The sequence below is a fragment of the Haloarcula pelagica genome, from assembly GCF_030127105.1.
Classification (GTDB): Archaea; Halobacteriota; Halobacteria; order Halobacteriales; family Haloarculaceae; genus Haloarcula; species Haloarcula pelagica.
Genome location: NZ_CP126161.1, coordinates 2,668,718 through 2,771,742, shown reverse-complemented (window position 1 = coordinate 2,771,742; position 103,025 = coordinate 2,668,718). Strand labels below are relative to the sequence as shown.

General features: G+C 66.4%; 124 protein-coding genes and 2 tRNA genes (1 of these 126 cut by a window edge). 33 read left to right on the top strand and 93 right to left on the bottom strand.

The window, feature by feature from the left end; translation table 11 throughout:
• Positions 1 to 973, top strand: the 3' portion of a protein-coding gene (locus P1L40_RS14690; RefSeq protein ID WP_284008081.1) for a hypothetical protein. 482 nt of this gene lie to the left of the window's left edge; the window shows 973 of its 1,455 coding nt (coding positions 483-1,455); its start codon lies off the left edge, out of view; it ends in the stop codon at positions 971 to 973.
• 3 nt (positions 974 to 976) lie between these two features.
• On the opposite strand, the gene P1L40_RS14685 is transcribed toward P1L40_RS14690, so the two are convergent.
• From P1L40_RS14685 to P1L40_RS23575, 30 genes are all read right to left on the bottom strand, one after another.
• Complete coding sequence (locus P1L40_RS14685; RefSeq protein ID WP_284008080.1) at positions 977 to 1,624, bottom strand: hypothetical protein; 648 nt, start codon at positions 1,622 to 1,624, stop codon at positions 977 to 979.
• Positions 1,621 to 2,961, bottom strand: a complete 1,341-nt coding sequence (locus P1L40_RS14680) for a hypothetical protein (protein ID WP_284008077.1) — start codon at positions 2,959 to 2,961, stop codon at positions 1,621 to 1,623. Before P1L40_RS14680 ends, P1L40_RS14685 begins: the two co-directional genes overlap by 4 nt.
• A gap of 8 nt (positions 2,962 to 2,969) precedes the next feature.
• The gene (locus P1L40_RS14675; protein ID WP_284008076.1) at positions 2,970 to 3,500 is read right to left on the bottom strand and encodes a hypothetical protein; all 531 of its coding nucleotides are present in this window, start codon (positions 3,498 to 3,500) and stop codon (positions 2,970 to 2,972) included.
• Between the two features lie 2 nt (positions 3,501 to 3,502).
• Positions 3,503 to 4,924 carry a hypothetical protein gene (locus P1L40_RS14670; protein WP_284008075.1) on the bottom strand — a complete coding sequence of 474 codons (1,422 nt, stop codon included), beginning with the start codon at positions 4,922 to 4,924 and terminating at the stop codon, positions 3,503 to 3,505.
• The gene (locus P1L40_RS14665) at positions 4,921 to 6,417 is read right to left on the bottom strand and encodes a hypothetical protein (protein ID WP_284008074.1); all 1,497 of its coding nucleotides are present in this window, start codon (positions 6,415 to 6,417) and stop codon (positions 4,921 to 4,923) included. The genes P1L40_RS14670 and P1L40_RS14665 overlap by 4 nt, the downstream gene beginning before the upstream one ends.
• Positions 6,418 to 6,570: a hypothetical protein gene (locus tag P1L40_RS14660; protein WP_284008073.1), complete on the bottom strand. Its 153-nt coding sequence runs from the start codon at positions 6,568 to 6,570 to the stop codon at positions 6,418 to 6,420. It lies immediately after the preceding gene.
• Between the two features lie 101 nt (positions 6,571 to 6,671).
• Entirely contained in the window at positions 6,672 to 7,046 is a 375-nt protein-coding gene (locus tag P1L40_RS14655) for a hypothetical protein (RefSeq protein WP_284008072.1), read from the bottom strand.
• Positions 7,043 to 8,281 carry a hypothetical protein gene (locus P1L40_RS14650; protein WP_284008070.1) on the bottom strand — a complete coding sequence of 413 codons (1,239 nt, stop codon included), beginning with the start codon at positions 8,279 to 8,281 and terminating at the stop codon, positions 7,043 to 7,045. Before P1L40_RS14650 ends, P1L40_RS14655 begins: the two co-directional genes overlap by 4 nt.
• 38 nt (positions 8,282 to 8,319) lie before the next feature.
• The gene (locus tag P1L40_RS14645) at positions 8,320 to 8,859 is read right to left on the bottom strand and encodes a hypothetical protein (RefSeq protein WP_284008069.1); all 540 of its coding nucleotides are present in this window, start codon (positions 8,857 to 8,859) and stop codon (positions 8,320 to 8,322) included.
• 163 nt (positions 8,860 to 9,022) lie between these two features.
• Positions 9,023 to 9,424, bottom strand: a complete 402-nt coding sequence (locus P1L40_RS14640) for a hypothetical protein (protein WP_284008068.1) — start codon at positions 9,422 to 9,424, stop codon at positions 9,023 to 9,025.
• Complete coding sequence (locus tag P1L40_RS14635; protein WP_284008066.1) at positions 9,424 to 9,873, bottom strand: HK97-gp10 family putative phage morphogenesis protein; 450 nt, start codon at positions 9,871 to 9,873, stop codon at positions 9,424 to 9,426. The genes P1L40_RS14640 and P1L40_RS14635 overlap by 1 nt, the downstream gene beginning before the upstream one ends.
• An 11-nt stretch (positions 9,874 to 9,884) precedes the next feature.
• Positions 9,885 to 10,262, bottom strand: coding sequence for a hypothetical protein (locus P1L40_RS14630; RefSeq protein WP_284008065.1), 378 nt, complete (start codon positions 10,260 to 10,262; stop codon positions 9,885 to 9,887).
• Between the two features lie 60 nt (positions 10,263 to 10,322).
• Positions 10,323 to 10,673 (bottom strand): hypothetical protein, encoded by a 351-nt coding sequence (locus P1L40_RS14625; protein ID WP_284008064.1) that lies wholly within the window; start codon positions 10,671 to 10,673, stop codon positions 10,323 to 10,325.
• Positions 10,673 to 10,945, bottom strand: coding sequence for a hypothetical protein (locus P1L40_RS14620; protein ID WP_284008062.1), 273 nt, complete (start codon positions 10,943 to 10,945; stop codon positions 10,673 to 10,675). The genes P1L40_RS14625 and P1L40_RS14620 overlap by 1 nt, the downstream gene beginning before the upstream one ends.
• A gap of 1 nt (position 10,946) precedes the next feature.
• Positions 10,947 to 12,128 (bottom strand): major capsid protein, encoded by a 1,182-nt coding sequence (locus tag P1L40_RS14615; RefSeq protein WP_284008061.1) that lies wholly within the window; start codon positions 12,126 to 12,128, stop codon positions 10,947 to 10,949.
• 1 nt (position 12,129) lies between these two features.
• Complete coding sequence (locus P1L40_RS14610) at positions 12,130 to 12,657, bottom strand: hypothetical protein (protein ID WP_284008060.1); 528 nt, start codon at positions 12,655 to 12,657, stop codon at positions 12,130 to 12,132.
• A complete protein-coding gene (locus tag P1L40_RS14605; RefSeq protein WP_284008058.1) occupies positions 12,654 to 14,693 on the bottom strand; it encodes an HVA1 family protein in 2,040 nt (679 codons plus the stop codon). Before P1L40_RS14605 ends, P1L40_RS14610 begins: the two co-directional genes overlap by 4 nt.
• 2 nt (positions 14,694 to 14,695) lie before the next feature.
• On the bottom strand, positions 14,696 to 16,021 hold the full coding sequence (locus tag P1L40_RS14600; RefSeq protein WP_284008056.1) for a hypothetical protein: 1,326 nt from the start codon (positions 16,019 to 16,021) through the stop codon (positions 14,696 to 14,698).
• A 7-nt stretch (positions 16,022 to 16,028) separates the two neighbouring features.
• Complete coding sequence (locus tag P1L40_RS14595) at positions 16,029 to 16,994, bottom strand: phage head morphogenesis protein (RefSeq protein WP_284008054.1); 966 nt, start codon at positions 16,992 to 16,994, stop codon at positions 16,029 to 16,031.
• A 279-nt stretch (positions 16,995 to 17,273) separates the two neighbouring features.
• Entirely contained in the window at positions 17,274 to 19,634 is a 2,361-nt protein-coding gene (locus P1L40_RS14590) for an anti-CBASS protein Acb1 family protein (RefSeq protein ID WP_284008052.1), read from the bottom strand.
• A 3-nt stretch (positions 19,635 to 19,637) separates the two neighbouring features.
• Complete coding sequence (locus P1L40_RS14585; protein ID WP_284008051.1) at positions 19,638 to 21,257, bottom strand: hypothetical protein; 1,620 nt, start codon at positions 21,255 to 21,257, stop codon at positions 19,638 to 19,640.
• Positions 21,254 to 21,925 (bottom strand): hypothetical protein, encoded by a 672-nt coding sequence (locus P1L40_RS14580; protein ID WP_284008050.1) that lies wholly within the window; start codon positions 21,923 to 21,925, stop codon positions 21,254 to 21,256. Before P1L40_RS14580 ends, P1L40_RS14585 begins: the two co-directional genes overlap by 4 nt.
• Positions 21,926 to 21,941: 16 nt before the next feature.
• Positions 21,942 to 22,082: a hypothetical protein gene (locus tag P1L40_RS14575; RefSeq protein WP_284008048.1), complete on the bottom strand. Its 141-nt coding sequence runs from the start codon at positions 22,080 to 22,082 to the stop codon at positions 21,942 to 21,944.
• Positions 22,072 to 22,251 (bottom strand): hypothetical protein, encoded by a 180-nt coding sequence (locus P1L40_RS14570; protein WP_284008046.1) that lies wholly within the window; start codon positions 22,249 to 22,251, stop codon positions 22,072 to 22,074. Before P1L40_RS14570 ends, P1L40_RS14575 begins: the two co-directional genes overlap by 11 nt.
• Complete coding sequence (locus P1L40_RS14565; protein WP_284008045.1) at positions 22,241 to 22,486, bottom strand: hypothetical protein; 246 nt, start codon at positions 22,484 to 22,486, stop codon at positions 22,241 to 22,243. Before P1L40_RS14565 ends, P1L40_RS14570 begins: the two co-directional genes overlap by 11 nt.
• Positions 22,473 to 22,652 (bottom strand): hypothetical protein, encoded by a 180-nt coding sequence (locus P1L40_RS14560; RefSeq protein ID WP_284008043.1) that lies wholly within the window; start codon positions 22,650 to 22,652, stop codon positions 22,473 to 22,475. The genes P1L40_RS14565 and P1L40_RS14560 overlap by 14 nt, the downstream gene beginning before the upstream one ends.
• 263 nt (positions 22,653 to 22,915) lie before the next feature.
• Positions 22,916 to 23,464: a hypothetical protein gene (locus tag P1L40_RS14555; RefSeq protein ID WP_284008042.1), complete on the bottom strand. Its 549-nt coding sequence runs from the start codon at positions 23,462 to 23,464 to the stop codon at positions 22,916 to 22,918.
• A gap of 49 nt (positions 23,465 to 23,513) precedes the next feature.
• Positions 23,514 to 23,771 (bottom strand): MarR family transcriptional regulator, encoded by a 258-nt coding sequence (locus tag P1L40_RS14550; protein ID WP_284008040.1) that lies wholly within the window; start codon positions 23,769 to 23,771, stop codon positions 23,514 to 23,516.
• Positions 23,768 to 27,424 carry a hypothetical protein gene (locus tag P1L40_RS14545; protein ID WP_284008038.1) on the bottom strand — a complete coding sequence of 1,219 codons (3,657 nt, stop codon included), beginning with the start codon at positions 27,422 to 27,424 and terminating at the stop codon, positions 23,768 to 23,770. Before P1L40_RS14545 ends, P1L40_RS14550 begins: the two co-directional genes overlap by 4 nt.
• 299 nt (positions 27,425 to 27,723) lie before the next feature.
• A complete protein-coding gene (locus P1L40_RS23575; protein ID WP_419181201.1) occupies positions 27,724 to 27,879 on the bottom strand; it encodes an HNH endonuclease in 156 nt (51 codons plus the stop codon).
• Here P1L40_RS23575 and P1L40_RS14540 point away from each other — a divergent pair.
• Positions 27,835 to 28,014, top strand: coding sequence for a hypothetical protein (locus P1L40_RS14540; RefSeq protein WP_284008036.1), 180 nt, complete (start codon positions 27,835 to 27,837; stop codon positions 28,012 to 28,014). The genes P1L40_RS23575 and P1L40_RS14540 overlap by 45 nt on opposite strands.
• A 335-nt stretch (positions 28,015 to 28,349) precedes the next feature.
• Here the strand turns inward: P1L40_RS14540 and P1L40_RS14535 are convergent, their stop codons facing one another.
• The 26 genes from P1L40_RS14535 to P1L40_RS14410 form a co-directional block, all read right to left on the bottom strand.
• Positions 28,350 to 28,574: a hypothetical protein gene (locus P1L40_RS14535; protein WP_284008035.1), complete on the bottom strand. Its 225-nt coding sequence runs from the start codon at positions 28,572 to 28,574 to the stop codon at positions 28,350 to 28,352.
• A gap of 180 nt (positions 28,575 to 28,754) precedes the next feature.
• The gene (secY, locus tag P1L40_RS14530; protein WP_284008033.1) at positions 28,755 to 30,236 is read right to left on the bottom strand and encodes a preprotein translocase subunit SecY; all 1,482 of its coding nucleotides are present in this window, start codon (positions 30,234 to 30,236) and stop codon (positions 28,755 to 28,757) included.
• A 6-nt stretch (positions 30,237 to 30,242) separates the two neighbouring features.
• Entirely contained in the window at positions 30,243 to 30,731 is a 489-nt protein-coding gene (locus tag P1L40_RS14525) for an uL15m family ribosomal protein (RefSeq protein ID WP_284008032.1), read from the bottom strand.
• Positions 30,731 to 31,195 carry a 50S ribosomal protein L30 gene (rpmD, locus tag P1L40_RS14520; protein ID WP_284008030.1) on the bottom strand — a complete coding sequence of 155 codons (465 nt, stop codon included), beginning with the start codon at positions 31,193 to 31,195 and terminating at the stop codon, positions 30,731 to 30,733. Before rpmD ends, P1L40_RS14525 begins: the two co-directional genes overlap by 1 nt.
• Positions 31,195 to 31,833 (bottom strand): 30S ribosomal protein S5, encoded by a 639-nt coding sequence (locus tag P1L40_RS14515; RefSeq protein WP_284008029.1) that lies wholly within the window; start codon positions 31,831 to 31,833, stop codon positions 31,195 to 31,197. Before P1L40_RS14515 ends, rpmD begins: the two co-directional genes overlap by 1 nt.
• Positions 31,830 to 32,393: a 50S ribosomal protein L18 gene (locus tag P1L40_RS14510; protein ID WP_284008027.1), complete on the bottom strand. Its 564-nt coding sequence runs from the start codon at positions 32,391 to 32,393 to the stop codon at positions 31,830 to 31,832. The genes P1L40_RS14515 and P1L40_RS14510 overlap by 4 nt, the downstream gene beginning before the upstream one ends.
• A complete protein-coding gene (locus tag P1L40_RS14505) occupies positions 32,393 to 32,842 on the bottom strand; it encodes a 50S ribosomal protein L19e (RefSeq protein WP_284008025.1) in 450 nt (149 codons plus the stop codon). Before P1L40_RS14505 ends, P1L40_RS14510 begins: the two co-directional genes overlap by 1 nt.
• Positions 32,839 to 33,522, bottom strand: a complete 684-nt coding sequence (locus P1L40_RS14500; protein WP_284011074.1) for a 50S ribosomal protein L32e — start codon at positions 33,520 to 33,522, stop codon at positions 32,839 to 32,841. The genes P1L40_RS14505 and P1L40_RS14500 overlap by 4 nt, the downstream gene beginning before the upstream one ends.
• A 158-nt stretch (positions 33,523 to 33,680) precedes the next feature.
• Positions 33,681 to 34,217, bottom strand: a complete 537-nt coding sequence (locus P1L40_RS14495; RefSeq protein ID WP_284008023.1) for a 50S ribosomal protein L6 — start codon at positions 34,215 to 34,217, stop codon at positions 33,681 to 33,683.
• A 2-nt stretch (positions 34,218 to 34,219) separates the two neighbouring features.
• Complete coding sequence (locus P1L40_RS14490) at positions 34,220 to 34,612, bottom strand: 30S ribosomal protein S8 (RefSeq protein ID WP_284008022.1); 393 nt, start codon at positions 34,610 to 34,612, stop codon at positions 34,220 to 34,222.
• A 2-nt stretch (positions 34,613 to 34,614) separates the two neighbouring features.
• Positions 34,615 to 34,797 (bottom strand): 30S ribosomal protein S14, encoded by a 183-nt coding sequence (locus P1L40_RS14485; RefSeq protein WP_276222444.1) that lies wholly within the window; start codon positions 34,795 to 34,797, stop codon positions 34,615 to 34,617.
• On the bottom strand, positions 34,794 to 35,324 hold the full coding sequence (locus tag P1L40_RS14480) for a 50S ribosomal protein L5 (RefSeq protein ID WP_284008019.1): 531 nt from the start codon (positions 35,322 to 35,324) through the stop codon (positions 34,794 to 34,796). Before P1L40_RS14480 ends, P1L40_RS14485 begins: the two co-directional genes overlap by 4 nt.
• Complete coding sequence (locus P1L40_RS14475) at positions 35,321 to 36,037, bottom strand: 30S ribosomal protein S4e (protein ID WP_284008018.1); 717 nt, start codon at positions 36,035 to 36,037, stop codon at positions 35,321 to 35,323. Before P1L40_RS14475 ends, P1L40_RS14480 begins: the two co-directional genes overlap by 4 nt.
• Positions 36,034 to 36,396: a 50S ribosomal protein L24 gene (gene rplX / locus P1L40_RS14470; RefSeq protein WP_284008016.1), complete on the bottom strand. Its 363-nt coding sequence runs from the start codon at positions 36,394 to 36,396 to the stop codon at positions 36,034 to 36,036. Before rplX ends, P1L40_RS14475 begins: the two co-directional genes overlap by 4 nt.
• A gap of 4 nt (positions 36,397 to 36,400) precedes the next feature.
• Positions 36,401 to 36,799: a 50S ribosomal protein L14 gene (locus P1L40_RS14465; protein WP_276222451.1), complete on the bottom strand. Its 399-nt coding sequence runs from the start codon at positions 36,797 to 36,799 to the stop codon at positions 36,401 to 36,403.
• Positions 36,799 to 37,137: a 30S ribosomal protein S17 gene (locus P1L40_RS14460; protein WP_284008014.1), complete on the bottom strand. Its 339-nt coding sequence runs from the start codon at positions 37,135 to 37,137 to the stop codon at positions 36,799 to 36,801. Before P1L40_RS14460 ends, P1L40_RS14465 begins: the two co-directional genes overlap by 1 nt.
• Positions 37,128 to 37,427: a ribonuclease P protein component 1 gene (locus P1L40_RS14455; RefSeq protein ID WP_284008012.1), complete on the bottom strand. Its 300-nt coding sequence runs from the start codon at positions 37,425 to 37,427 to the stop codon at positions 37,128 to 37,130. The genes P1L40_RS14460 and P1L40_RS14455 overlap by 10 nt, the downstream gene beginning before the upstream one ends.
• On the bottom strand, positions 37,427 to 37,642 hold the full coding sequence (rpmC, locus tag P1L40_RS14450) for a 50S ribosomal protein L29 (protein WP_284008011.1): 216 nt from the start codon (positions 37,640 to 37,642) through the stop codon (positions 37,427 to 37,429). The genes P1L40_RS14455 and rpmC overlap by 1 nt, the downstream gene beginning before the upstream one ends.
• Entirely contained in the window at positions 37,639 to 38,550 is a 912-nt protein-coding gene (locus P1L40_RS14445; protein WP_284008009.1) for a 30S ribosomal protein S3, read from the bottom strand. The genes rpmC and P1L40_RS14445 overlap by 4 nt, the downstream gene beginning before the upstream one ends.
• Entirely contained in the window at positions 38,550 to 39,011 is a 462-nt protein-coding gene (locus tag P1L40_RS14440; protein ID WP_284008007.1) for a 50S ribosomal protein L22, read from the bottom strand. The genes P1L40_RS14445 and P1L40_RS14440 overlap by 1 nt, the downstream gene beginning before the upstream one ends.
• A 2-nt stretch (positions 39,012 to 39,013) precedes the next feature.
• Positions 39,014 to 39,436, bottom strand: a complete 423-nt coding sequence (locus P1L40_RS14435; protein WP_284008006.1) for a 30S ribosomal protein S19 — start codon at positions 39,434 to 39,436, stop codon at positions 39,014 to 39,016.
• On the bottom strand, positions 39,433 to 40,155 hold the full coding sequence (locus P1L40_RS14430) for a 50S ribosomal protein L2 (protein WP_284008004.1): 723 nt from the start codon (positions 40,153 to 40,155) through the stop codon (positions 39,433 to 39,435). Before P1L40_RS14430 ends, P1L40_RS14435 begins: the two co-directional genes overlap by 4 nt.
• Before the next feature lie 2 nt (positions 40,156 to 40,157).
• A complete protein-coding gene (locus P1L40_RS14425; RefSeq protein WP_284008002.1) occupies positions 40,158 to 40,415 on the bottom strand; it encodes a 50S ribosomal protein L23 in 258 nt (85 codons plus the stop codon).
• Positions 40,412 to 41,152: a 50S ribosomal protein L4 gene (gene rpl4p, locus P1L40_RS14420; RefSeq protein ID WP_284008000.1), complete on the bottom strand. Its 741-nt coding sequence runs from the start codon at positions 41,150 to 41,152 to the stop codon at positions 40,412 to 40,414. The genes P1L40_RS14425 and rpl4p overlap by 4 nt, the downstream gene beginning before the upstream one ends.
• 3 nt (positions 41,153 to 41,155) lie before the next feature.
• Positions 41,156 to 42,172, bottom strand: coding sequence for a 50S ribosomal protein L3 (rpl3p, locus tag P1L40_RS14415; RefSeq protein WP_284007999.1), 1,017 nt, complete (start codon positions 42,170 to 42,172; stop codon positions 41,156 to 41,158).
• Positions 42,173 to 42,176: 4 nt separating this feature from the next.
• Complete coding sequence (locus P1L40_RS14410) at positions 42,177 to 43,022, bottom strand: RNA methyltransferase (RefSeq protein WP_284007997.1); 846 nt, start codon at positions 43,020 to 43,022, stop codon at positions 42,177 to 42,179.
• Positions 43,023 to 43,320: 298 nt separating this feature from the next.
• Between P1L40_RS14410 and P1L40_RS14405 the strand changes: the two genes are divergently transcribed.
• The 5 genes from P1L40_RS14405 (at position 43,321) to mch (ending at position 45,416) form a co-directional block, all read left to right on the top strand.
• Positions 43,321 to 43,391 (top strand) — tRNA-Gly (locus P1L40_RS14405).
• 83 nt (positions 43,392 to 43,474) lie between these two features.
• Positions 43,475 to 43,855 (top strand): hypothetical protein, encoded by a 381-nt coding sequence (locus P1L40_RS14400; protein ID WP_284007996.1) that lies wholly within the window; start codon positions 43,475 to 43,477, stop codon positions 43,853 to 43,855.
• A 41-nt stretch (positions 43,856 to 43,896) separates the two neighbouring features.
• Positions 43,897 to 44,220: an MTH1187 family thiamine-binding protein gene (locus tag P1L40_RS14395; RefSeq protein ID WP_284007994.1), complete on the top strand. Its 324-nt coding sequence runs from the start codon at positions 43,897 to 43,899 to the stop codon at positions 44,218 to 44,220.
• 76 nt (positions 44,221 to 44,296) lie between these two features.
• Complete coding sequence (locus P1L40_RS14390) at positions 44,297 to 44,425, top strand: hypothetical protein (RefSeq protein ID WP_284007992.1); 129 nt, start codon at positions 44,297 to 44,299, stop codon at positions 44,423 to 44,425.
• Between the two features lie 49 nt (positions 44,426 to 44,474).
• Positions 44,475 to 45,416, top strand: coding sequence for a methenyltetrahydromethanopterin cyclohydrolase (gene mch / locus P1L40_RS14385; protein WP_284007990.1), 942 nt, complete (start codon positions 44,475 to 44,477; stop codon positions 45,414 to 45,416).
• Here the strand turns inward: mch and P1L40_RS14380 are convergent.
• The 3 genes from P1L40_RS14380 to P1L40_RS23570 form a co-directional block, all read right to left on the bottom strand.
• Complete coding sequence (locus P1L40_RS14380; protein ID WP_284007988.1) at positions 45,410 to 46,024, bottom strand: NAD(P)-dependent oxidoreductase; 615 nt, start codon at positions 46,022 to 46,024, stop codon at positions 45,410 to 45,412. The genes mch and P1L40_RS14380 overlap by 7 nt on opposite strands.
• A 136-nt stretch (positions 46,025 to 46,160) precedes the next feature.
• Positions 46,161 to 47,144 carry an NAD-dependent epimerase/dehydratase family protein gene (locus tag P1L40_RS14375; protein ID WP_284007985.1) on the bottom strand — a complete coding sequence of 328 codons (984 nt, stop codon included), beginning with the start codon at positions 47,142 to 47,144 and terminating at the stop codon, positions 46,161 to 46,163.
• Between the two features lie 24 nt (positions 47,145 to 47,168).
• Positions 47,169 to 47,393: a hypothetical protein gene (locus P1L40_RS23570; protein WP_419181183.1), complete on the bottom strand. Its 225-nt coding sequence runs from the start codon at positions 47,391 to 47,393 to the stop codon at positions 47,169 to 47,171.
• Positions 47,394 to 47,689: 296 nt separating this feature from the next.
• On the opposite strand from P1L40_RS23570, the gene P1L40_RS23410 reads away from it, so the two are divergent.
• The gene (locus P1L40_RS23410; RefSeq protein WP_336402188.1) at positions 47,690 to 47,890 is read left to right on the top strand and encodes a helix-turn-helix domain-containing protein; all 201 of its coding nucleotides are present in this window, start codon (positions 47,690 to 47,692) and stop codon (positions 47,888 to 47,890) included.
• Here P1L40_RS23410 and P1L40_RS14360 read toward each other — a convergent pair whose 3' ends face one another.
• The 4 genes from P1L40_RS14360 to P1L40_RS14345 form a co-directional block, all read right to left on the bottom strand.
• Entirely contained in the window at positions 47,891 to 49,537 is a 1,647-nt protein-coding gene (locus P1L40_RS14360; protein WP_284007983.1) for a GTPBP1 family GTP-binding protein, read from the bottom strand.
• A 114-nt stretch (positions 49,538 to 49,651) separates the two neighbouring features.
• Positions 49,652 to 49,780 (bottom strand): hypothetical protein, encoded by a 129-nt coding sequence (locus P1L40_RS14355; protein ID WP_284007982.1) that lies wholly within the window; start codon positions 49,778 to 49,780, stop codon positions 49,652 to 49,654.
• Positions 49,781 to 49,911: 131 nt separating this feature from the next.
• Positions 49,912 to 50,595, bottom strand: a complete 684-nt coding sequence (locus tag P1L40_RS14350; RefSeq protein ID WP_284007980.1) for a phosphoglycolate phosphatase — start codon at positions 50,593 to 50,595, stop codon at positions 49,912 to 49,914.
• Between the two features lie 40 nt (positions 50,596 to 50,635).
• Positions 50,636 to 51,223: a J domain-containing protein gene (locus P1L40_RS14345; RefSeq protein ID WP_284007979.1), complete on the bottom strand. Its 588-nt coding sequence runs from the start codon at positions 51,221 to 51,223 to the stop codon at positions 50,636 to 50,638.
• A gap of 87 nt (positions 51,224 to 51,310) precedes the next feature.
• Between P1L40_RS14345 and P1L40_RS14340 the strand changes: the two genes are divergently transcribed.
• Positions 51,311 to 51,511: a hypothetical protein gene (locus tag P1L40_RS14340; protein ID WP_284007977.1), complete on the top strand. Its 201-nt coding sequence runs from the start codon at positions 51,311 to 51,313 to the stop codon at positions 51,509 to 51,511.
• Here the strand turns inward: P1L40_RS14340 and pyrF are convergent.
• Positions 51,508 to 52,335: an orotidine-5'-phosphate decarboxylase gene (pyrF, locus tag P1L40_RS14335; protein ID WP_284007975.1), complete on the bottom strand. Its 828-nt coding sequence runs from the start codon at positions 52,333 to 52,335 to the stop codon at positions 51,508 to 51,510. The two genes, P1L40_RS14340 and pyrF, sit on opposite strands and share 4 nt — an antisense overlap.
• A 107-nt stretch (positions 52,336 to 52,442) precedes the next feature.
• Between pyrF and P1L40_RS14330 the strand changes: the two genes are divergently transcribed.
• Positions 52,443 to 52,922 (top strand): hypothetical protein, encoded by a 480-nt coding sequence (locus tag P1L40_RS14330; protein WP_284007973.1) that lies wholly within the window; start codon positions 52,443 to 52,445, stop codon positions 52,920 to 52,922.
• Here the strand turns inward: P1L40_RS14330 and P1L40_RS14325 are convergent.
• Positions 52,919 to 53,281 carry a DUF7993 family protein gene (locus P1L40_RS14325; RefSeq protein WP_284007972.1) on the bottom strand — a complete coding sequence of 121 codons (363 nt, stop codon included), beginning with the start codon at positions 53,279 to 53,281 and terminating at the stop codon, positions 52,919 to 52,921. The genes P1L40_RS14330 and P1L40_RS14325 overlap by 4 nt on opposite strands.
• Positions 53,281 to 53,721 (bottom strand): DUF2240 family protein, encoded by a 441-nt coding sequence (locus P1L40_RS14320; protein ID WP_284007970.1) that lies wholly within the window; start codon positions 53,719 to 53,721, stop codon positions 53,281 to 53,283. The genes P1L40_RS14325 and P1L40_RS14320 overlap by 1 nt, the downstream gene beginning before the upstream one ends.
• Positions 53,722 to 53,811: 90 nt before the next feature.
• Here P1L40_RS14320 and P1L40_RS14315 point away from each other — a divergent pair, with 90 nt between their 5' ends.
• The 3 genes from P1L40_RS14315 to ppk1 all read left to right on the top strand — a co-directional run bounded on the left by P1L40_RS14315 (position 53,812) and on the right by ppk1 (position 57,444).
• A complete protein-coding gene (locus P1L40_RS14315) occupies positions 53,812 to 54,183 on the top strand; it encodes a 30S ribosomal protein S8e (protein WP_284007969.1) in 372 nt (123 codons plus the stop codon).
• Between the two features lie 145 nt (positions 54,184 to 54,328).
• Positions 54,329 to 55,036, top strand: coding sequence for a metallophosphoesterase family protein (locus tag P1L40_RS14310; protein ID WP_284007967.1), 708 nt, complete (start codon positions 54,329 to 54,331; stop codon positions 55,034 to 55,036).
• On the top strand, positions 55,036 to 57,444 hold the full coding sequence (gene ppk1, locus P1L40_RS14305) for a polyphosphate kinase 1 (protein WP_284007965.1): 2,409 nt from the start codon (positions 55,036 to 55,038) through the stop codon (positions 57,442 to 57,444). The genes P1L40_RS14310 and ppk1 overlap by 1 nt, the downstream gene beginning before the upstream one ends.
• On the opposite strand, the gene P1L40_RS14300 is transcribed toward ppk1, so the two are convergent.
• On the bottom strand, positions 57,441 to 58,439 hold the full coding sequence (locus P1L40_RS14300; RefSeq protein ID WP_284007964.1) for a PhoU domain-containing protein: 999 nt from the start codon (positions 58,437 to 58,439) through the stop codon (positions 57,441 to 57,443). The genes ppk1 and P1L40_RS14300 overlap by 4 nt on opposite strands.
• 317 nt (positions 58,440 to 58,756) lie before the next feature.
• On the opposite strand from P1L40_RS14300, the gene P1L40_RS14295 reads away from it, so the two are divergent.
• The 4 genes from P1L40_RS14295 (at position 58,757) to pstB (ending at position 63,408) form a co-directional block, all read left to right on the top strand.
• Entirely contained in the window at positions 58,757 to 59,773 is a 1,017-nt protein-coding gene (locus P1L40_RS14295; protein ID WP_284007962.1) for a PstS family phosphate ABC transporter substrate-binding protein, read from the top strand.
• 109 nt (positions 59,774 to 59,882) lie between these two features.
• Positions 59,883 to 60,893 (top strand): phosphate ABC transporter permease subunit PstC, encoded by a 1,011-nt coding sequence (gene pstC / locus P1L40_RS14290; RefSeq protein ID WP_284007960.1) that lies wholly within the window; start codon positions 59,883 to 59,885, stop codon positions 60,891 to 60,893.
• Positions 60,893 to 62,539: a phosphate ABC transporter permease PstA gene (pstA, locus tag P1L40_RS14285; RefSeq protein WP_284007958.1), complete on the top strand. Its 1,647-nt coding sequence runs from the start codon at positions 60,893 to 60,895 to the stop codon at positions 62,537 to 62,539. The genes pstC and pstA overlap by 1 nt, the downstream gene beginning before the upstream one ends.
• The gene (pstB, locus tag P1L40_RS14280; RefSeq protein WP_284007957.1) at positions 62,539 to 63,408 is read left to right on the top strand and encodes a phosphate ABC transporter ATP-binding protein PstB; all 870 of its coding nucleotides are present in this window, start codon (positions 62,539 to 62,541) and stop codon (positions 63,406 to 63,408) included. The genes pstA and pstB overlap by 1 nt, the downstream gene beginning before the upstream one ends.
• Positions 63,409 to 63,416: 8 nt before the next feature.
• On the opposite strand, the gene P1L40_RS14275 is transcribed toward pstB, so the two are convergent.
• The 3 genes from P1L40_RS14275 to P1L40_RS14265 all read right to left on the bottom strand — a co-directional run bounded on the left by P1L40_RS14275 (position 63,417) and on the right by P1L40_RS14265 (position 66,063).
• On the bottom strand, positions 63,417 to 64,262 hold the full coding sequence (locus P1L40_RS14275) for a TatD family hydrolase (protein WP_284007956.1): 846 nt from the start codon (positions 64,260 to 64,262) through the stop codon (positions 63,417 to 63,419).
• 30 nt (positions 64,263 to 64,292) lie between these two features.
• Positions 64,293 to 64,754 carry an NYN domain-containing protein gene (locus tag P1L40_RS14270; RefSeq protein WP_284007954.1) on the bottom strand — a complete coding sequence of 154 codons (462 nt, stop codon included), beginning with the start codon at positions 64,752 to 64,754 and terminating at the stop codon, positions 64,293 to 64,295.
• A gap of 244 nt (positions 64,755 to 64,998) precedes the next feature.
• Positions 64,999 to 66,063: a pectinesterase gene (locus tag P1L40_RS14265; protein WP_284007952.1), complete on the bottom strand. Its 1,065-nt coding sequence runs from the start codon at positions 66,061 to 66,063 to the stop codon at positions 64,999 to 65,001.
• Positions 66,064 to 66,279: 216 nt separating this feature from the next.
• Here P1L40_RS14265 and P1L40_RS14260 point away from each other — a divergent pair, with 216 nt between their 5' ends.
• Positions 66,280 to 70,470: a PAS domain S-box protein gene (locus tag P1L40_RS14260; RefSeq protein WP_284007950.1), complete on the top strand. Its 4,191-nt coding sequence runs from the start codon at positions 66,280 to 66,282 to the stop codon at positions 70,468 to 70,470.
• Here the strand turns inward: P1L40_RS14260 and P1L40_RS14255 are convergent.
• From P1L40_RS14255 to P1L40_RS14245, 3 genes are all read right to left on the bottom strand, one after another.
• Positions 70,467 to 70,835, bottom strand: a complete 369-nt coding sequence (locus P1L40_RS14255) for a response regulator (RefSeq protein ID WP_284007948.1) — start codon at positions 70,833 to 70,835, stop codon at positions 70,467 to 70,469. The two genes, P1L40_RS14260 and P1L40_RS14255, sit on opposite strands and share 4 nt — an antisense overlap.
• Before the next feature lie 37 nt (positions 70,836 to 70,872).
• Positions 70,873 to 71,076, bottom strand: a complete 204-nt coding sequence (locus P1L40_RS14250) for a DUF7511 domain-containing protein (RefSeq protein ID WP_284007945.1) — start codon at positions 71,074 to 71,076, stop codon at positions 70,873 to 70,875.
• A 69-nt stretch (positions 71,077 to 71,145) separates the two neighbouring features.
• Positions 71,146 to 71,316: a DUF7838 family putative zinc beta-ribbon protein gene (locus tag P1L40_RS14245; protein WP_284007944.1), complete on the bottom strand. Its 171-nt coding sequence runs from the start codon at positions 71,314 to 71,316 to the stop codon at positions 71,146 to 71,148.
• 85 nt (positions 71,317 to 71,401) lie between these two features.
• Here P1L40_RS14245 and P1L40_RS14240 point away from each other — a divergent pair, with 85 nt between their 5' ends.
• The 5 genes from P1L40_RS14240 to P1L40_RS14220 all read left to right on the top strand — a co-directional run bounded on the left by P1L40_RS14240 (position 71,402) and on the right by P1L40_RS14220 (position 75,287).
• Positions 71,402 to 72,049 carry a peptide-methionine (S)-S-oxide reductase MsrA gene (locus P1L40_RS14240; RefSeq protein WP_284007942.1) on the top strand — a complete coding sequence of 216 codons (648 nt, stop codon included), beginning with the start codon at positions 71,402 to 71,404 and terminating at the stop codon, positions 72,047 to 72,049.
• Positions 72,050 to 72,091: 42 nt separating this feature from the next.
• Complete coding sequence (locus P1L40_RS14235) at positions 72,092 to 72,628, top strand: cob(I)yrinic acid a,c-diamide adenosyltransferase (RefSeq protein ID WP_284007941.1); 537 nt, start codon at positions 72,092 to 72,094, stop codon at positions 72,626 to 72,628.
• Positions 72,629 to 72,874: 246 nt separating this feature from the next.
• Positions 72,875 to 73,057 carry an HVO_2922 family protein gene (locus tag P1L40_RS14230; RefSeq protein WP_284007939.1) on the top strand — a complete coding sequence of 61 codons (183 nt, stop codon included), beginning with the start codon at positions 72,875 to 72,877 and terminating at the stop codon, positions 73,055 to 73,057.
• A 48-nt stretch (positions 73,058 to 73,105) separates the two neighbouring features.
• Positions 73,106 to 74,080 (top strand): phosphomevalonate decarboxylase MvaD, encoded by a 975-nt coding sequence (gene mvaD, locus P1L40_RS14225; protein WP_284007938.1) that lies wholly within the window; start codon positions 73,106 to 73,108, stop codon positions 74,078 to 74,080.
• 37 nt (positions 74,081 to 74,117) lie between these two features.
• On the top strand, positions 74,118 to 75,287 hold the full coding sequence (locus tag P1L40_RS14220; protein WP_284007936.1) for an NAD(P)/FAD-dependent oxidoreductase: 1,170 nt from the start codon (positions 74,118 to 74,120) through the stop codon (positions 75,285 to 75,287).
• Between the two features lie 6 nt (positions 75,288 to 75,293).
• Here the strand turns inward: P1L40_RS14220 and P1L40_RS14215 are convergent, their stop codons facing one another.
• Both P1L40_RS14215 and P1L40_RS14210 read right to left on the bottom strand, forming a co-directional pair.
• Positions 75,294 to 76,280: a chemotaxis protein CheW gene (locus P1L40_RS14215; protein ID WP_284007935.1), complete on the bottom strand. Its 987-nt coding sequence runs from the start codon at positions 76,278 to 76,280 to the stop codon at positions 75,294 to 75,296.
• Positions 76,277 to 77,170 carry a ParA family protein gene (locus tag P1L40_RS14210; protein WP_284007934.1) on the bottom strand — a complete coding sequence of 298 codons (894 nt, stop codon included), beginning with the start codon at positions 77,168 to 77,170 and terminating at the stop codon, positions 76,277 to 76,279. Before P1L40_RS14210 ends, P1L40_RS14215 begins: the two co-directional genes overlap by 4 nt.
• Before the next feature lie 171 nt (positions 77,171 to 77,341).
• On the opposite strand from P1L40_RS14210, the gene P1L40_RS14205 reads away from it, so the two are divergent.
• Together P1L40_RS14205 and P1L40_RS14200 are read left to right on the top strand one after the other, a co-directional pair.
• Complete coding sequence (locus tag P1L40_RS14205) at positions 77,342 to 77,839, top strand: FlaD/FlaE family flagellar protein (RefSeq protein ID WP_284007933.1); 498 nt, start codon at positions 77,342 to 77,344, stop codon at positions 77,837 to 77,839.
• A gap of 66 nt (positions 77,840 to 77,905) precedes the next feature.
• Positions 77,906 to 78,988 carry an actin-like salactin gene (locus P1L40_RS14200; RefSeq protein ID WP_284007931.1) on the top strand — a complete coding sequence of 361 codons (1,083 nt, stop codon included), beginning with the start codon at positions 77,906 to 77,908 and terminating at the stop codon, positions 78,986 to 78,988.
• A 2-nt stretch (positions 78,989 to 78,990) separates the two neighbouring features.
• On the opposite strand, the gene P1L40_RS14195 is transcribed toward P1L40_RS14200, so the two are convergent.
• Positions 78,991 to 79,173, bottom strand: a complete 183-nt coding sequence (locus P1L40_RS14195) for a hypothetical protein (RefSeq protein ID WP_284007930.1) — start codon at positions 79,171 to 79,173, stop codon at positions 78,991 to 78,993.
• A gap of 191 nt (positions 79,174 to 79,364) precedes the next feature.
• Between P1L40_RS14195 and P1L40_RS14190 the strand changes: the two genes are divergently transcribed.
• Positions 79,365 to 80,804 (top strand): hypothetical protein, encoded by a 1,440-nt coding sequence (locus P1L40_RS14190; RefSeq protein WP_284007929.1) that lies wholly within the window; start codon positions 79,365 to 79,367, stop codon positions 80,802 to 80,804.
• Positions 80,805 to 80,882: 78 nt separating this feature from the next.
• Positions 80,883 to 83,030 (top strand): GH32 C-terminal domain-containing protein, encoded by a 2,148-nt coding sequence (locus P1L40_RS14185; RefSeq protein ID WP_284007927.1) that lies wholly within the window; start codon positions 80,883 to 80,885, stop codon positions 83,028 to 83,030.
• Positions 83,031 to 83,071: 41 nt separating this feature from the next.
• On the opposite strand, the gene P1L40_RS14180 is transcribed toward P1L40_RS14185, so the two are convergent.
• The 3 genes from P1L40_RS14180 to P1L40_RS14170 all read right to left on the bottom strand — a co-directional run bounded on the left by P1L40_RS14180 (position 83,072) and on the right by P1L40_RS14170 (position 85,653).
• Entirely contained in the window at positions 83,072 to 83,980 is a 909-nt protein-coding gene (locus P1L40_RS14180) for an FtsZ/tubulin family protein (protein WP_284007926.1), read from the bottom strand.
• A gap of 52 nt (positions 83,981 to 84,032) precedes the next feature.
• A complete protein-coding gene (locus P1L40_RS14175) occupies positions 84,033 to 85,343 on the bottom strand; it encodes a glycoside hydrolase family 68 protein (protein WP_284007925.1) in 1,311 nt (436 codons plus the stop codon).
• A 76-nt stretch (positions 85,344 to 85,419) separates the two neighbouring features.
• Positions 85,420 to 85,653 carry a DUF7996 family protein gene (locus P1L40_RS14170; protein WP_284007924.1) on the bottom strand — a complete coding sequence of 78 codons (234 nt, stop codon included), beginning with the start codon at positions 85,651 to 85,653 and terminating at the stop codon, positions 85,420 to 85,422.
• A gap of 136 nt (positions 85,654 to 85,789) precedes the next feature.
• Between P1L40_RS14170 and P1L40_RS14165 the strand changes: the two genes are divergently transcribed.
• The 5 genes from P1L40_RS14165 to P1L40_RS14145 all read left to right on the top strand — a co-directional run bounded on the left by P1L40_RS14165 (position 85,790) and on the right by P1L40_RS14145 (position 89,806).
• The gene (locus P1L40_RS14165) at positions 85,790 to 86,836 is read left to right on the top strand and encodes a phytoene/squalene synthase family protein (protein ID WP_284007923.1); all 1,047 of its coding nucleotides are present in this window, start codon (positions 85,790 to 85,792) and stop codon (positions 86,834 to 86,836) included.
• 85 nt (positions 86,837 to 86,921) lie between these two features.
• On the top strand, positions 86,922 to 87,302 hold the full coding sequence (locus P1L40_RS14160; RefSeq protein WP_284007922.1) for a hypothetical protein: 381 nt from the start codon (positions 86,922 to 86,924) through the stop codon (positions 87,300 to 87,302).
• A 36-nt stretch (positions 87,303 to 87,338) separates the two neighbouring features.
• The gene (locus tag P1L40_RS14155; RefSeq protein WP_419181182.1) at positions 87,339 to 88,640 is read left to right on the top strand and encodes a DUF7405 family protein; all 1,302 of its coding nucleotides are present in this window, start codon (positions 87,339 to 87,341) and stop codon (positions 88,638 to 88,640) included.
• Positions 88,641 to 88,683: 43 nt separating this feature from the next.
• A complete protein-coding gene (locus P1L40_RS14150) occupies positions 88,684 to 89,406 on the top strand; it encodes a DUF1028 domain-containing protein (RefSeq protein ID WP_284007918.1) in 723 nt (240 codons plus the stop codon).
• Between the two features lie 49 nt (positions 89,407 to 89,455).
• Positions 89,456 to 89,806, top strand: a complete 351-nt coding sequence (locus P1L40_RS14145; RefSeq protein WP_284007916.1) for a hypothetical protein — start codon at positions 89,456 to 89,458, stop codon at positions 89,804 to 89,806.
• Between the two features lie 51 nt (positions 89,807 to 89,857).
• Here the strand turns inward: P1L40_RS14145 and P1L40_RS14140 are convergent, their stop codons facing one another.
• From P1L40_RS14140 to P1L40_RS14130, 3 genes are all read right to left on the bottom strand, one after another.
• Positions 89,858 to 90,421 carry a hypothetical protein gene (locus P1L40_RS14140; RefSeq protein WP_284007914.1) on the bottom strand — a complete coding sequence of 188 codons (564 nt, stop codon included), beginning with the start codon at positions 90,419 to 90,421 and terminating at the stop codon, positions 89,858 to 89,860.
• A gap of 283 nt (positions 90,422 to 90,704) precedes the next feature.
• A tRNA-Val gene (locus P1L40_RS14135) sits at positions 90,705 to 90,779 on the bottom strand.
• A 53-nt stretch (positions 90,780 to 90,832) separates the two neighbouring features.
• A complete protein-coding gene (locus P1L40_RS14130) occupies positions 90,833 to 91,102 on the bottom strand; it encodes a DUF7553 family protein (RefSeq protein WP_284007912.1) in 270 nt (89 codons plus the stop codon).
• 99 nt (positions 91,103 to 91,201) lie between these two features.
• Between P1L40_RS14130 and P1L40_RS14125 the strand changes: the two genes are divergently transcribed.
• The gene (locus tag P1L40_RS14125; RefSeq protein WP_284007911.1) at positions 91,202 to 92,155 is read left to right on the top strand and encodes an MBL fold metallo-hydrolase; all 954 of its coding nucleotides are present in this window, start codon (positions 91,202 to 91,204) and stop codon (positions 92,153 to 92,155) included.
• Here the strand turns inward: P1L40_RS14125 and P1L40_RS14120 are convergent.
• From P1L40_RS14120 to P1L40_RS14070, 11 genes are all read right to left on the bottom strand, one after another.
• A complete protein-coding gene (locus P1L40_RS14120; RefSeq protein WP_284007910.1) occupies positions 92,152 to 93,720 on the bottom strand; it encodes an NADH-quinone oxidoreductase subunit N in 1,569 nt (522 codons plus the stop codon). The genes P1L40_RS14125 and P1L40_RS14120 overlap by 4 nt on opposite strands.
• Positions 93,721 to 95,250, bottom strand: coding sequence for a complex I subunit 4 family protein (locus P1L40_RS14115; RefSeq protein ID WP_284007908.1), 1,530 nt, complete (start codon positions 95,248 to 95,250; stop codon positions 93,721 to 93,723).
• Complete coding sequence (gene nuoL, locus P1L40_RS14110; RefSeq protein ID WP_284007907.1) at positions 95,251 to 97,356, bottom strand: NADH-quinone oxidoreductase subunit L; 2,106 nt, start codon at positions 97,354 to 97,356, stop codon at positions 95,251 to 95,253.
• A gap of 2 nt (positions 97,357 to 97,358) precedes the next feature.
• Entirely contained in the window at positions 97,359 to 97,661 is a 303-nt protein-coding gene (gene nuoK / locus P1L40_RS14105) for an NADH-quinone oxidoreductase subunit NuoK (RefSeq protein WP_284007906.1), read from the bottom strand.
• Entirely contained in the window at positions 97,658 to 98,062 is a 405-nt protein-coding gene (locus P1L40_RS14100) for a proton-conducting membrane transporter (protein ID WP_284007904.1), read from the bottom strand. Before P1L40_RS14100 ends, nuoK begins: the two co-directional genes overlap by 4 nt.
• Entirely contained in the window at positions 98,059 to 98,328 is a 270-nt protein-coding gene (locus P1L40_RS14095) for an NADH-quinone oxidoreductase subunit J (protein WP_284007903.1), read from the bottom strand. Before P1L40_RS14095 ends, P1L40_RS14100 begins: the two co-directional genes overlap by 4 nt.
• A 308-nt stretch (positions 98,329 to 98,636) precedes the next feature.
• The gene (locus P1L40_RS14090) at positions 98,637 to 99,098 is read right to left on the bottom strand and encodes a NuoI/complex I 23 kDa subunit family protein (protein ID WP_284007902.1); all 462 of its coding nucleotides are present in this window, start codon (positions 99,096 to 99,098) and stop codon (positions 98,637 to 98,639) included.
• 34 nt (positions 99,099 to 99,132) lie between these two features.
• Positions 99,133 to 100,185, bottom strand: a complete 1,053-nt coding sequence (locus tag P1L40_RS14085; RefSeq protein ID WP_284007901.1) for a complex I subunit 1/NuoH family protein — start codon at positions 100,183 to 100,185, stop codon at positions 99,133 to 99,135.
• Positions 100,185 to 101,867 carry an NADH-quinone oxidoreductase subunit D gene (locus tag P1L40_RS14080; RefSeq protein ID WP_284007900.1) on the bottom strand — a complete coding sequence of 561 codons (1,683 nt, stop codon included), beginning with the start codon at positions 101,865 to 101,867 and terminating at the stop codon, positions 100,185 to 100,187. The genes P1L40_RS14085 and P1L40_RS14080 overlap by 1 nt, the downstream gene beginning before the upstream one ends.
• A gap of 6 nt (positions 101,868 to 101,873) precedes the next feature.
• Positions 101,874 to 102,560 (bottom strand): NADH-quinone oxidoreductase subunit B, encoded by a 687-nt coding sequence (locus P1L40_RS14075; protein WP_284007898.1) that lies wholly within the window; start codon positions 102,558 to 102,560, stop codon positions 101,874 to 101,876.
• Positions 102,553 to 102,966: an NADH-quinone oxidoreductase subunit A gene (locus tag P1L40_RS14070; RefSeq protein ID WP_284007896.1), complete on the bottom strand. Its 414-nt coding sequence runs from the start codon at positions 102,964 to 102,966 to the stop codon at positions 102,553 to 102,555. The genes P1L40_RS14075 and P1L40_RS14070 overlap by 8 nt, the downstream gene beginning before the upstream one ends.
• Positions 102,967 to 103,025: the final 59 nt, after the last annotated feature.

Sequence of the window (103,025 nt, the reverse complement as noted above, 5' to 3'; positions counted from 1 at the left end):
TGCACTCGCGTACTGGCATCGTGATATGATCAAAGGTGCTGTTCTTGCTGGACTGATCGGCACCCCGCGACTGGTGACGGTTGTCGCACTGTTGTTGGAGGGGACATCGCGGCCCGAGGTGGGATTCAAACTCACACTGCCGAAAATGGTCTGGCTCCTCTCCGGATTGCATCTGATTGAGAGCATTTCGATCAAAAAGGGACTCATTTTCCCTGGATTCGCAGTCATCGGGCTTCCAGCCCTCTGGTTAGGATATCGATCGGTCAAACAGACAGACTGGGGCGATATTAGTGGACCGTGGCGGCCTGCAGCAGTTGTTGTGATCGCTGTCGGTACTTTGATCGCGACGGGTTCGCCGGTCATTTACACTCTTCCAGGGAGCGGCCTGATCCGGACAGCTGGTCGAGCAAATATCATCATCGCACTGATGACGCTGCTGTTCGTCTGGGTCGGCTTGCGGTACGAGTGGGCAAATCGACATAGCGTCATCCGCGTTGCGGTGGCCGGATTGTTGTTATCATCGGTTGCGATGGCGGGTGTGGCGTTTGCTACCCTCGACATGATGTCCTCGCAACCGACGACGTTCTCAGACACCGTGATGACAGAGGTCGATGCAGCTGGCTGTGATGAGGTCTGGATAAGCCACACACCGGCGTGGAGTTCGTCGGGCGATTATACTCGCTTCCGACCGGAACGGCTCTCATTCGAGGCCACAGAACGCGGGATAGCTGTCCGTGCTGGACATGTCGGCCACTTCGGGCAAGAGTGGTCACTTCGTGACGAGGGTGGAGCCTATCAGGTCGATGTGCTGGTGACGCCGGTTAAACTGCCAGACGGCGGGAGTGTAGATATGTCAACGATGTTTGATCGAAAGCCGGTCGATACGCTCCCGGTTTCGGATACTTCTTTCCTGCAGACTGTGTCGACGCCGCGTGATCAAATCCACCTCTATGAGATCGGAGAGGGTTGTTAGGCATCAAATCAGGGCGTAGCTGTCGTAATAGGCAGATACTGTATCCAGACCCGAGTCACCACCGCCTGAGTTTGTTTGGAATCCGACCCCTCCCGAGGAAAATGTTCCATCTTGCGCAGCTGCTGTCGCAAGGTTCGATCCGGATGTGTCGAACAGCTCGTAAATGATATCGCTGTTTGATTTCCACTGGATCTTCATCCGGTACCAGGTTTCTGTTGAGATGGTGACTGGATCGCTGTCGAGAACAGTGTTCTCCCCACGTTTGAAAATCGCAATGTCTTCAACATCGTCGCGCAGGAGGGCATTGTAGGAATTGCTGCTCCCAGATTGAACGCCAAACCACACCTGTGCGTCCACACCGGCGTTTTCAATGCGGACCCAGATTTCGATCGTGTCCCCCTTTTCCGGATATGTGGGAAGGCCGGAATAGGATTTGATCGTTGGGAACTTCGGTTTTGTCGATCCGTCCGGGTCACCGGAGAGCTCAAGCGCATATGAGCCGTCTTTGACAACGCCAGACTGTGTGCTCGCAACACCAGTATCGCCCTGATATTCCGCAAGGTCATTATCCTCAAAATCATCAACCGTCTGCGTGCCTGGCGACGATGTGACACCGGTCTTGATCGCGTAATCGAAATACGGCGGCGTCATAGCGACTCCCACCCGTGGCCACCGGCCGAATACGTGGTATCTGAACCGCTGATCTGTCCGACCTGCGTGCCGCTGTCGACTTCGGTGACTGTCATGGTGATTGATCCATCTGACTGCCAGTCGATGTTACAACGGAGCCACTCGTCGTCGGGGATGACGATCGTCGTATCCTCGACGATCGTGACTTCCGTTCCCGAGGCCTCGACCAGCAGCCGGAGCGCCTCGCCGCTGTTGTTGACCTCCGAAATATAGTGGTTGTTCTGGTCCTTGACCGCGAACAGGTGCCGGGCGACCTCGCCCGACGAGACGTAGCAGTGCCAGTCGAAGGCCTCGCCAGCTGCAGCATCGGCGTTCAGCACGCCGGCGCCAATCTGGATCTGCGAAGCCCCCGTCAACTGCAGCGCGTAGTCGCCGTGCTGGACGGGGTTGCCGCCGAGATCCGGAACCACGGATGCCGAGCTCGTGTCGCCGTTGTACTCGCTGACCGAGCCGTCCTCGTGGTCGTCAATGACCTTGCTGGAGCCGCCGCCTCCGCCGTCCGATCCCGGCGCTCCCGAGCCACTGACCGTCCGAGCGAAGTCAAAGAAGGCCCGCTCCTGGTTGCTGAGCCCGAACGCCCCAGCCCCCCAGCCGATGCCGCCCTCGCTGAATGTGTCGTTGGTCGTCGACCCCGAGACGACCGACGTGCCGTCCTGGCGATAGAGCTCGAGGTCGAACCCGCCGCCGGAGAGCCACGAGACCACGAGCCGGAGCCACTGGCCCGTGGGGATGCCCGCTGACTGGTCGATGAGCAGCGTCTTGGTCCCGCCAGAGACCTCGCGGGCCTGCAGAGCGCTGTCGGTGATCCGGACCTCGTAGTGGTTGCTCAGGTCCGTCCCGCCGAACAGCACGTAGTTGATGGCGTTGCTGTTGTTGACCCAGAGTTCGGTCCCCCACTGGTCTCCAGCGACCGGGTAGTAGGGCAGGCCGTCGCCGTCGGCGCTGTAGATCGCCTGCTGCCCGCCGTTGGGGCCCGAGGTCAGCTCGCCGGCGTAGGTCTGCTGGTAGACCGGGTTCGCGACGACCGCCGCCGACCCTGTGTCGCCGCTGTATTCGGCGATATCGTTGTCCTCCCAGTCCTCGATGTACTGACTGGCCGGCGATGTCTTCTCGGTGACGGTGATGCTGTCGCTGGCTTCGGCCCGATCGGGGATCCGCGTGACCGGCGACAGGATCGTGTTCCCGCTGCTGAACGACCCCGACGGCGGCGCCGCGAAGCGGGCCTCCTCGAGGCGCTGGACGCGGCGCTTGACCGAGGAGACGATGCGAGCGGCGTCTTCGGCTGGATCTCGGACCATGGATGGCTCTATGCAGGTCTGAACTGCAGGATGGCGGTGACGGTCAGTGACTTGTTCGAGGTCTTGACTCTGGGTTTGATCAGCGAGTGATTCAGGAGCGTGCCGCCCGACGAGGCGGTGACGAGCCCGGCTTCCTTGTACTCGAAGCCGTTGGCCTCGCCGCTGCCGATCAGCGTCTCGCACTTCAGATTGTCTCCGTTGTCGGTGTGGGCGTCTACCGACTCGCGATACTCTTCGCTATTCAACGATGTGTTCGTCGCGACGGGCGAGGTGTCGTCGGTCCCGAGCGCGATATGCGACGCTGTCAGCGCCGTCGGCGACTGCGTCGGGTCCAGGTCGTCGACGCGGTACTGGTCCAAGCTCTTCGTTGTCGTGTTCGTCGTCTCCTCGGCTTCCTCAGGCTCCCGGCGCCGGAGGATCGCGAGCTTGTGCCAGTCGGCGAGCGTGTCCCAGGTGGGGTGCTCGTCGCGGACGGCGTCCATGTCGTGCTCCTCGATTCGCCAGCGGCCGGAGATTGCGGCGCTGTCGACGGTCGCCACGGTCAGACCTCCTCCAGACGGCGCATGGTGATCGGACTCTCCAGCGTGCCGGATCGATACCGGTCGGTCTTCGTCGTGATCATGTATGGCTCGTTGATGTTGAGTCGAGAGAGCGTCACGTCCAGCACATCGCCGGGCTGAGCCCGATGCATCCGGGCGCTGGCGGCTTCGAACGACAGTCGCGACGAGGGCTCGTTGTGGTCGTCGACGATGCCCTGGGCGATCTGCTTGCCCTCGTCGATCCCCCTGACCGTCTCCCGGCGATATCGGCCCTCCTTGGCGCGGTATTCGTTGATCGAGGTGCCGTCGCTCGCCTCCACGGCAGTCTGATAAAAGTAAAAGATCCGATAGTACAGCGTCCCGGTGCTGCTGTCAAGACCGACGCCGTGGCCCGATGAGCCGTCGGCCTCGGCGAGGATGTGTGGATTCTGCAATGACGCGTCGTGCTCGGGAAACTCGAAGCGGACGATCCCCGAGGAGAAGTCCGACGCTGCCAGCCTGGCCCTGGTGTAGTCGGCCTTCGTGTCCGAGGGCTTGGCAGGGTTGCCGTTGCCGTCGTCGGGATGGATCCGGACGATGATGTCGTCGCTGGAGTTGTTCTGCAGGTCCAGCTCGATCGCGGCGATCCTGCTCTTCCGAACGTCGACCTGCTGGGCCTCTCGCGAGCTATCGGTGACCGTGTTGTAGGTGTCGCTGCTGGTCTGCTCGACATCCAGCGCCGGCTCGCGGATCCCGTCGACGAGGATATCGTTCGCGAGCCAGTCCCCCATCTTGGGGTTCCGCAGTGCCCCCTCCACGTCGGTCCGGAGGGTCAGTCCGAACGACGACGGGACCGAGCCCTTGGCCTCGACATCCAGCGCTGTCCCGTCCTGTCGGTAGCGGATGTCTGCCTGTGAGCGGATCCGCTTCAGGCACTCCAGGACGGGTGTCCGCTGGAACTCGTGGCTCTGCGTCGTGGAGATGGAGCTGATCTGGCCAATGTCGACCTCGGCGACTTTGGACTGGAGAATCGTCGTGATGATCTCGTCAACCGACACGTTGTCGAACACGCCCGTGTAGTAGCGCCAGTTGGCGACCCCGTAGACGAAGTCCACGAGATCGAGTTCCCGACGGTGGGTGACAGGACCGTCCAGCACGTCCTCGGTGTCTTTGACCAGGCCGGTCCACTCGGCCTGGAGACTGGACTCGCCCTCGAGCTGCGTCCGCCAGATGACCCGGTCGCCGACGGTGATTGCATCCGTCAGTGAACCGTCGTCGTTGTCGATCGTCAGCGTGCCCGTGTCGATGAGGTCCTGCGCCGACCGCGTCGTCGACGGCGCGTTGAGGATCCGCTCTTTCGGGACTTGCTCGTCGGCGTTGGTAGGGGAGGTGGACGTGTTGTCGGGCTCGAAGACCAGCAGGTCCATGTCTTCGACGGAGATCATCGACCCGGCGCTCCCGTGTCCATAACTCCCTCGCGCTGGAGTGCTCTGTCGATGCGGCGGACGGCCTCGTCGGCCTCCCGCTGGTTGCTGGCCTGGATCGTGTCGGCCTGGACCTGGATCGTGGTGCTCGTCGGCTGCGTGGTCGCCATGGCGGCTCTCGGTGGGCGCCGGGTCTGCTGTGAGACGGCGTCGCTCTGGATTCTCGGCGTAAGCGACACGCCGGCGTTCTGGAAGACGCTGGAGGCTGCTTCAGGGCTAGCGTCGCCGCCGACCAGCGAGATGACGCCGGCGCCGGCTTCGGAGGTCGCCTCCAACTGCCCGAGCGTGAGGATGTTCGCGGCGTTTAGCGCAGTGTCGGCAGCCTGCCCGCCGACCGTCTCTCGCGTGCCTTGGCCGGCGCCTTCGATGCCCTCCAGGATCCCGCGCTGTTCGAGCTGGTCGACGATGCCGAGGCCGATCGCCGCGCCGATCGTGCCGGCGCTCGCGAACGTCGCAGCCGACCCGGCGGCCGCGCCGATCCCCGTCCCGGCGAAGACGTTCCCCAGCTGGGAGATGGCGGTAAGCGACCCGCCGATCTTCGCGAGCAGCGGCGCGAGGACCAGTCCCTTCGCGATGACATCTTGCATCCCCGGCGGCAGGTTGTTGAACGACTCCAGGAGGTCGTCGGTCGCCCGAACTGCCGAGGTCAGCGGCGGCAGGACGGAGTCCGCAACAGTGGTCCCGAACCGCAAAAGAGTGGGAGAGAGGTCGATCAGCGCGTCCAGCAGCTCCATCAGCTCCGGCCCGACCTCGTCACTGGCTCGGCGGATCTCCCGCAGCGCTGTCGGGCCGTTGCGCTGGAGGAAGCGGAACAGCTGTCGGAGCGCCGGCAGCGAATCTCGCGCGAGATCGAACATCGCGCCCGAGGCAGCCGGAATCGCCTCCATCGCGAAGCCGCCGAAGTCCTGCAGCGCCTCGTTGAACTCCTGAGTGGAGCCGGCGGCCTCCAGGGAGCGCTCGACGAGCGTCGGGAGTGCGTCGACGCCGTCCTCGATCGCCGGGGCGAATCGCTGGCCGAAGTCGACGATGAGCGGCCGGATCTCCTGACGGAGGTTCTTGAACACCTCCTCGGTGCCACCGACCCTGTCGGCGTAAGCGACGAACCCGCTGCCGACGACTGTCCCGAACGCACCGGCCAACGCCCCAGCCGACGCGGCGGCCGTCCCGAGCGCTGCCGTGATGGGTAGCAGTGTCGTTGAGAGCGTCGCGATGGATCCGGACAGTGCAACCGTCGAGAGGCTGAGGCTGGAGAAGCCAGCCGACGCCGTCGACGCCGATCGGCCTGCGGCGCCGATCTCGTCCTCGGCCTCGTCAGCACGGTTCTCGACGACCTCCAGCGTCCCGGCCAGCTCCAGGGCCTCGCCCTGGGCGTCGTCCATGCCCTCCTCGAAGTCGCGGGTGTTGGCCGTAATCCGGACCGACAACCCGCCGTCCGAGAAGACTCCTGGTGGCATCTATGTGTGCTCCTGGATCGCTTCGCTGACCCGACGCTGTTTCTCCGGCCGGTTCTCGATGCCCGATCGAGTCGAGATCGACCCGCCAGCGTTGTGCTGCTGCTCGCGCTGGTGCTGGAGGTACTGTTCGGTCGTCTCGGCGAGTTGGATCATCTGTTTTTGTCTGTGCGAGAGGTCCTCTAAGTCGGAGAAGCGATACCCCCACTCGTGGTAGGTCTTGAGCCAGAGCGCCTCCTCGGCGACGTCGGGCAGCTCTACTCGTTTCCCTCGTCGGCGTCGTCCATGATCGCGGACATCATCTCCATCGCGTCCTGGATGGTCTGCCCGCCGGCGTTGATGGCGTTGAGATAGCCGATGTAGATGGCGTTGACCCACTCCTTCCCGGTGTTTTCGCGGTTCCAGTCAGGGTCAACCAGTAGCTCCTCGACGATGTAGCGCTCGAACTCGTCGCTGCGGTCCTCGTCGCCATCGCGAGCGCCGCCCTCCAGCTCCGACAGCCGCTCCTCAATGTCAGGGGTCAGGCTCGTGAACGTGACCGCGTACTCCTCGGCAGTGCTGGGGTGCTCGACAGTCCCCTCGATCGTGCCGGTGCGGACCTCCTTGGTCAGCCGCTCGAGATCGTCGGTCACGAGATGGTCACCCCCTGGGACTCCCACTCCAGCGAGCGCTGGTGCTTACCCGAGTCCGGCGACTCGTCATGGGATCCGGGCGACATCATCCGCGCCGAGGGGCCGGTGATCGTCCCGACCGAGCCGGCGTCCCACTCGATGTCGCTGGTCTCGCCGGTCAGGTAGCGGACGACCTGGTTGACCGACTCTGTCTGACCGGCGACCGTGGCCGACCACGTCGTCGTCCGACCGGTCATGTGGATGTTCCGCTGGGGCCCCTCGTTCTGCGAGTTGTCCTCAAGGCCGAGGTCGACCTGAAGCTCGCCCTCGATGATCTCGGCGGCGATCTCGCCGGCCGAGCTGTAGCCGTAGTCCGAGCCGAGGAACGAGATGTCCGTCGGCGAGGAGATGGACGCCGCGTGCGACCCGCCGCCCAGCGTCGGCACGCCCAGATCTCCTTCACCGTGCTCGTAGCTGTCCTGGCCCTTGATCGTCAGCAGCAGCGTCCCCGAGCCGCCGGGATCGCCGTCGTAGAGCTCGACGTCGCCGACGCACTCCGCGGAGAGTTCGGCGGCGTCGATGCCAGAGAACCCGCTGGTCCCCTGGACGGCCGTCGTGCCGTTGAGGGAGATGCTGTCGGTCGTCCCGGCACCCTCGTTCTCGACAGTCAGCGTCTGTGTCGTGTCGGAGTCGTCGGTGCTCTTGGCCCACAGCGTCGTGTCCGCCGGCGGTTGGTCGATGCCGTAGACCCGCCCTTTCTGAGCCTGCCAGTTCAGCTCGACCTCGGGGTTCTGGGCCTGTTCGGTGACGAAGGGGATCGTCGCGTCGCTGGGGGTCGCGCCCTTGAACACGACGAAGATCCGCACGCCGTTGCCGGTGGCGCCACCGTCGGCGTGCTCCTCCCGGCCGAGCAGCGAGTGCGTGTTCTTGACCGAGTTGTCCGAGTCGATCAGCATGGCGTCGGCCAGCGCGTCCTGCGGGTCGCCCGACCCGTCGACGAGCCACTGCTGGAGCCGGTAGCTGATGCCCGGCTCGTGGATCTCGGAGCCGCCGTTGAAGTCGACCGGGTCGGCGTCGCCGCCGCTGCGGTCAGCTTCGACCTGGGCGTCGGGCTCCCAGCCCCACCAGCTCATGACTTTGTTCGAGAAGGGCTGCCAGTCCGGATCGGACGGCGTCTGGCCCTTGGTGGTTTCGCGGATATACTCCCATCGCTGCGGTCTGATGCCCGCTTCTGGCGGGCCGCCTGTAATGCTCATGAGTTGTTAGTCTCCGTGATTGATCGCATGAAAAGCCGCTACGGCTCGGGGTACCGCTCCCAGTAATAGATGACCTGGCAGTTGCTCAGGCGGACGACTGGGTTCTCTGACTGGTCGTCCGGCGCCTCGGGCCCTCGCTGCGAGGAGAGGCCTCGGAAGTCAGTGCCGACAGGATCGGCGTTTTGCTGACAGATGTCTTCGACGTGCTCGACGAGCGTGACGACGATATCCTCCGCATCCTGCCCGCTGTAGGTTCCGCTGTCGCCGACGTAGTCGTCGCCACGGTCCTGGGCCCGCGCCGTCGCGACGAGCGTCCCGTTGCGGTCCTGACCGGGGCCCTCGCTGGTCTGGAAGTCGTAGCCCAGGCCGCCCCCGCCCGGCGTCTCGTTCGAGTACGAGATGATCAACGACGGGTAGATCGAACCGACCTCGTTGATGGTCGTGTCGACCGGCAGGTAAGCCTCGTCGCCGAGGCTGGCCTGTGGGTCGAAGCCCTGGGCCTCGCTCGGGTCCCACGACGGCAAGAGGATCTCGTCGATGAAGTACCGCGCCGGCCGATCGGGGAGTTGTAGGCTCATGTAACGCCTCCCCCACACCGGCTACATTCGTCACATGGTTCTGTTGCGTTGGTTGTTGCCGGAGAATCCTGGGAGAGCCCGAGGAGCCACTGCAGCCAGTTCGGTGTGCCTGGGCCACGGACCTGGACCTCCGCTTCATCTCTGCAATCTGAGCACAGTGGCATCAGGTGTCGACCTCCTGGCAGGTGAGTTTCAGCAGCCCGTCGAACTGGTTGTCGACGAGCAGGACCTCGTACGTGAACGGCGTGCCGTCGACCTCGATGCGGGTCAACGCCTCGCCGCTCTCGCCGGCGTCGGTGAAGTCGACGCCGGTGTCGTCGGCCACGTAGACGATCAGGTCCGCGGTGCGGGTGAGCCCGCCGCGGTCCTCGTCGGCATCCGCGGAGGGGGGCTCGGTCCCGCCGGTGATCGTCGCGGTCGGGTTGTCGGGATACGTGATCTCGATACCGTCGCCAGGAGAGGAGGTCTCGGTCGGCTCGTAGACATTGATGTTGTCCTCGAAGCCGAGGTCCTCCAGCGACCGACCGGCACTGGCCTCGAAGCGGTCCCACTGGTCAGTCGGCATCAGACACCGACCTCCACGCCAGCCTCGGCGACCGGGTCGACGTCGTCTTCGGTCAGCAGGTCCGACGGCGTGCCGTTTTTGAAGGCCTTGATGGAGGCCCGCAGCGTCCCGGTGTCGATCAGCCCCTTAATCGTGATGATCTCCTTGATACGGCGCTCCATGCCCGTCGCCAGGGCTTTCACGAGCGCGTCGGCGTCGTCGAGGTCAGCGATATCGACGCGGGTGTGTCGGGCCAGGAACCCGCGGACGCCCAGCGCGTTGACCTCGTTGACCACGGGCTGGAGGAACGGCTTCGGGTCCATGTCGCGCGTCCCCGATTCCAAGAAGATTGCGTACTCGACGCCGGTCCCGATCAACCAGGTGTCGTCGCCGGCGACGTCGTTCTCCAGTTGCTCGAAGTCGGAGAGGACGTCTTCGAACCCGTCGGTGTCGATGTCGATATCAGTCATGACTCAGTCCATCACGGGTAGTCGTCCGTGCTCTTGGCGTCCGGGACCGACAGCCCGGCGTTCGGGAGCCCCGCGCCGGCGATCGTGTTGGTCGGATCCAGCGTGATCGCGACCTGCTTGTACGAGGCGTTGCCGTCGCCGTCGACGTCGCGATAGCTCTCGCTGCGGGCGGCGCCGCTGCGAGAGGAGACGCGAGGGTCCTGTGCGGTCGCCAGGTGAGCCGCGTAGAACTTCTCAATCTTCTCCAGCCGGCTGGCGTCGGTGCTTGGCGCCTGGTCGGCGATGTCGTCGACGACCTCGCTGGCCGCCTCGACGTACGCCGAGAGGACGGTCGTGTCGATACTGGTGTCGAAGATGTCGGCGACGTCCGACGCGCTCGTTCGTGCCATAGTGAGTTGGCGGCCCGGCAAGGGGTTGAACCTCGCCGTGACCAAAGATGGAGAGAGTGCTCACTCCCGAGCGGCGTCGATGGCGTCCAGTGCCGTCGACCGGGCGTCGCCGGCAAGTTCGGCCGCTTCGAGGGCATCGAGCGCGTCGGGACCGAACTCTCCCTCGGAGAGTTGGTCGCGGAGTTCGTCGACGGAGAGCCCGCCGGGGTCAAACGGCGGGTCTGGTGTGTCGCTATCGGCGCCTGGCGGCTCGCCGCCCGAGTCCTCGCCCGGGCCGTCAGCGACGCGGCGCATCTCTGGCTGGGGCCCGCCGACGTGCTCGGGGAGCTCGACAGTCTCGCCGGGCGCGACGTAATCGTCGGTTGCGCCGACGCGGAACTCGTCCACGCCGGTCCACTCGTAGACAGGCATCAGCTCAGATCACTCCCGATGTCGACGACGAGCTGCCAGTTGGTCCCGTCGTAGATGATGAGCGCTCCGTTCCCGGCGTTCGAGACCGGGTCCCAGTTCCCGCCGTCCTGGACCGCGAGGTCGCCGACTTCGGGGCCGGATGGCTCGCCGTCCTGGGGCGGCAGGTTCCGAGTGGCCGCCCCGACGTTGTCGAGGATGCCGTTGACCGCGGCGCCGGTGCGCTGGCGAGCGAACGCACCGTCGGGTTCGCCAGTACCCTGCTCGTCAGCCATCCTACGCCCCCGTGTAGTAGACGGCGCCCTTGACGCCGTCGTAGGTCGTCTGGAAGAACGGGATACGGCTGGCGAGGGTCTTGTACTCCGTCGCCAGGCCCATGTCGACCTCTTCGGAGAGGTTGGTCGGTGCCTGCGCGGTGAGGATGCGGACGAACCGCGGGTCCTTGACCAGGCAGACGACCTCGCCGTCCTGGAGCTCCCCGGCGGCCTGCATGTCCAAGTACGGGTAGTCCTGCTGCAGGCGCGTCATGACGGTCATGTTGCCGTCGCCGTCGGGGTCGGCCGCGCGGAGGTCCGAGCGCTGGTTGGGGTGGTACCAGAGCCAGGCGCCCTGCTGGACCGGATCCGGCCCGCGGTCGTTGTCGGCGGTCTGGGTCTCGAGCTCGTTGAGGATGGCGTCGATGGTGTCCTTGATGTTCGACGCGGTCCCCCAGTCGCCCGAGGCGCTGCCGGTGATCGAGACTGCCGAGTCCGTGATCCCGTAGAGGTCGAGGCTGTTGCCCTGGCTGTCGGGCACAGTCGGGCCCCAGCCACCGCGGAAGAGGTTCTCCTCGGTCTCGCGGAGGATACGGCCGGCCTCTTCGGCCTGTTCGTCCTCGATGGACTCGCCGAAGTTCATCGACTGCTGCTGCTTGCGAGCCGGGATGTCGTAGTCGACGTGAACGATCGGGATCGGGACGCCGAAGCGCTCCTTGTTGCGCTCGTCAGGCGTCGACTCCGCACGCCCGTCCATCGAGATCTCGCCAGTGTTCGACCACTTCGAGGAGCGCTGCTTGATGTACTCCGTGCGAGCGAGCGAGGTGTCTCGCGTGAAGCCGGCTGCCATGACCGACTCCATCATCGTGAGGTTCGTCCGGACCTCCTGGAGGACGTCCTCGGCACGGTCCTCGTGTTCGTCGAAGTCGAGGATCTGGTTGTTGGCCGTCTGCGTCCCCGTGGGCCCGCGGCCGGACATCCGGTAGCCACGGACGACTGCCTGATCCAGCGTGGTGAAGGAGTTGGCGACCCACTTCGCGACACCGGGGCCGAAGTTCTTCTTGGCCTCCTGGACGGCGTTCGCACGGATGGTCTGGAGTCGCTGCGACTGTTCGTCGTTGGCCGTCAGCGCGAAGACGCGATCGGCCGGGAGGCCGATGTCGTCGACGGTGCCGACGTTGGCCGTGATGCTGTTGGCAGACATGTCAGATCACCAGCCCTCGGATGCGGGCCATGTCTCCGGGGCCATCGGAGCCGCTGCCGCCGGAGTTGTCGACGGCTTCGCGAGCGCGGAGGATGCCATCGTCAGTGCCGGTGGCGTTCTTCACCGCGCCGTCGTCGTTGGTCGCGAGCGCGTCGTCGTAGGAGATGTTCGCCTCGGACGCCGTCGCCAGGTCGGCGCCGTTCGCGACGAGGAGGTTCTGGATCTCGCCGGCGTAGACCTGGGCGTACTCGATGTGCTCGCCAGCGTCGTACTCGTGCTGGCGCGGGATGTCCGCGTCGTTGGCGTGAGGCGGCGTGTCCGGAGTCAGTGCGACCAGCACCGGCGAGTGGGCGTCCTCGACCGTCGAGACTGGCTGGACGGTCGGCGTGTCCTCTCCGGTCGTCGGCGTCGTCCCGGTTTCCTCGACGAGCATGCCGGGGAAGACGGTCGCGCCGGATGCGACCTCGCCCTCGAGACAGGTGTACTGGGCGTTCTTGCCCAGGATCAGCGTCTCGCTGTGGGTGCTCATTCAGTCAGCACCCCCGAGTCGACGTCGATGTCCGGGCCGTCGTCGTTGGCCGAGATGCCGTCGAAACCGCCGGGGCCGGGCATGCCGCCCGACTCCAGCTGGTCGCGCTTGGTGCGGAGTGCGGCCTCGGTCGGGTAGTCCTCGCGGACCGCCTCGGGATCGTCGTACTCCGCAGAGTTGGCGACGATCTCCTTGGCGAGGTCGTCCTCGGTGCCGTCGTCGGCGTTGGCCGAGACAGCGTCGACGATCTCGTCCTTGAACTCGTCGAGCTCGTCGTGCGTGACGAACTCGTTGTCGTCGTTGTTTGCAGTCTGTTCGCCCGTGCCGTCATCGTCCGTGCCGTCCTCGTTGGCGGTCACAGCCTCGTAGATGCGGTCGAAGCACTCCGTCGATTCCTCGGGGAGGTTCGCCGCATCGAAGCCGTGGTTCGCCACGAGTTCGGCGGTGCGGTCTTCCATTGAAGTAGTACCGTTGGTGGTGTCGTCAGGTGTCGCGCCGGATTCCGCCGGTTCGTCGCCGTCCTGTGCTGTGTCCATGGCTGCCGCGCTGCTCCCGATGCCGAGTGCGTCGAGAACCTGCCGTTTGAACCGCCCCAGCGCGTTGGCCGACTGTGCATCGTCCATCGCACCGAACAGCTCTTCGGGCGCCGCCTGGAGCATCGCCCCGACCCAGTCATCAAGGTCGGCGCGGATCTCTTCGCCCAGACCATCGACGCCGTCACGCGCACCGGAGAGGGCGGCGTCGATCGCGACCAGCGCCCGCGTGTTCACGGGGGCGTCCGGACCAGTCCGGAAGGGGAGCTTCCAGCTGGACTTTGCATCACGCGCCTCGGCGTCGGCCGGGACGGCCGCATGGGTCTGGTCGAGCACGTCCGCGGCGTCGTCGGACTCCGAGGGATTAGGCATCGCCGCGATAGCAGCGCTGCCGTCCCACTCTTCGTCAGTCCACATCTCGTTAGCCCAGTCCTGAGCGTCCTCGGGCGAGACGTTGGTCAGCTCATAGCTGGCGGCGTTGCCCCGCTGGAGTTCGTCGGGCGGGTCGCTCCACTCGCGGAGGTTGCGACTCCCCTCCTGGCGGAGTGCCTGCCCGCTGAACTCGCCTTCGCCGTCGGCGTCATCCGCCACCCCAGACCAGACGTCGACGAGATAGACCGGCTGCTCGTCGGAGTCCTTGCTGACCTCGGTGCCGTCAAGCGTCCGGGTGACGAGTCCCTCGTCGACGAACACCTCCTCGACACGTCCGCGGGCGGTCCCGCCCGACCAGTCCCAGGCGACGAGGTCGCCGGGTTCGAACGTCGCGTCGGCCGCAGCACCCATGTCCTCGCCATCGCCGTGTTGACTGTTCGGGGTCATCGGCACATGGGAGTCGGCGTTCGCGACCGGCGCGCGGACGATCTCCGCGTTCGCCGTCGCCTGCTGGGGCTGGAAGCCACAGCCGTCTTCGAGAGAGCAGGCGCCGTCCTTCGTCGGCAGGATTGCGATGCTGTCCGCGTTGCCGATCGCCTCGACCTCCTCGCGGTGTTCCCCGTCGTACTCACCCGGCGGGAGCGGCCGGGGTAGGTACTGCGAGGAGACGTCGAACGGTCTCCCCTCCTCGAGTGCGTTCAGGAGTTCGGCAGCCGCGTCGGCATCCTCCTGGGCGACCGCCCCGCCGTTCGCGATGGCCTCCAGGCGGTCGACGTTGTGGGCGAGGTCAGCGTCGACGGATCCATCGCTGTTTCGCGAGGGGTTCTCGGCATGGCCGATCACCTTCCGCCGCCGGACCTCGTCGCCGGCGTTGGCCGAGACGTAGAAGCCCTCGTGATCGGGGTCATACCACGGCCGATCGGGGAGATTCTTCGGATGGTTGATCGTCAGCGGCCGCTCGTCCCAGGCCGGTACTGAGTTTGCGATCGACTGCTCCGGGACGTAGCCGCCGGCCAGGTCCATCGGTCGGATGAACGTCACATTCTTCGCGACCAGGTAGCGCTCGCCGTCGATCGTCCGCTCCTCTACCTGGTCGGGGTCGGCGCTGTTGGCGATGAGTTGATAGTACATCCTCAGAAGTCCTCCCGAGTGGTATCTTTCAGCAGCGTGATGGAGCCCCCCGTACCGTCGAAGCGCACTGCATAGACGGCATACTCGTCTTCGTGGAGCTTCGCTTTCTCAACACTCGCGTCAGTGGTGGCGTTGTTCTGATTGCCCTGAGCCGTATCACGTGCCTCAACGCTCGCGAGAGCGGCGCCCTCAACCAACGTCTCCGACGCGACGTTGGGCGGGTTGAGTGTTCGCGACGGGTAGTCAGTCCGCTCGCCGGCGTCGGGCACCGCCCACTCGACGACCGTGTTTTGGCCGTCGCTCGGCGCCGGCGTGAACCAGTCGCTTTCCGAGGGCCACGGAATCGTCTCTTTAGGGACTGTCACGACCGCGAGCTCTGCTGACGCGCCGGGGATAAAGCGAAGCGACTGGATGTCGATCGACACGTTCTGCCGGTCTGGGTCTTTCCGAGCGAGAGCAACGACCTCCCACGTATCGGCACTGAAGTTCGTCCCCGTCCCCTGCTCGCGGATGCGGTGGGGCGGCGTCCGGTCGACCTCTGTGACCTGGCCCTCGACCTGCGTCTGGATGTCGCCGACGACGCAGGTGCCGCCACTCGCGCTGTCCGAGCAGTCGTAGACGGCGCGGACGAACCCGTTGACCTCTTCGGTGGCAATCTCGTCGCGGTTCCCAGTCTTCACCAGCGTGGTGTTTTCCTGCACGCGGTCGCTGTTGAGATACGATAGTTTGGGCCGAAACTCACCGCCACCGTAGTGCACGAAGTCCGGGCGGTGCATCAGCGGCCGCGACAGCGACGCACCCTCGCTCCCGAACGGATCGTCGCGCCACTGGGACTGGTCGACGGCCGACGCGCTATCGGGTGTGCCGGCCTTGACAAGCCCGACCTGGTGGTCGTCATCGGCCCGATACCGCAATCGGTAGCTGTTGTCTTGGGTCCCAAAGCGGACCATGAGTTCCTGCCCGGCACGGAGCCCGTCGCCGGCGTTTTGGAGTGCAGTGAGGACGCCAAACTGGAAGCCGTAGCCGGGGACGTAGCGATAGCGCTCGGCAGAGCCGTACTCGACGACGTCCCCCGCCGACGGGTTGAGCTCGAAGCCCTTCGTGAGATCGTTGAACTTGCTGGTGTTCGAGAGTTTCGTCAGGCCCGACGCTCCGTTGAGGTTCGTCCGGTTGACGATGCGTGTGCGACTGCCGCCATCGGGCGTCACGTAAGCGCGGTGGCGCTCGGAGTTGAAGTCGTACTCTGCCGGGACGTCGCCCTTGTTGGTCGACCCATCGGCCCGCAGGGTGTCGAAGCTCGTACTGTATTCCGGTGTGATGCTTGTCATAAAAGGATCATGCCACTACGCGGGCGGTGGCGGCCTGCTGTGCAGGCGAATCCGGCAATCGCTCCTGGAGAGGCGATGCCGGCGGGTCGGCGCCGACAGCCGGCAGGATTGTACAGCGGCCATTGGGGTGGGCCGGCGGTTTGAGTCGGATCTCGAACGACACACCCTCCATCTCGAACGTCGCCTCCCGCATCTCCGTGATGGTGAACGCTTTGCCCTCCAGCGCCTCGCAAATCGCACAGACCCGAGTGTCGGCCGCGGTCGCCCACTCTCCGTGGGAGACGACGTCGACGCCGGCGTCTTCGTAGCGGTCCAGCGTCGCCTCGGAGTGGGAGTTGATGATCTCGGACCGGGCGATCGTCGCGAGGCGGTCCCGCGTGATCGACTCCAACTCCTGGTTCAGCCGCGAGGCTAATTCGCGCGGGTTCGCGCCCTCGTCGAGGCCGACCGTCAGTGTCTCGCGGACCTGCTGGGCGGCCTCGGTCGGGACCGACTCCAGCGCCTCGAACGCCCGGAGATAGAGCTGTCGGAGCTGCCGTCGTGGCGTCGGGAGGTTCAGGATGTCCTCGTCGTCCGGGTTGTCGACCGAGACGCCCTGCTGGAACAGCCGCCCGGTCGCCTGGTTGTAGCCGACCAGATACGCACGGCGGACGTACTCAGCCGTCCAGTGAGCCCCGCTCTGGACCGGCGACGGTGGCTTGGGCTCCACCAGCTCCTCGCGGATGGCGTTGCGGAGCCACGCCTCGAACTCGCGGAGCCGGGCCGGGTCCGTGCTGACGCCGAAGGTCTCCTCGGGGTCGGCGTTGCCAGTGAGCTCGAGCGCATCGTTCTCGTAGCCGACCGTCGTCCGGACCAGTCCCCGCACACGACGCATCCGGCGGGCAAGTTCGGCGATGAACGCCTGCCGGAGCGAGCGCGTGTTGGTGGGGTCGCCACTCCGCGTGGCGTTGGCAGTGTGGGTGCAACAGGACATGGTCAGTAGAACACCAACAGGTAGGCGGCAAGCACGGCGAGGTCTTTGGCCGATGGACTCATCTTATGGCCTCCGCTTCGATGGTTTCCGAGCCGGTTGTGTCAGCAATTGCCCTGATGTTATCGTTGTGCACGTGCAGAACATCTGCAGTGGTATTCGACCCGACAAACTGTGTGAACAAATCGTCCGTACGGCGCTCCCGCGCCCGGAATACCTTGGTATATTCGGGCACGTGGATTGGATCTTCAAGGGTGATGACGAGAGGACGTTCACACATGATCAGTCACCAGGGAGGATGCTGTCACCGCGCCAGTAGGGGTTGCCCACGACGTAGTCCAGAAACGACCCGCAGAAGCGGTCGGGTGACGACACTGACCCACGCATCTCTCTGACGCAGCCGTCGAAGGAGCCCCCCATCGACGCGAAGGCCTTCAGGGCGATGATCCGGGACGGCGTCGACGAGTTCCGCCAGGACGGCGGCGGCGAGAAGTCGCTGTTCGACGAGAGGATGCCCAGCACTTCGAGGATGCCTTGGCCGGTATCAGTGTTGGCAGCGATTTCCTCGGTCGGGTCGACGTCCGTCTCGATCGTCGTCGAGTGGATGTCGCCGGCCTTGTAGATCTCGTAGCCGACGCGGGCGTCCTCGACGACCACGACGTACGTCGGGGAGCTGTCCGAGGCCTCGACCGTGTCCTCGTCGGTCTCGACCGTCTCGGTCAGGACGTCCGCGACGACGCCGACGCCCTGCGGTGTTGACACCGTGTCACCCTCTTCGTAGCGCGTGGCGTTGGCGGTCGTGTTGCCGCTCTGGTCCTGGTCCTCATCTTCGAATTCGCGGATGTCCGCAGCGAGGTCGGCGGCCCAGTCGGCTGTCGCGTCCCAGCCCCAGAGCATCCGGGCGGTCCAGCCGTTGTCGGTCCAGGGCTCGTCGTCGGGTGCATCGCTGGCCTCGCTCTTGGGGTGGCGCGAGAACCATGCGTCGATCTGGCGGACCTCGTCGGGCGGGATCGGACCGCCGCCGGCGATCTGCTCGGCCCGCCGCCACCCCGTGTCGGTGCCGCCGTTGACACTGTCCTCGTCCTCACGGATGTCGAGGATGCGCTGGGCCTTCTCCTGAGCGGCCTCGGGCGGGACGAACGCATCCTCGCCGAACTCATCGATGTAGCGCTCGGCGATGTCCGGGTCCATCGTGACGGTGGCGTTCGCAACCACGCCCGAGAGCGCGTCGAACTGGTTGGCGACCGCCGGCGACGACTCGTCGAGTGGCATCGACGGCGCCGTCGATGCGGCGAACTCGCCCTCGGCCACGTAGTCCTGGGCCGGCTCGCCCATCAGGCCGAGGTTCTTCGCCGTCTGCGAGCGCTTTTGCTCGATCTCGGCGATCTCCTTGTCCGAGAGCTCGAAGAGGTCGGGCCAGTCGACGTCGAACGACCCGCCCTCGGGCATCGGCAGGACGCCGGCGTTGGCGAGCGTCATCAGCCCCCGCCTGGTGATGTAGGGCGTGATGTACTGGCGCTGGCGCTCCCGGACCTCGCCGAAGTCGTTGCGCATGTTCGTCTCTGAGGACGCGATCTCGCCAGCTGCGGCGCCCTCGATGAACTGCTTGCTGAAGCCCGTGGCCGCCGAGAGGCTCTTGAGTTCGGCCTCCAGGGCACCGGTCGGGTCGCGGATGTCGCCACCGAGGTCGTTCACCTCGCCGCCGACCGTCTTCAGCACGGGCTCGAGGCCGTGGTACCACTCCTGGATGTCCTCGGAGGCATCGTCCAGGCCCGACGGATCGACCTTCGTGGGGTCGTAGTTGACGTGAAGGCCCTTGTCGGCGCCGCGGTAGGCCATCTCCGCCGCGCTCCCCAGGAGCTTCTCGATGTCGTAGAGCGTGTTCAGCCAGCGCTCCATGCGCGACCGGCTCTGGTACTCCTCGGTCAGCGGCGGCTTCGACGGGACCTCGATGACACGAGAGTGGTGGACGTTCGAAGCGGCGCCCTCGGAGTCCTCGGTGTCGTCGTCGATATCTTCCGACCAGTCGACAGTGTAGTGGGTCGGCTCGCCCCAGCGGCCGTCGTCGTCGCCGAAGTCGCCGAAGTCGCGATCGTCGACAGCGAACTGCGGGATCACGCGGAAGCCACGGATGTTGTCGAGTGAGCCGTTGTCGTACTCGACTGGGTCGTTGAGGTCATCGAGCTTGTCGGTATCGTCGAAGTCGATGAACAGGAGGGCGAACTCGCCGAAGCCAGCGGCCTGCTGGACGCGAGTACAGTACGCCCAGAAGTCCAAGTTCCGGGCGAGCTTGTCGACAGCCTCCTCGAAGTCCGTCTGATCCTCGACGTCGGCGGCGTCCTGGATGTCGGGGTCGTGACGCCACGCGAGCTGGGCCGGCTTGTCGATCAGCCCGCCGCAGTAGGGGTTCCGGAGGTAGAGGCCGACGTACTCCTCTTCGCTGGGGTTGACCTCCCAACCGAACGCATCGTAGCGGTCGCGCTCCTGGAAGCCCGACGCCCCCAGTTCGCGAGCGATGCCGAGGCGGAGGCCCTGCTCGAAGGCTTCGTTCGCGGTCAGTTCAGGTTCGGCGCCAGACGGATCGTGCTCACCGTCCGGCGTGTAGGCCTCGCGCTTGTCTGTTGAAGGAGTCTCGTCGGTCATGAGTTAGAAAGTGAGGATCTTGCTGCGGTCGTCCTGGTCGTCGGGATCGGCGCGGTCGCGCCAGACTGCCATCAGCGCCGCATCGAGGTAGTCCGGCGAGTGCCCGAGTTCATCTTTGATTGCGTCCTTCGACGTCGCCTGATATACCTCGGCGCCGTTCTTCCCGCGGCTGTCGAGCGTCCGTTCCTCGTACTGGACGACGCGGGCAGCCGCGAGCGCTTCTTTCCGGAGTTGCTGGCTGGCGATCGAGCCACCGGCCTCGAGGAATTCGCCGAGATGGTGCAGCGCCTCGGCCCACTTATCGTACCACCGCGTCCCGGCAACGGGTTTGGTCCCGTTCTGAAAGCCGACGACGTTCGGACAACGGTCGTTGACGTAGTCGTGGAAACCGGGGGCGTAGCCCTTGTCGACCGCCACATCAGGAGCCGGCCACTCGGCAAGACCCGGCGTCGTGTCCGTCCCACCGACGACATCGGGTTTTTGTTCCTCGTGGTTGTCGCCCTGCTCCGCGTAGTGGACGCGCAGTTCGAGGTCGTGGACGCCGAGCATGACCGTGTTGTCCGTCGTCCGGGCGACGTCGATCCCGACCGCCTGGGGCGTCTCGCGGACCTGGCCGGGCTGGCGGTCATAGGCCGCCCGGACATCGCCAGGCTCGATCGGTCGGAGCACACTGGCCCCGCCTGGTGGAACGATCCCACACCGCCGGCGGTACCACAGCGAGTGGAGGTCCTCGCGAAACGCGTCGTTCGGCAGCTCGCTGCGGTCATCAGGGAGTACGGCGCTCCGGTCAGCGAGGTCGGCGCCGAGCCACGGATCTGACCACTCGATTGCTTGCTCCAGTCCGGGCCAGGGCTCGTCGTGGTACTCCCGCCAGTCCTGCTTGAGCTTGTATGCCGTCGCGAGGCCGCCGATCTCGTTGCCCTCTTCGAGACCGCGCTCAACGCGGACGTTGTGACAGTCCCACGTCGGGAACTGGAGGTGGTGCCACTGGTCGTTCTGGATGAGTTTACTGACGACGTTGCCCGATCCGTCCGGCGGGTTCGCAATCACCAGGATCCGGTCGTCGGCGTCGGTGGCCGTCGAACGGACGGAGTCGATGTGCTCGTCGGTGACGCCGGGTTTGTCCGCCTCCTCGATGATGTAGATGACGTGGTCATTGTGGGGGCCCTCAAGATCGTCAGGGTAGCGGGGGCTGACGCACTCGAAGAACCACTCGTCGTCGAGCCCCGTCCGAATCTCGCGATCCCCATCCATCGTCCGCCCGCCGAACAGCTCCGGCAGGATGCTGCCCCGATACAACGACCGTGCGGGCTTCCAAATGTTGGTCTTGAGCGTGCCCGACGTCCCGGCGGTGACGTTGACGATCGTATCCGGGTTGCAGTGGAGTGCGGCGACGCCGCCGGCGGCGGCGATGTAGGACTTCCCGACACCGTTGGCCGCCGCGACGACGACCTGGTCGTGCTCATGAAGGGCGGCGAGGATCCGGTCCTGGACGTACGTTCGCTGGAGATCCAGCACCTCCTCGATGAAGCGGGCGTAGCGATCCGGACCCGTCGATTTGGCGTACCGAGGGAAAACCTCGGCGGCGAACGTCGCCGGGTCCTCTGGGAGCTTGGTACTCATGAGTCGAGTGCCTCCCGCAACGCGTCGGCGACCTCACGCTGAGACTCGGCGGTCTGGGTCTCCGGGTCGTCGAGGATGCCGAGTTTTTCGAGGATGCGGACAGTGTCGCGCTGAAGGCGTGACTTCGGTCGAAGTGCGGGGTTCTCTTTGCGTTCGTATATCTCGCGACCGTCGTCGGCGATCCCGTTGAACGACTCGATGACCATCCCGTTCTCGCGGATATACTCGTTGCCCCGGCGGACCTGACACTCGTTGATCGCTGCGTCGACCAGGAGTCGAACGTTGCCGTGGTTATCGTACCCGAACGGCGCGTCAGCCATCCAGCCAGCGACCATGCGTCGGACGTCGTCCTCAACGTCGTCCCGGTGTCGCTCGAACCACTTGCGGCCGTTCGCCGTGAGGCCGTGCGTCTCGGCGTTGCCGTTGTCCTCCGGTGCCCCGGACCCTTCGCGATCGCCACCGGAGCCGGCGTTGCCGCCGTGGTGCTTGCACCGCCCCTCGCCGACGTGGTCGGTCCCTCTGCCTGGCGTCGACCGGCAGTAGGCGACGAACACCGACTCACCGTCCCGTTTCTCCGATCGCCGCCCCAGGCAGTGCTCGTCGGATGGCTGTTGCTGGGGGACCTCGTCCAGTGGCTCGCCGATGAGGTCCTCTTCGTTGACGTCCATGGGATTGATTGTTTCGTCAGTCCTGCGAGATCCGGCGGCCGTACTCGATACCGACGAGAACGCCGACGCAGAACCCGCCGATCAGGTAGTGCCACTCTTTAAAAGTGCTCGCGAACTCGCCGACGGCGCCGTCGGGAAGTGGTCCGTCACTCGCCACGGCTGACCACTCCTGTGAGCCATCGCCAGGCCAGGACTGCGATGATGTAGAGCACGCCGAGCGTCACCAACACGAGCAGCCGCGGGATAGCGATATACCACGGGCCTGCCAGCGCCTCGTCGAACAGCGACATGGCGACGTTGTCCGACTGGCGTTCGTCACTCGTCATCGGTGCCTCCTGTGCTGTCGCGGATCTCGGTCGCCTCCTCGACGGCGTCGCCGAACAGCCGCTTCCCGAACATGACGTAGGACGCGGCGACGATGATGGCCAACACGAGCAGGACGAAAAACGGACTGAGGCGGGTGCCGACGAGTCGGGCCCGGACCCAGAGCGCAAACGTCGTCGCGACGATCGCCGTCGACAGGAGCAGGCGGACGAGCCGGCAGTAGTTAGGCACTCCCACCACCCTTCTCGATGAAGTACTCCAGGCCCTCGGGGCCGGTGATGATCACGGCCATCATCGCGAACGTCGCGAGCGGTGGGGCGCCCAGCGACATCGCGTAGATCCCGGCGGCGACGCCGGTCAGCTGCGTGAGCTGCTTGATGATCTTGAACAGACGGAGTGACATGCCGTATCGACTCCTCAGGCAGTGATCAAGGCGGTCGTTGTACGCGGCGAGTTCTTGGTTGAGTGGTCGTGACGTGGACATAGTGCCATAACTGCGAGGGCCCGGCTGGGGAGTTGCACCCCACGCTCTCGCGAGCGTGCTGGATCCGGGCGGGGCGGCCGACTATGGTCGAGATGAGTCATGGCGTCGGCCGGTTGACTGACGATTCACTGCTGGGGGTAGGGGTGGGTGAAGCGGAAGCCAGTATGCCCTCGCCTTGCGGGTCATCGGGGGAGGTCGGCGACACGAATCGCCGTCGCGACGGCCTCCGAAAACGTCCGGTAGTCGTCGCCGGCGTAGTCGGGGTCCTGCTTGAGCTCGTCGACGGCCTCCAGCAGCGCGACCCAGTCGTGGGGAACGTCCAGCTCGTCGAACGTGACCGAGATCCCCGCCGCCGCGGCGAGCGCATCCCGCCGTGACCGCGTGTCGGGAGTGCGGTGCGTGTCGATGGCGCCGCAGTGCCAGCAGGCCGACGTGTCGTCGTGGGCGTCGTCGGGCGGATGGGCCTCCTCGAGGCGATCGGGGAGCTGGACGGCCTCGAAGTACTCCCGATCGAGGATGTCGAAGCGGGTGCCGTCCTCGGGGAGGACCTCGTCGACGAACGCCTGGATGTCCCGGTGACGGTAGCCGATCTCGTGGGGGACCGGTTCGCGCCGGCGGAGACGGCGATAGCAGCGCTTGCACACGCCGTCGTTGCGCTCGATCACGGCGCCGAAGACACGGTCGGGACTGTCGGGAATGTCGGTCGCGTCGCTGGAGCTGATCGTAGACATGGCTAGCAGGACACCGCCCGAGGGCGGCTTGAGAGAACTCGGGATTATATCAGTCCTGGGAGGGGTTATACCTCCGCATGCTCGACATTTTGGCGACTACCTGTCTGAGGTCGTCGTTATCGCGGGTCTTGACGATAAAGTCGACATTTTGTAGGGTTTCGAGCGCCCGGTCGACCGTCCGTGGGCGGAGTCCCGTCTCGTCGATGATCTCCTGCCGGGTGACCGGCTCTTCGCGAGCGACGGTGTCCAGGACGTACTTGGCACTGGGCGGGAGGTCGTCGAGCCGTCCCGACTCAGTGCCGGTCACGTCCCCGACGCACCTCCACCGGGAGATACCGCCCCCGATTCGTCGCCGCGTAGCTCGAAGACGCGTCTCGCCCAGGCCAGCCAGTCAAGGCCAGATTCGGATTCGGTCAGTAGCGACCGTAAGCGGCGCTTCGCCGCTACTTTGAAACTCCCGTTACTGGACAGTACCGATAACGCCGATTTCAAAGTAGCAATATCGCACGTGTAGGCCACCCCAGCGTGCTGTTCGTAGCTCTGGGGTTGCAGGAGGCCGATGTCCTCTAGCGCATGCACCCAGTTGTAGACCGTCCGCTGGGACACGTCGAGGCCGGCCAGCTGGGCCAGCCGGTGGTAGCCCTCGACGCGGTTGGCGATCGTCCCACCATCACGCTCAACGAGCCGATCGGCGCGGAATCCGTCGGGACCCTCACCGTGAACGACATCGTCGACGGCCTCCAAGAGGTCGACCGCACCTTCGGGGACGGGCAGCATCGCCTCGATGGGATCGGCGAGTTCGTCGAACGACGCGACCTCGTCGATCGGCACGTCCGTCGGGACGTTGGTCAGCAGGTAGGCGTGCTTGGTCTCGTCGGCCAGCACAGGCCGGGTGCGGTGGATGACCTGCGTGAGCTCCTTGGAGCGAGCCTCCTCGAAGAGGTCGCCCGTGAGGCCGCTGAAGTGTTTGGTCGGCACGGCCCGACCCTGTCCGTCGCCGTCCTCGAAGTGGAGCTTCCGGTAGACGGGATCCGCAGTATCGCTCCTCGTCGAGTGCTCCTCGCCACCGACCCGGAGGTCGGGGTGATCCATCGCGAGCAGCTCGGCTTCGCGCTCCAGGTCACCGACGCGGGGATGGGGCGCGCCGATCGCGACGACGGCATCACAGTCGTTGAAGTTGAGCCCACGGGCAGCGTGGTAGTGCAAGACTGGCGAGTCATCGGGGAAGTCGAAGTGGGGCTGCAGCCCACGCTTGACGACGAACAGCGGCGACTGGTGGACGTCGGCCGCCGTGTCGATGACGCGCTGGATTCGCCCCTGCAGACTCTCGCTATCGTCGATCGTCCCGGCGTGGTACTGGCCGTCCAGGACCTGCGTGGTCCGGAGGTTCTCGAAGGCCTGGGGCTCGTCGCCAGTGACGAGAACGTCGTCGACGGGCGTCTGATAGAGCCCGGCGATCTTGCGCTTGGTCGTCGTCGCGTCGAGGATGAGCGGCGAGTCCGGGAGACTGGAGGGCTGGGGCAGCTCCTCGTAGAACAGCCCCTGGGGCTCGCCGGCCTTCTCGGGCTCTAGGTCGAGCTCGGCGCGGCCCCGTGCGATGGGCCCGTCGCGACGGGTAATGTTGTGGTCTGCCTCGTGCCAGTCACAGGTCGCGCTCTCGCAGTGGCGGGCGCCGTTGTCGAAGCCAACGTCCTCGCCACACCACGGGCAGTGATCGAGCGTCGTCGCGACGGCGATGGCCTTCCGAGCGCTCTCGTCGTCGAGGCCAGCCGCCGCAGCGGCGGCCAGCAGCGCGTCGAACACCAGCGGCGTCCCGGACCAGCGATCGTCTCGCATCCGAGCGATGAGCGTCTCGTTGTAGTGGAGCTTGCACTGGGCCAGCGTCTCCTCGAGCATCGTCCCCTCGACGACGGCCTTCTCGACCTCCGTGTACCCCTCGCCGGGCATCCCCTTGTGCTCGCGGACCGTCTTGGTCTCGATGTCGGCTTCGTCGACATCTTCGGGGAGGGCCTCGGGGTCGACCTCGCGGGTGATCATCTCGCCCTCGACGGCGGGCGCCTCCAGGTCGGCCAGCGTGTCGGGGGCGTCGGGGTCAGTGATCGCGTCGACGAGATCTCGGGCGAAGCGGGCGAACTCCCCCAGCGCATCCTGGTAGTCGTCGCCGGCGTTCGAGACCATGCCCTCTAGGGCGTTGCCACAGCGAGCGAGGTCCTCAACGGTCACCCGGCGATCGGAGCGCAGCGAGTCCGGGCTCTCGTCGATGAGGATGTCTCGCTGCGGGCCATCGGAACCGCGCTGTTGCACTGTCTTGAGCAACTGGTACTGGTGGACGCCGGCGACGCGATCCTCACTGCCGAGGTCGTCGAACTGCTCCAGCCACGCACACCGGCCGTGCTCGTCGTGGCCCGGGAGGTCATCAGCGAGGATCTGATGTGCCTTGACCGGCCCGACCTCGCCGGCCAGCGCCTCGTAGCGCTTGCGGCCCTCGTGGTCGGTCCCGAAGTCGTAGATCGGGCACATGTGCGGGCAGTCGGCGGCGTGGCCATGCTCGGGACACATGTCCTGGTCGTCGTCGTGATCAATGTCCATGCAGACGGCGCCGCGCTTCTGTGCTCCGCCTTTCAGATGGTAGTAGTCGTCGGCGGTGGGTTCGTCCTCGATAAACTCCCGGGCCTTCTGGTGCTTGTCGAAGAGGACGGCGTGGGGGCGGTCGCGCTTCGTCGCGCCGATAGCGGCGTTCGTTGTCTTGCCGTTGCCGGGGTCGTCTGCCCAGGCGACGGGGCCGTCGGCGTCGACGAACTGCTCGAAGCGCTGGCCCTGGAGCTCGTCCCAGCGCTCGCGAGGCGTGACGGTCTCGCGATCCAGCCCCGGCGGCTCGCACTCTTCGATCGGCCAGTGTTCGGAGATCCCCCCGCTGGTCTGCTCGGGGTCGTAGTCGTCGGGCTCCTCCAGCTCCGGGATCGCGAATCCGAGGTCACGGAGATGTTCGACGCCGCGCCACCACGTCTCGCCGGTGACCCCACCGGCAGCGTGGCGCTCGTCGAGCTCGCCGGCGTCGATCGCCGCCATGACAACCGGGCCACCGTAGCCACCACGGTCGCCGGTGTCCATCCAGCGCTTGTCGTTGACGATGTTCGCCGTGCCGTTCGAACTCTTCCCCCAACTCGGGCTGAACGCCCGCTCCCCGTCGCTCGTCGACGCCGAGTCGTTCCAGCGGTGGACGATCGTCTCTTCAGCGACTCGCCGTGCATCCAGGCGGTCGATCGCCGCGAAGATGTCCCGGATGTCGGTCGTTGTCTCGTCGGCCGAAGTCGCAGCTGGTTCGTAGTCGGAGCTGTCGAAGCTCTCGCGAGCGGCGTCGACGTCCTCGACGCGCTCCTGCTGACTGGCAGCGACGTCGTCGTTAATCCGGACGATCGTCTCCAGAACGTCATCGTCCCACTCTCGGACCTCGGTGGGCGTGCCGGCAACGTGATCGCCGGTCATCACACAGACACGCTTTCTGGCGTAGATCTCGATGGAGGGGAGGTCGTCGTTGTCGCCCCACGGGTCCTCGTCGAGCTGCCAGGAGGCCTCCTTGACGCCCTCGGGGAGCTCGCCGCGATAGATGGCGTGGGCCCCGCTGCCGGACTGAGAGATGTCGGCGTAGGTCAGTCCGAGATGCTCCAGGATCGCGACAAACGCCGGGTGCACGTCGCCGGTCTCGGGGTCGCGCACATCGTCGCCGTCGACGTAGGCGAACGGATCCTCGGGTTGCTGGAGAAAGGCCCGGCCGTCGAGACGGGGATCGACCTCGGCCATCGCGATGCCCTCGCCGTCCAGGTAGTTGCCCTCGTAGCCCCACTTATACCGTGCGTCGCAGTCACAGGTTGCTGCAGTGTCGTGGCCGTCCTCGCTACACTCTGCGGGAGCGTCGCGATCGGCCCAGGGTGCAAACGGTTTCTTCTCTTGGTGGCCCATCCACTGCTCGCGTTCGAGCAGCGCCGGTGGGTAAACGTCGGCCTCGGGGTCGGCCCAGTCGGCACCGGACCAACGGTCCCATTCGGGGTCTATCTGAGACCGCTCCTGCGACCTTCTCAGACGGTCCCCGGTATCTTCACTTGAAACCTGGGGGTCATCACCGGATGTTTCGTTGAGGGCCTCCGCGACCACAGACGGTGTCACGTCCTCGCCGGCAAAGTGACCGAGCAGTTGAGCACGGGTGGCGCCCGGGTGACGCTCAAGGTACTGCCGGACTTTTTTTGCTGGCGTCTTGTCGCTCACGCCGACTCACCCCCGGAAACCTGCCCACCGTGCCTCCGCCCGTGTTCCTCAGGCGTCAGCACCTCGATATTAGACGGTCGGTTGTCCCATGGGATACCGTTTTTGTGATGGACGTGGTTGCCGTTGAGATTGTCTACGCCAACCTCAGCCACAGCAAGAAGCCGGTGGACTCGGACCTCATACCGCTGGCCGTCTCTGAAAACACGCCATCGGGAATATCCCTCGCTATCGGTGTCATACCGGGCGGGCTCGAAAAGGGCCCTCGATTTAAGAGCCTCAGACCTTGAACGTCGTTTGAGACCGTGTTTATCAACCCAAGTACGAACGGTCGTCGACGCACATCCTAGTGCGGAAGCGATTTGCTCAGCTGACTGGTTCCTGTCGACGTACTGTTCTCGTAGCCATTCCGAGTCCTGTAGCTCCGCCGGCGTTTTTTCGCGTGTAGAAGCCCGCGTGTCGATGTTGTGCTTATCCAACCACCGCCCGATAGTTTCGTTCGAGCAGCTGAGGATGTCACTGATGTCGTGGATGCTGAGCTCGCGTTTGACGTAGAGCTCTTCCAAGACGACGGGATCGCGCCAAGGGTGTGGTCCGCTGTACCGCTCCGATGGTTTGGCAGGCATCAACCACACCCCTCTTTGAAATCGGACAGTTTCATCTGCCCGTCGACATCGGGCTTGTCGAGCTCGTCCTTGGGGATCGGGACGTTCTCGACGGACTCCTCACCCTGTGCGTCCAGGCGATCGTCGACGACATCGACGGTCTCCCCATCGTCCAGCTCCGGACGCTCGGTGATGTACTGGACGGTGCCATCGAGCGGGTCGCCGGAGTAGGAGCTCCGGCTCATGCCGGACACCCCCCTGTTTCGACTGTTTCCGGTGGCGTCGCTATAGCGAAATTCGGTTCACAGAGGGCGCTACCCGTCGAAAACAGCGGAAGAGAACCATCCCGCGGTGGGATGTTCGGAGTTTCGTGCTTCGAAGTCGATCCGGCGCGTTGGAGCGTGTACTCCAGATGTTCGGCGTCCTCAGCCAAACATCTGGCGCATCATCGGGTGCATCTCCATGAGCTGCTCCTCGGCGATCTCCTCGTACAGCTTGTACGTGATCGAGACCGTCAGCAGCAGCCCGGTTCCGGAGACACCGCCGATGGTACCCATCATGTTCGCCAGGACCGCGAGCAGTCCGACCAGGGCACCGCCGATGACGGTGACCTGGGGGATGTAGCGTTCGAGCACCTTCTCGATGACACCGACGTTCTGTCGGAACCCGGGAATCTGCATCCCGGAGTTGTGGATCTGCTGGGCCGTCGCTTCCGGCCCCATGTCGGTGGTCTCCACCCAGAAGATGGCGAAGATGGCCCCACCGATCAGCATGAACGTCAGGTCGACGCCGATCCGGATCATGATCTGCCAGATCGGCTGGGTCGCGCCCTGAAGCCACCACATCCAGTCCTGGGGAGTCTGGATCGGCGCCAGGAAGTAGAACAGCCCACCGGTGGGCTGGCTACACTGGCCGCCGTAGGTCCCCAGCCCGGCCGGGAGCGTGTTCCCGAGTTGGGAACAGAGGATCCGGCCGAGGAACTGGACGTTGGCCTGCAGCGCCCGCACGAGGATCATCGGCAGGACGCTGGCGTAGATGAGCTTCACCGGGAAGCGCCCGCGAGCGCCCTTGACCCGGGCGTTCGACAGCGGAATCTCGACCCGGACCGACTCGGCGTAGACGACCACCGCGAAGATGAGGACGGTCGTGATCAGAGCCAGCAGCCGTCCGCCACCGGGTGTGACGAACAGCGTCTGGATCCCCTGGGTGGCAAGCACCGGCCCGATCGCCCGCTCGCCCGTCGCGAACAGGAACCAGGTGTGCAGGATGCCGCTCTGGTTGCCGATAAACGGTGTCGAGAGCAGACCGCCCAGCAGTCGCTGGCTCACGCCGGCGACGATGAACAGCCCGATCCCGGAGCCGACGCCCCACTTGGAGATGACCTCGTCCATGAACAGGATGAGGACACCGCCGACGAAGATCTGGGCGAAGATCAGCCCCTTGACGGCCGTCGCCCCGACACCGAGCGTGCTCGCGACCGCCTGATCGGCCGGCAGGAAGTTCCCGGCAAAGACCATCGGCAGGCCGGTCAGACAGATCATCACGAGCACCAGGAGCTTCTGGAGCCCCTGGTAGAGGATCTGGTCACGCGGGTCGTTCTGGGTGTCGAGCCCGAGTAGGTCGGCACCGCCGAGCAACTGCAGGACGATCGACGCCGTGACGATGGGCCCGATGCCCAGTTGCATGATGCTCCCCTGCCCGGAGGCAAGGATGGATCCGAAACGACCGAAGATGTTCTGACTGGCGTCGATGTCCAGCCCGAACAGCTTCACGTTCGTCAGGAAGAAGTAGAGGACGAGCACACCGGCTGTCCACAGCAGCTTCCGTTTGAACGGGACGTGCCCCTCCGGCCGGCGGACTGCCGGCATCCGGACGAGCAGTGGTTCGGCGGTATCCTTCCAGGTCATTGTGTGTTATTCCTCGTCGCTCTCGTTGTCAGTCTTGCGGGATTGTCGTTCCTGACCGCGCTCGGTCAGTTCGGTCTCGCCGCCGGCGGCTTCGACCTTCTCGCGAGCGCCCTCGGAGAAGTCGTCCGCGACGAGGCTGAGTTCGTTGCGGACCTGGCCGGCACCCAGTACTTTCACGGCGTCGACCTCGTGGCCGTCGTCGACGACCTCGCGGACATCGATGTGGTAGGTGTCGCCGTCCTGTTCGGCGACGCCGTCGGCGGCCAGCAAGGCGGCGTCCTCGTCGAGTTCGCGGACATCGATCGTCGCAACGTCTTCCTGAACCTTCTGGGGACGCTTGAACCCGCTCTTGCCCAGCGGCGGGTAGTTGTGCATCTCGTGCTTGTCGCGACCGGCCGCACCGCGACCACCGCGGTGCCCGGCACCGCGGCGGTTCTTGTGGGAGCCGCCGCCGTGGGTTCGCGAGCCGCGCTGCCGTCGTTTCTTGCTCGTCATTATCGCATCGCCTCCAGGAGTTCGTCGATCCCGTCGGTGTCGTGTTTGCCGAGCTCGCCGCCCTCCTTGGTGGGGTGTTTGATGCCGTCGTGGCCGCCACGAGGCGGGTGCAGACGGAGCGTCGGGGAGAGCCCCTGGTCCTGCAGGGTCGTCTCCTCGGAGATCAGCGCCCACGCGAGGCCGGCGATGTCGTCGTAGTCGGTGTGCTCGGCGACCCACTCGTCGTCGACATCGGCGTCGCCCTCCTCGGGCTCGGCGCGCGTCTCCAGGAGCAGTTCCAGCGTCTCCTGGCTGGGCTCGCCGTAGGCGACGAAGTCGTTGACCTTCGTCACCATGCCGTTGTACGTGTCCGTCTCGGGGACGAGCGTACAGTGGTTCACGTGGTGGATGTTCAGCATCTCCAGGGTGTCCTGGATGTCGGTGTGCATGTTGACCTCGCCGCGGAGCTGGACGAGCGCGTGCATCACTCGATCACCTCGCGCTTCTCGAAGGTGCGCTGGGGGACACGGGCTTCGGCCGTGTTCTGGAGCGCGTTGAACGTCGCCTTCGCGAAGTTGACCGTCGTGCGGGTGTTGCCCGACGAACGGGTCCAGATGTCCTCGATACCGGCGAGTTCGAGCACCTTGCGGACGGTCTCTCCGCCCGCGAGGCCCAGGCCGCGCGGGGCGGGCTGGAGCTCGACCTCGACGCTGCCGGCCTTGCCCTTGGTGCGCAGCGCGACCGTGTGGGGACGGCCACAGCCACACTCCCAGGATCCACAGGACCGGGAGACATCGATGAGGTTCAGCTTGCCGATGTCGATGGCCTTCTGGATGGCACCGCCGACCTGGTCGTCACGCCCTTCGGCGTAGCCGATCAGACCGTCGCGGTTGCCGACGGCGACGACACAGCGGAACTTCACCCGCCGGCCGGAGTCAGTCATCCGCTGGACCATGTTGATGTCCAGCACTTCGTCTTCCAGATCGGGAACGAGCTGGTCGACGACTTCCGATTCTTTCAGGGGAAGCCCCGAGTTCAGCGCCTCCTGCATGGAGTCGATCTCGCCCTCGGCAACCTTCTTGCCGAGGCGTGTCCGGGGTTCCCAGCCGTTGTCAGCACTCATAGTTCGATGTCACCTTCCAGTAGTGTCTCCCGGGTCTCGTCGAAGTGCTCCGGGAGGTCCGCAGCGTCGAAGTCCCCGCTGTACAGCGGGTCGTCCAGCTGCTCGTCGTACTCGGCGATGTGGGCACCGCGCGTGCGCTGCCAGTCGGCGAGCACGTCGTCGTTGTGGGGGACTTCGAGGCCGGCGTCGATTGCGCCTTCCTGTATTGCGAAAACTTTGCTTCCGGGGGTCGGGGTGTTGAGGCCGATGTCGAGCACCGCTTCCTCGACGCCCGCTTCCTGTGCGCGAAGCCCGGCGAGCAGACCGGTGAGGTACGCCGAGGGCATGTTGCCCGTCGGGGCCTCCCAGCCGTACTCTTCGAGGTCGCTGGAGTGAGCGGACGCGAGTGTGCGATCACCGTCGGGGCCGACCGTCACCAGCTGCGCCCTGACGTGCTTGTTACTCTTTCGAGCAACGAGGCGGGGCTTGCCGGATTTCAGCAGGCGCAACCGCTGATGGTAATCGGTACGGGCCTCGCGGCGTCGCCGCATCGGCACCTTGTATCGTGGTCCTGTCGCCATTATTCGTCACCGTGGTTTGCGTCGATGTACCGTTCGAGGTCGGCGACACTGTCGAACTCGCCACCGCCGGCCTTGTCGTAGAGGTCGCGGTACTGCGATTTCGTCAGTGTGCCGTCGTCGCGGAGGTCGCGCAGCTTCTCGCGCTGTGCGCGGATGCGCGACTCCCATGCTTCCTTCTCGTTCTGTCGTGCGCCGGCTTTGCCCTTCCGGGAACCGGCTCCCTTCTGGTGGCCGTAGGCGCGTTTCTCCTGGCGTTCCCGGGCGCGGCCGCGGGAGTTGCCTTTCGCGTCTTTGGCCTGGATGGCGCCCTCGTCGACCAGTTCGCGAACGTCCTCGCGAGTGATCGCGTCAGCGATGTCGCCCTGTCGGTCGGGGTTGAACCAGACGCGGTTCTTCCCGACGTCCAGGACATCCGCCGCGAGACGCTTCTGTGCGGAGAGGTCGGTCATTCCGACACCTCCACTTCCACGTAGGTCGGGTTGAGCACGCGGATCCCCGCGTCCTCGGCCGCTTCTTCGATCAGCTCGCGCTTGCGAGCGCCGACCTTCGAGGCGATCCGAACCGCCTCGGCATCGCCGTCGACGCCGTCGAGGTCGTCGACGTTGTGGACACGCACTTCCTCGAAGCCCGAGGGGTGCTTGCCGCGAACCGCGGTCGGGGACCGGAAGCCGGCCTCGACCGTGTCGCCCTTGCCCTTGATGCCGCGGCGCTGCTTCGAGAGCTGGCCGCGCGGGCGGCGCCAGGAGGTCGAGACGCGGTTCTTCTTGTGGTGGTCCTGTCGGTTGAACTGGGGCTTCCCGACCCGGTGGCGCTGGGTCAGGAGCCGGGCTTCCTCGTCGTCGAGGTCCGGCGTCTTGTCGGCGAGCCCGCGGGGCTGGAGTTCCGTCTCCACGCCCTCCTCGGGCTCGGCTTCCTCGCCCTCCTCTTCGACTTCGGCCTCGGTCTCCTCTTCGACTTCGAGCCCACCGACATCGGCCTTGATCCGCGCGGCGAGCGCGTTGCCGATGCCGGTGACCTCGGCGAGTGCCGACTGATCGGCACCGCGAACGTCGTCGACGGTCTGGAAGCCGGCCTCGCGGAGCGATTCCGCCTTGGCGTCGCCGACACCGCTGATGTCGGTCAGCTCCATCTCGTCGTCTTCGGCTTCCTCGGCGACCTGGTCGGGGTCCTCGGGGTCGCCCCCGTGGGGTTTCTCCGACTCGATGTCGGCCTCGGGGCCGTCACCCTGCGTCAGCGCCTCCTCGTTGGCGTCGGCGTCACTGCTCTTGTTGTCGGGGTTGTCTGCCATCAGGCGTCACCTCGGTTCGGTTTCTGGGTGATGTACACCCCGTCCTGGAACACCCGAACGTCCTTGTCGTTGACGCGGGTGAGCTGTTCGATGTCCGCGGCGGTCTGGCCGACGGCCTCGATGTCGGGGCCAGAGAGGGTGAGTTCCTCGCCGTCGATCTGGACCTCGGTGTCGCCGTGGACCGTCGTGCGACGGGCGGCCTTCTCGCCGAGGAAGTTCTCGATGACGACTTCGTCACCCTCCACGTCGACCTGCATCGGGAAGTGAGAGTAGAAGACTTCCATCTCGTACTCCCAGCCCTCGGTCACGCCGTGGAACATGTTCTCGATGTGGCTCTCGAAGGTCCCGACCGTCGAGTTGGTCTTCGCGTCTGCTTCCTCGGACGCGATGACGACCTCGTCACCGTCGACCGAGACATCGATGTCGGGGTACCAGAGCCGTCGCGTGACGCTGCCGTTTGGACCCTCGACGGTGAGGTCGAGATGGTCCATCTCGGCGGTCACGTCCTCCGGAATCTCCAGTGCTACTCGTGTCATTGTTAGTAGACGTACGCGATTACTTGGCCACCGATGCCCGCTTCGCGGGCCTCGTAGTGGCTCATGACGCCGTGGCTCGTCGTGACGACGAGTGTCCCGTAGTCACGGGCCGGGAGGAACCGCTTCTCCCACTTCTCGAACTCGTCGGCCCCAGCCGAGTAGCGGGGCTTGACCGGGCCACATTCGTTGATGGCGCCTTTCAGTTCGACCTCGAACTCACCGGCTTTGCCGTCGTCGACGAAGCTGAACCCGTCGATGTACCCGCGGTCGTAGAAGACCTCGAGGACGGAGCCGATTTCGTTCGAGGCGGGCGATACTGTCTGTTCCAGATGGCCGACGCTCTCGGCGTTATCGATGGCCGACAGCGCACTGGCGAATGGGTCGTTACCTGTCATGGTTAGTTGAACTTCTTGAAGCCCATTCCCCGCGAGATCTCGCGGAAGCACTGGCGACACAGCCAGATGTCGTACTTGCCGACCAGCCCCTGCTCGCGCCCGCAGCGCTGGCAGGATTCGAGCTGGCCGGTCCGTTCCGTGTCGGCCTCGGCGTCGGGCTCGTCCGTGGTTTCACTTTCGCTCATTCGCTCACCTCAGCGTCGAAGGTCGACTCGACGAACGCGGTCGCGTCCGCGGGGTTGAGCCGATGGTTCGACGGGATCGAACGCGACGCCTTGTCGCGCTTGGCGACGCGGTAGCCGGGGCGGACGAGGTTGACCGTCACGTCCAGCCCGTAGATCCCGATACTCGGGTCGTACTCCTGGCTCGGGAACTCCGTGTGTTCCTCGACACCGAAGCTGAAGTTCCCGGTGTCGTCGAACTGGGCTTCCGAGAGCTCCGCGAGCGGCAGCGCCGTCTGCAGGAACTCGTGGGCGTCGTCGTCGCGAAGCGTGACCTTCGCGCCGATGGGGTCGCCCTCGCGGATGTCGAACTCGCCGACGGTCCGCTTTGCCTTCGTTCGGACGGGCGTCTGGCCGGTGATCTCCGTGATGATCTCCTCGGCGTTCGCCAGGTCTCGGCCACCGTGGCCGATCCCCATGTGGACGACGACCTTCTCGACGCGCGGTTCGCGCATCTCGTGGAAGCCCGAGGATTCGCTCTCGGAGCTCATTCGTCGTCACCTCCGTCGTCGTCGCTCGTGAAGTTCTCGTCGATGACGACGACGTACTCTTCGACCGTCTCGAAGCCAGCGTCGTCCTGCTCGACGAGGACGTTGTTCTGAGAGGAGCCAGGGGTGACCTGGATCTCCTCGACCGTCCCGATCTCGCCCGCGTGGGCGCCGTCGACGGCGGTGACGAGCGCGCCCTCCTCGTACTCGAAGTGGGCGACGATCTCGTTGCTCTCGTTGTCGACGACGATCGAGTCGCCGCCGTTGTAGGCGTCGCCGTCCTCGACGAGCAGCGTCTGCCCGTCGTGGAGCCCAAGCTGGACAGCGCCACCGGAGACGTTGCTCTTGGTGACGATCTTGCCCAGTTTGGAGTCGGCCGCGTCGCCGTCGATCGCGGTCAGCGCCAGCCGACCGCCCTCGCCGGGGAACACGCGGTAGTACTCGTCTCGCTCGGTGAAGGCCAGGATGTCGAACATCCCGACGGGCCGTTCCTCGTCGGAGACGGGCGTGCCGTTGATGAGGACGTTGTCCTCGTTGAGCGCGTAGCGCGCTTCCTTGCGGTTGTCGGCGTAGCCCAGCACGTCCCGCAGGACGATGAGCAGGGGGACCCCCGACTCACCGTGCGGGCCGGCACCGGCCTTGACGGTAAACGTCGCTGTCTTGCGCTCTACGGGCCAACTGTTTGGCACCGAGAGGCGCTTCTGGTGGTTACTCATGCTGTATCGTCCTCCGATTCGAGACGCGCCTGCCGCCTGTCGTCTTCGAGGTCCAGATCGGTGACCCGGACGTTCGAGGTGTCGAGCGGGCGCGGCACTTCCTCGCCGTCGGTCTTTTCGAGGGTGACATCCTCGACGTGGATGACCGCGTCGGCCAGGTCCACGTCCAGCACTTCGCCCTCCTCGCCGGCGTCGTCGCCGCGCAGCACTTCCACCGTGTCACCGGCGTTGACGCGGACGTTGCGCTGGCCGTACTCCTCGCGGAGGTCGGCCGACAGCGTGGCCCGCACCTGTTTGTGCCGCTCGTGCAGCGGCGCGCGTCGTTGACTCGTTCGCTGTTTGTCTGGTTTCTCGCTCATGGTTCTATACGATCATCGTCGCCGCTGAGGCGACACTGCCGAATCGTTCGGCGACCTCACGCGCGATCGGGCCCTTGAGCTCGGTCCCGCGGGGGTCCTCGTTCTCGTCGACGATGACGGCCGCGTTGTCCTGGAACTTCACGCGCGTGCCGTCCGGTCGGCGGATCGGCTTGCGCTGGCGGATGACCACGGCTTCGAGCACCTGGCGACGCATCTCCGGCGTCCCCTTGGTGACCGAGACCGTGATCTTGTCGCCCAGGCCGGCCTTGGGGTGGCGGTTCTTGGTCCCGGAGTAGCCGTGGACCGAGATGACCTTGAGCTCGCGTGCGCCCGTGTTGTCGGCACACGTGATGAGCGACCCCTTTTCGAGGCCCTGTGTCACGTCAGCGTTCAGTGCTTCCATCAGTCGTCACCGTCCTGTTCGTCTGCGACCACGCCGACGACGACGTGGCTCTTTGTCTTCGAGAGTGGTCGACACTCTGCGATCGTGACCGTCTCGCCCTCCGCGAGGTCGAGACACTCGGGTGCGTGTGCCGGAATCCGGCTACGCCGCTTCATGAAGCGGTCGTACTTGGGCACCTTCACGTCGTACTCACGTTCGACGACGACGGTCTTCTCCATGTCAGTGGAGGCTACTGTACCGTTCAGTGTCTGTCCGCGGACGGAGAGCTCTCCGTGGAACGGACAGTTCTGGTCGGTACAGGTCTCCTCCGGTTCCTGTACGTTCAGTCCTAGCGCCATTGTGAATCTCCTGTAGTCTCTGTGCGGCGAGCGGGACGGGCGATCAGTCGGTCGCCCTCGACCCGGACTCGCGTTCGCGAGTCGTCGTCGAGCGTGAACCGGAACGTCGCCGCGTCCTTCGGCACGTGCCACACCCGGTCTGCGCCCGCGTCCTCGATAGTCAACAGCTTCGTCGTCTCCATGACGACGCTGCCGCTGATACCGACGGCGTCCGGATTGGACGCCGCGACGACCTCGACTTCGAGGCCGACGAGTTCGTGTCGTGGGAGCGTCTCGGGTGTCAGTGGCATTATTCGCTCTCCTGAAGGTCGCCTTCTTCGCGCTGCACCGTCTTGATGCGCGCGATGGCCTTCTTCAGTTCCTTGATGCGCCCCGGGTTGTCCGGCGCGCCACCCGCGGCCTGGACGGCCCGGGAGTTCAGCAGTTCCGTCTTGAGGTCATCGAGCTCTGACTCCCGCTCGGCGGGAGTCATGTCGCGGATCTCGGTGACGTGCAGGACGGTCATTCGTCGTCAGCCTCCTCGTCCATCTCGTCCATCAGTTCCTCGGCTTCCGCCTCGGTCTCCTCGTCGAGTTCCTCGTCGACGGCGGCGTCGAGTTCGTCGACATCGATGTCCTCGACATCGTCGTCGGTGGGGACATCGACATCTTCTTCGACAATCTCCTCCTCGACGACTTCCTCAGCGTCGTCACCGGCCTCGTCGGGTTCGTCGTGGCCGACCTCGGTGGTCTCGGCCTCGTCGGCGTCCTCGGGCTCGCCTTCGAGGAGTTCCTCGACGGACTCGCCCTCGGTCTCGGCGACGTAGTCCTCGACCTCGACATCCTCGTAGATCTCGAAGTCGTCGGGGAGCTGGGCGTTCGGCGGGATGATCTTGACCCGGACACCGATGGTGCCCAGCTTCATCACCGCGACGCCGACGCCGGAGTCGACGATCTCCTCTGCGGGTTCGCCGTTGTGCTTGACGTAGCCGCGGTTGAACTTCTCCACGCGCGAGCGGGCGCCCGTGACCTTCCCCGAGAGGACGATCTCGGCACCCAGCGCGCCCGCTTCCATGATCCGGTCGATCGTGGTGTGACCGGCCTTCCGGAAGTACCAGCCGCGTTCGAGCGCGTTGGCGAGTCGGTCCGCGACGATGCGGGCGTTGAGGTCCGGCTCCTCGACTTCCTGCACGTCGATCTGCGGGTCGTCGAGGTTGAACCGATCTTCGAGTTCGGTCGTGATCTTCCGGATGTTCTTCCCGCCCTTGCCGATGACCATACCCGGCTTCTCGGCTTTGAGGACGATCTGGGTCCCCATCGGCGTCTTGGCGACATCCATGCCGCCGTAGCCGGCACGGCCCAGCTCCTCCGAGAAGAACTCGTCGATCTGGGTCCGCTGGAGGCCGTCCTCGATGAACTGCTGTTCGTCGGCCATTATTCTTCGACCTCCTCTAAGACGAGTTCGACATCGACCTGTGGCGTGTTCCAGGCGCTCGCACGCCCCATCGCGCGGGGTTTGCGGCCCTGCTGTTCGCCGACCTTGTGGGCGGCAACGTGCATGATCCGCATCGACTCGCCGTCGAAGCCCTGGTGGTCGGCGTTGCCGACGGCGTTTTCGAGCAGGTCGAGGAACGCGTCGCTTGCCTTCTGCGGGAAGCGACCGGCGTCCCAGCCGTCGACCTTCGACTTGTGGCCGACGCCCGAGTTGTGCTGTTTGAACGGGACGGGCTGGTCGCCCTCGATGACTGCTTCGAGGTACTCGACAGCCTCGCCGGCCGTCTTGCCCTTGATCTCCCGGGCGATGGCCTTGCTGTGCTTGTGGCTCATCTGCCGCTCCCGGAGCATTGCTTTCGCGGTGGTGTCCGGGTCGGCGTCGACTGAGTAGCTGATTCCCATGATTACTTGAGCGGTACGAACTTCGAGGAGCGTGTCGCCCCGATCCCGGCCTGCCCGTGTTCGACATCGGTGCGGGTGAGCTGGAACTCACCGAGGTAGTGGCCGAGCATCTCCGGCTCGACGGTGACTCGCTCGAAGCTCTGGCCGTTGTGGACGGCGAAGGTCAGCCCGACCATCACGGGGACGATCGGCATGTCCCGCAGGTGCGTGCGGATCGGGTTGTTCGCCGTTGCCTCCTCTTCGGCCTCGCGCGCCTTCTCGAGGAGCTTCTGCTTTTCCTCGGTCAGGCCGCGTTCGATAGTTCGCCGCTGGCGTGCGGGCAGCAGTTCCGCGACTTCTTCGAGCTCCATCTCCTGTAGCTCGTCGAGCGTGTGGCCGCGATAGGTGAACTCACCCTCGTGGCCGATTTGATACTCCGAACTCATTCGTTTCCACCTCGGCCGGTCCGCTTCGAGGCGATGTCCCCGACTTTACGGCCCGGCGGCGTGTCGCGCGAGACGGACTTGGGCTTGCCGGGGTGTTGGCGGCCACCGCCACCGAAGGGGTGGTCGACGGCGTTCATCGCCACACCGCGGACGTTCGGCCACTTGGTCCCGCGGGCTTTCATCTTGTGATACTTGTTGCCGGCCTTGACCATCGGCTTGTCAGTCCGGCCGCCGCCGGCGACGACGCCGACGGTGGCACGGCACTGCGGATCGAGCCGTTTCATCTCCCCGGAGGGGAGTTTGACGACCGCGACCGAGCGGTCGTGGGTCAGAAGCGTCGCGTTGACACCCGACGCGCGGGCGAAGCGCCCGCCGTCGCCGGGGCTGGACTCGACGTTACAGACCGGAACGCCCTCGGGGATCTCCGCGAGCGGGAGCGTGTTCCCGGGGGCGATCTCGGCGCTGACGCCGACCTGCAGTTCGTCGCCCACGCCGACGCCTTCCGGCGCGAGGACGAGGCGGCGGTCGCCGTCCTCGAACTCGACGGCCGCGACGGGCGCCGAGCGTGCGGGGTCGTGTTCGATGTCCACGACCGTGCCGGCGATAACGTCGCCGTCTTCGACTTTACGGTGCTGGAGATCGGCCTTGTAGCGGTGCGAGGGCGCTCGGAACGTCGAGGTCCCGCGGCCGCGTCGTTGTCCCTGGATTCGTCGTCCCATGGTTAGAACACCCCGATTCTGGAGGCGACTTCCTGGGCGTCGTCGTCCTCGGAGAGGCGAACGACGGCCTTCTTCTCGCCGTCCATCGTGTTCTGTGTGTTCACGTCGACGACTTCGACCTCGTACTGGTCCTCGACGGCGTCGATGACATCCGTCTTGGTAGCCGAGGAGTCGACGACGAACTGGAGCTTGTTCTGGAAGTCCATGTCGTTCATGGCCTTCTCGGTGACGTGGGGGAACTTGATAACGTCCCAGCTCATCTGTCGGCCACCTCCGCGAGTGCGGACTCGGTAAAGACCGTCAGCCGACCGGGCGCTGCGCCGGGCGCGAGGTCTTCCGTGTTGACCTCGGCGGCCGTCGCCACGTCGACACCCGCGAGGTTGCGGGCGGCCGTCGACGGTTCCTCGCTGGTCACGAACAGGATCGAAGAGGGGCGGCGGTACTTCCGGCCGCGCATCTTCCCCTGTCCGGCCTTGATCTTGGTCTCGTCCGCGCGCTCGATGTCCGCGTGGATGTCGAGCGCTTCGAGCAGGGAGACGACCTCCTGGGTCTTGACGAGGTCCTCGAAGTCGTCGGAGACGACGACGGGCACCTCGTCGCGGTCGAACTCGTGGCCGCGCTCGGCGACGAGTTCGGCGTCGGTGGTCGCTGCCAGCGCCGAGCGAACGGCGAGCTGGCGCTCCTTGTCGTTGATGTCGATCGAGCGGTCCTTCTCGGACTTGGGCGGGTGGGCCGAACGGCCCTTGACCGCCTGCGGGACGCGGCGGGCACGGCCGTCCTGTTTGGGGACGTGTGCCTGGCCGCGGCCGCTACCGAACGACTCGGCCGGCGTGCGGAGGCCAGCGTACTCGTCGGCGCCGTAGTCCTGTTTCCGGTTGGCCTGTGCGGCGCGTACTGCCTTCTGGATGAGGTCTGTCCGGACCGGCGTCTCGAAGACAGCCGGCAGATCGACCTCACCGTCGGCGTCGCCGTCCAGGTCGTGTACTGTTACCTGCATAGATTATCCCTGGTTCGATTCCGTGGAGACGTAGCGCACCTCGGGGTCGAGGCGCGGCTGGTCGTTCGGTCGCACTGCGGGCCGGAAGCGAACCAGTCGCTTGTCCGGACCGGGCACCGAGCCCTTCACGAGCGTGTAGTGACCGTCGACCTCGCCGTAGTTGACGAACCCGCCGTCGACGCTGGGGTCGTCCCCTTCGCCGATGTCGATGACACGCTTGTTCAGTTCGGTGCGCTGGTGGTAGCCGGTCTGGCCCTGCTGGGGGACCGTCGAGCGCACGCGGGACGGGTTCCACGGACCGAGGTTACCGATCCGTCGGCGCCAGCCCTGCCGGGCGTGTTTGCCCTTCCGCTTCTGGACGCCCCAGCGCTTGACGGGACCCTGGGTCCCTTTCCCGGTGGTGACGGCCCCGACGTCGGCGTACTCGCCGGCGCGGAACACGTCGTTCATCGAGTGCTCGCCGCCGTCTCCGACGAGGTCGAGCGCGTGATCCAGGCGGTCCGAGATGGAGCCGCCGCCGACGCGAGTCTCCATCACGTCGGGCTTTTTCTTCGGGACGTTCGGGACATCGTCGGGGACGGTGTGGGTGATCAGTCGGATATCGCCCAGGTCACCGGCCTCGAGTGCGTCTCGTACCTGTTCCTCTGCAGCGTCCGGGTCGTGGTCCTCCGGCAGGTCCAGTGTGCGGTCGAGTTCCCCGTGGAACTCATCCGTCCAGACCTCCGTCAGCGGACGCTTCCCGTACGGCGTGTCTTCGTAGGCTCGCAGGGCGACAGCGCGCATCGGCGGCGTCTCGACGACCGTCACCGGGACGGTCTCCTCCATCCCCTCGCGGGGGGAGTTGGGTTCGTCGTTGACGAGCACGACGTGTGTCATGCCCGCCTTGTAGCCGGCGAACCCCTGGACGCCCGGCTGGCCGTCGTCGTCGGGCCAGCTGTTGAAGCGAGGCGTCTCGCTCGTCGAGCGCTTGCGCGGGCCAAAGCCCATCGAGCCCTTGCGTGGTCTGCTTGGTTGTGGCATTCGTTTACTCCGTGAGGGTTAGACAGGCGAGGGAGGCGAACAGTGCTTCTTCCGTTCGCACGACCTCGCTGCCCTGGTTCGGAACCGTATTCAGCCAGAGGTCGAACCCTGTTGGGTCGTCGTCTCGCTGGTCTCTCCCGGCGGCGTCCGGGTCCACGTCGAGTATCGACGGTAACCCGCGCTCGGGTGCGCCGAAGGCGACTGTCATGCCGCCCGCGGCGTCGCGGCGCTCGACCACCTGGCCGAGCCGCGCCGTCGAGACCGGCTCACCGTATCGCGATGACGCGATGGTGAGCCCGGCGTCGTCACGCGAGAGTGCCGTATCGAGGTCCGCGGAAACGACATCGAACCCTGTGGTGGGGGCGTCGACGAGTTTCGCCCGGACCGGCCGTCGCGAAGAGACCCTGACGGTCACGCGCTCCCCCTTGCCCACGTCCAGTCCGTCTGGAACGGGGAGGGAGATCGGGTGTTGCAGTCCGCAATTGACCCGTACGCGCCCATCAGCTCCGACCTCGGTCACGATTCCCTGTCTTAACGACCCCGAACCCTCGGATCCGGAGCCGGTCTGTGAACGCACGCGGAGCGGCGGCAGGACGCCGACGTACTCCAGTTCGCCCCGCTTGCCCCACATCTCCTTTCGGAGGTGTGGCGGCGTCGCGGCGTACCGCAACACGGTTTCGACGAACCCGTCTTCGAACTTCCCCGCCCCGTCGGGGTCGGGGAAGACGGTCAGCCGATCGACCCGGAAGACCGTGGCCGCGCGGGCCACGTATCCGAGCTTGCGAGTCGCCTCGCGTTTGTCCTCGGCTTCGCGTGTGAGCGAAGACGGCACGAGCACGCTGGTCGTCATGCCGTGACGCTTCCACGTCGCGCCACTAGACTGTGCCGATACGTCTCCTTCCCGGGCTTAAAAAGACCCCGCTTCACGCGCGCGTTGAGACGCGTTCACATGGTCCATCGACGCCGTTTGCTCACGAATTGGTGTCACGTTGCTTGCCGCTTCCGAAAGTCCGATCTGCGTGATCGACCCGCACGATCCGGACGGCACAGGGAGAGACGAATGTCCTCACTCCCCACGATTTCCCCCGCGAAACGGAAGGCTTTTTACTATCACCCTCGCCAGATTGGGATGCAGAGAGGCGCAGTGCGCGCTGGTAGTGTAGTGGTATCACGTGACCTTGCCATGGTCACAACCTGGGTTCAAATCCCAGCCAGCGCATTTCTGTCGACGCCAACCGACGAGCACAGCGAGTCGCGTCGGTCGTCTGAACCCTTATCTCCGCGCCGAGCATACGACGCTGTATGTCCATGGCTATCGCCCACTTCGCGTTCGGGGCCGCGGCGACCACGCTCGTGGTCGCGCTGTTGGTCCCGGCCTCGTGGTATCCGCGGACGCTGACACTCGTCGGCGGTGGGTGGGCGATGCTCCCGGACCTCCACTGGATCAGTCCCGTCGCGACCGAGCAACTCAGAGAGCTCCACGGGACATCGCCCTGGGTGGACCTGTTCTGGTTCCATCGCACGCTCGATACGCTCGACGCGACGGACTCGACGGGGGTCGCAGCGGTGTTCGTCGCGCTGTTCATCGGCGCGACGCTGTTCGCCGAGTGGTGGGGGTACCGCTCGCCGGCACGGGTCCGGAAGGCCCACGAGACGTATCTCGGCGTCGAGCGACCCAAGTGACGGAACAACAGCGTTAGGCCGACGGCGCCCGACTCGCCGATATGACCTGCATCGGGTTCCTCTCGGTCGCACCGGTCGTCGAAGAGAGCATGGCGCCGTACGTCGCCGACGCCGTCGCGGCGTTGGACGACTTCGACGTGACCTACGAGACGACGCCGATGGGGACGATCATCGAGGCCGACGACAGCGCGGAGCTGTTCGCGGCCGCACACGCCGCCCACGAGGCCGTCGGCGCACAGTCCGACCGCGTCGAGACGTTCCTGAAGATCGACGACAAGCGGGGCGTCGACCAGCGGGCAAGCGAGAAGGTCGACGCCGTCGAACAGGAGTTGGGCCGCGAAGCCCGGAGCGACAGCGAGGAGTGACGGTCGCCGTTCCCGGGGCATGAGAACGGTTGTCGGGGTTTACCCCGAGCGGCGGCGTCTCTCCGCGTGGGAGACGATGACCGACACAGACCTGAAACCGCAACTCCGACCTGCACCCGGAAGCGAAATCGTTCCCGTCGGTGCCACCGACGGCGAGATCGTCCCCGTCGAGGAACGCCCCGCGGAGCTTGTCGTCGCCGACTGACGGCGTCGAGAGGGGAAGCTGTTTACCCGTCCCCCGCGAGGCTGGCGGCATGGAGAGTCTCAACCGGATGGCCACCGAACTCATCGACGAGGCCATCGACTTCGCCGAGGAGCTGACGATCGACGTACACGCCTTGGAGGGCGACGCCGCAGTACTGGACTTCGGTGTCGAGGTGCCCGGTGCCGTCGAGGCCGGGCTCTTGCTGGCGGAGATTCAGACCGCGGGCCTGGCGACGGTCCAGTCGACCATGGGGACCGTCGCCGACGCGCCCCTGACACACGTCGAGCTGTCGACGGACCATCCGGCACTGGCGCTTTTGTGTGCACAGAAGGGCGGCTGGGAGCTCTCGACGGCGGAGTTCGAGGGGCTGGGCAGCGGTCCGGCCCGCGCGCTGGTCGCCGAGGAGGACATCTTCGAACGGGTGGGGTATCGCGAGGCGGCCGACTTCGCCGTGCTGGCCGTCGAGGCCGACGAACTGCCCGACGAGAGCGTCGCCGAGGCCGTCGCCGAGCGGACCGGCGTCCCCGAGACGGCCGTCTTCCTGCCGACGTTCGCGACCGCGAGTGTCACGGGGAGCGTCGTCGCGGCCGCCCGAGCGGCCGAACTCGCCGTGTTCCGGCTCTCGGAACTGGGCTTCGATCCCGTCTCCGTGCTGTCGGCGAACGCGAGCGCACCGGTGGCGCCGGTCGCCGGTGACGAGGAGACGGCGATGGCCCGGACGACCGACGCGCTGGCCTACGGCGCAAAAGTCCATCTGACGGTCGACGAGTCGTTCGACCGGTTCGACGAGGTCGCTTCCGTCGCCGCCGGCGAGTACGGTCGCCCGCTGGGCGGCGTGTTCGAGGCTGTCGACTGGGACTTCACCGAGTTGCCCGTCGGGGTGTTCGCTCCCGCACAGGTGACGATCGACGTGGTCGGCGGCGACACGCACGTAGTGGGGACGACGAGCGAGTCCGTCCTCGCCGAGAGTTTCGGTATCGCCACTCAGTAGGCGATTCCGACCCGCTCACCGTGGTGGCTGTCCTCGGCCAGCACGTCGTAGACACACGCGGCCACGTCGCCCGACGACACCGACTGCCCGCCGTCGGGCAGGTACGCCGTCGTCGTCCGGTAGTAGTTCGTGGGCCCGCCGTCGGGCATGACCGGCGGACAGACCAGCGTCCAGTTCAGCCCGGAGGCCCGGATCGTTCCGTAGGCGGACCGGTGGGCGGCTGCGACATCCCGGAACCGGATCGGAAACTCCGGCGTGTCGAGTCGGAGATGCTGTGGCGTCGCCTGGAGGATTCCGGCGGCGCCGACGGCGACGAGCCTGTCGACCCCGGTCGTTTCCATGGCGTCGACGATGTTCGCGACACCCTCGGTCAGAACGGCGGTGTCGTCGCTGTCGGCCGGCCCGACGGCACTGACGACAGCGTCGTGGCCGGGGACTGTGGCAGCGACGGCCTCCGGGTCCGTGACATCGCCCTCGATGGTGGACACACCGGTCGGGAGACCGGACGAATCCCGGACGAAAGCGGTCACGCGGTGTTCGTCAGCCAGGGCGCGTTCGAGAAAGCGGCTCCCGGCCCGGCCCGTGGCCCCGAAGAGGAGAATATCCATGCTAGTCGGCCGACGATTCGGTAGCGACGGTAAAATAGCCGATACCTAACTGAGCACGGGTGGCTGCTGCGAACGGGCCACACGACCGGGTTTCCAGTGCTGACGGCGACGATTCGCCGGGAGGATGGCTCACGGTTCAGTCCGCGGTTCCGGCCCGGGCGGCCGTCCCGAACTGCTGCTGTGTCTCCCACTCCGCGACGACCTGGTCGAGCCCCGCCCGATACGTCGGATACCGGGGCGCCCAGTCGGTCGCGTCACGGAACCGGGAAGCGGTCGTCGGCATCGGCCGGGACAGCAGCCGGACCGTCTCCGTACCGACGATCCAGCGAGCGAGCCACGCCGGGACCCGTCCCGGTTCCGAAGCGTCCAGCCGCTCGGCCAGCGCCCGGAGAACGGCTGCGAGCGTGACCGGTTCGTCGTCGACGACGTGGTACGTACCGGCGAGCGCGCTCTCGATGGCCGCCGTGAACGCGGTCGCCGCGTCGGCAGCGTGGAGCATCGAGAGGCGTGCGTCACGGCGGCCGAGCAGCCCCCGGCCGACGATCGGTACGTCCCCGTCGAGGAGGCCGTCGGCGAACTGACGGAGGTGTGCCGAGTCGTGGGCGTAGAGATACCCGAGACGGAGGACCGTGGCGTCGAACCCCCGGGCCGTGCTCGCTTCGGCCAGGAAGTCCTCGACATCGGCCGCCGACTGGGTGGGCCGTGTCGGGTGGCGCTCGTCGGTGGCGTCGAACGCCGACCCGTCGGGTTGGCGAGCGAGCCAGACGACGCTGGGAAACAGCACCTGCTCGACGCCGGCGTCGGTCGCCGCAGCGACCAGGTTCCGGGCGCCCTCGCGGCGAACCCGGTCGTTCAGGGCCCAGTCCGCGTCACTCGGGCGCGGGTCGGTCGGGAGCTTCGTCGCCGCGTGGACGGCGGCGTCGACGGTGTCGGGCATCGCCGTCCGGAGCGTCGGTTCGTCCAACACGTCGCCCCGAACCGGACGCCCACCAGCCTCACGGACCGTCGCTGCGCCAGTGTCGTCACGGACGAGTCCGACGGGGTCGTGGCCCCGGGCGGCTAGCGTCTCCACGAGTCGGTGACCGATCACGCCGGTGCTGCCGGTGACGAACACGCGCATACCAGACCGTTCGCCCGGCACTCATCAGTCGGTACTGCCGGAGTCGTCTGGTGGGTTTATACCGACAGTCCGAGACACGCGACCATGCGACACGTCCGGGTCCGGATCACCGCGGCCGGCGACGAAGCCGCCGTCCACCCGATGTACGACCTGCTGACGAACGCCCCGTTCGTCGAGCGGGCGACGGCGCTGCAGTGGAACTTCACGGGCGAAGCCTTCGGCATCCTCCACTACGTCGTCGGCGACCACGACGCGTTCGTGTCCCGGGTCGACGAAGTTCCACAGGTCGTCGACTTCGAGACCGTCCGAGCGGACGAGGATGCGTTCTACGCCTACGTTCAGGACGCGACGACGGAGTCGCTGCGGGACCTGTTCGGCCCGGTGACCGCCAGCCCGCTGGTCGCCGTCCCCCCCTGTCGAGTACGACCCCGACGGGACGGTGGCGTTCTCGCTGTTCGGCCCCGACGAGGCGCTCCAGGCCGCCGTCGACACCGTCCCGGACCCGATCGACGTGACGATCGAGCAGATCGGGGGGGCTCGATCGGCTGGCGGCGACCGTCGAGACGCGCCTCAGCGACCGCCAGCGCGAGGCCGTCGAGGCGGCGCTGTCGCTGGGGTACTACGACATCCCGCGGACGGCGACCCACGAGGCCGTCGCCGACGCGCTCGACTGTGCACCGAGTACGGCCGCAGAACACCTCCGGAAGGCCGAATCGCGCGTCCTCCACGCGCTCTTTGACGGCTGACTACTCCGCCGGCGTCACGTCCGTGACGGTCCCGACGCCCTTCGAGCGGCCCTCGCGGAAGACGAACTTCTGGCCCTCCTCGACCAGATACGAACGGAACTTGAACCGGACGCGCGTCTGGCCGGCGTCGCCGGGGAGCAACTGGCCGCCCTCGGGGTGGAAGACGCCGGCCTCGCTGATCGTTTCGAGGTGGATCACCGGCTCGTAGCCGTCGCCGATCCGGGTCGGGTGGTTCAACACCATCACCTCGGCCTCGAACTCCCGGACCGGTGTCGGGTCGGCGTCGCGGGGCAGGAGGACCATCCCGCGCTCGATGTCGGCTTCGCGGACGCCTTTCAGCGCGATGCCGACGATGCGGCCGGCCTTGGCCTCGTCGACGCGGTGGTAGTGCATCTCGATCGAGCGGACTTCGACCTCGCGGAAGGCCCCGTCCTGCATCGGGCCCAAGAGGAGTTCGTCGCCGGCCTCGACCTCGCCGGCCTTGATCGTGCCCGAGGCGACCGCGCCGACGCCCTGGACGTTGTAGGTCCGGTCGATGTACATCCGGAACTCGCCGACCTCGCCGGTGGTCTTCGGGAGCGCCTCGAACATCGCGTCGAGGTCGTCCAACCCCGCCTGGGTGACCGCGCTGGTCGTCAGGACCGGGACGACGGTCTCGGAGATCTCCTCGATCGCCGCCCGGACGCCGTGGCGGTCGACCCGAAGGGGCGTCTTGTCGACCTCCCGCAGCGCCCGTTCGACCTCGCGTTCGACCTCGGCGGCGCGCTCCTCGGTGACGATGTCGGCCTTCGTGATCGCGACGATTGTCGGGAGATCCGTCGCCAGCAGGATACCCAGATGCTCGCGAGTCGTGTCGGTCACGCCGTCGTCGGCCGCGACCGTCAGCAGGCCGTAGTCGAGTTTCTGGCCGACCAGTCCGCGGATCGTCGTCCGGAGCCAGGGCTCGTGGCCGACGGTGTCGACGAAGCTCACCAGCCGGTCCGACTCCTCGACGACGCGGGCCCGGTCGGTCTTCCGGTGGGGGTTGTCCATCCGGACCGGCCCGTCGTCGTCGAAGCCGTAGACGCCGTACGAGAGGTCCGCGGAGAGACCCCGCTCGACCTCGTGGGGCTGGACATCGAGGAACCCGCGGGTCGTCCCCTCGCCGTCGTCGGCTTCGCCCGTGACCAGCGACCCGACGAGCGTGGACTTGCCGTGGTCGACGTGGCCCGCGGTACCGACGACGATGTGGTCGTCGTCTTCGAGGACTGCGCCCTCGCGGATAGTGGCGACGCCGACGATCCCATCGGGAGCGTCCGCGTCGTCGGTCGCCGCTGGCGTCTCCTCGGCGACGCCGTCGACACCCCACGTCTGGACCTCCTCGATGTGGGCGCCGGCCTCCTCGGCCAGCAGACTCAACACGTCCATGGACTCGGAGAACTCGGTCGGTGAGATCCCGGCGAGGCCGCCGTCGTCCGTGACGCCGACGACGTAGGTCGCCTCGCCGTCACCCGAGAGGACGCGGTGTCGCAACTGGGCGGCCAGCGACTCCAGGCGTCCCTCCGAGAGGTGGAGATTCTCCGTGAGCCGCTCCTTGAACTCGACGCTGCCGCCCTCCTCCTCGCCGCGGTCAAGCGCGCGTTCGAGGACGGCCCGGTCGGGGCTCATGCGCGATCGTAGCGGGGGGCGAGATAAAAGCCTTCCCCGGGTTTTGGAGCCGCTACCTGCTATTGAGCGGTGGGGATGGGTCTAACACGCACAGTAGCTCGTCCGACAGTTCGGTCAGTCGGCGCTGTGTCGCGGAACGTAGGTGCAGTCGGTACAGCCCCACGTGCCGTCGGCGAACGTGATCTCGCCGTGGCAATCGGGACAGCGGTACGCGTCGGCGGTCGTGGACTGGTTGATAGCCATTACCGAGGCGGAGTCGGTCGGCCTATAAGAGGGTTGTTCTAATTCCGACAGGAGAATACTAGGTCATTGAAGCTCACGCCGCCTCGCCGATCGGCTAGCCCGGAACCGCCACGTGGCCCGCCGACAGGGGCTTACTCCCGATAGGGCGCGACCGCCTCGAGGAAGCCGTCGGCGTAGCTCGCCTCGGTGATCCGGTCGGCCCGTTCGCGGGCTGTCGCGTCGGCGTTCGACACTGCGACGGACTCCCCGGCAACGTCGAACAGTTGGGCGTCGTTCTCCGAGTCGCCGACGGCCAGGAATTCGCTGGGCTCGCGGTCCAGGTGTGCACAGACCGCGTCGAGCCCGGTCCCCTTGTCCGCGCTGGGATCGGTGACGTGGTAGGCGTAGCCGGTATCGAGGACGACTAGGCCGTGTTCCTCGGCCAGCGCCTCCAGGGGCGCGACGGGCTGGTCGATCTGGACGACGACCTCGGTCTCGCGCCAGCGGTTGGCGAGGTCGACCGCGCCGAACCCGAGGTCGTACCCCCGGTCGCGGTAGGCGGCCGCCACGGCGTCGGCTGCGTCCTTGTCGCCGACCAGTTCCAGCGAATCGGTCGCCTCGACGAAGACCACGCCGCCGTTCTCGGCGATCACGGTCCGTCCGATCCCCAGGAACTCACACAGTGCGATCGGGAACGGCATCGCCTTGCCGGTGGCGACGACGACTCGCTCGGGCCAGTGCCGGAGCACCGGGATCACCCGCGGATCGAGCGCGCGCTGGTCGTCGGTCAGCGTCCCGTCGATATCGACCGCAAGCGGCGGCGTCTCGGACGACATGGCTCCCCCTCCGTAGTGGACGGGTTTCCCCGTTGCGATGTCAGTCGTCGGTCAGCCGCTCGTAGGCCGCCTTGACCTGTTTGAACTCCCGCTCGGTGCCGGAGTCGGTGTCCGGGTGGACCTCCTTGACCTTCTCGCGGTAGGCCGCCTTGACCGCGCTCTCGTCGGCGCCCTGTTCGAGGTCCAGTCGCTTGTACGCCTCCGCGACACTGGGGCCGTCGGTCTGACGGGCCCGCCGTGCACGTTGTCGCTGTCGACCGGCCTGTTGCTGTCGCTGCCGGCGCTGTCGCCGACCCCCGTTCCTGGCCCGGCGCCGGGCTTCCTGGGCGACATCGCGGACGCTCCGTCCCTCCCGCGGCCCGGTCCACTCCTCGCGGGGTTCGGCGCCGAAGCCGCCCCGTCGGGCGCCGTTTCGCCGGCCGCCGTCGGCGGCCCGCCGTTCGACGCGCTCGTAGACGCCGGCGGCCAGTTTGCCGCTGGCGTGGTAGTACATGAAGTACGTCGACGCGCCGAACATCAGCGCCAGGAAGAGCACCGCCGGATTCACGAGGACCCCTACCACCGTGAGCACGCCAGTCAGGACGGCGAACACCGCAGCGACACCCGTGATAAGCCGGTCGTACTGCACGCGTGGGCGTTCGGTCCAGAGCACCGTAAGCGTCTCGCCTGTCGACTCGCCAGAGGGTTCAAGCCCCTCGGCGTGCTACACCTTCGCATGAGCGTCGCCGGTCTCTGCGAGCTCTGCGAGCGACCGAACGTCGAGCACATCTGTGATCGCTGTGGCCGACTCGTCTGTGATCGCCACTGGGACCGCGAGACGGGGCTGTGTGTCGAGTGTGCTGGCGAGGTCGGCGGTCCCGGCGATCGGGTCGACCCCGAGAACATGCCCGACGGCGTCGACACCTACCGGTTCTAGCGGTACTGGTTCAGTCGGCCGCTGAGTCGCTTCGCCGCCTGTCCGGCCGCGTCGAAGAACGCCGCCTCGTTCCCGCGGTCGGCGGCCTCCTCGCCGGCGAAGATGATCCCCCGCGAGGAGTTGACGAGGCCGACGCCGTCGGCCAGTCCGTGTTCGACGGCCGCCTCGGCGTCGCCGCCCTGCGCGCCGACGCCAGGGACGAGAAACGGGATGTCCGGGACGAGTTCGCGGATCGACTCCAGTTCTTCGGGCGCGGTCGCGCCCACGACGAGGCCGACGTTGCCGTTGTCGTTCCAGAGGTCCGCCAGGTGGACGACCCGTTCGTACAGCGGTTCCCCCGACGCCAGTTCGAGGTTCTGGAGGTCCGCGCCGCCGGGGTTTGAGGTCCGACCGAGGACGAACACGCCCTTGTCCTCGCGCTGGAGGAACGGCTCCAGGGAGTCCCGTCCGAGGAACGGGTTGACAGTGATGGCGTCGGCGGCAGGCCCCTCGTCGTCGTCCAGAATACGGGCGTACTGGCGGGCGGTGTTGCCGATATCGCCCCGTTTGGCGTCCAGCAGGACCGGCACGTCCTTGCCGTGTGCGTAGGCGATGGTCTCCCGGAGCGCGCGCCAGCCGTCTGCGTCCTCGTAGAAGGCGGCGTTGGGTTTGTAACAGGCTGCGTGTTCGTGGGTGGCGTCGATGATCCGGCGGTTGAACTGGAACCGCGGGAGGTCCGCGTCGGCGACGGCGTCGGGGAGTCGGTCCGGGTCGGGGTCCAGTCCCACCGACACCACGCTGTCGACGGCGTCGATGCGGTCGGCGAGGCGGTCGAAGAACTGCATACCTACGCTCGCGCGAGGTGGGGGTACAAACGTTTCCCTCTCCGGCCGCTATCAACACTGATAACTAGAGGGGCGGCTATATGTGAGATTGCCTGAACAGCTTACCCATGAACCGTCCTCTGGACATCGGCCACGTTGCCGACACGCTCCCGGATCTCGGGGAGGCGATCGAGAACCCGCGGCTCCGCCCGGTCGGGCTCGTGGGCGGTTTCGTACTGCTGTGTCTCGGTGCCGGACTCTCGGTAGCGCCGACGGCCGGTCGCCTGGCGCTGTGGGCCAACGCCGTCGCTGCGACGCTCGTGTTCGTCGCCGTGCCGCTGTTTTGCCTGGGACTGGCGGCACCGGAACCGACCGGAAGTCGGTTCCAGTTCGGGATCGATCTCACACGCAGACAGCGACAGGCGGTCGCCGCCGGTGCGCTCTGTATCGTCGTCGCCCCGATCGTGATGGCGCTCGGGCAACCGATCGGGTTCGCGCTGCCGGTCGTCCTCGCGGCGGCCGGACTCGCGTTCGTCGGCTCCGCGCTCGTGCTGACCGGCTTCGTCGCCTGGACCTCACAGGTGCTCGCCGAGCCGGGGCGTGCCTAATCGGACCTCAGTGTCGCCGCGATCACGTCGACCAGCTGCTTGACAGCGGCGCCGCTGTGTGCGATCAGGACGGTGCCGGAATCGGTCTGTTCGACCGTGACGGCGGCGTAGTCGGGCAGTTCCGGGTCGACCGTCGTCACAAGCTCCAGGCGCGCCGTCGAGGGTGTCACACTGACCGTCCCGACGGACGCCTCGCCGGCGGTGAGCCGGTAGGCGAGCGCACCCTCGGGTGTCGGTTCGACATCGGGGTCGGCGTCGACGACCGACACCGAGCCCAGCGGCCCACGGTCGAGGCCAGTGAGTTCCGAGGCCAGGAGCTGTCCGATCCGCTTGCCGTCGGTGACGCGATCCTCGACCATCAGAGGTCCTCCCGGACCCGTGTCGCCAGTTCGGTGACATCGATCCCCTCGCGGCGGGCGTACAGGACCGCCGCCGTCTCCAGGGTCACGCCGATCTCGGACTGGAGCGCGTTGATCTCGCCGACGGCCATCCGCTTCTCGACACCCGTCGAGACGACCGCATCGAGCAACCGCTCGAACGTCGACCGGGACTGGAGCACGTCCTCGGAGGGGACGAACCCGTCCGGGATGTCGACATCGCCCGGATCGAACCCGACGACGAGGTCGTCGCCGTCCCGGGCGACGAACCCCTCGCCCTCGGCCACGTCGACCAGCGTCTTGGCCTGGTCCGGCGAGAACCAGTCCCGGTCCAGCGAGAGGGCGACGACGAACTCGCTTTCGCCCATCCGGTCGGTGCCCCGCTGTCGGAACGGGGCGGCGACGGCCGTCTTCAGACTCATCGTTCCCTCCGGGGACCGGCCCGGGCCTAACCGTTACGGTCCCGAGTCGGCATCGAACGGTTCAAGTGCACCCTGGGTTATCTCTGAGGTATGAAAGACCAGGGACGCTCCCCACGCAAGCGGACGGGCGGCCGACGGCGGCCCAACCACAAGAAGAAGAAACACGAACTGGGCACGGAGTCCACCGAGACCCAGGTCGGCGAGCCGAAACTGAAGGTCGTCGACTCCCGGGGCAACACCCAGAAGATCCGCGCTGTCACCACCGACATCGCGAGCGTCGCCGACGGGGCGACGACCCACGAGGCGACCATCGAGAACGTCGTCGAGAACCCTTCGAACCCCAACTACGCCCGCCGGAACATCATCACCAAGGGCGCCATCATCGACACCTCGGAAGGCCAGGCGCGTGTCACCTCCCGCCCCGGTCAGGACGGGCAGGTCAACGCCGTCGCCGTCGAGTAACGCCGCGGGTTTTCCACCGTCCTCACGATCGGGTAGCCACTGGACCCCAACGTAGCCGTATATATCCGTATAGATCACTATTATAAACCCGTTAAGCCCGGTCCGGCAAACTACGGCCAAGCGCCCCCTCGGGCGACGTTCGCACATGGTCTCGACTCCGACACTCGATCCGGCGATCGACGCACAGCACAGGCGCATCGACAGCACGCAGTGGGCGAACATCTACGTCGTGGGTGACGTGCACGGCTGTCGGGCGACCCTCGAACGACTGCTGGACGAGCTCGATCCGGCGGCCGACGAACTCGTCGTCTTCGTCGGCGACCTGGTCAGGAAAGGTCCCGACAGCAAGGGCGTCCTCGATCTGGTCCGCGAGCGCGACACCCTCGTGAGCGTCCGCGGGAACAACGAACAGAAGCTGATCGACGGCCGCAAGTCCATCGACGCGCTCACCGAGGGCGACCTGGCCTCCGTCGAGTCCCTGCCCGTGATGCTCTCCTGGGACGACACCGTCGTCGTCCACGGCGGGATCGACCACCGAAAGCCGGTCACCGACCACAGCCTCACGGAACTGCTGAACAACCGGTCGCTCGTCCCCGACGGGAGCTACGACCGGCCGTACTGGTTCGAGACGCGCCGCGAGGCCCCCCGAGTCTTCTTCGGCCACACCGTGCTCGCCGAACCGTTCGTCACCGACTGGGCAGTCGGGCTCGACACCGGCTGTGTCTACGGCGGCCAGTTGACCGCCTACGACACCGCCGCCGACGAACTGATCGCCGTCGACCCGCCGGAGACCTACGAGGAGCGGTCCAGCGACAGTATCGTCGAGCCACGGCTCCATCCGGCCCCCCAGTGATGACCGAGCTACCACCGCCGTACGAGCCCGACCGGGACGTGGACCTCCGGGACCCCTCGCTGTACCTGAACCGAGAGCTGAGCGAACTCTCCTTCCAGCGGCGGGTCATGCACGAGGCGCTGGACGACCGGAACCCGCTGCTGGAGCGGGTTCGCTTTCTCTCGATCGTCACCCGGAACATAGACGAGTTCGTGATGAAACGGGTCGGCGGGCTGAAACAGCAGATCGAAGCCGGCGTCACCGAGGCGACGGCCGACGGCCGCACGCCACGGGAACAGTGGGCCGAGGTCCACGAGACGCTCGGCCCGATGCTGGCGAAACAGGCCGACTGCTACCAGTCGATGCTCCGGCCGGCACTGGCCGACGCCGGCATCCACATCCACGACTACGACGAGCTGACCGCCGACGAGCAGGCCCGGATGCGGGAGTACTTCGAGGAGTCGGTGTTGCCGACGCTGACACCCCTGTCGTTCGACCCCGCCCACCCGTTCCCGTTCATCTCGAACCGGTCGCTGTCGCTGGCCGTGTTGACTCGCTCGCCCGACACCGATGAGCCGACGTTCACCCGGGTGAAGATCCCGCCCAACCGGCCGCGGCTGGTCCAGGTCGGCGACGACAGCCGGTACGTCCTCGTCGAGGAGATCATCGAACGGAACCTCGACCTGTTGTTGCCGAACGTCGACATCGTCGACGCGGCGCTGTTCCGGTTGACCCGCAACGCCGAGGTCCGCCGGGACGAGGAGGTCGCCGAGGACCTCATCGAGATGATCGAGGAGGTCCTCGAACAGCGCCGGTTCGCGACGGTCGTGCGCATGGAGATCGCACAGGACGCCCACCCGCGGATCCGGCGGACGCTCACGCAACAACTCGACCTCGACGAGCGGGAGATCTACGACCTCGCCGGCCCGCTTGACTACCGTGAGTTCATGGCGCTGACCGACCTCGACCGCGAGGAGTTACAGCTCGACGCCTGGACGCCACAGCCCCATCCACGGCTGGACGATCCGGGGGGATCGACGTTCGACCGGGACGACACCGAGGACCACATCTTCGAGCACATCGACGGCGGCGACATCCTCCTGCACCACCCCTATCACGACTTCGGGACCACCGTCCAGCGGTTCCTCTCGGAGGCCGCCAGCGACCCCGACGTGCTCGCGGTGAAGGCGGCCATCTACCGGACCGCGAGCGACTCCCAGGTTATCCAGTCGCTGATCGACGCCGCCGAGAACGGCAAGCAGGTGGCGGTGATGGTCGAACTGAAGGCCCGCTTCGACGAGCAGAACAACCTCGAGTGGGTCCGCCGCCTGGAGGAGAACGGCATCCACGTCGCCTACGGGACCATCGGGCTGAAGACTCACACCAAGACGGCCCTGGTCGTCCGCGAGGAGGGCGACAGCGTCGAACTGTACTCCCACGTCGGCACCGGTAACTACCACTCCGAGACGGCGAAAGGGTACGTCGATCTGGGACTGCTGACCGCCGACCGCGACATCGGTCAGGACCTCGTGACGCTGTTCAACTCCTTTACCGGTCCCGGGCTCGACGAAGAGTTCCGGAAACTGCTTGTCGCGCCGGTCACGATGCGCCGGGAGTTCACCCGATGTATCCGCCGGGAGGCCCGGCATGCACAGGCCGGCCGCCCGGCACGGATCGTCGTCAAGGTCAACGGGTTAGAGGACCCGAAGATGGTCGAAGAACTCTACCGCGCGTCGATGGCCGGCGTCGACATCGACCTGATCGTGCGGGACATCTGTCGACTCCGGCCGGGACTCGCTGTCAGCGAGAACGTCACCGTCCACTCTGTCGTCGGTCGCTTCCTCGAACACTCCCGGATCTTCTACTTCCGGAACGGGGCGGCCCCACCCGGTGAGTCGATCACGGGCGGCGGCACGCCGGAGTACTACGTCGGCAGCGCCGACTGGATGAGCCGCAACCTCGACAACCGGGTCGAAGCGGTCACGCCGGTCGAGGACCCGGTGCTCCGGCGACAGTTGAAGTTCGTCCTCGAACTGTTGCTCTCGGACAACCGCAAGCGCTGGACGATGAACGCCGATGGGAGCTACGACCAGCAGTACCCCGACGACGGCGAACCGGTCGTCAACACGCAGGCGATCCTGATGCGCGAGGCGCTGAAAGCAACCCGGAACGACGACGTAACGACCGGGATCCCCAGCGATTACCCAGTCGAGGGCGACCTGCTCGTCGACGGCGAGACGCTCCCGTCCCGTACCGACATGCCCTCCGCCGCGGACGGTGGTCAACGAGCCTTGGACAGACACGCGGACCGCTGGTACCGCCCCGACAGCGACACGTACGCGTACGCGGTCCGGACACCCGACGGGGATCGCCGGTACTACGAGAGCGAGGCGGGCGCGGTCGACGCGCTCGAACGGTTCTACGACTAGGGGCGCGGCGCGGCCTTCTGCAGGGCGCTCTCGGCGATGTTGCCGCCGTAGTCGGCGGTGCGTGACAGCGAGTCGACGACCCGGCCGAGGATCTGTGCGCTCTGTGGGTCCAGTTCCCTGACCTGGCTGTCGACCTCCCGGGCGGTCTCGTCGACATCGGGGATGCGAGCGCGGGCGTCGTTCGCCAGTTCGACGGCTTCGTCGCCGTCGTCGGTCAAGAGCGCGTCCATCGCCGTCTCGGAGACTTTCGTCGCCTCCGCCTCCAGTTCCCGGAGCAGGTCGGCCGTCTCGCCGGTGACCTCGCCGATCTCCCGTGAGAGGCCGGCGATCTTCGTGGCGTGGTCGGCGATGCGCTCTAGCTGGCGGGCGCTCGACTGGTAGTCGAACACCGTCTCGCGCGGGAAGCCGATCTCGTTTGCCGCCGTGGGGTTCCGCAGGACGGTCCGGAACACGCGTGAGACCATATACCAGAGCCGGTCGACATCGTCGTCGCGCTGGATGATGTCCTGTGCGAGGTCGTCGTCGTCCTCGATGAGTGCCTCGACGGCGTCGGACAGCATCGTCAGCGAGACCAGGCGCATCCGCGTGATCGCGTTGTGGACCGACAGCTCCGAGGAATCGAGGAGGTCCTGGAGGACGACCCGGTCGGTCGTCTCCTCGATCACTTCCAGGCCCACGAGCCCCTGTGTCGCGTCCCGGACGATCCGGCGCTGGTCGGCCGTGATCCGGTTTGCCTCCAGTCTGATTACGTCGAAGCCGCTGACGTACATCGTCATCACCGCCCGGGTGAGTTCGTGACGGTTGTCCAGACCGCTGACATCGAGCGAGCCCTCGACGCGGTCGTCGTCACGCTGTGGTGCCAGCAACAGCAAGTCGTCCTCGGCGTGGAACTCGACGACGCTGCCCGCGCTGACGCCGTTGTCGGTCGCCCAGTCTTTCGGAAGCGAGACGGTGTACGTCGAACCGCCGGTCACCTGCACCTTGCGTGTCTCCATGTACCTCGGTATCGACACTAAGGGACCATAAACCCATCCCAATCTATATACTACATCTTTGTCGGGTAAATAGTCCGATTTGACGCCCGAGAGTTCCGTATCCGACGTTATTAGCCGTTTTCGCACCCTGAGAGCGGGTCGATCTGGGACCGACGCCCAAAACCCACTGTAAGGCGGTGATTCACTCGGAAACGGAGTATGAGCGAGGAATTAGTGGTACATACGAGAATTTTTCCTATTTAGTAATATATAGAGTGGGTACCGAAGTATAGTAATCATAGTAGCGTACTTACTCACCCATAGTCTCCGTAGTGGTGATGACGGACTCACCGACCCGCGGAATCTCGCGTCGTGGCTTCCTGACAAGTACTGGCGCCGCCGGCGCCCTCGCGCTGGCCGGATGTACGGAAGGCCCTTCGGGCAGCGGTGACGGCGGCAGCGACGGTGGGAGTTCGGGGTCCGGATCGAGCGGGCTCTCGGGCGAAATCACGATCACCGGAAGCAGCACGGTGTACCCGGTGGCCGTCGCCGTCGCCAACCGGTTCCAGCAAGAACACAGCGGCGTCGACATCAGCGTCTCGCCGACCGGCTCCGGTGGTGGCTTCAGCAACCACTTCTGTGTGGGGAACTCGGATTTCAACAACGCCTCACGGCCGATCAAGGGCGAAGAGGAGGACCTCTGCTCTGAGAACGGGATCGAGTACCACGAGATCAACGTCGCGACCGACGCGCTGACGGTCATCGTCAACAACGAGAACGACTGGGTCGACTGCATGACCCCCGACCAGCTCAGACAGATCTGGCGGGCCGACGGCGCCTCGCAGTGGTCGGACGTGAACGGCGACTGGCCCGACCAGCCGATCAACCGGTTCGGCGCGGCCGACACCTCCGGCACTTTCGACTACTTCAACGAGGCAATCCTCGGCGAGGAAGTCAACCACACCAGCGACTACGAGGCCACCGAGCAGGACAACATCATTCTCCAGGGCGTCCAGCAGGACCAGTACGGCATCGGCTACTTCGGGTTCGCCTACTACCAGGGTAACACGGACGCCGTCAAAGCCCTCGGCATCGACAACGGGGACGGCTGTGTGGTGCCCTCGCTCGAAACCGCCAAGGAGGGGTCCTACCAGCCTCTCTCCCGGCCGCTGTTTACCTACCCGAGAAAGAGCGCGCTGGCGGAGGAACACGTCGCCGAGTTCGCTCGCTACTACGTCGAACAGAGCGCCAACTCCTCGCTGATCGCCGACGAGATCGGCTACGTCCCGAAGACACAGGAGGCGATGCAGTCCGAACTCGACGCGCTCAACAGCGTCATCGACGAGGTCCAGTAGCCCCGCCTCCGCGGTCGGAACATCATAGCCAGCTATACAGACACAATAGAACTATGGATACACTTCGAGTCCTTTTTGCCACGACCCGATATAGGGGCCAACGAGCACGATGAGCAACGAGGGACAGACCCCGGACCTGTCGGGCGACCGGGGATTCAGGACGGTCCGGGAGTCGGCTTATAAATACGCCCTGGCGGGCTGTGCCGTGCTATCTATTCTGACGACGGTGAGCATCATCGCCGTCCTGTTGCTCGACGCGACGGAGTTTTTCGCGGCCTACCCGATCGTGGAGTTCCTGACGGGGACGACGTTCCAGCCGAACCTGGAGCCGGTCGCGTTCGGGGTCCTCCCGCTGATCCTGGGGACAATGCTCATCACCGTCGGGGCGGCGGTCCTCGCCCTGCCGATCGGTCTGTTGACGGCAATCTACATCAGCGAATACGCCAGCGAGCGGACCCGATCGATCCTCAAACCGATGCTCGAAGTCCTCGCAGGCGTCCCGACGGTCGTCTACGGCTACTTCGCGCTCGTCTACATCACCCCGGCGCTGAACGTCCTCATCAACGCCGTAAACGGCACGCTCGGACTGGGCCTGCCGACGCTCGGGCTGTTCAACGCGCTGTCTGCCTCGATCGTGGTCGGTATCATGATCATCCCGATGGTCTCCTCGATCAGCGAGGACGCCATGAGTTCCGTCCCCGACTCGCTGCGGGAGGCCGGCTACGGGCTGGGTGCGACGAAGTTCAACGTCTCGGTCACCATCGTCGTGCCCGCGGCCGTCTCCGGCATCGCTTCCTCGTTCATCCTCGCGGTCTCGCGGGCGATCGGCGAGACGATGGCCGTCGTCGTCGCCGCGGGCTCCCAGCCGCCGGACATCCCCCCGGTCAAGTCCGCGTTCGGCGTTCCGTACATGGCGCCCGGCGACATCCTGGGGCTGTACGCCGAGAGTTCGGCGACGATGACCGCCTCGATGGTCCAGATCGCCGGCGGCGACATCACCGGCGGCTCGACGGCCTACCAGTCGCTGTTTGCCATCGGCATCACGCTGTTTGTCATCACCCTGGCGATGAACGTCGTCAGTAACCTCGTCGCCAGTCGCTACCGGGAGGTCTACGAGTAATGGCTACAGGGACACAGACATCGACGGAGTTCGGCGAGGTCAGCCGGATCAAGGGAATCGTCTTCAAGACCGTGGCGTTCGTCGCGTCGATCGTCGGGATCGTCGCGCTGGGCGCTCTGCTCGCGTACGTCTTCTGGGACGCGATGGGACTGGACAGCGCCGGTGTCGGCTGGTATCTCACCTACACCGCGACGCTTTTGATACCACTGCTCGGGTTCGGACTGTACGCCAGAGCACGACCGGCCGTCGCGGCCGGCGCGTTCGAACTGTTCAGCCTCACCCTGGGCGGACTCATGCTGACAGTCGCGGCCGTCATCGTCCTCGATATCATCGCCTCGCCGGCGATCTGGTTCGCGTACTTCCTGACCGTCGTCGGCCCGACGCTCGGACTCTTCGTCTACGGTCAGTACGACCGCGGGGCGACCTGGGTCGGCCTGGGGATGCTCGGCGCGGTCGTCCTCGGTCCGGTGGTCGGCACCCTGGCGCTGGGCCCGCTGGCGGGTCTTGGCGCGATGCTGGGCGGCCCGGGCGTCTACTTCCTCTCGCTCGTGCTGCCGGCGTCGGGAGTCGTCGCCTTCCTGGCGGAGGACCGCCTCGGCGTCGGGCGTCGTCGAAGCCTCCTCGCGGGGGCGACACTGCCCGTGCTGGCGATCGGCGCGGTCCCGGTCGTCGACACGGTTCCGGTCGTCTCCCGTTCGGTCTGGCTCGTCGCCCTCGTGATGTTCGGTCTCCCGGTCGGCTTCGCGGTCGCGAACACCGTCCGTCAGCGCGAGCGATGGGCGGCATTCGCGCTACCGGTCGTCGCGGTCGTCGGGTTCCTACTGGGCGAGACGGTCGTCGGCGCTATCGGCGCGACCCAGCCCTCGCCCTGGCTCGACTGGCAGTTCGTCACCAGTCCCCCGGCGATCACGAGTGCTGCCGAAGCCGGGCTCTACCCGGCGATCATCGGGTCGGTGTTCCTGATCGCGCTCGTCAGCGTGTTCACGTTCGTCTTCGGGGTCGGGACGGCGATCTACCTCGAAGAGTACGCGCCGTCGAACGGTATCCTGGGGGCGACGACCCGGATGGTCAACGTCAACATCTCGAATCTGGCGGGCGTCCCCTCGGTCGTCTACGGCCTGCTCGGCCTGGGCGTGTTCGTCAACATCAACGCCCAACTGGGTCCGGTGACCTACGCCGGGTTCGGCGTCGGGACGGTGCTGACCGCGTCGATGACGATCTCCCTGCTCATCCTCCCGATCGTCGTCATCTCGGCACAGGAGGCGATCCGGTCGGTTCCGGACTCGCTCCGGCAGGCTTCCTACGGGATGGGCGCGACCCGCTGGCAGACGATTCGCAACGTCGTCCTGCCGCGATCGCTGCCCGGCATCCTGACCGGGACGATCCTGGCCCTGGGCCGGGCGATCGGGGAGACCGCCCCGCTGATCATGGTCGGGGTGGCGACGACGAAGTTCACGCCCCCGTCGGGCCTGTTCGGGAAGCTCACCGCGATGCCGATGCAGATCTACGCCTGGGCGTTCCAGCCCTCTGCTGACTTCCGGTACGGGGTCGTCGCGGCCGGGGTCGTGACGCTCTTGATCGTCCTGCTGACGATGAACTCCGTCGCGATCCTCGTACGCAACAAATATCAACAGGAGGCGAACTAATGACACGACAGGACATGGCAAGCGACACGGACGTAGAGTCAGACGACGGCAGCGTCGTCGAAACCCAGCCCGGCGCGGGCGGCCTCGACGAGGCCTCCCGGAGCCAGCCAGCCTCGACCGCGACGGTCATCGAGTCCCGGGACCTGGATGTCTTCTACGGCGAGACACGGGCGCTCCAGGAGATCGATCTGGCGATCCCCGAGAACCAGGTCACCGCGATGATCGGTCCCTCGGGCTGTGGGAAATCGACGTTCCTGCGGTGTATCAACCGTATGAACGATCTCATCGACATCGCGCGCGTCGAGGGGGAGCTCACGTTCAAAGGCAAGAACGTCTACGACGGCGATGTCGACCCCGTGGCGCTGCGCCGCCGGATCGGGATGGTGTTCCAGCATCCCAACCCCTTCCCCAAGAGCATCTACGACAACGTCGCCTACGGCCTGCGCATCCAGGACAAGACCGACGACATCGACGCGGTCGTCGAGGAATCCCTGAAGAAGGCCGCGCTGTGGGACGAGGTCAAAGACCGGCTTGACGACTCGGCGCTTGATCTCTCGGGGGGCCAACAACAGCGCCTCTGTATCGCTCGCGCCATCGCGGTCGACCCCGAGGTCGTCCTCATGGACGAACCCGCCTCGGCGCTGGACCCGATCGCCACCTCACAGATCGAGGACCTCATCGAGGAGTTGGCGACGGAGTACACCGTCGTCATCGTCACCCACAACATGCAGCAGGCGGCCCGGATCTCCGATAAGACGGCCGTCTTCCTCACCGGCGGCGAACTCGTGGAGTTCGACGACACCGACAAGATCTTCGAGAACCCCGAGAGCCAGCGCGTCGAGGACTACATCACCGGGAAGTTCGGATAAGTCAGGACTCAGTCCGCGAGCGTCGCCTCCGTGTCGATGCCGTAGACCGCCTTCGGCGTCTCGACGCAGGCTGTTCTGACCGCGTCGTCGTGCCCGTTCTCCAGGAGCCACCGCACCCGTCGGGGGACTGTCTTCGGTCCCAGCACCGCACCGGGTCGCTCCGGATCGTCGATGTAGTCGGTCTCCAGCAGGAACGGTTCGTCCTCCTCGATGGCGACCTCGATCTCGTCTTTGTCCGCGAGCACGGACTTCGTCGGCCCGCGGAGCCGACCGCCCGAATAGTGTTTGACGACCTGCCGGCGGTCCATCCCCTCGGCTTCGGCCCACTGGGCCACCTCCTCGAAGTCCTCGCCGCCCTCGGTGTGCAGTTGGATCGCGAAGGCGCCCTCGGCCGCGAGCGCGAAGCCGTGGCGCATCACCTCGTTCGAAGCCGCCCACACGTCGTCGTCGACATCGTAGTGGGGCCGGCCGGACTTGATCGCCAGCGCCGGACCGTCGGTGACGTACTCGGCGGCGATGTCGAGCCCGGTCTGCATGATGTCCCGGGCTTCTTGTGGGGTGTATCCCTCGTCGACGAGCCGCGAGAGCAGCGCCGGGTGAACCCCCAGTACCGGCCAGGCACGGCCCGGGAGCACGTCGGTCGCGTCCTCGACGGCCTGGACGGTCAGGTCGAACGCCTCGCGGAAGGTCGCCTCGTCGGTCGCGGCCTCGACCAGGTGCCAGGACGGCTTGTTCAGGACGAGCAGGTGGGTCCCGCCGTGATCGGCGAACTCCGTGACTGCCTCGGTGTTGCGTCCCTGGACCGGGTCGAGGTGTAGGTGGTTGTCCAAGACGGGCGTCTCGTCGATCTCCATACCCCGGCGTCGGCACGCCCCTGACAAAACCTATTCGACATCCCCGTCCAGCGAGAGGGCGTCCTGGGCGGCGTTCCGGAGCGCGTCCGACCGACCGTGTTCGCCCGGGGCGACGGCGACCGTCTGCACGCCCTCCCGTGCCGCGACCTCCAGGGCGGGCTTGAAATCCGTGTCCCGGGAAGCGATCACCAACACGTCGATCCGATCGTCGACGACGGCCGCGGTCGCGTCGACCGCCAGCCGTACGTCCACGTCGCCACTGGTCGTGACCACCTCGAACCCCCGGGCTTCGCCGGCCTGGATGAGCCCCGGGGAGGCGTTCTCGTCGAGGTAGAGCCGCGTCGTCGAGAGCGGCCCGTACGACTCCGCTATGAGCCGGACATCGTCCAGGTCGACATCGAACTCCGATCTGAGGATGTTCGGCCCGTCGACGAACAGCCCGACCCGTGTCCGGTCGTCGCCCGTCGGACGCAGTCGTCGCAACAGTCTCATACGGCTCTCTCCCGGGTGGGCCGGTTTCAATGTGCTGTTTCGCACCGCCGCGCATAAACCAATATTCGCGATAGAAAATCGACTGAGGCGGGACACCGGGAACTGCGCGAGGTGGGTCTTGCCCGTCGGTCAGTCGGCAACGGTCACTGCCCCTCTGACTCGCGTCGCGGTCACGACGCGCTCAGATCCGGTGCTCCACTGTCTCGGCGAGCGAGAACGGGACTGCGGTTCGCTGTCCGCTCGGCTACGGGGTGGCGACGCGGACGGAGACGTTCTGTGTCCGCCAGTCACCGCTCGCTTCGCGGGTGTCGACACCCACGGCCGCTGATGTATCGTCCGTCGTGATCACCGTGTTCCGGATGGTCCAGGGACCCCGCGTCCCGAAGGCGTAGACCCCGCGGACGCCCCCGTCGAGACGGCTGTCGGCGATCGTCCAGGCGCCTGTCGTCCGGCCGACGAAGGCCGCGACGCCGCTGGCGCGCACGTCGGCGTCCGTGACTGTCCACGCGCCCGTCGCGCGCGGAGCGGTGATCCCGACCGGGCTGTCCCGAACCGTCACTCCCATCGCCCGCCAGTCGCCGTCCGCTCGGATCGCCTTGAGCCCGCGTTCGGCGTCGCTGACTCGCGCGTCCGTGACGCGCCAGTCACCCGTCGACCCGGTCGCGTCGATCCCGTCCGTCGCGGGTCGTGTGACGACCACGTCCCTGACGCGCCACTCGCCCGTCGTCCGGGCCGCATCGATCCCGTCGCCGCCCGGCGAGTCGAACCGGCTGTCGGCGATCGTCCACGCGCCGCTCGCCCGGGGCGCGTACAGCGCGTCGTCGCTCGTGGCGGCGACCGTCGTGCTCGCGACCGTCCAGTCGCCTGCCGTGTTGCTGGCCTCGATCCCGACGGTCCCGCCGATCACCGAGGTGTTCGTGACGGTCCAGTCACCGGTGGTTCCGTTGGCCCAGACCCCGACCGTGTAGTACCGGATCGTGAACCCCCGGATCGTCGCCGCGGTGTCGCGACCCAGGGACAGGGCGGCGCTGTCGGTGAACTGTCCGCCGTCGAGAACGGCGCCGTGGGGCGCCACGAGCGTGACGTTGTCGTCGACGGTCACCCGCTCGCGGTAGACGCCGGGCCTGACCTCGACGGTGTCGCCGTCGTCGGCGGCCGCGAGCGCAGCGTCGATCGTCCGGAACTCACCGCTCCCGTCGGCGGCGACGACGTGCGTGTCGGCAGTGGCTGTCTGTGCTGTCACGGGACCGGTAGCGGCTCCAAGCGAGAGGACGAGGATCACACCGATCGCGAGTTGCTGCAGGGACATGTCCGACTGTTTCGGCTCGATAGCAGTAAAGCGTGTGTTGGTTCGGACCGTGGAACCGTATTTTCTATCGCAGCATAGCATTTATGGCTGATCGAGCCGTCGAGAGCTCCCGTCCGACGAGACTCTCGACGCACAATACTGTGGGCCGGCTTTCGCCGCTGATAACGGCGGCGAGGAGTATATGTGTCTCCCCCTGTTTGTAGCCGTAATCGCAGCATGTCGGAGGAAGTCGATGTCCTGTACGTCCGTCGGTCGGACGGGGGGCCACCAACACTCGCAGTCGATGGGGTGCTGACAGTTTCGTCGTCGGAGGCAGTAGTCGAAACACTGGCCGACAGCATCCCCGACGTGATCGTTTGTGAACACACACTCGATGGACCGGAGACCGGACTGGACGTGGTCGAAGCCGTCCGAAGGATCGACGAGACGGTTCCCGTCCTCTACTGTACAGACAGTCCGGACGGCCGTCTCGCCGCCGAGGCGACACGGCTCGGGGCGACCGAGTACGTGCCCCTCGACGAGGCAGACCTCGCCGAACGGGTCGAGGCGTACCGACCGCGCACGGACGCGCCTCGGACCCTGCCGACGGCGTTCGATTCCTCGTTCGAAGCCGTCGCCGGCAGCATCAACGACGCCGTCGTCACGATCGACGCCGAGAGTCGGATCGTCTACGCGAACGATCCCCTGACCGAGTTGACGGGCTACGACCGCGACGAACTGGTCGGCGACCCGTTCGTAAAACTCGTCCCCGACCACCTCGAACAGGCCCACGAAGAGGGGCTCAAAGCGTACGTCGAGAACAGAGAGCGGGCGATCGACTGGGACTACCTGGAGCTTCCGCTGCTCACCGCCTCGGGGGACGAACTGACGGTCGCCGTCTCCTTCGGGGACTTCGAGCACGACGGGGACTGGTACTGCACCGGCGTCGTCCGTGACATCTCGGATCGGAAGGACCGCGAGGAGCGCCTCGAAGCGACCAACAGACGGCTCGATCTGGCACTCGATGGCACGGACACGGGGGTCTACGAACTGAACCTGGAGACCGGCGAGGTCGTGTGGGACGACGCCACCGCGGCGCTGTTCGACACGACACCAGAAGCGTTCGGCGGCACGCTGGAGGAGTTCTATCAGTACGTCCATCCCGAGGACCGGTCCGTGGTGTTCGACGAGTTCCAGGCGGCACGCGGGGACGGCGAGCAGTTCGAGTCCGAGTTCCGCGTGCTCGTCGACGACGAGGTCCGGTGGCTCCACACGAACGGCGTCATCGAGGACCGTGACGCAGAAGCGCCGCGCCTGGTCGCCATCGCGACCGATATCACGGATCAGCGAGAGCGCCAGGCGGCACTCAGAGCGAACAACGAGTCGCTCCAGCAACTCGCGCGGCTGGCGGCGAACGACACGCTCACACAGCGGGAGACGATCGAGCGTGTCCTGGAACTCGGCGCCGACCGGCTCGGCCTGTCGCTGGGGTATCTGAGCCGCATCGACGGGTCCGACTACGAGATCCAGACGCTGGTCGGGGACCACGAGGTCGTCCGGGAGGGCGTCACCGTCGACCTCGATCACACGTATTGTCGGCGCGTCGTCGAGGACGGCGAGACCCTCGGGATTCGGGACGCTGCCGAGGAGGGGTGGGGGGACAGCGTCCCCTACAAGGCCGGCGGGATCGCCTGCTACATGGGCGGGGCGATCCACGTCGACGGCGAACTCTACGGGACGCTGTGTTTCGCCGACGACGAACCCCGTGACGACCCCTTCTCGGACGCGGAACAGACGTTCATCGAGGTGCTCATCCAGTGGGTGAGCCGCGAGGTCGAGCGCCGCCAGCGCGAGGACGAACTCGAACGGTACGAGGACATCATCGAAGCCGTCGACGACGGCGTCTACGCCCTCGACGACGAGGGCTCTTTCGAGTTCGTCAACGAGGCGATGCTCGATCTGACGGGCTACTCCGAGGAGGCGCTGCTGGGCTCGCATACGAGCGTCGTCAAGACCGACGAGGTCGTCGAACGAGCGGAGATGGTCGTCCGGGAGATGCTGTTCGGGAATCTCGACGACGAGGCTACCTTCGACCTCGCGCTCCAGCGGGCCGACGGCGACAGCTTCCCCGCGGAAGACCACATGACGCTCCTGTGGGACGACGAGGAGTTCGTCGGGACCGCCGGCGTCATCCGCGACATCACCGAGCGAAAGGAGCGCGAACGGGAGCTCGAACTGGCCCGCGAGCGGACCGAACAGATCCTCCGCCGGGTGGGTGACGCCTTCTTCGCGGTCGACGACAGCTGGGAGCTGACCTTCTTCAACAGCCGCGCCGAGGAGGTACTCGGGAAGGACGCCGAGACGGTGTTAGGCGAGAACCTCTGGGAGATGTTCCCCGACGCGGTCGACTCGAAGTTCTACCGCCAGTATCACGACGCCATGGAGACACAGGAGCAGACGACCTTCGAGGCGTTCTACCCGCCCATCGACAGGTGGTTCCAGGTCACCGCCTACCCCTCGGAGAACGGGCTCTCGGTGTACTTCCACGACATCACGGAACAGCGCCGCCGGGACGAGGCGCTCTCGGGGCTGCTGGATACGACCCGGGCACTGATGCAGGCCCACAGACCCGAGGAGGTCGCCGAGACCGTCGTCAGTGCGGCGAAACGTGATCTCGGGTTCGAGATGAACCTGGTCCGCCTGTACGACGAGGACAGGGAGACGCTGGATGTCGTCACCGCGACCGACAAGTCGCCCTACCGGCCACAGTACGACGCCGACGAGGGAATCCCCGGGCGGGCGTTCCAGCGCGGGGAGACGATCAGGGTCGACGACTTCGACGAGTTCGCCGACAGCGACCTCGTCGACGGCGAGATCCCCGTCGCCGGCGCGATGTACGTCCCGATGGGCGACCACGGCGTCATGAGCATCGGGACCGACGACCCCGAGGGGTTCGACGACACCGACGCCTCGGTCGCGGAGATCCTCGCCTCGAACGCGGCCGCCGCGCTGGACCGTGTCGCCCGCGAACAGGACCTGTTGCGCTACCAGACCGTCGTCGAGAACGTCCGGGACATGGTGTACGTCCTGGACACCGAGGGGCGGTTCCAGCTCGTGACCGATCCGCTCGCGGAGTGGCTCGGGTTCGAGCCCGGGGAGATGCTGGGCGAGCGCCCGAGCCGGCTGCTCGACGACCGGGAGGTCGCGGCCTTCGAGCAGGCGATCCGTGATCTCCGGGAGAGCGACGCGGACGGGGTCAAAGTCGAGACGGCGCTGACGACGGCCCGCGGCGACCACCGCCCGGCCGAGGTCGAGGTGTCGCTCGTCGACGGCGAGAGTTTCCGCGGCTCGATCGGCGTCGTGCGTGACCTCACCGACCTCAAGCAGGCCCGCGAGCAGCTCCAGGAGGAGCAAGACCGCTTTACCTATCTGTTCGACAACCTCCCGGACGCCGTCGTCGAGAGCGAGTTCGTCGACGGGGAGCCGGTCGTCAAGTCGCTCAACGCCGCGTTCTCTGACGTGTTCGGCTTCGACCGCAACGAGGTGATCGGTGCCAACCTCAACGACTTCATCCTGCCGCCGGGTGAGAACGTCCACGAGGAGGCCGTCCACCTCGACGAACTCGGCCAGGCCGGCGAGACAGTCCAGGCGGAGGTCCGGCGACAGACGGTACACGGCGCCCGGGACTTCCTGTTTCGCGGCGTCCCCTACAGCCAGGACGACGGGGACACCGTCGCCGGGTTCGGGATCTACACCGATATCACGGACCAGCGTGAGCGCGAACGCCGTCTCGAAGTGCTCAACAGGGTGTTGCGGCACAACCTCCGGAACGACCTGACAGTCGTGTTGGGCCTGGCCGACGAGGTACACGAACGGATCGAAGACGAGCAACTGGCGTCGCTGCTGGAGCGACTCCAGCGCAAGGCCGAGGAAGTGGCGTCGCTCAGTGACCGTGCACGCCAGATCGAGCGGTCGGTCCGCCGCGAGGACGCGGGCAACCAGCCTGTCGACGTACCGTCCGTCGTGGCGTCGCTGGCCGACACCGTGTCCCAGCAGTACGGGGTCGACATCGACACTTCCCTCCCCGACCAGCAGGCGGTCGCCGCCGACGGGCGCTTCCAGCGGGTCGTCGAGGAACTCCTCGAAAACGCTGTCGAACACGGCGGCGACGACCCGTCGGTCCGGTTGACCGTCTCGGCCGGCAGCGAGACCGTCACCGTGACCGTCGCGGACGACGGTCCGGGAATCCCCGAGCACGAACTGGACGTGCTCACCGGCGACGAGCCGATCACCCAGTTGACCCACGGCAGCGGGCTGGGGCTGTGGCTCGTCATCTGGGTGACGAACTCCTACGGCGGCTCGGTGTCGTTCGAGTCGGACGACGACGGGACGGTCGTCCGGCTCCACATCCCGCGGACCGGCGATTAGACTACGTCACGGATGTGATCTGCCAGGACGCTGTACTGTTCGGTTCCGGTCCCCTTCTGGACGATGTTCGTGACGCCCGCGTCGTCCGCCGCGCCCTCCAGGTCTTCGAGTTCACGGGCCGTAAACAGGAGAAACGGCACGTCGTTCCCGCGGTCTCGCAACGCCGAACAGAGCTCCAGCCCGTCCAGTTTCGGCATCTTGTAGTCGCTGACGACCGCGTCGTACCCCCCGTCGGCGATCCGTCCGAGCGCCGTTTCGGGATCGGTCTCGCCGGTCACCACGAACCCGTCTTCCTGCCCCAGAAACGTCTCGACGATTTCGAGTACGTCACGGTCTTCGTCGACCAATAGCACGTCGATACTCATTGTCCGTACCTCGTCGCCGTCGAATATAAAATCCCGGTCACCGCATGGCGTCCCGGTCGACGAACACGGCTCGGTCGGCACTGAGCCACGTGGTGAGCCGGGCCGTCTCGGGACAGTCCGGCGGATACACCGTACAGCGATCCGCCCCGTCGCTGTAGCGGACGACCGTCGACTGCAGTTCCACGGCCGGCGTCTCGGGCTGTCGGGTCTCGTCGGCCACCCAGTCGGGCTCTGAGTGCATGGCTCGACTGAGCCGTCGAACAGGGCGAGTAAAACCGCTGCTAAGAGGGCTCAATAGCAGTACAGAGAGCTACGCGACCTGGGCGGTGTCGACCTCGCCGTCGATGCGGACGAAGCCGTAGTCACACTCCGGACAGTGCCACTTGACCTTCGTGCCGAGGTGCATCCTCGTGCTGGCGACCTTCCAGAAGTCGCGGTACTGGTCACACGTCGGACAGTAGTGTTCGAGTTCCAGGCTCATGACAGGGGCTTGCGCGCCGGAGCAATTGAAGCTCCCGGTTTCGGAAGCCGAAGGACGGAACCGCGTCGGGGACCATAGGACGACTATGGAAGCGACGGACCGGCTGACGCCGGACCGGACGGCACCCCCACCCAGCGAAACCCGGACGGCGACGTTCGGGCTGGGCTGTTTCTGGGGCCCCGACGCCCGCTTTGGCTCGATGACGGGCGTCGTCCGGACCCGCGTCGGCTACGCCGGCGGCACCGCGGCCGACCCGACCTACTACTCGCTTGGCGACCACACGGAGGTCGTCCAGGTGGAGTACGCCCCTGCCGATCTCGACTACACGGACCTACTGGAGGTGTGTTGGCGCAGTCACGACCCGTTCTCGGCGGCCCACAAGCGCCAGTACCGCGGCGTGATCCTCGTCCACGACGACGACCAGCTGGCGGCCGCCGAACGGTCCCGGGACGCGCTGGCCGACCGGACCGGCAAGTCCGTCCAGACACCCATCGAAACACTCGGCGAGTTCACACTGGCCGAGGACTCCCACCAGAAGTACGAGCTCCGGTCGACGCCGGTCCTGGGCGACGAACTCCTCGACCACTACGGCGAGGCGCTGGTCGACTCGACAGTCGCCGCCCGCCTCAACGGGTTCGTCGCGGGCCACGGCGATCCGGACCAGCGCGAGGCGTTCCTCGCGGGACTCGACCTCCCGCCGTCTGTCCTCGCGGAGGTCGAGCGGCGGCTGTGAAGCGACCGCGCCTATAAGACCGTGGCCTCCTCAGTCCCGACTATGACGATCTACACCGGGCGCGGCGACCAGGGCCAGACCGACCTCCGGAACATGGAGCGTGTCTCGAAGGACAGCCGCCGCATCGAGGCCTACGGCACCGTCGACGAGGTGAACGCGCTGGTCGGCGTCGTCCGACCGACCGGCTACGACGACATCGACGCGAAGCTCCGAGCGGTCCAGAACCACCTCCACATCGTCCAGGCCGACTTCGCGAACCCCAAACCGGAGGAGGGCGACCCGCGACTCGTCCAGAGCCACGTCGACGAGATCGAGGCGATCATCGACGAGGCCAACGACGAACTGGATCCCCTGGAGTCGTTCATCCTCCCGTCGGGATCGGAACCGGGGGCGAAACTCCACCACGCGCGGGCGGTCTGTCGTCGTGCCGAGCGCCGGTCCGTCTCGCTGGCCGCGGAGGAGGCCGGCGTCAACGAGACGGCCATCGTCTACCTCAACCGGCTCTCTGACGCGCTGTTTACCCTCGCGCGCCTGGTCAACAAGCGCGAGGGTGTCCGGGAGGAGAACCCCGAGTACTGAACTCAGTCGACGAGCCGTTCCCAGGCGATCAGACACTCCGGACAGAGATACCCTTCGAACCCGTCGACCGTGTGTTTCTCGACGGTGGTATCGACGCCACACCGGTGACAACGCATACTGCCCGTACCGATAGTGAGGTAATCGTTATCGCCCGTCTAACGGTCACGTTAGCTCGTGGCTTCGGCTCCGAGCGGGGCGCCGTGGCCCACAGTTTCACGTGCCCACGGAGTGTGTCACTCGGTATCGATGGGAGCGACCTTCGAACTCTACGTCGACTCGGCCGACGACTGGCGGTGGCGGCTCCGACACGACAACGGAAACATCATCGCCGACAGCGGCGAGGGCTACGCCAGCAAGGACAAGGCCAAACAGGGGATTCGGAGCGTGAAGACGAACGCGCCCGACGCGGAGATCGAGGAACTGGACTGACCGGAAACGGTTCGCAATAGCAAAGTGACCGGCCCGGAAGGGTGAGGTATGAAAGCGACCGCGAAGGCCCATCCGATCCAGGGGCTGGTCAAGTACCACGGGATGCGCGACGAGGAGCTTCGGCTCCCCTATCACGACAGCATCTCCGTCTGTACGGCGCCCAGTCACTCGAAGACGACCGCCGAGTTCGACCCCGACCGGAGCGAGGACAGCTACGTCATCGACGGCGAACCGGTCGAGGGCCGGGGCGCCGAGCGGATCGACGCCGTCGTCGACCACGTCCGCGAGCTCGCGGGCATCGACCACGGCGTCCGCTTCGAGTCGGCGAACAACTTCCCGACGAACATCGGCTTTGGCTCCTCGTCGTCGGGGTTCGCCGCGGCGGCGACGGCACTGGTCGAGGCCGCCGGCCTCGACATGACTCGCCCCGAGATCTCGACGGTCGCCCGGCGGGGCTCCTCTTCGGCCGCCCGGGCGGTCACGGGCGCGTTCTCGCACCTGCGGACGGGGATGAACGACCAGGACTGCCGGAGCGAACGCATCGATACCGATCTGGCGGACGACCTCCGGATCGTCGCCGGGATGGTCCCCTCCTACAAGGAGACCGAGGCCGCCCACCGGGAGGCCGCCGAGAGCCACATGTTCGAGGGGCGGATGGCCCACATCCACAGCCAGATCTCGGACATGCGTGACGCGCTCTACGACGCCGACTTCGGCCGGGCGTTCGAACTGGCCGAACACGACTCGCTGTCGCTGGCGGCGACGACGATGACCGGGCCGGCGGGCTGGGTGTACTGGCAGCCCCGGACCATCGAGATCTTCAACACCGTCCGGGAACTGCGCGCCGAACGGGACCTTCCCGTCTACTTCTCGGTCGACACCGGCGCGAGCGTCTACGTCAACACCACCGCCGAGTACGTCGACGAGGTCGAGGCCGCCGTCGCGGACTGTGGCGTCGACACGCGCGTCTGGGACGTGGGCGGCCCTGCCCGAGTGCTGGATTCCGACGCCGCGCTGTTCTGAGCGAGGGGTTATGGGCGTCGGGCCCCAACCGCCGCCCATGCGCGTCGCCGTACTCGGCGCTGGTTACGCCGGCCTGACACTCGCCCGGAAACTCGAACGGACCCTCCCAGACGACGCCGAGTTGGTGGTCGTCGACGAGAGCGACAGTCACGTCGTCCAGCACGAACTCCACCGGGTCGTTCGGCGACCGTCGCTGGCCGACGAGATCTCGGTCGACCTCGACGCGGTGCTGGACTGTGCGGTCCGTCAGGCGTCGGTCACCGCGGTCGATCCCGACGCCGGGACGGCGACGCTGGACGGCGAGGAGACGCTGTCCTACGACGTGGGCGCGGTGTGTCTGGGCGCCCGCACGGCCTTCTACGACCTCCCGGGGGTCCGTGCCCACGCGACGCCGCTGAAGCGACTCGACCACGCCCGCGAGGTCCGCGAGGCGTTCCTGGCGCTGTCTGGGGGCCGGGTCGTCGTCGGCGGCGCTGGCCTCTCGGGGATCCAGGTGGCCGGCGAACTGGCCGCGCTCCGCGACGAGGAGGACGCGGACACCGAGGTACTCCTGCTGGAACAGGAGTCCGAGGTCGCGCCGACGTTCCCCGAGTCGTTCCAGAGCGCCGTCCACGAGGCGCTCCTCGACGCCGGCGTGACCGTCCGGACGGGCGACTCGGTGAGACAGGCCGACGAGGACACACTGACGCTCGCGAGCGGCGAGACGATCGCCTACGACCAGCTCGTCTGGACCGGCGGGATCACCGGGACCGAGGCGATGCGCGACGAGCGCCCGGTCGTCAGGGCGGACCTCCGACTGGGGGAGCGGACCTTCGCCGTCGGCGACGCCGCCCGCGTCGTCGACAGCGACGGCGAGGCAGTGCCGGCCAGTGCGAGCGCCGCGATCCGTGAAGCCCGCGTCGCCGGGAGCAACATCGCGGCGCTGGTCGATCACCTGCGTGACGGCCGCGGCGGGTTCGAACCGCGACTCACCCGTTACTCGTTCGACGTACCCGGATGGCTCGTGTCGGTCGGCGACGACGCTGTCGCGAAGGTCGGTCCGACGGTGCTGACCGGCCGCCCGGCGCTGGCGCTGAAGACGACCGTCGGCGCCGGCTACCTGGGGAGTGTCGGGGCCGTCGAGAACGCCGTCGACCTCGTTCGAGAAGAACTCGACGTGGCGGTCGCGGAGAGCGAACTGGACGACGCGGTGCTCGACGAGGAGTGAGGCGGCTCAGTCCCCGTCGTCGAGGGTGGCCTGTTCGAGCGCGTCGTCGGGTTCGATCCAGATGACGAACTGGTCCTGATCCTCACGGTCGACGACGCCGTTGATGTACTCGGCGTCGACCGGTGGGTCGTTGATCTGGTCCTCGGTGATCGGCGCGACCTGGCGGACCTCGTCGACGACCCAGCCGATCGCGCCCTGATCCTCGGACATGTCGGGGTCGAAGACGACGATGAGGTCCTGTGACCCCGCGTCGTCGACATCCATCATCGCCGTCGGGTCGAGGATCGTCGTGATCTGCCCGCGGAGGTCGACCACGCCCTCGACGTAGTCGGGCGTGTTCGGGACCCGGGTGATCGTGTCCCGCTTGACGATCTCCTCGACGTACTCGATGTCCAGGCAGTAGTGTTCCCCCGAGAGGGCGAACTCCAGCACCCGGACCAGTTCTTCGCTCTGGCTCGTCTCCTCACCGACGGCGGCGGCCCGCGCGCCGCCCTCGGCCCTGGACGTGCCGGTGCCGGTCATGGCCTCCTCCAGCAGTTGCTGGTCGGGCAGTTCGACGCCGGTCGGCCCCTGCATCGCCGTCGCCGTCGCGGAGATATCGCCGGGCTGGTCGCCCCCAGGCGTGGCCGCGTCCCCGCCCGAGAGCTGTGCCGCCGACTGTGCGGCCCGTTCGGCGGCCGAGAGCGCGTCCTCGGCGGACTGAGAGCCGTCGGTATCAGTGTCCGCTGTCTCCCCGTCGTCGCCGGTCCCCGACTCCTCGTCGAACCACGCCTCGGAGTCGGTCGTCGGCTCGGCACCCGTCGACGCCGGTTCGTCCGGCATTGTCACGTCGGCTTCGTCTGTCGGCTCCGCCGTGTCGCCCTCCGACGAGGTGTCCGTCGTCGACTCGGTGGTCGTCTTCGACTCGGTCCCGTCGTCGGTGTCTGTCTCCCGGTCCCCTTCGCGCATCTTCCGGATGCGTTCGGCGCGGTCCATGCGGTCGTCGTCACTCATGCTGTCACCTCTGTGTATCCGAACGTCCTGTCGAGTTCGGCGGCGACCTCCTCGAACACCGCCGCCATGTCACAGCTCTCCTCGGCCGTGAACACCGATCGGCCGGCGCTGAACGCCCGCTGGAGCGCCACCCGTTTCCGGACCTCCCAGACGGGGCTGTCCGGGAAGGCCATGTTGAACCACTCCAGCATCGTCTCGTCCTCGGCGGTCGTCTCGACCCGGTTGGCGACGACGCCGAGCATCTCGACGGCGATGCCGGTCTGGCGTTCCATCGCCGCCATCTGGTCCATCAGCAGTTCGATGGCGCGCTCGGAAGTGGCCTCGGTCAGCGCCGGAACGAGGATGTGCTGTGCGGCGAAGACCCCGGTGTCTGTCAGTTTCCCGTAGAAGGGCGGGGAGTCGATGACGACGTAGTCGTAGTCGGAGACCGTCGCCAGCGCACGATCGAGCGTGTCCAGGGCGTGACTCCCCGTGACCATCGACGGCGAGACGTTGATCGCGAAGGAGGCCAGCGTCTCCGGGTCGACGCTCCGGCCCTGCGTCCGGACCCGCGCGATCAGGTCGGCGATGGTGAGTTCGTGCTCGGCCTGGAGCATGTCGATACTCGACGGCACCACGTCCATCTCCTCGTGTTCGACGATCAGGTCCGACAGCAGCGACGGGTCGTCGGTGAGCGCGTCGAACAGTGTGGGCGGCTCGGCGTCGTACTCGTCGACCAGGCCGAGCCCCTCCGTGGCGTTGCCCTGTGGATCGAGGTCCACGAACAGGACATCCCGACCCCTGTCGTTCAGGGCTCCGGCGACGTTGATCGCGATGGTCGTCTTGCCGGTCCCGCCTTTGGCGTTGGTCACGCAGACACGCGCCGGGCCGTCCGCTGCTGCTCTCGTCATCTCGAAGTGGCGGGAACTCGTCGCCGGGCCACTATAAAAATACGCCCCCGATTATCAACGGCGGAACTCGGGGACGACGGCGTATTTCCGGCGTAGCAGGTCCGAAACGGCGTCTGACGGCAGTCAGACAGGGTGGAACTTTTATGTCTCAGTAGCTGAAACGTGTGTCCAATGACCATCAATCCGCGCGACTACGATCTGGACGAACTGCGGGAGTTGGCCCGCAAGCGCGGCGATCAGGACGGCGGGATCGGTGACGAGGAGGTTCCGGACCCGTCGACGCTGGCCGACATCGGCCTCGACGAGGGCGACGGCGAGAGTGTCACCGGCGACTCGTTCCGGTCGGGCCTCTACCGGGAGCTACTCCCGTTTCTCGGTGGCGACGAGCTGGAGAAGCCGTATCTCGAATCGCTCCCGGAGACGTACGCGGCGGAGTTCGTCGTGTTCGAGTGGCTGGAGTTCCTGTTGCTGCACGCCGGCTATCAGGGCACGGACAGCGCGCTGTCGTACTACGAGTCGGTCGACTGGATCACCGACGACGTGGCGAGTGACCTCTCGGATTACCTGCTGGGGATCGAGGAGTCGGCGGCCACCGAGGACGGCGACCTGGATGTCGACGACCACATGCTGAGTCTGGTGTACATCGCGAAGCTGACCGCGATGACCTGAGCCGATATCAGGTCTGATTCTTGAGGTGAGGTTATATACCGGACGGGAGAGAACTGCCTATCGACCATGAGTGAGGACGACGCAGAAGCGGGGGACGACGCGGAGTTCGAGAGCCTGGCGGACGGCGGAACGGTGCCAGTCGGGGTCAAACTCGGCAGTACGCGGACGGTCATCGCGCTCCCCGACGGGGACGGCGGGAACCGGATCGTCAAGACGCTGACCTGCATGGCGACCTACGAGGACGCGCTCACCGGCGAGGAGAAGATCCTCTACGGCGAGGAGGCCGCCCGCGAGTACCCCGATCGCGTCCAGTACATGCTCCGGTCGGGGCTCCCGGAAGACGCCGACCGTGCCGAGATGACCAAGACGTTCTTCGAGGCAGTCATCGAGGAGAACGACATCCCCGAGGACAGCGGCGTCGTCTACGCGATCCCGACGATCGACAACCCGGCGGGGCTGGACAACCTCCGATCGGTCATCGAGGACTCCTCGATCGGGACGGAACTGGTCGAGAGCTATCCCGAGTCGCTGTGTGGGTCGATCCCCGCGTTCGGCGAGGCGCTGGAAGCGATCGACGAGATCTTCGTCGCGGTCAACATGGGGTCGACGAACCTCGAAGCCTCCGCCTACCGGCGGGGCGAACAGCTCGCCCCCTTCACGACCGGCGCGGTCACCGGCAACGAGGTCGACCGGATGATCGCCAACTACGTCGAGGAGGAGACTCAGGGCCGGGTCAACATCGACACACAGACCGCCCGTGAGTACAAGGAAGAGCACGCCGACTTCGTCGACTTCGAGCCCTTTACCGACATCATCCAACAGCCCGGCGGCGGCTCACACGAGTTCACGATCGAGCGGTCGGTGATGGACGCCGTCAACGAGTACTTAGACGAGGCCGTCGACGAACTCGCGAACACCTTCCTCCCCGAACTGGCGAACGACTACATGAAGGTGTACAAGCTCGCCCTCGACCAGCCCGTCGTCCTCACCGGCGGGATGGCCTGCATCCCCGGGATCGTCGACGAGTTCGAGGCGCGGCTCAGCGAGGAACTCGACCGCGAGATCGAGGCGACGGCGGCCGAGCAGCCGGCAGACGCGGCGACGGTCGGCGCCCAGCGGATCGCGGAGCGGTTAGTCGAGAACAGCTGAAGTCACGGGCCGCTCCAGCAGTCGAGCCAGCGCTCGATACGCGGTCGTTGTCCACACTGTGCGAGTCCGCTCGTGTCGGTGATCGACTCGAACACGGCTACGTCGAGACGGACGAACGGCTCGTCGCGCGCCGGCGCAGTTCGGTCTCCGGACCGGTCGTCGGCCCGCTCCACTCGCCGAGACATACCCCGTAGTACGCCAACGTGGCACCTAAATGGCAGTCAGACAGGTGTCAGCCGAAGAGCCGACGACGCCGTCCGCGGAAATATTCCACGACCCCCAGCGTAGTATTTTTGCTGTTGACCGAAAAACACCACCATCGAGTATCAGGATAGATAAGAGAAGATCATATACACAGAGCCAGTAGAGACGTTCGATGGGTCAGATTATCATTTTAGATAATTCTGAGGACGAGCTTCCGGCAGTCCTCACCAGCACGGGACAGGGTGGGTTCCTGTCACCGGGCACGCTTCAGGACGCGCCGGCGGTCGCGGCGCTGGACGACGGTGAGAACCCGCAGTTCGTCCTCACGAACGGGAAGTACGGGGTCAGTTTCGAATCGGGGACCCAACTCGACGAGATACGTCCGGGGACGGGGTACCGGACGATCGGTATCGTCACCGACCGCCGACTGCTGGTCCTCGTCGGCGGCGTCGACGGGACGGGCGACCACGAGTTCGCCGTCCCACACGCAGAGATCGAGCAGGTCGACGCCACGACGCGGTTCCGACACGGACAGTTGACGATCACGCGGACCGGCGGTGCGACGCTGACGCTGCACTGCGGGACAGACGGACTCGAAGCCGTCACGACGTTTCTGGAGGCTGTCTCGCAGGCCTGGGTCCACGCCGAGACGGTTCTGGAGGCCGTCCGAGAGGCGCTCGTGGAAGCCAGTTCTCACAGGGAAGACGGCGACCTCGACGCTGCACGGGCCGCGTCACAGACCGCGCTCGACCGCCTCGACGACGCGGCGGCGACGGTTTCGGGCGTCCCGTCGGCGCGGGCCGCCGAGGCGATGAGCCAGCGCGTCGAGACGGTGTCCGAGCGGGCGGTCGCGGTCGATTCACGAGTCCGCCGCAGCCACGCGCATCGACTCCTCGACCGGGGGGAACACCAGTGGCGCACTCAGGAGTACGAGGCCGCCTACGATACGTTCGAGAAGGCTCGCGACGAGTACGAGACGATCCTCTCCCGGCGACACGAACGCGTCCCGGACGTATCGGCCGTCCAGTCCGAGCGTGAGCGACTGCGGACGGTCATCGAAGGGCTCTCGGCCGCACCGATCGAGAGCGCGGACCGGGCCGCCGAAGACGCGGCGGCAGCGGACGACCCGACTCGGGCGGCGACCCACTGGGAGGCCGCCCTCGAACGGTACCGGACCGCCATGCGACTCGACTGGGGAGCCGACGAGCGACGGTTCGCCGGCGATCACGAGGCCATCCGCGAGCGACTCGGAGAGGTCGCCCGGAACCTCACTGCGACCCGACGGACCATCGCCAGCGACGCGACCGAAGCCGGGGACTGGTACGCCGCCGCCGGCCAGTACGACGCGGCCCTCGACGAGTTCGACGAGGCCCGCGAGGCGTTCGAGGCCGCGCTGGCGACCGCTCGCGACTGTTACCCCGACGCTGTCGAGCACCTCCAGACGGAACTGGACGCCGTCGAGGACCGGATCAAGCGGGCACGCACGGAACTGACTGCGGACGACCGCGAGGAGCGGCGTCCGTCCGACGAGCCCCGTCCCGACCAGGGCACCACCGACGGGACGACGGCCCACACGGCCGGCGAGAGTTCCCAGTCCGCCGTCGAGAAGTAGTGCGAGTGACGAATCGTGCAGAAGTGAGCACGAACGATTACCGAATGTTTTTATATTTGAGAGAGTGACTCTCCCTCAATGGTCGAATCGCTGCGGATCGGCTGTCTCTACGCCGGTTCCTGTTCCAGCGAGCAGGACGCCGCCTACGACTGGTGTGCGGAGGCAGCCGGGACGGCCAAGCGATGTTCGCTCACGACTGTCGAACCCGACGCGTTCGATGTCCTCTGGTGGCACCGCGACGACGAGTTCGATCCCGACGAGCTTCCGGCCGACGCGGTCGAGACACTGCGGTCGTTCGTCAGATCGGGCGGCGGTCTGTTGCTCACGCTGGGCGCGATGGGCGCGGTCGTCCCGCTCGGCTTCGAAGACGTGCGACCGGACGAGAGCGGCTGGGAGGAGATCTCAGAGCCGACCGGCCCGCTGTGGAAGGCCCTCTACGAGGACCACCCGGTCCACGACGAGTTCGACACGCTGACCGTTCACACCCGCGGCCCGGGCGTGACGGTTCCGTACACCCGATACGAGGGGATGGTTCCGGCCCAGGGCGACGTGCTCGCGAGCACCGCGCGGGCCGAGACGAACGCCGTCTCGGAACTGTCGACGATCGCCTGGCACCCGGGCGACGGACAGGTCATCGGCATCGGCTCGGCCGTCTCCTTCCTGCATCCGACCCACGACATCTGCCGGCGGAACAGACAGACGCTGGTCGGCAACGCCCTCCGGCATCTGGCAGAGGGTGAGCGGTCGCCGCTGCTGGGCCGGCCGAAAGACGCCGAGACGTTGACCCTGGCCAGAGAGCGGCTCGCGGACGACCGACACCGCCCGAGCTACCACCTCACGCCGCCGGCCAACTGGCTGAACGATCCCAACGGCCTCATCCACTGGAACGGCCGGTATCACGTCTTCTATCAGTACAACCCCGCCGGTCCCTTCCACAACACGATCCACTGGGGCCACGCGGTCAGCGACGACCTGGTCCACTGGGAGGACGAACCGGTCGCGCTCACGCCCTCTCCGGACGGCCCGGACCGGGACGGCTGCTGGTCGGGCTGTGCGGTCGACGACGACGGCACGCCGACGATCCTCTACACGGGCGGCCGGGAGACGCTCCAGTTACCCTGCATGGCGACCGCTACCGACGACAGCCTCCGGGCGTGGGACAAAGACCCCGAGAACCCGATCATCCAGGAGGTGCCCCGTGAGCCACAGGTCCTCTCGACGGAGGACTGGGACGGGGAGTTCCGGGACCACTGTGTCTGGCGCGAGGACGGGACCTGGTACCAGCTCATCGGCGCCGGAATCGAGGACGGGGGCGGCGCGGCGCTGCTGTACGAGTCCGACGACCTGCGTGACTGGGAGTACCGCGGGCCGATCCTGACCGGTGACCGGGACACGGCCGGCACGGTCTGGGAGTGTCCGGAACTGCTGGACTTCGGCGAGAAGCAGCTGTTGCACATCTCGAACTACGAGGATGTCGTCTACTTCGTCGGCACCTACGAGGACGGTCAGTTCGACCCCCACCGCCGGGACAAACTCGACCACGGCGACTTCTACGCCCCGCAGTCGATGTGGCTCGACGACGGGCGCATCCTCACCTGGGGGTGGCTCCCGGAGGCCAGAGACGTGAGCGCGCAGTGGGACGCCGGCTGGTCCGGGACGATGTCGCTGCCTCGGGAACTGACCCTGGCCGACGACGGCGGGCTCTGCCAGCGGCCGGCCCCGGAACTCCGGGCGTTACGCGGCGAGAACCTCGGCCACGATGTGCTCCGCCTGGACGGCGAACGCCGGCCGCTCGACATCGACAGCCAGCAGTTCGAACTGCGTGCGACGGTCCGGCTCGACGACGCCGACGCGCTGGCGCTGTCGGTCCTCGAGACGCCAGACCGCGAGGAGTACACGCCGATCCGCTACGCCCGGAACTCCGAGATCACCGTCGACCGCTCGACGGCCAGCCTCGACGAGCGAGCGACCAGCGCCACCCAGCGGATGCGGGTTACCCCCTACGACTCGCCGCTGTCGCTGCGCGTGTTCGTCGACGGCTCCGTCGTCGAGGTGTTCGCCAACGAACGACACTGCCTGACGAGCCGGGTCTATCCGACCCGCGAGGACGCGACGGGCATCTCGCTACGGGCCGAGGGAGGCCGGGCGACGGTCGCCTCGCTCGACGTGTGGGAACTGGACGGCGCCTGGCCCCGCGCCGACGCCGACCGCGTACCGCCACAGTAGTCGGCTCACCCCCAGTTCTGAAGCGCTGTCACGAACCCTTCTCAGAGCCGCCTGGCCGTCCCGGAGTAGCCACAGCCCTCGCAGGCGGCCGTCCGGCTGTCCCCCAGCGTGTAGGCGGCGACGTGGCCGCCACACCGCGGACAGGCCTCACCCGGTGTCGGCTCGCGCGCGTCGGACAGCACCACCTCGAAGAGCGGGGCGCTGGCGCTGCTGGCGACGACCTGAGCGTGGACGGTCGACAGCGAGGGCTCGACGGCGACCCCCCAGATCAACACGGCGTCGTCGGGCACCGCCTGCTGGATGCCGTCGACGGCGTCGACCGCCGCGGCGAGCGACAGTCCGGGTCCGCCGACGAGGTTGACGAGGACGGCTTCGGGCGGCCCCACGTCGGCGTGTGGCGCGTCCAGCGCCGTCTGGACGGCCGTCACCGCGTCGCTCGCAGCGTCCCCGTTCTCGGTCCCGGTACCCGTCGCGACGGCCGCCGTGGGACCGGCCCGGAGCACCGTCCGAACGTCGGCCGGGTCGAGGTTGACGACGCCCGGACGTGCGAGCAGGTCCGCGAGAGTCGTCACAGTCGCACGGACGCCGCGGCGATGGTGCCCGGGTCGGAGGACGACCGTCGCGTCGACCGCCCCACGCAGCCGTCTCACCGCCCGGGCGACGGTCGGGTCCAGCGCGTCCGCCGACGCGGGAGCGGCGACGACAGCCAGGTAGAGCCCCGCGCCGACGGTCACCCGGTCGAACCACTCGACGGGTGGCACGGCTCCGTCGGCGAAATCCGTCAGCAAAACCGTGACGGCCGCTCGCTCCCCGTCTGCGGTCGGTGGCTCGGACAGCGATGCGACACCTGGGGCCCGTCCCAGCCCGCGACCCAACCGCGCCAGTCCGCCGTGTCCGACGACGGCGAGCGCGTGCTCGGGGTCCGGAACGGTGGTGTCGTCTCCGCGCATAGCGGTGTCTGCTCGGGAGAGGCGCCGGACCGACAAAACGTTGCGGCCGCTGTTACTGTCCGTAGCCGCCGCCCTCGCCGGCCCGCCCGCGCCGGATCAGTTCCCGGTCGGTCGGCGGCAGTTCGTCGCCGGCCATCGGGACGTGCCAGTGCCCCAGCGCCCCGAGAATCCGGGTCCTGGTGCCCTCGACATCCAGGCGGACGGTCGGGCCGAGCGTCCCCCCGAAGCGGCGCATCTGTTCGGATTCGGGGAGGTGGGCGATCTCGTCCAGGGTCTCGCCGGCGAACTCGTAGTAGTTGAAGAAGCTCTGGACGAGCACCTCGTCGCCGTGAGGGAAAGCCATCCAGGAGTACGACTGGAAGGGGGCGTTCGCGGGGTTGGTCACGACCAGCCCCGACTCGTTCAGCGGGACGTAGTCGCCGCGCAGTTCCTCGGCGACGAAGCCATACAGCGCGTCGAAGCCGTCGAGTCCGGGCGCGAACGTGTGGAGGTGGCTGGAGAGAAACAGGTAGTACAGGCCGTCACGGTAGACGATGTGTGGCCGTTCGAGTTCCTGGTTGACCCCGACGGCGTCGAGCAGCGGGTCTTCGAGTTCCCACTCCAGGGGGTCGCCGGTGGGCGAGCGGGCGATGCCGACGCTGCCGTTGAACCCCTGGAGTTCGGCGTCGCCGCCGCAGGCGTCGCTGCCCTCCGGGACCGGCGTGTTGGCCTCGAAGAGGAGCCACGTCTCGCCCGTCTCGGGGTCCTCGAAGAACCACGGGTCGCGGAACGTGTAGATCATCGCGCGGGACTGATCCTCGCGCTCGTAGCGCTCGCCGTCGGGCCGGAGCAGTTCGTGATGGGTCCAGGGGCCACGGAGTTCGAACCCGTCGTCGGTGTGGATGCTGCCGCCGCCGGCGCCGACGATGCGCTGGCCGTACGTGAGATCCTCGGCGCCCTCCTCGCCGGCCGCGGTGTAGAACAGATAGACGGAGCCGTCGTCGTCGTACAGCGCCGAACCGGCCCACTGTCGCTGGCCCAGCGCGTCCTCGAAGACGGGGCCGGCGTTGTGCCAGTGCTTCCCGTCCGCGGAGTAGAAACACCGGATCGTCGCAACGTCGTGGCGCTTGCCCGGCAGCAGCTCCGAGGGCGCGGTCAGCGAGAAACAGACGCGGTAGCCCTCGACCTCGGCCAGGGTGCCGTCCCGGTTGCGCAGGAACCACGTGTCCCAGATGTGGACCTCCGGGATCTGGTCGTCCTCGGGGGGGTAGACGATGGGTGCGACGGTGTCGTGGGTTCGTTCGATCCCTGCCGCCTGCTCACGGCTCCAGCCGGCGCGGGCCCCGTATCCGGGTGCGCCCTCGCCGAGCGACTGATCTGTCATACACGTGTGTGTCTCGACAAGCGGGTTAACAGTTCTGGATGACTACTACTGCTGTAGTATGTTTGTTTCTGTTCGCTCAGGACCGATCGCGTGACGATTCCTCTTCGGAGAGGCCGACGCCCTCGGGGCCGGTGATATCCAGCGGACGGATCCACTCGTACCAGATGAGGACGACGCCGAGGCCGTAGCCGAGCGCCCAGACGAGGCTCCCGACAGCCGGATACCCGAGTGTGCTGAGAAAGCCGTTCGCCAGTCCGGGGACGATGATGACGGCGGCGATGGTCGCGCCGAGCGCGATGCTTTCGTTCATCGGTCGGTCACCGGCCGGTGGGCCGTGTGCATACCCTCGCTAGGGAGTACCACTGCTTATGCGTGGCGCTCCGCCCCGAGCGGAATCGATAGCCGCCCCATTTTTATCACAGTATGCCCTACCGCGGATGTCGGGAATGTCTCAGAACCACACTGACCGGTCGTCACAGGAAGACATCGAGTGGTGTTACGACGCCGTCCATCGGGTATCGCGAACGTTCAGTCTCACGATCGCCGAACTCGAAGAGCCGATGGCACGCGATATCTGTGTCGGATACCTCCTCTGCCGCGTCGCGGACACGATCGAGGACGCCGGTCACGTCCCCCCAGCCGTGCAGGCCGAGCTCCTCCGGACGTACAGTCGCGTCCTTGATCCCGAGACCGACACGACCATTCGGACCTTTCGGGAGGCCGTCGACGAGTGGATCCCGGAGTCGAAAAACGACGACTGGCGGGTCGTCGACAACGCCGGCCGGGTGGTCGACGTGTTCAGAGGCCTCGACGGTCGCTCGCCGGAGACGATCCGCGGGCCGGTCCGGGAACTCGTCGACGGGATGGCGATGTTCGTCGACCGCTACGCCGAGGAAGGCGGGCTCCGTATCCAGACCCTCGAAGAACTCGAAGAGTACTGCTGGTACGCCGCCGGTACCGTCGGGACGCTCGTGACGGGCCTGGTCTCACACGAAGCCAGCGACGAACAGGTCGAACAGATGGAGGCCAACGCGCGCTCTTTCGCGCTGTTGCTCCAGTTGGTCAACGTCGCCAAGGACGCCGCGACGGACATGGAGGAAGAGAACAACGTCTACCTCCCGCTGGAACTGCTGAACGAACAGGGCCTCGACCACGGTGATGTCGGCGACACGGGTCACACCGCCGCGCTGGTCCCGGTCATCGAAGCCGTCACCGAACGCGCCGAGGGATACCTCGACGGCGCCCAGAACTGGCTCGACGCCATGCCCGAGACGCGGGGGAACCGCCTCTCCGCGTGGGCGATCCCGTTCTTGCTGGCCGTCGGGACGATCCGTGAACTCCGTGACCGACCGGCGGACGTGATCGAGGAGGGCAACGTCAAGATCACCCGCCAGGAAGTCCACGCTGTCTGTCAGCAGTTCGTCGGCGACGACGACCCCTCGCTGGCCGAGTTGCGGTCCAAGATCCGCAAGCGACCACTCCACGAATACTGACGCCGGCGTCCCAGTGTGGACCCGTCCCGCATCCCGTTTTCGACTGGACACAACCCTGAACTGTCTCGCCCGCCTACCCGTCGGTATGTCCAAGTGGCTCGAACTCCCGACCGGCGACCGCGTCGGACCCGACGATGTCTTCCTCTACAACGGCTATCCGTACCGGCTCGTCTGGCTCGACCACGAGAAGTACGACTTCGAGCTCTCCCCTCTCTACTGGGGCGACAGCGGGATGGACATCCCCTTCCAGGACCGCGAAGCGCTGGTCGACCAGTGGGGAACCGACTCTCGGGGCCTGTTGACCGACGAGGAGTGGGCCGGCTGGATCGAGGACGCACGCGAGGACGACCGGTTCGGCGAGCAGGAGGTCGCCGAACTCGCCCGGGAACTACCGGGTGACCGCGCGGCCGGAGCCGACACGTCCGACGGCGGCGGTGGCGGCCTCCGTGACATCCTGGGGCTGTAGCCGACCGCAACGCGCTTACACGCCCGCCACCAACCCATGCCCATGCAGCCGCTGGACGACGGGCTCTCGCGCCGTCAGTTCTGCAAAGCCGCGGTCGCCGTCGGTGGGGCGAGCGCGCTCTCGGCGTGTCTCGGCCGGTTTCGGGACGAGCCGGTGCCGACCGGCGATCCCGACACGAAACCCGCCCGCCAACACGCCTGGCGCGAGCACATCCGTCACGACGAGCACGGGAACTCGCTGCTGCCGGAACACCAGCTCCTCCTCTACGTCGACCTCGACGCCGACGGGCCGCCCGGCGAGGACGCGCGGGCGACCGTCGCGGACGCGCTGACGACGCTGGACCGGGCCTACGAGTGGAGCAACGATGGGCTGGTGTTCAGCGTCGCGTACTCCCGGTCGTACTTCGACCGGTTCGACGAGTCGCTCCCCGCGGATCTGGACCTCCCCGAACCGCGCGCGCTCTCGGGGTTCGAGACGCCAACCTTCGACACCCAGGACGCCGTGGTCCACCTCGCCAGCGACAACCCCGACGTAGTGCTCGAAGCCGAGGAAGGGCTGACCGGCGACCGCGCGACCGTCAACGGCGAGGATGTCACCGCCCGGCTCACCGACGTAGTGACCGTCGACTCCCGCCGGACCGGGTTCGTCGGGGCCGGCCTCCCGGCACAGCACCAGGACGCCGCGGGGATCCCCGACGGGAACCCCGTTCCCGAGGAATCGCCGCTGTTCATGGGGTTCAAGGCCGGCTTCGTCGGGAACCAGGCGACCGAGGACTACGTCACGCTGGACTCGGGGCCGTTCGCCGGCGGGACGACCAAGGCCGTCGCGAACCTCCGTCAGCGCCTGGGCGACTGGTACGGCGAACAGGACCGCCGCGAGCAGGTCATGGAGATGTTCTCGCCGGCCCACGCGGAGAACGACCTCGTCGAGGGGATCGGCGACAATCTCGGGGCCAACAGCGAGATCGACCAGTACGTCGACGACATCGTCGACCAGGCCCGGGAGTACGGCCGCGTCGGCCACGCACAGAAGGCCGCCCGCGGCAACCGCGACGAGGACGGCAACGTCAAACTCCTCCGCCGGCACTTCGAGTCGACCGACGACATCGGCTCCGACCAGAAGGTGGCGAGCCTCCACTTCCCGACCCTCCAGCAACGTATCTCCGACTTCGAGGCCGTCCGGGAGGCGATGAACGGCAGCGACATCCCGGCGGAGACTCCGGCGGTCCGCCAGCGAGTCAACAACGGCATCCTGGAGTACATCTTCGTCCGCCGGCGGGGGTACTTCCTCGTCCCGCCGCGGCGCCACCGCTCGCTCCCGACGCCGCGGCCCGAGTGAGCGTGACCGCCGGGTTTTCGAGCGTCCGGTCCCTCTCGCCGGTGTGACCTTCAGCATCTGTGTCCGCGAACACTACGCGGACGAGGACGGCGTCGACCAGACCCGCTACGGCGTCGCCGTCACCACGCGCCTGGCCGCTGTCGGGACGCTGTGTCCGTTCGCCACCGACCACGGCGCGGTCGCCACACAGGCCCGCGTCAACGTCGACCTCGGGCGAAAGGGCGTCGCCTACCTCGCCGACGGCCTCGCCGTCGAGGACGCCCTAGAAGCGTTGCTCGCCGCCGACGAGGACAGCGCCGTCAGACAGCTCCACGGCGTCGACAGCGACGGGGAGTTCACGTTCTCCGGTGCGGACTGTGGCGAGTGGTTCGGCCACCGCGAGCGGGAGGGGGTGACCGTCGCCGGGAACCTGCTGACCGGGCCGGCCGTCCTCGATGCGACCATCGAGGCGTACGCCGAGAGCGACCGTTCGGAGCCGCTGTCGAAGCGACTCGTCGACGCGCTCGCGGCCGGCCACGCCGAGGGCGGGGACAAGCGCACCGACCTCGAAGTCCAGTCGGCGGCGCTCCAGGTCGCCACGACCGAGGACCGCGACCACGAGCCCTACGACGAGGACCTGCGCGTCGACGCGACGCCGACCCCCATCGAGGACCTGCGGGAAACCCGCGAGTTAGCCGTCGAGAGCTTCGCCGCCGCCATGGAGAAGTACGAGGAGGACGACGGAAGCGAGACGCAGGAGGAAGACGGCGAAGCCGACGACACCTGACCGGGCGTCGAGTGCCCGGACCTAAGGGGCTCGGCGCCGAGACACCGCTATGGAACTGCTCGTCCTCGCCGCCGTGGCTGGCGGTGCCGCCGGCCTCGGCGGGACGTATGCGATCTTGCGCTATCGGTCGTCCGACAGGCGGTCGTCGAAGCGAGCCCACGAGGCCGCACAGGAGCGCGAACCGCCGGTCGAGGTCGGCTCGACCTACGAGTTCGGCGTGACCGAGTTCTCGACACACCACTCCGGCGAGCAGGTCGCCGTCGGGAAGGTCGAGGGGTTCGTGCTCTTCGTCGAAGACGTTCCCTCGGGTCTCTCGACCGGCGACGTGATCCGCGCGAAGGTGCTGTCGTTCAACGAGGGCGGGACCTCCGCTGACGCGATGTTCGTCGAGTCGGTGTGACTCTCGGACCGAACGACTGGGGGGCTGAAGGCGACAGCAGCGACACCCCCCTCAGTACCGCGAGAAGTTCTCGTCGGGGTAGACGCTGCCGTCTGCCAGATCGACGACATCCAGCGTCGCCAGTCGCGCGAGGCGGTCGTCGGCGTCGCTCCGGTCGAGTCCCAACTCCACGGCCCGGTCGGTCACCCGCGCGCGTGTCGGGACACTCTCGACGAAGCCGTCCTCGTCGAGGACCGTCTCCTCGGCCACGATCGCTTTCAGGATCGCGCCGTGTTCCCGTTTGGACGGCGTCTCGCGCGTGCCCGTCCACTCCACGTCGAGTGAGCCGTCGTCGTTGACGTGTGAGACGACGAACCCGTCGGGCAGCGTTCGTGTCGCAGCCGCCACGAGTGCCGCACTGTCGAGTCTGGCCGTGACGTTGAATCGGTGCCCGTCCCCGGAACGCGTGCCCGGTTCGATAGTCACGCCAGTCTCCTCGGCGGCCGTGGAGATGGCCGCCGCGAGCCGGTCGCTCACGTCGGTGGCGACCCGATCGCGCTCGCGGGCCCGCTCGTTCGCCTCCGTCGCCAGCCGCTCGTACTGTTCCATCCGCTCGTGAAGTGGCTCGTCGGCCATGCTACACTCGGTGTTCGCCAGTCGATTACACGTTGTGCCCGTCGCCTACGAGCGGTGGCTCTGTCGGGCGAAAACGAGTTCGGGTGGATTCTCACCGAGGAAAGACTCCCTGTCGTCCACACAGGAGAGTCAACCGGACCATTCTGCTCCTCACATTCGTTCGTCGCAAGAATGGGTTGGGGCGGATTCGAACCGAAGGAAGACGTGCTCGCTCCACTGTGCGCGCCTTCCATGGTTCGAATCCTGGTGAACCATCCGCTCCTCACGTCCGTTCGTCGCAGGATGGGTTGGGGCGGATTCGAACCGCCGACATCCTCCGTGTGAAGGAGGTATCATAACCGGACTAGATCACCAACCCGGTAGCTTCTGCTACCTGACGACCGGACTTAAGCGTTATCTCTCCGGGTCGGCTCAGGCTTCGGACTGCTCGCTCTGGCGGTAGTCGCCGATCTTCTCGCGGGCGTCCTTGATCGCCTGCTCGGCGTCGCCCTCTGCTCGCTGCTGGAGGTCTTTCAGGTCGGTTTTGACCTTGTCGAGCCGACCGGGCTCGGGCTCTTTCTCGTTGCCGGTGAGCTCGCGGAACCGTTCTTCGACCGGTTCAAGCTCCTCCTTGACGCCCCTGGTCGCGGTTTCGCCGGCGCGCTTGAGGTAGTACCGTGCGTCTTCGAAGTGCTTGTTCATATCTGTCCCTACGGAGACAACGAATAAATCCTTTGTGCCCACGCGCTTGCGGTTCCGGGGGACGAACCGTTATCCACCCGCGTACACAACGGGCGGAGTATGTTCACGCGTATCTCGATCCCGACGCCGTTCCAGATCGGCGCGGTCAACGCCTACATCGCCGGGCGAACCGTCGTCGATCCGGGGCCGGACAGCGAAGAGGCCTGGTCGCGGCTCCTCGAAGCGCTGGAGGCCCGCGGGCTCGCGCCGGGCGACATCGAACAGGTCCTCGTGACACACCCACACCCGGATCACTTCGGCCTCGCAAAGCGGTTCCGGACGGCGGGGGCGAACGTCCTCGCGAGCGTCGACGCGGAACCGATCATGGCCGAGTTCGCGGCTCGGCTAGAGTACGAGCAGTCATACTTCGTCGACTTCTTCGAGCGGTGTGGCACCTCACGGGAGACCGCGGAGACGGTGACACAACTCCCGGAGGCGTTTCTGGCCTACGCACAGAGCGTCGAGGCCGATCGGACGCTGGCCGCGGGCGATACCGTCACGGTCGACGACGAACCGCTGACGGTCGATACCGTCGCCGGCCACTCGGTCGGCGAGATACTCTTCTCGTACGACACCGACGGCCGGCGCGAGGCGCTGGTCGGCGACAACGTGCTCGCGGACATCACGCCCAACCCGTTCCTGCAGCCCCCCACGGAGCCAGGGGAGTCACGGCCGCGTGTGCTGCCGGCGTTCAACGACTCGCTGCACTGGCTCCGCGAGCAGGGCCACGACCGGTTTCTCACCGGCCACCGGGAACCGGTCGACGCTCCCAGAGAACGGATCGACGAGATTCTCGACGCCCACGAACAGCGGACCGACGAAGTCGCGGCGATCGTCGACGAAGGCGTGACGACGCCCGTCGAGGTGATGACGGCGCTGTTCGGCGACCTGCCGGCCACGGAGTACTTCTCGGGGATGAGCGAGGCTGTCGGCCATCTGGACGTACTGGAAGCGCGTGATCGCGTCGAGAAACGGGAGAACGGCGGCGTGTTCGTCTACGAGCGCCGCGATTAGAGGAACGCGACGGCCTGCGAGGCCAGGTCCGAGACGGCCGTGAAGCCGGGCACGAGCAACACCGTCACGACGGCCGCGGCGATGATCGCGGTGTACAGCCCCATCGGGTACGACTCGATGGTGCGCTCGCCGGTCGGTTCCTCGATCCACATGGCCTTGACCACCCGCGAGTAGTAGAACAGCGACAGCGCGCTGTTGATGATGAGCGCGGCCGCGAGCGAGTAGGCACCGACGTTGACGGTCGCTTCGAGCAGGTAGAACTTCGAGAAGAACCCGCCGCCGATCGGCAGGCCGGCCAGGCTGAACAGGAACACCGTCATCGCCGCACAGGCAAGCGGTGCCTGCTGACCGAGACCGTTGTAGTCCTCGAAGCGCCGGCCGACGCCCCAGTACTCGGCCAGCGCGATGAACAGGAACGCGCCGGTGTTCATGAAGCCGTAGACGAGCAGGTGGGCCATCCCCGCGCTCATACTGAACGAGAGCCCTTCACCCGTGGAAGACAGCGCGGCCAGCCCGATCAGCACGTAGCCGGCGTGGCCGACACTGGAGTAGGCCATCATCCGCTTGACCGTCTCCTGGGTTGCCGCGGCGAAGTTCCCGACGAACATCGTCGCGATCGCCAGGATCTGGAAGGCGACGACCCAGTTGAGCGCCTGGACCGACCCCCCGATCAGCGACTCGATCGGGAAGGCGACGGCGAAGGCACGGAACGCCAGGACGAAGCCGGCCGCCTTCGATGCCGACGAGAGGAACGCCGAGACCGGGGCGGGTGCGCCCTCGTATGCCTCGGGTGCCCAGAAGTGGAACGGCACCGCGGCAGTCTTGAACGCGATCCCACCGATGATCAGGAGGATGCCCACGCCCAGGATCGACATCGGGACTTCGGGACTCCCGCTCTGTGCCTGGACGCTCCCTTCGACGACGGTCTGGACGACGCCGCTTTCGATCGCGGCCGCGACGCCGTCGAAGCGGAACACGCCCGTCGCCGCGTAGACCAGGGAGATGCCGTACGCCAGCACCGCCGAGGAGACCGCGCCGATGAGGAAGTACTTCAGACTCGCTTCGACGCTGCCCTTGTTCTTCTTGAGGAACGCGACGAGCGCGTACGAGGGCAGCGAGATGAGTTCCAGCGCGACGAACGCCGTCGCCAGACTGTTGGCCGCGCTCAGCACCGACATACCGGTCGCGGCAAGCAGGACGAGCCCGTAGAACTCGGCCTGGTAGCTGTGCTCGGCGACGTAGTCGTAACTCGCGAGCGCCACGAGTGCCGTGACGCTTGCGACGATGACCATGAAGAACAGGGCCATCTGGTCGACGACCAACTGACCGTTGAACAGGACCGGCGTCCCCTGACCACCCTGACTCTCGGGGATGCCGGTCCCGCCGACGATGAACCAGACTGCCAGTGCCAGCGACGACAGCCCGCCGAGGACGGAGATCCCGCCGAGGACCTCGGTGTTTGTCGTGTCCGGGTCGACGCTGTCGACCAGGAAGAGCAGTAGTGCCGCAACACCGAGTGCGAACGCTGGCGCGAGGCCTGCCCACGGGGGTAGCTGGTGGACCATCTATGCACCACCTCCGACGAGGGAGACAAGGGAGTTTTGGATCATCTGGTACGAGAGGTCGGGGGCGACACCCAGCACGATGACCAACAGGAGCAACACCACGAGCGGCGCAACGTCGTGGAACGCCGCCGGCGTCACCTCGTAGTCGGTGCCGAGTTCGAACTCACCGAACAGGGTGCGTTGCATCGCCCACAGCAGGTAGCCGGCGACGACGACGATGCCGAACATCGCCGCGCTGGTCAGGATCGGTGCCGCGCCGCCCAGGGTCGGCGCGTCGAACGCGCCCTGGAAGATGAGGAACTCGGCGGCGAACCCGGCCATCAGCGGCAGCCCCATGTAGCCGAAGGCGGCCGCCACGAAGACGGCGATCGTCCGGGGCATCCGATCGGCCAGCCCGGACATGTCGCCGACCATGCGCGTGTGGGTCGTGTTGTAGATGACGCCGACACACATGAACATCAGCCCGGAGATGAGCCCGTGGGCGACCATCTGGAAGGTCGCCCCGCCCATCCCGTGGGGGGTGAAGGCCACGAGTCCCAGGATGACGTACCCCATCGACGAGATCGAGGAGTACGCGACGATCCGCTTGAGGTCACGCTGTGCCAGCGCGAGCATCGCACCGTAGATGACGCTGACGACGCCGACGATCGCGAGCGGGATCGCGAGCGCGCGTGCGGTCTCGGCGAGCATCGTGAAGTTGAACCGCAGCAGTGCGTAGGTCCCCATCTTCAGGAGGACGCCGGCAAGCATCACCGACACCGGCGTCGGTGCCTCGACGTGGGCGTCGGGCAGCCACGTGTGCAGCGGGAAGACGGGTACCTTCACCGCGAAGCCGAAGAACATCAGGACGAAAGAGACCGTCGCCAGTCCGACGCCGGCGATCTCGGGCAGTCCCGTCGCCGACCGGAAGGCCTCGGCCATCGCCGGCAGGGCCAGCGAGGTCAGATCAGTGCTGAAGATCAGGGCGAACAGCCCGGTGAACATGATCAGCGAGGCCACGTTCGTGTAGACGAAGAACTTGATCGCGGCGTACTTGCGCCGGGGGCCGCCCCAGATGCCGATCAGCAGGTACATCGGGATGAGCACGCCCTCCCAGAAGACGAACCAGAGGAAGAAGTCGAGCGCCGTGAACACGCCGATGAGGCTCGCCTCCATCAGGAGCATCAGTCCGTAGAACTGCGACTGGCGCTCGTCGATGGGCGTCCACGCGGAGACGATCGCGAGCGTGGTCAGGATGGTCGTCAGCGTGAGCAACGGCATACTGACGCCGTCCAGCCCGACGTAGTACGCGATCTGGAACCCGCCCAGCTCCATCCACGGGAGCTGCTGGCTGAAGGCCACGTCACCGGGCGAGAGCAAGGCGTTGCCCGCGCCCTGGTGTTGGGTCAGGTACACCCAGTACATGTACACCGTCGCGGCGGCCGGGACGACACTGATACCGGCCGCGAGCTTGCCGGCGTACCGGTCCGGCGACAGGAGCACCAGACCGGTTCCCAGCAGCGTCACCGCGAGCAGGGCAGCGACCCACATTCAGAACCACCCTCCCACGACGCCGAAGAAGCCAAGCAAGAGGACGAGCCCCAGCGTCAGGAGCGCGGCGTAGTTGCTGACCACGCCGGACTGGATCCGACGGATGCGGCTGCCAGAGAAGAGACTGACACTGGAGATGCCGTTGACGACGCCGTCGACGACACCCTGGTCGAACTTGTCCATCGCGCGAGCCAGCGGGTAGGTGAACCCGGTCGCGAGCCACACCTGATACTCGTCCTGATAGTAGTTGTGCATGAGTAGCGTCTTCAGACCGCCCAGTTTGTCCGTGTGCTCGACCGGGTCCGGGCCGCGATACAGCGCGGTCGCGACGCCGACACCGGCGAGCGCGAGGCCGAGCGAGACGCCCGCCGACGCGAGCAGCGTCGGCGTCTCGCCCAGCGGGTAGCCGGCGGCGACGCCGCCGATGTCGTGGAGCAGTTCCTCGTAGCGGACCAGTCCGGTCCCGAGTTGGGCCGGCCAGCCGCCCTCGTCGGGGCCGTGGAGCCACGCGTGCAGGAAGTCGATGTGTGCGCCGGTCAGCTCCGCGACGGGCTTCATGTTGATGAACCCGACCGTCGCGGCCAGCACGCCAAGCACCGCCAGCGGTCCTTTGACGTTCCAGTGAACCGGTTCGGGGTCACGCGCGGTGTCGCTGCGTGCGTTCCCGTGGAAGGTCAGGTAGACCATCCGGAAGGTGTAGAAGCCGGTGAAGAAGACGGCCAGGAGTCCCATCGCGTACGCGAGGAGGTAGGCCGTCCCGAGACCGCCTTCACTACCGAAGCCGTGGATGAGCGCCTCGTACAGCACTTCGTCTTTCGACCAGAAGCCGGCGAAGGGGACGATACCGGCAAGCGCCAGCGACCCCGAGAGGAACGTCCAGTAGGTCACGGGCATCCGGTCTTTCAGGCCGCCCATGTCCCACATGTTCTCGTTGTGGTGCATGGCGATGATGACCGACCCGGCACCCAGGAACAGCAGGGCCTTGAAGACGGCGTGGGTCGTGAGGTGGAAGACGGCGGCGATGTACCCACCGGAGCCCAGCGCGAGCATCATGTAGCCGTACTGTGAGATCGTCGAGTACGCGAGGACCTGCTTGATCTCCTGTTTCACGAGGCCCATCGTCGCCGCGAACAGCGCGGTGAAGCCACCGATCAGCGCGATGACTGCGAGCGCCGTCGGCGAGATAGCGTAGAAGCCGTACATCCGTGCGACCAGGTAGACACCGGCCGCGACCATCGTCGCCGCGTGGATGAGCGCCGAAACCGGGGTCGGGCCTTCCATCGCGTCGGGCAGCCACGTGTGCAGCGGGAACTGCGCGGACTTCCCGATGACACCGCCCAGCACGAGCAGGCCAAGCACCGTGAACCAGGCCTGCGGGCCGAGTCCGACGGTGTCGAGCATCGAGATGGGGCCGGTCTCGCCGTCGACGATGGCGTGTTCGGCCAGCGCCGGGAAGCTCTGTGCCACGATCTCGCCGTTCTGGGTAATCGGGGCGAAGAGGCCGGTCCCGAACGTCGCGAAGATCCCGACGACACCGATGAGGAAGAAGTAGTCACCGAAGCGGGTGACCAGGAACGCCTTCTTCGCGGCCGACGGCGGGCCGTCCTCGCGGAACCAGAAGCCGATGAGCAGGTACGAACACAGGCCCACCAGTTCGAAGAACATGAACGCCATCAGCAGGTTGTTGGCGACGACGAACCCGAGCATGCTCGCCGTGAACAGTCCGAGGCCAGCGTAGTAGCGGGGCAGGCCCGTCTCGCCCTCGTCGTTCATGTACCCGAGCGAGAAGATGTGGACGAGGAACGCGATCAGACAGACGATCAACAGCATGAGTGCGGACAGCGGGTCGATCAACAGTCCGAAGCGAAGCTGGATCGACTCGACGCCCGCGACCCACGTGTAGATGAACTCGTTGTAGGACGTACTACTCCCGGTGAAGCCCCCAACGGTCAGGGCCACCCAGATCGAGAGCAGCAGCGATCCGCCCGTCGCGGTGATGCCAGCCAGTGCGCCGCCCTTTGGCATCCGGTCGCCGGCAAACAGCGCGACGAGGAACGATACGAACGGCAGGAGGACGATCGCCGGAGCGTATGTGAATGCAGCCATTGTTACCACCTCATCGTCGTCGCCTTCGTCACGTCGATATCACTGAAGTTCCGGTACAGGACGAGGATGATGCCGATTCCGACAGCCACCTCTGCCGCGGCGATCGCCATCGTGAACAGCGAGAACACCTGGCCCGAGATGTTGCCGTGCTGGAGCGAGAACGCGACGAAGTTGATGTTCGCCGCGTTCAGCATCAGTTCCACGGACATCAGGAAGACGAGCGCGTTCCGCCGAGTCAGGATACCGAACAGGCCGATACAGAACACGGCCGCCGACAGCAGGAGGTACGCCTGGACCGGGATCATTCGGCGTCACCTCCCGACGGGGACCGTTCCCCACCGTCAGCGGCGACGGCGTTTGGTTCGTCCGTTCCGGCACCGACGCCGACGTTCTCGCCCTCGTCCTCGCGTTTTGCGAGCATCACGGCACCGTCCAGCGCGGCGTCGAGGAGGACACCGATCACGAGGAATGCGACGATGAACCCCTCACCGTCGACGGCGGCCTGGTTCTCGCCCATGATCGCACTCGGTGCGATGTCGAACATCGCCGCCCCCAAACTCTTCGTGACGGCCGCGCTCTCGGGGAATCCGACCGGCGTCGGGAACGACGCCGTGAGGAACACGCCGCCGAGCACCAGAAACAGTGCGACGGCAGCCAGTCCGGCCGTGAAGTTCCCCTCGGTCGTGAGTTCCGGTTTCGTCGTCATGGTGACACCTCGATGACTGATTCGTCCTCCCGTGTCAACATCACTGCGAAGGTGATGAGGATGAGGACGCCACCGACGTACACCAGAATCTGCATCGTTGCGACGAATGCGGCCTGGTTCATGACGTAGAACACGGCGACGCTGAGCAGTGACACACCCAGTAACAACGCCGAGTGCCAGACATCGCGCACTAACACGACGCCCGACGCGCTGCCCACCGTTATGATGGCGAACAGCGCGAACGCGATTGACTCGTACAGTCCCATCTTATCTTGAACCTCTTGCCGGCGCCCCTTTGAAGATTCCTCTTTCGCCTCGCCACTGTTTTGCCGCTCGGGTGGCCTGCAGCCACCACTCGCGGCAAAAAACGCGGGCGAGAAAGACAGAATGCTCGCGGTGCTCACATCCGGGAAAATCGCGCCTCCGGCTCGGTGTGCTTTGCGACTGATACGTTGGTTCCTCTGTTTCTGCGTCGCCCTTCGTCGCTGGTGTGGACAGAACCGGGCAGCTACACCACAGGCTATTGTTGAAGTGATATGAACGTCAAAAGGACGCCAGTTCGAGTCCCGCCGAACTACTGGTAGTCGACTTCGCCTTCGCCTTCCCCGATCCAGGCGCCCCGGTCGGGTTCGCGCGACTCCAGCGGGTCGATGTCCTTGTACCACGGGACGTTCTTCAGCTGCTCTTTGTCGTAGGCGAACTCGTCTTTCGTGTCCGCCGTGAACTCGAAGTTCTGGGTGAGCAGGATGGCGTCGGTCGGGCAGACCTCCTCACACAGCCGGCAGTAGATACACTGGCCGATGTGGAGGTTGTACTGCTCGCCGTTTCGCTGGTCGTCCATCACGATCTGGATGGTGTTGTTCGGACAGACGTTCTCACACTGCCGACACCAGATACACCGCTCCTGGCTCCACTTGTGGACGCCGCGGAAGCGGGGGCTCACCTCGGGGGCAACGTCAGGGTACTCGACCGTGAACGTCTGCCCGTCGAGGGCGTGTTTCATCGTCGTCGCCATGGATTTCAGCACTCCGATCATTGTGAATCACCGCCGTTGTCGAACGCTGTGGTGCTCATACGTTGACCACCCCGACGATCGCGGCCGTCAGCATGAGGTTTGCCAGCGAGAGCACGAGCATGCCCTTCCAGCCGATCTGGATGAGCTGGTCGATCCGGACACGAGGAACCGCCGACCGTGCCCACTGGGTGAACAGGAACACGGCCCACATCTTGATGACGAACCAGACGATGCCGGGAAGCACCGGCCCCGCCGGCCCGCCGAGGAAGATGGTCGCGACGATCGCGCCACCGAGGAAGATGTGGATAAACTCGCCCAGATACATCAACACGAAGTACACCGACGAGTACTCGGTCTGGTACCCGGCGACGATTTCGGTCGGCGCCTCGGGGATGTCGAACGGGTTCCGACCGACCTCCGCGAGGTTCGCGATCATGAACAGGACGAACGCGAAGGGGTTGACGAACGCGTACCAGGCCGGCAGCGGGCCGATCAGGGACTGCTGCTGGGCCATGACGATCTCGCTCATCTGGAGCGAGCCGGCGAAGATGACCACCGACGCGCCCGTCAGGATGAGCGGGATCTCGTAGGCGATGTTCTGTGCCACCGCACGCAGCCCGCCGAGGAACGAGTACTTGTTGTTCGAGGCGTAGCCCGCCATCACCAGCCCGACCGATGCGATCGAGGCCGTCGCGAACACGTACGCCAGTCCGACCTCGGGGTCGGCGATCTGGATGTTGTACTGCATATCCATCGGGATGACCGCGAATCCGAGGAGCGCCGAGCCGGACAACACAAGCGGCGCGAGGTCCCAGGCCGGTCGGTCGACCTCTTCGGGGACGATCAGTTCCTTCGAGAGGAGCCGGACCGCGTCGGCCACGATGATAAAGAGGCCAAGCGGGCCGACCCGGTTGATCGCGATCCGGTCGGTAAACGCCGCCGTGATCTTCCGTTTCGCCCAGATGACGACTGCCGTGTTCGTCAGGACGAACGACCCGACCGCCGCGGAGGCGATCAGCGCCATCACCAGGATGACGCCGGGGTTCGTGGGATCGAGTCCGAGCATGCGCGCGAGCATCTCGGGGAGCGGTGCACCGCCGCTCTGCATCAGCGATCGACCTCCCCGAGGACGATGTCGAGGCTGCCCAGCGAGGCGATCATGTCCGGGATGTACTCACCCTGGGACATCTCCGGCAGCGTCTGGAGGTTCGAGAAGCACGGGCTCCGGATCTTGAACCGTGCCGGCTTGTCCGTGCCGTCCGAGCGGATGTAGATACCGAGTTCGCCCTTGGCGCCCTCGACCGCGCGGTAGATCTCCTTGTCGGGGTCCGGGCGGAGTGTCCGCGGAACGTTGGCCTGGATCTCACGGTCCTCCTCGGGCCACTGTTCGAGCAGGTCGACACACTGCTCGATGATCTTCGCGGACTCCTCGACCTCGCGCATCCGGACGAGGACGCGGCTGAAGTTGTCCCCGCCCTGTTCGGTGACGACGTTCCAGTCCAGTTCGTCGTAGTAGCCGTAGGGGTCGTCCCGGCGGAGGTCGTAGTCGACGCCGGACCCACGCGCGACCGGCCCGGTGGCGCCGTACTGCTTGACCTGATCCGGGGAGAGCACACCGGTGTCGACACACCGCATCTGGAAGATCTCGTTGCCGGTGACCAGGTCGTGGTACTCCTCGAGTTTCTCCGGGAGGCCGTCGAGGAACGCCCGGACCTTCTCGAAGTACTCCTCGCGGGGCTCGGGCAGGTCCCAGGCGACCCCGCCGAGTCGGAGGTAGTTGAACATCAGCCGCTGGCCCGTGAGGTCCTCGAGCAGGTTCTGGACGATCTCGCGGTCGCGGATGCCGTACTGGAAGACGGCGGTGAAGTCGCCGAACACGTCCAGTGCGAACGTCGCCAGCGCGAGCATGTGCGAGGCGATCCGGCACATCTCCGCGGACATGGTGCGGATGACCTGTGCGTACTCGGGGACCTCGATGTCCGCGAGGTCCTCGGCCGCGCGGGCGTAGGCCCACTCGTTGAGGATGCCCGCCGAGATGTAGTCCCACCGGTCGGGGTAGGGCATGATCTGGTGGCGGTAAGTGCCGTTCTGGCACATCTGCTCCTCACAGCGGTGGAGGTAGCCGATGTCGGATTCGAGGTCGGCGATCTGTTCGCCGTCGAGCACCGTCTTGACGTGGAGCACGCCGTGGGTCGCCGGGTGGTGTGGACCGATGTTGACGAACATCGTGTCCGAGTCGTCCTCGCTGCGGTGGTCCTCCTGGAGCGGGTTGGCGTTCTCACGCAGCGTGACGATCTGGGGCTGGTCCTGGTTGTAGTCCTGGCTGAGCGGGTGCCCCTGCCAGGTGTCGGGCAGCAGGATCCGTTTCAGATCGGGGTGGTCGTCGTACTCCAGTCCGACCAGGTCGTAGGCCTCGCGCTCGTGCCAGTCGGCCGTCGAGTACACCCGCGCCGCGGACTCGTTTCCGGGGTCGTCCTTGGGCGAGGGAACGATGACCGACAGCTCCTGTGTCGGGTCGTCGTACTTCTTGAGGTGGTAGATCGACTCGTAGCGGTCGTCGTACTCCTGGCCGGTGACACAGGAGAGGTGGTCGAAGCCGGCCTCGGTCCGCAGTGTCGAGAGGACCTCCTGTACCTCGTCGGGGCGGATGACGAAGCCCTCGGCGTTGACGTGCTGTTCGCGCTCCAAGACGTGCCCGTCGAGCAGGGCGGCCAGCGCGTCGTAGTCGAGGCCGTCGTCGGTCACCCCGACATCGACCGTCGTGTCCGGTGTTGGTTCTTCGAGACTCATTGGTGGTCAGGGGGAGTCGTCCCAGTTGTACCGCATCACGAGGTCGTCCTCGTCGATCTCGTCGGCGAGTTTCTGGACGAGTTCGTCCTGTTCGAGGTCGCCGAACTGTTCGAGCTCGTAGGGCTTGACCGTCACCGGCGAGGACTCGCCGTTGGCGATGCGTTCCTGGAGCTTCGCGACGCCGTAGATCAGCGCCTCCGGGCGGGGCGGACAGCCGGGGACGTGGATGTCGACCGGGATGACCTCCTCGGCGCCCTTGACGACGTTGTACCCCTCCTGGAACGGGCCGCCCGAGACCGTACACGAGCCCATCGAGACGACGAACTTGGGTTCGGGCATCTGGTCGTACACGCGCTTCATCCGCGGGGCGAACTTCGAGACGATGGTCCCCGGGACGATGATCACGTCGGCCTGGCGGGGCGACGCACGTGGGACCCCGGCGCCGAAGCGGTCGAGGTCGTGTTTGATCGCGTACGTGTGGATCATCTCGATGCTACAGCAGGCGATCCCGAACTGTAGCATGAACATCGAGGAGCCACGCACCCAGTTCATGAACTGGTCGAACTTGGTGAGGATGAACGGCGTCGAGCCGAACGCTTCGCGCAGCTTGGAGTTGAAGCGGTCGTCGGCGCCGTCGCCCATTCGGGCCTCTCGTGTCGATACCTCGGTCGGCGGTGTCTGGTCACTACTCATATGTATCTGCCCCCTTCGTTACCTCTGGGTTGCGCACCCACTGGACTGCGCCGTTGCGCCACGCCCAGGCGAGCCCAACCACGAGGATGGTTATAAACGCCACCATCGGCAGGAGGACCCTGCTGAGGCCGACGGCCGACACCGCATCGCCGTAGATGAGGGTCCACGGGAAGATGAGGACCGTCTCGATGTCGAAGATGACGAACAGCAGCGCGACCATGTAGTATTGGATGTTGAAGCGGATATGCCGGCTACTCCCCGTCGGCACCTCACCGGACTCGTAGGTGGTACTCTTGCCTTGTTCGGGAACGCTCGGCCGCAGGAGGCTCGACGCTGCCATCATCCCGAGCGGGATGGCGAGCCCCACCAGCGCGAGCGCACCGATGGCGATCCATGCATTACTCATTCCGGAATCTCCTATCGTTCGCCGGTTAGAAGTACTCGCATATAAGGGTTCATTGTTCG

What these genes read in the sequence shown, in the direction of transcription:
- P1L40_RS14685 (WP_284008080.1), bottom strand. Translation starts at nt 1,624, where the DNA reads ATGACGCCGCCGTATTTCGATTACGCGATCAAGACCGGTGTCACATCG.
- P1L40_RS14680 (WP_284008077.1), bottom strand. Translation starts at nt 2,961, where the DNA reads ATGGTCCGAGATCCAGCCGAAGACGCCGCTCGCATCGTCTCCTCGGTC.
- P1L40_RS14670 (WP_284008075.1), bottom strand. Translation starts at nt 4,924, where the DNA reads ATGATCTCCGTCGAAGACATGGACCTGCTGGTCTTCGAGCCCGACAAC.
- P1L40_RS14665 (WP_284008074.1), bottom strand. Translation starts at nt 6,417, where the DNA reads ATGCCACCAGGAGTCTTCTCGGACGGCGGGTTGTCGGTCCGGATTACG.
- P1L40_RS14660 (WP_284008073.1), bottom strand. Translation starts at nt 6,570, where the DNA reads ATGATCCAACTCGCCGAGACGACCGAACAGTACCTCCAGCACCAGCGC.
- P1L40_RS14650 (WP_284008070.1), bottom strand. Translation starts at nt 8,281, where the DNA reads ATGAGCATTACAGGCGGCCCGCCAGAAGCGGGCATCAGACCGCAGCGA.
- P1L40_RS14645 (WP_284008069.1), bottom strand. Translation starts at nt 8,859, where the DNA reads ATGAGCCTACAACTCCCCGATCGGCCGGCGCGGTACTTCATCGACGAG.
- P1L40_RS14640 (WP_284008068.1), bottom strand. Translation starts at nt 9,424, where the DNA reads ATGCCGACTGACCAGTGGGACCGCTTCGAGGCCAGTGCCGGTCGGTCG.
- P1L40_RS14635 (WP_284008066.1), bottom strand. Translation starts at nt 9,873, where the DNA reads ATGACTGATATCGACATCGACACCGACGGGTTCGAAGACGTCCTCTCC.
- P1L40_RS14630 (WP_284008065.1), bottom strand. Translation starts at nt 10,262, where the DNA reads ATGGCACGAACGAGCGCGTCGGACGTCGCCGACATCTTCGACACCAGT.
- P1L40_RS14625 (WP_284008064.1), bottom strand. Translation starts at nt 10,673, where the DNA reads ATGCCTGTCTACGAGTGGACCGGCGTGGACGAGTTCCGCGTCGGCGCA.
- P1L40_RS14620 (WP_284008062.1), bottom strand. Translation starts at nt 10,945, where the DNA reads ATGGCTGACGAGCAGGGTACTGGCGAACCCGACGGTGCGTTCGCTCGC.
- P1L40_RS14615 (WP_284008061.1), bottom strand. Translation starts at nt 12,128, where the DNA reads ATGTCTGCCAACAGCATCACGGCCAACGTCGGCACCGTCGACGACATC.
- P1L40_RS14610 (WP_284008060.1), bottom strand. Translation starts at nt 12,657, where the DNA reads ATGAGCACCCACAGCGAGACGCTGATCCTGGGCAAGAACGCCCAGTAC.
- P1L40_RS14605 (WP_284008058.1), bottom strand. Translation starts at nt 14,693, where the DNA reads ATGTACTATCAACTCATCGCCAACAGCGCCGACCCCGACCAGGTAGAG.
- P1L40_RS14600 (WP_284008056.1), bottom strand. Translation starts at nt 16,021, where the DNA reads ATGACAAGCATCACACCGGAATACAGTACGAGCTTCGACACCCTGCGG.
- P1L40_RS14595 (WP_284008054.1), bottom strand. Translation starts at nt 16,994, where the DNA reads ATGTCCTGTTGCACCCACACTGCCAACGCCACGCGGAGTGGCGACCCC.
- P1L40_RS14590 (WP_284008052.1), bottom strand. Translation starts at nt 19,634, where the DNA reads ATGACCGACGAGACTCCTTCAACAGACAAGCGCGAGGCCTACACGCCG.
- P1L40_RS14585 (WP_284008051.1), bottom strand. Translation starts at nt 21,257, where the DNA reads ATGAGTACCAAGCTCCCAGAGGACCCGGCGACGTTCGCCGCCGAGGTT.
- P1L40_RS14580 (WP_284008050.1), bottom strand. Translation starts at nt 21,925, where the DNA reads ATGGACGTCAACGAAGAGGACCTCATCGGCGAGCCACTGGACGAGGTC.
- P1L40_RS14570 (WP_284008046.1), bottom strand. Translation starts at nt 22,251, where the DNA reads ATGACGAGTGACGAACGCCAGTCGGACAACGTCGCCATGTCGCTGTTC.
- P1L40_RS14560 (WP_284008043.1), bottom strand. Translation starts at nt 22,652, where the DNA reads ATGTCACTCCGTCTGTTCAAGATCATCAAGCAGCTCACGCAGCTGACC.
- P1L40_RS14555 (WP_284008042.1), bottom strand. Translation starts at nt 23,464, where the DNA reads ATGTCTACGATCAGCTCCAGCGACGCGACCGACATTCCCGACAGTCCC.
- P1L40_RS14545 (WP_284008038.1), bottom strand. Translation starts at nt 27,424, where the DNA reads ATGGGCCACCAAGAGAAGAAACCGTTTGCACCCTGGGCCGATCGCGAC.
- P1L40_RS14540 (WP_284008036.1), top strand. Translation starts at nt 27,835, where the DNA reads ATGGACGTGGTTGCCGTTGAGATTGTCTACGCCAACCTCAGCCACAGC.
- P1L40_RS14535 (WP_284008035.1), bottom strand. Translation starts at nt 28,574, where the DNA reads ATGAGCCGGAGCTCCTACTCCGGCGACCCGCTCGATGGCACCGTCCAG.
- secY (WP_284008033.1), bottom strand. Translation starts at nt 30,236, where the DNA reads ATGACCTGGAAGGATACCGCCGAACCACTGCTCGTCCGGATGCCGGCA.
- P1L40_RS14525 (WP_284008032.1), bottom strand. Translation starts at nt 30,731, where the DNA reads ATGACGAGCAAGAAACGACGGCAGCGCGGCTCGCGAACCCACGGCGGC.
- rpmD (WP_284008030.1), bottom strand. Translation starts at nt 31,195, where the DNA reads ATGCACGCGCTCGTCCAGCTCCGCGGCGAGGTCAACATGCACACCGAC.
- P1L40_RS14515 (WP_284008029.1), bottom strand. Translation starts at nt 31,833, where the DNA reads ATGAGTGCTGACAACGGCTGGGAACCCCGGACACGCCTCGGCAAGAAG.
- P1L40_RS14510 (WP_284008027.1), bottom strand. Translation starts at nt 32,393, where the DNA reads ATGGCGACAGGACCACGATACAAGGTGCCGATGCGGCGACGCCGCGAG.
- P1L40_RS14505 (WP_284008025.1), bottom strand. Translation starts at nt 32,842, where the DNA reads ATGACCGACCTCTCCGCACAGAAGCGTCTCGCGGCGGATGTCCTGGAC.
- P1L40_RS14500 (WP_284011074.1), bottom strand. Translation starts at nt 33,522, where the DNA reads ATGGAGCTGACCGACATCAGCGGTGTCGGCGACGCCAAGGCGGAATCG.
- P1L40_RS14495 (WP_284008023.1), bottom strand. Translation starts at nt 34,217, where the DNA reads ATGACACGAGTAGCACTGGAGATTCCGGAGGACGTGACCGCCGAGATG.
- P1L40_RS14490 (WP_284008022.1), bottom strand. Translation starts at nt 34,612, where the DNA reads ATGACAGGTAACGACCCATTCGCCAGTGCGCTGTCGGCCATCGATAAC.
- P1L40_RS14485 (WP_276222444.1), bottom strand. Translation starts at nt 34,797, where the DNA reads ATGAGCGAAAGTGAAACCACGGACGAGCCCGACGCCGAGGCCGACACG.
- P1L40_RS14480 (WP_284008019.1), bottom strand. Translation starts at nt 35,324, where the DNA reads ATGAGCTCCGAGAGCGAATCCTCGGGCTTCCACGAGATGCGCGAACCG.
- P1L40_RS14475 (WP_284008018.1), bottom strand. Translation starts at nt 36,037, where the DNA reads ATGAGTAACCACCAGAAGCGCCTCTCGGTGCCAAACAGTTGGCCCGTA.
- rplX (WP_284008016.1), bottom strand. Translation starts at nt 36,396, where the DNA reads ATGAGCGAGAAACCAGACAAACAGCGAACGAGTCAACGACGCGCGCCG.
- P1L40_RS14465 (WP_276222451.1), bottom strand. Translation starts at nt 36,799, where the DNA reads ATGGAAGCACTGAACGCTGACGTGACACAGGGCCTCGAAAAGGGGTCG.
- P1L40_RS14460 (WP_284008014.1), bottom strand. Translation starts at nt 37,137, where the DNA reads ATGGCGCTAGGACTGAACGTACAGGAACCGGAGGAGACCTGTACCGAC.
- P1L40_RS14455 (WP_284008012.1), bottom strand. Translation starts at nt 37,427, where the DNA reads ATGCCACTGACACCCGAGACGCTCCCACGACACGAACTCGTCGGCCTC.
- rpmC (WP_284008011.1), bottom strand. Translation starts at nt 37,642, where the DNA reads ATGACCGTCCTGCACGTCACCGAGATCCGCGACATGACTCCCGCCGAG.
- P1L40_RS14445 (WP_284008009.1), bottom strand. Translation starts at nt 38,550, where the DNA reads ATGGCCGACGAACAGCAGTTCATCGAGGACGGCCTCCAGCGGACCCAG.
- P1L40_RS14440 (WP_284008007.1), bottom strand. Translation starts at nt 39,011, where the DNA reads ATGGGAATCAGCTACTCAGTCGACGCCGACCCGGACACCACCGCGAAA.
- P1L40_RS14435 (WP_284008006.1), bottom strand. Translation starts at nt 39,436, where the DNA reads ATGAGTTCGGAGTATCAAATCGGCCACGAGGGTGAGTTCACCTATCGC.
- P1L40_RS14430 (WP_284008004.1), bottom strand. Translation starts at nt 40,155, where the DNA reads ATGGGACGACGAATCCAGGGACAACGACGCGGCCGCGGGACCTCGACG.
- P1L40_RS14425 (WP_284008002.1), bottom strand. Translation starts at nt 40,415, where the DNA reads ATGAGCTGGGACGTTATCAAGTTCCCCCACGTCACCGAGAAGGCCATG.
- rpl4p (WP_284008000.1), bottom strand. Translation starts at nt 41,152, where the DNA reads ATGCAGGTAACAGTACACGACCTGGACGGCGACGCCGACGGTGAGGTC.
- rpl3p (WP_284007999.1), bottom strand. Translation starts at nt 42,172, where the DNA reads ATGCCACAACCAAGCAGACCACGCAAGGGCTCGATGGGCTTTGGCCCG.
- P1L40_RS14410 (WP_284007997.1), bottom strand. Translation starts at nt 43,022, where the DNA reads ATGACGACCAGCGTGCTCGTGCCGTCTTCGCTCACACGCGAAGCCGAG.
- P1L40_RS14400 (WP_284007996.1), top strand. Translation starts at nt 43,475, where the DNA reads ATGTCCATGGCTATCGCCCACTTCGCGTTCGGGGCCGCGGCGACCACG.
- P1L40_RS14395 (WP_284007994.1), top strand. Translation starts at nt 43,897, where the DNA reads ATGACCTGCATCGGGTTCCTCTCGGTCGCACCGGTCGTCGAAGAGAGC.
- P1L40_RS14390 (WP_284007992.1), top strand. Translation starts at nt 44,297, where the DNA reads ATGACCGACACAGACCTGAAACCGCAACTCCGACCTGCACCCGGAAGC.
- mch (WP_284007990.1), top strand. Translation starts at nt 44,475, where the DNA reads ATGGAGAGTCTCAACCGGATGGCCACCGAACTCATCGACGAGGCCATC.
- P1L40_RS14380 (WP_284007988.1), bottom strand. Translation starts at nt 46,024, where the DNA reads ATGGATATTCTCCTCTTCGGGGCCACGGGCCGGGCCGGGAGCCGCTTT.
- P1L40_RS14375 (WP_284007985.1), bottom strand. Translation starts at nt 47,144, where the DNA reads ATGCGCGTGTTCGTCACCGGCAGCACCGGCGTGATCGGTCACCGACTC.
- P1L40_RS14360 (WP_284007983.1), bottom strand. Translation starts at nt 49,537, where the DNA reads ATGAGCCCCGACCGGGCCGTCCTCGAACGCGCGCTTGACCGCGGCGAG.
- P1L40_RS14355 (WP_284007982.1), bottom strand. Translation starts at nt 49,780, where the DNA reads ATGGCTATCAACCAGTCCACGACCGCCGACGCGTACCGCTGTCCCGAT.
- P1L40_RS14350 (WP_284007980.1), bottom strand. Translation starts at nt 50,595, where the DNA reads ATGTCGTCCGAGACGCCGCCGCTTGCGGTCGATATCGACGGGACGCTG.
- P1L40_RS14340 (WP_284007977.1), top strand. Translation starts at nt 51,311, where the DNA reads ATGAGCGTCGCCGGTCTCTGCGAGCTCTGCGAGCGACCGAACGTCGAG.
- pyrF (WP_284007975.1), bottom strand. Translation starts at nt 52,335, where the DNA reads ATGCAGTTCTTCGACCGCCTCGCCGACCGCATCGACGCCGTCGACAGC.
- P1L40_RS14330 (WP_284007973.1), top strand. Translation starts at nt 52,443, where the DNA reads ATGAACCGTCCTCTGGACATCGGCCACGTTGCCGACACGCTCCCGGAT.
- P1L40_RS14325 (WP_284007972.1), bottom strand. Translation starts at nt 53,281, where the DNA reads ATGGTCGAGGATCGCGTCACCGACGGCAAGCGGATCGGACAGCTCCTG.
- P1L40_RS14320 (WP_284007970.1), bottom strand. Translation starts at nt 53,721, where the DNA reads ATGAGTCTGAAGACGGCCGTCGCCGCCCCGTTCCGACAGCGGGGCACC.
- P1L40_RS14315 (WP_284007969.1), top strand. Translation starts at nt 53,812, where the DNA reads ATGAAAGACCAGGGACGCTCCCCACGCAAGCGGACGGGCGGCCGACGG.
- P1L40_RS14310 (WP_284007967.1), top strand. Translation starts at nt 54,329, where the DNA reads ATGGTCTCGACTCCGACACTCGATCCGGCGATCGACGCACAGCACAGG.
- ppk1 (WP_284007965.1), top strand. Translation starts at nt 55,036, where the DNA reads ATGACCGAGCTACCACCGCCGTACGAGCCCGACCGGGACGTGGACCTC.
- P1L40_RS14300 (WP_284007964.1), bottom strand. Translation starts at nt 58,439, where the DNA reads ATGGAGACACGCAAGGTGCAGGTGACCGGCGGTTCGACGTACACCGTC.
- P1L40_RS14295 (WP_284007962.1), top strand. Translation starts at nt 58,757, where the DNA reads ATGACGGACTCACCGACCCGCGGAATCTCGCGTCGTGGCTTCCTGACA.
- pstC (WP_284007960.1), top strand. Translation starts at nt 59,883, where the DNA reads ATGAGCAACGAGGGACAGACCCCGGACCTGTCGGGCGACCGGGGATTC.
- pstA (WP_284007958.1), top strand. Translation starts at nt 60,893, where the DNA reads ATGGCTACAGGGACACAGACATCGACGGAGTTCGGCGAGGTCAGCCGG.
- pstB (WP_284007957.1), top strand. Translation starts at nt 62,539, where the DNA reads ATGACACGACAGGACATGGCAAGCGACACGGACGTAGAGTCAGACGAC.
- P1L40_RS14275 (WP_284007956.1), bottom strand. Translation starts at nt 64,262, where the DNA reads ATGGAGATCGACGAGACGCCCGTCTTGGACAACCACCTACACCTCGAC.
- P1L40_RS14270 (WP_284007954.1), bottom strand. Translation starts at nt 64,754, where the DNA reads ATGAGACTGTTGCGACGACTGCGTCCGACGGGCGACGACCGGACACGG.
- P1L40_RS14265 (WP_284007952.1), bottom strand. Translation starts at nt 66,063, where the DNA reads ATGTCCCTGCAGCAACTCGCGATCGGTGTGATCCTCGTCCTCTCGCTT.
- P1L40_RS14260 (WP_284007950.1), top strand. Translation starts at nt 66,280, where the DNA reads ATGTCGGAGGAAGTCGATGTCCTGTACGTCCGTCGGTCGGACGGGGGG.
- P1L40_RS14255 (WP_284007948.1), bottom strand. Translation starts at nt 70,835, where the DNA reads ATGAGTATCGACGTGCTATTGGTCGACGAAGACCGTGACGTACTCGAA.
- P1L40_RS14250 (WP_284007945.1), bottom strand. Translation starts at nt 71,076, where the DNA reads ATGCACTCAGAGCCCGACTGGGTGGCCGACGAGACCCGACAGCCCGAG.
- P1L40_RS14245 (WP_284007944.1), bottom strand. Translation starts at nt 71,316, where the DNA reads ATGAGCCTGGAACTCGAACACTACTGTCCGACGTGTGACCAGTACCGC.
- P1L40_RS14240 (WP_284007942.1), top strand. Translation starts at nt 71,402, where the DNA reads ATGGAAGCGACGGACCGGCTGACGCCGGACCGGACGGCACCCCCACCC.
- P1L40_RS14235 (WP_284007941.1), top strand. Translation starts at nt 72,092, where the DNA reads ATGACGATCTACACCGGGCGCGGCGACCAGGGCCAGACCGACCTCCGG.
- P1L40_RS14230 (WP_284007939.1), top strand. Translation starts at nt 72,875, where the DNA reads ATGGGAGCGACCTTCGAACTCTACGTCGACTCGGCCGACGACTGGCGG.
- mvaD (WP_284007938.1), top strand. Translation starts at nt 73,106, where the DNA reads ATGAAAGCGACCGCGAAGGCCCATCCGATCCAGGGGCTGGTCAAGTAC.
- P1L40_RS14220 (WP_284007936.1), top strand. Translation starts at nt 74,118, where the DNA reads ATGCGCGTCGCCGTACTCGGCGCTGGTTACGCCGGCCTGACACTCGCC.
- P1L40_RS14215 (WP_284007935.1), bottom strand. Translation starts at nt 76,280, where the DNA reads ATGAGTGACGACGACCGCATGGACCGCGCCGAACGCATCCGGAAGATG.
- P1L40_RS14210 (WP_284007934.1), bottom strand. Translation starts at nt 77,170, where the DNA reads ATGACGAGAGCAGCAGCGGACGGCCCGGCGCGTGTCTGCGTGACCAAC.
- P1L40_RS14205 (WP_284007933.1), top strand. Translation starts at nt 77,342, where the DNA reads ATGACCATCAATCCGCGCGACTACGATCTGGACGAACTGCGGGAGTTG.
- P1L40_RS14200 (WP_284007931.1), top strand. Translation starts at nt 77,906, where the DNA reads ATGAGTGAGGACGACGCAGAAGCGGGGGACGACGCGGAGTTCGAGAGC.
- P1L40_RS14195 (WP_284007930.1), bottom strand. Translation starts at nt 79,173, where the DNA reads ATGTCTCGGCGAGTGGAGCGGGCCGACGACCGGTCCGGAGACCGAACT.
- P1L40_RS14190 (WP_284007929.1), top strand. Translation starts at nt 79,365, where the DNA reads ATGGGTCAGATTATCATTTTAGATAATTCTGAGGACGAGCTTCCGGCA.
- P1L40_RS14185 (WP_284007927.1), top strand. Translation starts at nt 80,883, where the DNA reads ATGGTCGAATCGCTGCGGATCGGCTGTCTCTACGCCGGTTCCTGTTCC.
- P1L40_RS14180 (WP_284007926.1), bottom strand. Translation starts at nt 83,980, where the DNA reads ATGCGCGGAGACGACACCACCGTTCCGGACCCCGAGCACGCGCTCGCC.
- P1L40_RS14175 (WP_284007925.1), bottom strand. Translation starts at nt 85,343, where the DNA reads ATGACAGATCAGTCGCTCGGCGAGGGCGCACCCGGATACGGGGCCCGC.
- P1L40_RS14170 (WP_284007924.1), bottom strand. Translation starts at nt 85,653, where the DNA reads ATGAACGAAAGCATCGCGCTCGGCGCGACCATCGCCGCCGTCATCATC.
- P1L40_RS14165 (WP_284007923.1), top strand. Translation starts at nt 85,790, where the DNA reads ATGTCTCAGAACCACACTGACCGGTCGTCACAGGAAGACATCGAGTGG.
- P1L40_RS14160 (WP_284007922.1), top strand. Translation starts at nt 86,922, where the DNA reads ATGTCCAAGTGGCTCGAACTCCCGACCGGCGACCGCGTCGGACCCGAC.
- P1L40_RS14155 (WP_419181182.1), top strand. Translation starts at nt 87,339, where the DNA reads ATGCCCATGCAGCCGCTGGACGACGGGCTCTCGCGCCGTCAGTTCTGC.
- P1L40_RS14145 (WP_284007916.1), top strand. Translation starts at nt 89,456, where the DNA reads ATGGAACTGCTCGTCCTCGCCGCCGTGGCTGGCGGTGCCGCCGGCCTC.
- P1L40_RS14140 (WP_284007914.1), bottom strand. Translation starts at nt 90,421, where the DNA reads ATGGCCGACGAGCCACTTCACGAGCGGATGGAACAGTACGAGCGGCTG.
- P1L40_RS14130 (WP_284007912.1), bottom strand. Translation starts at nt 91,102, where the DNA reads ATGAACAAGCACTTCGAAGACGCACGGTACTACCTCAAGCGCGCCGGC.
- P1L40_RS14125 (WP_284007911.1), top strand. Translation starts at nt 91,202, where the DNA reads ATGTTCACGCGTATCTCGATCCCGACGCCGTTCCAGATCGGCGCGGTC.
- P1L40_RS14120 (WP_284007910.1), bottom strand. Translation starts at nt 93,720, where the DNA reads ATGGTCCACCAGCTACCCCCGTGGGCAGGCCTCGCGCCAGCGTTCGCA.
- P1L40_RS14115 (WP_284007908.1), bottom strand. Translation starts at nt 95,250, where the DNA reads ATGTGGGTCGCTGCCCTGCTCGCGGTGACGCTGCTGGGAACCGGTCTG.
- nuoL (WP_284007907.1), bottom strand. Translation starts at nt 97,356, where the DNA reads ATGGCTGCATTCACATACGCTCCGGCGATCGTCCTCCTGCCGTTCGTA.
- nuoK (WP_284007906.1), bottom strand. Translation starts at nt 97,661, where the DNA reads ATGATCCCGGTCCAGGCGTACCTCCTGCTGTCGGCGGCCGTGTTCTGT.
- P1L40_RS14100 (WP_284007904.1), bottom strand. Translation starts at nt 98,062, where the DNA reads ATGACGACGAAACCGGAACTCACGACCGAGGGGAACTTCACGGCCGGA.
- P1L40_RS14095 (WP_284007903.1), bottom strand. Translation starts at nt 98,328, where the DNA reads ATGGGACTGTACGAGTCAATCGCGTTCGCGCTGTTCGCCATCATAACG.
- P1L40_RS14090 (WP_284007902.1), bottom strand. Translation starts at nt 99,098, where the DNA reads ATGATCGGAGTGCTGAAATCCATGGCGACGACGATGAAACACGCCCTC.
- P1L40_RS14085 (WP_284007901.1), bottom strand. Translation starts at nt 100,185, where the DNA reads ATGCAGAGCGGCGGTGCACCGCTCCCCGAGATGCTCGCGCGCATGCTC.
- P1L40_RS14080 (WP_284007900.1), bottom strand. Translation starts at nt 101,867, where the DNA reads ATGAGTCTCGAAGAACCAACACCGGACACGACGGTCGATGTCGGGGTG.
- P1L40_RS14075 (WP_284007898.1), bottom strand. Translation starts at nt 102,560, where the DNA reads ATGAGTAGTGACCAGACACCGCCGACCGAGGTATCGACACGAGAGGCC.
- P1L40_RS14070 (WP_284007896.1), bottom strand. Translation starts at nt 102,966, where the DNA reads ATGAGTAATGCATGGATCGCCATCGGTGCGCTCGCGCTGGTGGGGCTC.